This window comes from Streptomyces sp. NBC_01352 (assembly GCF_036237295.1).
Classification (GTDB): Bacteria; Actinomycetota; Actinomycetes; order Streptomycetales; family Streptomycetaceae; genus Streptomyces; species Streptomyces plumbiresistens.
Genome location: NZ_CP108354.1, coordinates 5,988,634 through 6,102,757, shown reverse-complemented (window position 1 = coordinate 6,102,757; position 114,124 = coordinate 5,988,634). Strand labels below are relative to the sequence as shown.

The 114,124-nt window shown below is 70.9% G+C and carries 106 protein-coding genes, 2 pseudogenes and 1 riboswitch (2 of these 109 running past the window's edge); of the genes and pseudogenes, 48 read left to right on the top strand and 60 right to left on the bottom strand.

Features of this window, described 5'->3' with window-relative positions:
• On the top strand, positions 1-530 hold the 3' end of the coding sequence (locus OG252_RS28495; RefSeq protein ID WP_329339664.1) for a transporter. 1,069 nt of this gene lie to the left of the window's left edge; only the last 530 of its 1,599 coding nucleotides appear in the window; its start codon lies off the left edge, out of view; its stop codon occupies positions 528-530.
• Between the two features lie 145 nt (positions 531-675).
• Here the strand turns inward: OG252_RS28495 and OG252_RS28490 are convergent, their stop codons facing one another.
• Together OG252_RS28490 and OG252_RS28485 are read right to left on the bottom strand one after the other, a co-directional pair.
• Entirely contained in the window at positions 676-1,638 is a 963-nt protein-coding gene (locus OG252_RS28490; RefSeq protein ID WP_266437801.1) for an alpha/beta fold hydrolase, read from the bottom strand.
• A gap of 637 nt (positions 1,639-2,275) precedes the next feature.
• On the bottom strand, positions 2,276-2,968 hold the full coding sequence (locus OG252_RS28485) for a metal-dependent transcriptional regulator (RefSeq protein WP_266437798.1): 693 nt from the start codon (positions 2,966-2,968) through the stop codon (positions 2,276-2,278).
• A gap of 239 nt (positions 2,969-3,207) precedes the next feature.
• Here OG252_RS28485 and OG252_RS28480 point away from each other — a divergent pair, with 239 nt between their 5' ends.
• Entirely contained in the window at positions 3,208-3,963 is a 756-nt protein-coding gene (locus OG252_RS28480; RefSeq protein WP_329339661.1) for an SIS domain-containing protein, read from the top strand.
• A gap of 70 nt (positions 3,964-4,033) precedes the next feature.
• Here OG252_RS28480 and OG252_RS28475 read toward each other — a convergent pair whose 3' ends face one another.
• From OG252_RS28475 to OG252_RS28465, 3 genes are all read right to left on the bottom strand, one after another.
• Positions 4,034-5,452: a PAS domain-containing protein gene (locus OG252_RS28475; RefSeq protein ID WP_329339659.1), complete on the bottom strand. Its 1,419-nt coding sequence runs from the start codon at positions 5,450-5,452 to the stop codon at positions 4,034-4,036.
• A gap of 151 nt (positions 5,453-5,603) precedes the next feature.
• Entirely contained in the window at positions 5,604-6,059 is a 456-nt protein-coding gene (locus tag OG252_RS28470; RefSeq protein ID WP_329339657.1) for a GNAT family N-acetyltransferase, read from the bottom strand.
• A gap of 318 nt (positions 6,060-6,377) precedes the next feature.
• Positions 6,378-7,478 carry a citrate synthase 2 gene (locus tag OG252_RS28465; protein WP_266437786.1) on the bottom strand — a complete coding sequence of 367 codons (1,101 nt, stop codon included), beginning with the start codon at positions 7,476-7,478 and terminating at the stop codon, positions 6,378-6,380.
• Between the two features lie 284 nt (positions 7,479-7,762).
• On the opposite strand from OG252_RS28465, the gene pdxH reads away from it, so the two are divergent.
• On the top strand, positions 7,763-8,446 hold the full coding sequence (gene pdxH, locus OG252_RS28460; RefSeq protein ID WP_329339655.1) for a pyridoxamine 5'-phosphate oxidase: 684 nt from the start codon (positions 7,763-7,765) through the stop codon (positions 8,444-8,446).
• Between the two features lie 55 nt (positions 8,447-8,501).
• Here pdxH and OG252_RS28455 read toward each other — a convergent pair whose 3' ends face one another.
• The 16 genes from OG252_RS28455 to OG252_RS28380 form a co-directional block, all read right to left on the bottom strand.
• Positions 8,502-9,137 carry a TetR/AcrR family transcriptional regulator gene (locus OG252_RS28455; RefSeq protein ID WP_266437780.1) on the bottom strand — a complete coding sequence of 212 codons (636 nt, stop codon included), beginning with the start codon at positions 9,135-9,137 and terminating at the stop codon, positions 8,502-8,504.
• Complete coding sequence (locus OG252_RS28450) at positions 9,125-9,868, bottom strand: enoyl-CoA hydratase family protein (RefSeq protein WP_329339653.1); 744 nt, start codon at positions 9,866-9,868, stop codon at positions 9,125-9,127. The genes OG252_RS28455 and OG252_RS28450 overlap by 13 nt, the downstream gene beginning before the upstream one ends.
• Entirely contained in the window at positions 9,865-11,442 is a 1,578-nt protein-coding gene (locus OG252_RS28445) for a 4-coumarate--CoA ligase family protein (protein WP_329339651.1), read from the bottom strand. The genes OG252_RS28450 and OG252_RS28445 overlap by 4 nt, the downstream gene beginning before the upstream one ends.
• Positions 11,443-11,479: 37 nt before the next feature.
• Entirely contained in the window at positions 11,480-12,646 is a 1,167-nt protein-coding gene (locus tag OG252_RS28440) for an acyl-CoA dehydrogenase family protein (protein WP_329339649.1), read from the bottom strand.
• Positions 12,647-12,701: 55 nt separating this feature from the next.
• On the bottom strand, positions 12,702-14,543 hold the full coding sequence (locus OG252_RS28435) for an acetyl/propionyl/methylcrotonyl-CoA carboxylase subunit alpha (RefSeq protein WP_329339647.1): 1,842 nt from the start codon (positions 14,541-14,543) through the stop codon (positions 12,702-12,704).
• Positions 14,544-14,554: 11 nt separating this feature from the next.
• The gene (locus OG252_RS28430) at positions 14,555-16,153 is read right to left on the bottom strand and encodes an acyl-CoA carboxylase subunit beta (protein WP_266437765.1); all 1,599 of its coding nucleotides are present in this window, start codon (positions 16,151-16,153) and stop codon (positions 14,555-14,557) included.
• Positions 16,150-17,820, bottom strand: a complete 1,671-nt coding sequence (locus OG252_RS28425; RefSeq protein ID WP_329339646.1) for an acyclic terpene utilization AtuA family protein — start codon at positions 17,818-17,820, stop codon at positions 16,150-16,152. Before OG252_RS28425 ends, OG252_RS28430 begins: the two co-directional genes overlap by 4 nt.
• Positions 17,817-18,611, bottom strand: a complete 795-nt coding sequence (locus tag OG252_RS28420) for a TIGR03084 family metal-binding protein (protein WP_329339644.1) — start codon at positions 18,609-18,611, stop codon at positions 17,817-17,819. Before OG252_RS28420 ends, OG252_RS28425 begins: the two co-directional genes overlap by 4 nt.
• Positions 18,612-18,692: 81 nt before the next feature.
• Entirely contained in the window at positions 18,693-19,223 is a 531-nt protein-coding gene (locus OG252_RS28415) for a hypothetical protein (RefSeq protein ID WP_266437757.1), read from the bottom strand.
• Between the two features lie 134 nt (positions 19,224-19,357).
• A complete protein-coding gene (locus OG252_RS28410) occupies positions 19,358-19,819 on the bottom strand; it encodes a transposase (protein ID WP_329339642.1) in 462 nt (153 codons plus the stop codon).
• Positions 19,820-19,968: 149 nt separating this feature from the next.
• A complete protein-coding gene (locus OG252_RS28405; RefSeq protein WP_329339640.1) occupies positions 19,969-20,910 on the bottom strand; it encodes an EamA family transporter in 942 nt (313 codons plus the stop codon).
• Positions 20,911-21,031: 121 nt separating this feature from the next.
• Entirely contained in the window at positions 21,032-22,153 is a 1,122-nt protein-coding gene (locus OG252_RS28400; RefSeq protein ID WP_266437752.1) for a lipid II:glycine glycyltransferase FemX, read from the bottom strand.
• 41 nt (positions 22,154-22,194) lie between these two features.
• Positions 22,195-23,001: a metallophosphoesterase family protein gene (locus OG252_RS28395; RefSeq protein WP_329339637.1), complete on the bottom strand. Its 807-nt coding sequence runs from the start codon at positions 22,999-23,001 to the stop codon at positions 22,195-22,197.
• A gap of 113 nt (positions 23,002-23,114) precedes the next feature.
• A complete protein-coding gene (locus OG252_RS28390; RefSeq protein ID WP_266437747.1) occupies positions 23,115-23,789 on the bottom strand; it encodes an HAD-IA family hydrolase in 675 nt (224 codons plus the stop codon).
• Between the two features lie 30 nt (positions 23,790-23,819).
• A complete protein-coding gene (locus OG252_RS28385) occupies positions 23,820-26,705 on the bottom strand; it encodes an FAD-binding and (Fe-S)-binding domain-containing protein (protein ID WP_329339634.1) in 2,886 nt (961 codons plus the stop codon).
• A gap of 168 nt (positions 26,706-26,873) precedes the next feature.
• On the bottom strand, positions 26,874-28,511 hold the full coding sequence (locus OG252_RS28380; RefSeq protein ID WP_329339632.1) for a serine/threonine-protein kinase: 1,638 nt from the start codon (positions 28,509-28,511) through the stop codon (positions 26,874-26,876).
• A gap of 211 nt (positions 28,512-28,722) precedes the next feature.
• Between OG252_RS28380 and serC the strand changes: the two genes are divergently transcribed.
• On the top strand, positions 28,723-29,841 hold the full coding sequence (gene serC / locus OG252_RS28375) for a phosphoserine transaminase (protein WP_329339630.1): 1,119 nt from the start codon (positions 28,723-28,725) through the stop codon (positions 29,839-29,841).
• A gap of 83 nt (positions 29,842-29,924) precedes the next feature.
• Here serC and OG252_RS28370 read toward each other — a convergent pair whose 3' ends face one another.
• The 3 genes from OG252_RS28370 to OG252_RS28360 form a co-directional block, all read right to left on the bottom strand.
• Positions 29,925-31,436, bottom strand: a complete 1,512-nt coding sequence (locus tag OG252_RS28370; RefSeq protein WP_329339628.1) for a cellulase family glycosylhydrolase — start codon at positions 31,434-31,436, stop codon at positions 29,925-29,927.
• 442 nt (positions 31,437-31,878) lie between these two features.
• Complete coding sequence (locus tag OG252_RS28365; RefSeq protein ID WP_266437731.1) at positions 31,879-32,700, bottom strand: ABC transporter permease; 822 nt, start codon at positions 32,698-32,700, stop codon at positions 31,879-31,881.
• Complete coding sequence (locus OG252_RS28360; protein WP_329339625.1) at positions 32,697-33,671, bottom strand: ATP-binding cassette domain-containing protein; 975 nt, start codon at positions 33,669-33,671, stop codon at positions 32,697-32,699. The genes OG252_RS28365 and OG252_RS28360 overlap by 4 nt, the downstream gene beginning before the upstream one ends.
• Before the next feature lie 88 nt (positions 33,672-33,759).
• Between OG252_RS28360 and OG252_RS28355 the strand changes: the two genes are divergently transcribed.
• On the top strand, positions 33,760-34,620 hold the full coding sequence (locus OG252_RS28355) for a TetR/AcrR family transcriptional regulator (protein ID WP_266437725.1): 861 nt from the start codon (positions 33,760-33,762) through the stop codon (positions 34,618-34,620).
• Here OG252_RS28355 and OG252_RS28350 read toward each other — a convergent pair.
• Complete coding sequence (locus tag OG252_RS28350; protein WP_266437723.1) at positions 34,600-35,580, bottom strand: WD40 repeat domain-containing protein; 981 nt, start codon at positions 35,578-35,580, stop codon at positions 34,600-34,602. The genes OG252_RS28355 and OG252_RS28350 overlap by 21 nt on opposite strands.
• Before the next feature lie 89 nt (positions 35,581-35,669).
• Between OG252_RS28350 and OG252_RS28345 the strand changes: the two genes are divergently transcribed.
• A complete protein-coding gene (locus OG252_RS28345) occupies positions 35,670-36,344 on the top strand; it encodes an SGNH/GDSL hydrolase family protein (protein ID WP_329339621.1) in 675 nt (224 codons plus the stop codon).
• A gap of 47 nt (positions 36,345-36,391) precedes the next feature.
• Here the strand turns inward: OG252_RS28345 and OG252_RS28340 are convergent, their stop codons facing one another.
• The gene (locus tag OG252_RS28340; protein WP_266437717.1) at positions 36,392-37,315 is read right to left on the bottom strand and encodes a nuclear transport factor 2 family protein; all 924 of its coding nucleotides are present in this window, start codon (positions 37,313-37,315) and stop codon (positions 36,392-36,394) included.
• A 114-nt stretch (positions 37,316-37,429) separates the two neighbouring features.
• On the opposite strand from OG252_RS28340, the gene OG252_RS28335 reads away from it, so the two are divergent.
• Positions 37,430-38,425, top strand: coding sequence for an aldo/keto reductase (locus OG252_RS28335; RefSeq protein WP_329339619.1), 996 nt, complete (start codon positions 37,430-37,432; stop codon positions 38,423-38,425).
• Between the two features lie 160 nt (positions 38,426-38,585).
• On the opposite strand, the gene thpR is transcribed toward OG252_RS28335, so the two are convergent.
• Positions 38,586-39,158 (bottom strand): RNA 2',3'-cyclic phosphodiesterase, encoded by a 573-nt coding sequence (gene thpR, locus OG252_RS28330; RefSeq protein ID WP_266437712.1) that lies wholly within the window; start codon positions 39,156-39,158, stop codon positions 38,586-38,588.
• A 23-nt stretch (positions 39,159-39,181) separates the two neighbouring features.
• On the opposite strand from thpR, the gene OG252_RS28325 reads away from it, so the two are divergent.
• On the top strand, positions 39,182-39,706 hold the full coding sequence (locus tag OG252_RS28325) for a GNAT family N-acetyltransferase (RefSeq protein WP_266437709.1): 525 nt from the start codon (positions 39,182-39,184) through the stop codon (positions 39,704-39,706).
• Positions 39,707-39,765: 59 nt separating this feature from the next.
• On the opposite strand, the gene OG252_RS28320 is transcribed toward OG252_RS28325, so the two are convergent.
• Both OG252_RS28320 and OG252_RS28315 read right to left on the bottom strand, forming a co-directional pair.
• Positions 39,766-41,115: an MFS transporter gene (locus OG252_RS28320; protein WP_266437707.1), complete on the bottom strand. Its 1,350-nt coding sequence runs from the start codon at positions 41,113-41,115 to the stop codon at positions 39,766-39,768.
• A 25-nt stretch (positions 41,116-41,140) separates the two neighbouring features.
• The gene (locus OG252_RS28315; protein ID WP_266437704.1) at positions 41,141-41,578 is read right to left on the bottom strand and encodes a MarR family winged helix-turn-helix transcriptional regulator; all 438 of its coding nucleotides are present in this window, start codon (positions 41,576-41,578) and stop codon (positions 41,141-41,143) included.
• Positions 41,579-41,724: 146 nt separating this feature from the next.
• Here OG252_RS28315 and OG252_RS28310 point away from each other — a divergent pair, with 146 nt between their 5' ends.
• Positions 41,725-41,913, top strand: a complete 189-nt coding sequence (locus OG252_RS28310; RefSeq protein WP_266448357.1) for a ribbon-helix-helix protein, CopG family — start codon at positions 41,725-41,727, stop codon at positions 41,911-41,913.
• Positions 41,914-41,941: 28 nt separating this feature from the next.
• Here OG252_RS28310 and OG252_RS28305 read toward each other — a convergent pair whose 3' ends face one another.
• Positions 41,942-43,393: an NCS2 family permease gene (locus tag OG252_RS28305; RefSeq protein ID WP_329339613.1), complete on the bottom strand. Its 1,452-nt coding sequence runs from the start codon at positions 43,391-43,393 to the stop codon at positions 41,942-41,944.
• 132 nt (positions 43,394-43,525) lie between these two features.
• On the opposite strand from OG252_RS28305, the gene OG252_RS28300 reads away from it, so the two are divergent.
• Together OG252_RS28300 and OG252_RS28295 are read left to right on the top strand one after the other, a co-directional pair.
• Positions 43,526-43,792, top strand: a complete 267-nt coding sequence (locus tag OG252_RS28300) for a DUF2530 domain-containing protein (RefSeq protein WP_266437699.1) — start codon at positions 43,526-43,528, stop codon at positions 43,790-43,792.
• 780 nt (positions 43,793-44,572) lie between these two features.
• The gene (locus OG252_RS28295; RefSeq protein ID WP_329339610.1) at positions 44,573-46,972 is read left to right on the top strand and encodes an HAD-IC family P-type ATPase; all 2,400 of its coding nucleotides are present in this window, start codon (positions 44,573-44,575) and stop codon (positions 46,970-46,972) included.
• Positions 46,973-46,979: 7 nt separating this feature from the next.
• Here the strand turns inward: OG252_RS28295 and OG252_RS28290 are convergent, their stop codons facing one another.
• From OG252_RS28290 to OG252_RS28275, 4 genes are all read right to left on the bottom strand, one after another.
• Positions 46,980-47,852 (bottom strand): calcium-binding protein, encoded by an 873-nt coding sequence (locus OG252_RS28290; protein WP_329339608.1) that lies wholly within the window; start codon positions 47,850-47,852, stop codon positions 46,980-46,982.
• A gap of 266 nt (positions 47,853-48,118) precedes the next feature.
• Positions 48,119-49,000, bottom strand: a complete 882-nt coding sequence (locus OG252_RS28285) for a hypothetical protein (protein ID WP_329339606.1) — start codon at positions 48,998-49,000, stop codon at positions 48,119-48,121.
• Positions 49,001-49,221: 221 nt separating this feature from the next.
• Positions 49,222-50,145: a hypothetical protein gene (locus OG252_RS28280; RefSeq protein WP_266437688.1), complete on the bottom strand. Its 924-nt coding sequence runs from the start codon at positions 50,143-50,145 to the stop codon at positions 49,222-49,224.
• 264 nt (positions 50,146-50,409) lie between these two features.
• Positions 50,410-53,550 carry a sacsin N-terminal ATP-binding-like domain-containing protein gene (locus tag OG252_RS28275; protein WP_329339604.1) on the bottom strand — a complete coding sequence of 1,047 codons (3,141 nt, stop codon included), beginning with the start codon at positions 53,548-53,550 and terminating at the stop codon, positions 50,410-50,412.
• Positions 53,551-53,907: 357 nt separating this feature from the next.
• On the opposite strand from OG252_RS28275, the gene OG252_RS28270 reads away from it, so the two are divergent.
• Both OG252_RS28270 and OG252_RS28265 read left to right on the top strand, forming a co-directional pair.
• The gene (locus tag OG252_RS28270) at positions 53,908-56,577 is read left to right on the top strand and encodes a YwqJ-related putative deaminase (RefSeq protein WP_329345210.1); all 2,670 of its coding nucleotides are present in this window, start codon (positions 53,908-53,910) and stop codon (positions 56,575-56,577) included.
• Entirely contained in the window at positions 56,577-56,948 is a 372-nt protein-coding gene (locus tag OG252_RS28265) for a toxin-antitoxin system YwqK family antitoxin (RefSeq protein WP_329339600.1), read from the top strand. The genes OG252_RS28270 and OG252_RS28265 overlap by 1 nt, the downstream gene beginning before the upstream one ends.
• Before the next feature lie 70 nt (positions 56,949-57,018).
• Here OG252_RS28265 and OG252_RS28260 read toward each other — a convergent pair whose 3' ends face one another.
• Both OG252_RS28260 and OG252_RS28255 read right to left on the bottom strand, forming a co-directional pair.
• The gene (locus OG252_RS28260; RefSeq protein ID WP_329339598.1) at positions 57,019-57,228 is read right to left on the bottom strand and encodes a DUF397 domain-containing protein; all 210 of its coding nucleotides are present in this window, start codon (positions 57,226-57,228) and stop codon (positions 57,019-57,021) included.
• Positions 57,225-58,100, bottom strand: a complete 876-nt coding sequence (locus OG252_RS28255; RefSeq protein WP_329339596.1) for a helix-turn-helix domain-containing protein — start codon at positions 58,098-58,100, stop codon at positions 57,225-57,227. The genes OG252_RS28260 and OG252_RS28255 overlap by 4 nt, the downstream gene beginning before the upstream one ends.
• Before the next feature lie 155 nt (positions 58,101-58,255).
• Between OG252_RS28255 and OG252_RS28250 the strand changes: the two genes are divergently transcribed.
• The 3 genes and pseudogenes from OG252_RS28250 (at position 58,256) to OG252_RS28240 (ending at position 60,738) form a co-directional block, all read left to right on the top strand.
• Positions 58,256-58,786, top strand: a complete 531-nt coding sequence (locus tag OG252_RS28250; protein ID WP_329339594.1) for an ATP-binding protein — start codon at positions 58,256-58,258, stop codon at positions 58,784-58,786.
• Between the two features lie 140 nt (positions 58,787-58,926).
• Positions 58,927-59,814, top strand: coding sequence for a helix-turn-helix domain-containing protein (locus OG252_RS28245; protein WP_329339592.1), 888 nt, complete (start codon positions 58,927-58,929; stop codon positions 59,812-59,814).
• Positions 59,815-59,848: 34 nt separating this feature from the next.
• Positions 59,849-60,738, top strand: a pseudogene (locus OG252_RS28240) (hypothetical protein).
• Between the two features lie 93 nt (positions 60,739-60,831).
• Here the strand turns inward: OG252_RS28240 and OG252_RS28235 are convergent.
• A complete protein-coding gene (locus tag OG252_RS28235; RefSeq protein WP_266437685.1) occupies positions 60,832-61,758 on the bottom strand; it encodes a DUF3027 domain-containing protein in 927 nt (308 codons plus the stop codon).
• Between the two features lie 280 nt (positions 61,759-62,038).
• Here OG252_RS28235 and OG252_RS28230 point away from each other — a divergent pair, with 280 nt between their 5' ends.
• The 4 genes from OG252_RS28230 to OG252_RS28215 all read left to right on the top strand — a co-directional run bounded on the left by OG252_RS28230 (position 62,039) and on the right by OG252_RS28215 (position 65,675).
• Positions 62,039-63,505: an MFS transporter gene (locus OG252_RS28230; RefSeq protein ID WP_266437682.1), complete on the top strand. Its 1,467-nt coding sequence runs from the start codon at positions 62,039-62,041 to the stop codon at positions 63,503-63,505.
• Between the two features lie 104 nt (positions 63,506-63,609).
• On the top strand, positions 63,610-64,110 hold the full coding sequence (locus OG252_RS28225) for a hypothetical protein (RefSeq protein WP_266437680.1): 501 nt from the start codon (positions 63,610-63,612) through the stop codon (positions 64,108-64,110).
• 13 nt (positions 64,111-64,123) lie between these two features.
• Entirely contained in the window at positions 64,124-64,831 is a 708-nt protein-coding gene (locus OG252_RS28220) for a futalosine hydrolase (RefSeq protein WP_329339588.1), read from the top strand.
• Entirely contained in the window at positions 64,821-65,675 is an 855-nt protein-coding gene (locus tag OG252_RS28215; protein ID WP_329339586.1) for a 1,4-dihydroxy-6-naphthoate synthase, read from the top strand. The genes OG252_RS28220 and OG252_RS28215 overlap by 11 nt, the downstream gene beginning before the upstream one ends.
• Positions 65,676-65,691: 16 nt before the next feature.
• Here the strand turns inward: OG252_RS28215 and OG252_RS28210 are convergent, their stop codons facing one another.
• The gene (locus OG252_RS28210) at positions 65,692-66,075 is read right to left on the bottom strand and encodes a cold-shock protein (RefSeq protein WP_307675669.1); all 384 of its coding nucleotides are present in this window, start codon (positions 66,073-66,075) and stop codon (positions 65,692-65,694) included.
• Positions 66,076-66,238: 163 nt separating this feature from the next.
• On the opposite strand from OG252_RS28210, the gene OG252_RS28205 reads away from it, so the two are divergent.
• Positions 66,239-66,487, top strand: a complete 249-nt coding sequence (locus OG252_RS28205; protein ID WP_307675670.1) for a hypothetical protein — start codon at positions 66,239-66,241, stop codon at positions 66,485-66,487.
• Here OG252_RS28205 and OG252_RS28200 read toward each other — a convergent pair.
• Complete coding sequence (locus OG252_RS28200) at positions 66,466-67,098, bottom strand: HAD family hydrolase (protein WP_266437671.1); 633 nt, start codon at positions 67,096-67,098, stop codon at positions 66,466-66,468. The two genes, OG252_RS28205 and OG252_RS28200, sit on opposite strands and share 22 nt — an antisense overlap.
• Before the next feature lie 77 nt (positions 67,099-67,175).
• Positions 67,176-68,276: a hypothetical protein gene (locus tag OG252_RS28195; RefSeq protein WP_329339583.1), complete on the bottom strand. Its 1,101-nt coding sequence runs from the start codon at positions 68,274-68,276 to the stop codon at positions 67,176-67,178.
• A gap of 385 nt (positions 68,277-68,661) precedes the next feature.
• On the opposite strand from OG252_RS28195, the gene OG252_RS28190 reads away from it, so the two are divergent.
• The 3 genes from OG252_RS28190 (at position 68,662) to OG252_RS28180 (ending at position 71,873) form a co-directional block, all read left to right on the top strand.
• The gene (locus OG252_RS28190) at positions 68,662-71,190 is read left to right on the top strand and encodes a helicase C-terminal domain-containing protein (RefSeq protein WP_266437667.1); all 2,529 of its coding nucleotides are present in this window, start codon (positions 68,662-68,664) and stop codon (positions 71,188-71,190) included.
• Between the two features lie 191 nt (positions 71,191-71,381).
• The gene (locus OG252_RS28185; RefSeq protein WP_266437664.1) at positions 71,382-71,510 is read left to right on the top strand and encodes a hypothetical protein; all 129 of its coding nucleotides are present in this window, start codon (positions 71,382-71,384) and stop codon (positions 71,508-71,510) included.
• 138 nt (positions 71,511-71,648) lie between these two features.
• Positions 71,649-71,873: a hypothetical protein gene (locus tag OG252_RS28180; RefSeq protein ID WP_266437661.1), complete on the top strand. Its 225-nt coding sequence runs from the start codon at positions 71,649-71,651 to the stop codon at positions 71,871-71,873.
• Here the strand turns inward: OG252_RS28180 and istB are convergent.
• A complete protein-coding gene (gene istB / locus OG252_RS28175; protein ID WP_443068505.1) occupies positions 71,851-73,143 on the bottom strand; it encodes an IS21-like element helper ATPase IstB in 1,293 nt (430 codons plus the stop codon). The two genes, OG252_RS28180 and istB, sit on opposite strands and share 23 nt — an antisense overlap.
• A 168-nt stretch (positions 73,144-73,311) precedes the next feature.
• Between istB and OG252_RS28170 the strand changes: the two genes are divergently transcribed.
• Positions 73,312-74,955: a DNA repair helicase XPB gene (locus OG252_RS28170; protein WP_266437656.1), complete on the top strand. Its 1,644-nt coding sequence runs from the start codon at positions 73,312-73,314 to the stop codon at positions 74,953-74,955.
• Between the two features lie 19 nt (positions 74,956-74,974).
• On the opposite strand, the gene OG252_RS28165 is transcribed toward OG252_RS28170, so the two are convergent.
• Complete coding sequence (locus OG252_RS28165; RefSeq protein WP_266437654.1) at positions 74,975-75,160, bottom strand: hypothetical protein; 186 nt, start codon at positions 75,158-75,160, stop codon at positions 74,975-74,977.
• Between the two features lie 800 nt (positions 75,161-75,960).
• Here OG252_RS28165 and OG252_RS28160 point away from each other — a divergent pair.
• Positions 75,961-78,048, top strand: coding sequence for a HelD family protein (locus OG252_RS28160; RefSeq protein WP_329339575.1), 2,088 nt, complete (start codon positions 75,961-75,963; stop codon positions 78,046-78,048).
• Between the two features lie 100 nt (positions 78,049-78,148).
• Here OG252_RS28160 and OG252_RS28155 read toward each other — a convergent pair whose 3' ends face one another.
• Together OG252_RS28155 and OG252_RS28150 are read right to left on the bottom strand one after the other, a co-directional pair.
• Positions 78,149-78,856 carry a copper homeostasis protein CutC gene (locus OG252_RS28155; RefSeq protein WP_329339573.1) on the bottom strand — a complete coding sequence of 236 codons (708 nt, stop codon included), beginning with the start codon at positions 78,854-78,856 and terminating at the stop codon, positions 78,149-78,151.
• Between the two features lie 119 nt (positions 78,857-78,975).
• On the bottom strand, positions 78,976-79,641 hold the full coding sequence (locus tag OG252_RS28150; RefSeq protein WP_329339571.1) for a maleylpyruvate isomerase family mycothiol-dependent enzyme: 666 nt from the start codon (positions 79,639-79,641) through the stop codon (positions 78,976-78,978).
• Between the two features lie 47 nt (positions 79,642-79,688).
• Here OG252_RS28150 and OG252_RS28145 point away from each other — a divergent pair, with 47 nt between their 5' ends.
• Both OG252_RS28145 and OG252_RS28140 read left to right on the top strand, forming a co-directional pair.
• Positions 79,689-80,336: an HD domain-containing protein gene (locus tag OG252_RS28145; RefSeq protein WP_329339569.1), complete on the top strand. Its 648-nt coding sequence runs from the start codon at positions 79,689-79,691 to the stop codon at positions 80,334-80,336.
• Positions 80,337-80,426: 90 nt separating this feature from the next.
• Positions 80,427-80,915: pseudogene (locus OG252_RS28140) on the top strand (GNAT family N-acetyltransferase); the annotation flags it as partial.
• Between the two features lie 24 nt (positions 80,916-80,939).
• Here OG252_RS28140 and OG252_RS28135 read toward each other — a convergent pair.
• Together OG252_RS28135 and OG252_RS28130 are read right to left on the bottom strand one after the other, a co-directional pair.
• Positions 80,940-81,218, bottom strand: a complete 279-nt coding sequence (locus OG252_RS28135; RefSeq protein ID WP_266437635.1) for a DUF4031 domain-containing protein — start codon at positions 81,216-81,218, stop codon at positions 80,940-80,942.
• Between the two features lie 7 nt (positions 81,219-81,225).
• Complete coding sequence (locus OG252_RS28130; RefSeq protein WP_329339568.1) at positions 81,226-81,609, bottom strand: hypothetical protein; 384 nt, start codon at positions 81,607-81,609, stop codon at positions 81,226-81,228.
• A gap of 55 nt (positions 81,610-81,664) precedes the next feature.
• Here OG252_RS28130 and OG252_RS28125 point away from each other — a divergent pair, with 55 nt between their 5' ends.
• The 3 genes from OG252_RS28125 to OG252_RS28115 are packed head-to-tail and all read left to right on the top strand — an operon-like array spanning position 81,665 to position 84,426.
• Positions 81,665-82,558 (top strand): MurR/RpiR family transcriptional regulator, encoded by an 894-nt coding sequence (locus OG252_RS28125; protein ID WP_329339566.1) that lies wholly within the window; start codon positions 81,665-81,667, stop codon positions 82,556-82,558.
• Positions 82,559-82,598: 40 nt separating this feature from the next.
• Complete coding sequence (gene murQ / locus OG252_RS28120; RefSeq protein ID WP_329339564.1) at positions 82,599-83,531, top strand: N-acetylmuramic acid 6-phosphate etherase; 933 nt, start codon at positions 82,599-82,601, stop codon at positions 83,529-83,531.
• 52 nt (positions 83,532-83,583) lie between these two features.
• The gene (locus OG252_RS28115; protein WP_266437626.1) at positions 83,584-84,426 is read left to right on the top strand and encodes an aldo/keto reductase; all 843 of its coding nucleotides are present in this window, start codon (positions 83,584-83,586) and stop codon (positions 84,424-84,426) included.
• Here the strand turns inward: OG252_RS28115 and OG252_RS28110 are convergent.
• Complete coding sequence (locus OG252_RS28110; RefSeq protein WP_329345209.1) at positions 84,398-84,790, bottom strand: hypothetical protein; 393 nt, start codon at positions 84,788-84,790, stop codon at positions 84,398-84,400. The genes OG252_RS28115 and OG252_RS28110 overlap by 29 nt on opposite strands.
• 121 nt (positions 84,791-84,911) lie before the next feature.
• Here OG252_RS28110 and OG252_RS28105 point away from each other — a divergent pair, with 121 nt between their 5' ends.
• The 8 genes from OG252_RS28105 to OG252_RS28070 all read left to right on the top strand — a co-directional run bounded on the left by OG252_RS28105 (position 84,912) and on the right by OG252_RS28070 (position 90,558).
• On the top strand, positions 84,912-85,751 hold the full coding sequence (locus OG252_RS28105; RefSeq protein ID WP_329339560.1) for a helix-turn-helix domain-containing protein: 840 nt from the start codon (positions 84,912-84,914) through the stop codon (positions 85,749-85,751).
• The gene (locus tag OG252_RS28100) at positions 85,735-85,929 is read left to right on the top strand and encodes a DUF397 domain-containing protein (protein WP_329339558.1); all 195 of its coding nucleotides are present in this window, start codon (positions 85,735-85,737) and stop codon (positions 85,927-85,929) included. The genes OG252_RS28105 and OG252_RS28100 overlap by 17 nt, the downstream gene beginning before the upstream one ends.
• A 25-nt stretch (positions 85,930-85,954) precedes the next feature.
• Positions 85,955-86,488: a DinB family protein gene (locus OG252_RS28095; RefSeq protein WP_329339556.1), complete on the top strand. Its 534-nt coding sequence runs from the start codon at positions 85,955-85,957 to the stop codon at positions 86,486-86,488.
• Between the two features lie 158 nt (positions 86,489-86,646).
• A complete protein-coding gene (locus OG252_RS28090) occupies positions 86,647-87,222 on the top strand; it encodes an IS607 family transposase (RefSeq protein ID WP_266437612.1) in 576 nt (191 codons plus the stop codon).
• Positions 87,219-88,673 (top strand): IS607 family element RNA-guided endonuclease TnpB, encoded by a 1,455-nt coding sequence (gene tnpB / locus OG252_RS28085; protein WP_329339554.1) that lies wholly within the window; start codon positions 87,219-87,221, stop codon positions 88,671-88,673. Before OG252_RS28090 ends, tnpB begins: the two co-directional genes overlap by 4 nt.
• Positions 88,674-88,772: 99 nt before the next feature.
• Positions 88,773-89,258, top strand: a complete 486-nt coding sequence (locus tag OG252_RS28080) for a hypothetical protein (protein ID WP_323186026.1) — start codon at positions 88,773-88,775, stop codon at positions 89,256-89,258.
• Positions 89,259-89,317: 59 nt separating this feature from the next.
• On the top strand, positions 89,318-89,989 hold the full coding sequence (locus tag OG252_RS28075) for a Uma2 family endonuclease (protein WP_329339551.1): 672 nt from the start codon (positions 89,318-89,320) through the stop codon (positions 89,987-89,989).
• A complete protein-coding gene (locus OG252_RS28070) occupies positions 89,989-90,558 on the top strand; it encodes a hypothetical protein (protein ID WP_266437606.1) in 570 nt (189 codons plus the stop codon). Before OG252_RS28075 ends, OG252_RS28070 begins: the two co-directional genes overlap by 1 nt.
• A gap of 7 nt (positions 90,559-90,565) precedes the next feature.
• On the opposite strand, the gene OG252_RS28065 is transcribed toward OG252_RS28070, so the two are convergent.
• From OG252_RS28065 to thrC, 7 genes are all read right to left on the bottom strand, one after another.
• Positions 90,566-92,128: a carboxylesterase/lipase family protein gene (locus tag OG252_RS28065; protein ID WP_329339549.1), complete on the bottom strand. Its 1,563-nt coding sequence runs from the start codon at positions 92,126-92,128 to the stop codon at positions 90,566-90,568.
• Between the two features lie 46 nt (positions 92,129-92,174).
• Positions 92,175-93,050: a metallophosphoesterase family protein gene (locus OG252_RS28060; protein ID WP_329339547.1), complete on the bottom strand. Its 876-nt coding sequence runs from the start codon at positions 93,048-93,050 to the stop codon at positions 92,175-92,177.
• A gap of 27 nt (positions 93,051-93,077) precedes the next feature.
• A complete protein-coding gene (locus tag OG252_RS28055) occupies positions 93,078-94,208 on the bottom strand; it encodes an NADH:flavin oxidoreductase (protein WP_266437599.1) in 1,131 nt (376 codons plus the stop codon).
• 206 nt (positions 94,209-94,414) lie between these two features.
• Complete coding sequence (groL, locus tag OG252_RS28050) at positions 94,415-96,040, bottom strand: chaperonin GroEL (protein WP_266437596.1); 1,626 nt, start codon at positions 96,038-96,040, stop codon at positions 94,415-94,417.
• Between the two features lie 320 nt (positions 96,041-96,360).
• Positions 96,361-96,567: a cold-shock protein gene (locus OG252_RS28045; RefSeq protein ID WP_007493268.1), complete on the bottom strand. Its 207-nt coding sequence runs from the start codon at positions 96,565-96,567 to the stop codon at positions 96,361-96,363.
• Between the two features lie 431 nt (positions 96,568-96,998).
• Complete coding sequence (locus OG252_RS28040; protein WP_266437594.1) at positions 96,999-97,274, bottom strand: MoaD/ThiS family protein; 276 nt, start codon at positions 97,272-97,274, stop codon at positions 96,999-97,001.
• 84 nt (positions 97,275-97,358) lie between these two features.
• Complete coding sequence (thrC, locus tag OG252_RS28035) at positions 97,359-98,669, bottom strand: threonine synthase (RefSeq protein ID WP_329339543.1); 1,311 nt, start codon at positions 98,667-98,669, stop codon at positions 97,359-97,361.
• Positions 98,670-98,687: 18 nt separating this feature from the next.
• Positions 98,688-98,846: riboswitch (SAM riboswitch) on the bottom strand.
• 187 nt (positions 98,847-99,033) lie between these two features.
• On the opposite strand from thrC, the gene OG252_RS28030 reads away from it, so the two are divergent.
• Both OG252_RS28030 and OG252_RS28025 read left to right on the top strand, forming a co-directional pair.
• Positions 99,034-99,978, top strand: a complete 945-nt coding sequence (locus OG252_RS28030; RefSeq protein WP_266437589.1) for a glucosyl-3-phosphoglycerate synthase — start codon at positions 99,034-99,036, stop codon at positions 99,976-99,978.
• A gap of 112 nt (positions 99,979-100,090) precedes the next feature.
• Positions 100,091-101,578, top strand: a complete 1,488-nt coding sequence (locus OG252_RS28025) for an alpha,alpha-trehalose-phosphate synthase (UDP-forming) (protein WP_329339541.1) — start codon at positions 100,091-100,093, stop codon at positions 101,576-101,578.
• Here OG252_RS28025 and otsB read toward each other — a convergent pair.
• The 3 genes from otsB to OG252_RS28010 form a co-directional block, all read right to left on the bottom strand.
• Complete coding sequence (gene otsB, locus OG252_RS28020; protein ID WP_329339540.1) at positions 101,566-102,408, bottom strand: trehalose-phosphatase; 843 nt, start codon at positions 102,406-102,408, stop codon at positions 101,566-101,568. The genes OG252_RS28025 and otsB overlap by 13 nt on opposite strands.
• A 194-nt stretch (positions 102,409-102,602) precedes the next feature.
• Positions 102,603-102,839 carry a DUF3263 domain-containing protein gene (locus OG252_RS28015; protein ID WP_266437581.1) on the bottom strand — a complete coding sequence of 79 codons (237 nt, stop codon included), beginning with the start codon at positions 102,837-102,839 and terminating at the stop codon, positions 102,603-102,605.
• A gap of 47 nt (positions 102,840-102,886) precedes the next feature.
• The gene (locus OG252_RS28010; protein ID WP_329339537.1) at positions 102,887-104,158 is read right to left on the bottom strand and encodes an extracellular solute-binding protein; all 1,272 of its coding nucleotides are present in this window, start codon (positions 104,156-104,158) and stop codon (positions 102,887-102,889) included.
• Positions 104,159-104,274: 116 nt separating this feature from the next.
• Between OG252_RS28010 and OG252_RS28005 the strand changes: the two genes are divergently transcribed.
• The 3 genes from OG252_RS28005 (at position 104,275) to OG252_RS27995 (ending at position 107,521) form a co-directional block, all read left to right on the top strand.
• Complete coding sequence (locus OG252_RS28005) at positions 104,275-105,219, top strand: ROK family protein (protein WP_329339535.1); 945 nt, start codon at positions 104,275-104,277, stop codon at positions 105,217-105,219.
• Positions 105,219-106,436 (top strand): N-acetylglucosamine-6-phosphate deacetylase, encoded by a 1,218-nt coding sequence (gene nagA, locus OG252_RS28000; RefSeq protein ID WP_329339533.1) that lies wholly within the window; start codon positions 105,219-105,221, stop codon positions 106,434-106,436. Before OG252_RS28005 ends, nagA begins: the two co-directional genes overlap by 1 nt.
• Before the next feature lie 155 nt (positions 106,437-106,591).
• The gene (locus OG252_RS27995; RefSeq protein ID WP_329339531.1) at positions 106,592-107,521 is read left to right on the top strand and encodes a 1-phosphofructokinase family hexose kinase; all 930 of its coding nucleotides are present in this window, start codon (positions 106,592-106,594) and stop codon (positions 107,519-107,521) included.
• A gap of 3 nt (positions 107,522-107,524) precedes the next feature.
• Here the strand turns inward: OG252_RS27995 and OG252_RS27990 are convergent, their stop codons facing one another.
• A complete protein-coding gene (locus tag OG252_RS27990) occupies positions 107,525-108,460 on the bottom strand; it encodes a carbohydrate-binding protein (protein ID WP_329339529.1) in 936 nt (311 codons plus the stop codon).
• A 115-nt stretch (positions 108,461-108,575) separates the two neighbouring features.
• Positions 108,576-110,234, bottom strand: coding sequence for a diguanylate cyclase CdgB (gene cdgB / locus OG252_RS27985; protein WP_266437567.1), 1,659 nt, complete (start codon positions 110,232-110,234; stop codon positions 108,576-108,578).
• Positions 110,235-110,570: 336 nt separating this feature from the next.
• Between cdgB and OG252_RS27980 the strand changes: the two genes are divergently transcribed.
• The gene (locus OG252_RS27980) at positions 110,571-111,155 is read left to right on the top strand and encodes a flavin reductase family protein (RefSeq protein ID WP_266437564.1); all 585 of its coding nucleotides are present in this window, start codon (positions 110,571-110,573) and stop codon (positions 111,153-111,155) included.
• Positions 111,156-111,204: 49 nt separating this feature from the next.
• Positions 111,205-111,678, top strand: a complete 474-nt coding sequence (locus tag OG252_RS27975) for a GNAT family N-acetyltransferase (protein WP_266437561.1) — start codon at positions 111,205-111,207, stop codon at positions 111,676-111,678.
• Between the two features lie 41 nt (positions 111,679-111,719).
• On the opposite strand, the gene arfB is transcribed toward OG252_RS27975, so the two are convergent.
• Entirely contained in the window at positions 111,720-112,190 is a 471-nt protein-coding gene (gene arfB, locus OG252_RS27970; protein WP_406493751.1) for an alternative ribosome rescue aminoacyl-tRNA hydrolase ArfB, read from the bottom strand.
• 148 nt (positions 112,191-112,338) lie between these two features.
• Between arfB and OG252_RS27965 the strand changes: the two genes are divergently transcribed.
• Both OG252_RS27965 and OG252_RS27960 read left to right on the top strand, forming a co-directional pair.
• Positions 112,339-112,914 carry a TerD family protein gene (locus tag OG252_RS27965; protein ID WP_266437555.1) on the top strand — a complete coding sequence of 192 codons (576 nt, stop codon included), beginning with the start codon at positions 112,339-112,341 and terminating at the stop codon, positions 112,912-112,914.
• A gap of 602 nt (positions 112,915-113,516) precedes the next feature.
• A protein-coding gene (locus OG252_RS27960; protein ID WP_329339524.1) for a bifunctional GNAT family N-acetyltransferase/NUDIX hydrolase crosses the window boundary here: on the top strand, positions 113,517-114,124 show its 5' portion. The gene runs 364 nt beyond the window's last position; the window shows 608 of its 972 coding nt (coding positions 1-608); its start codon is at positions 113,517-113,519; its stop codon lies off the right edge, out of view.

Sequence of the window (114,124 nt, the reverse complement as noted above, 5' to 3'; positions counted from 1 at the left end):
GGCAGGACACCTCCGCGTTCTGGATGGTCGCGATGACGATCTCCTCGACCCGGGACGCCTACGTCGAGCTGCGCGCCCGCGCGCTGGCCCTGCTGGTGATCACCCTGCCGTACGCCACCCTCGTGACCGTCCTGACGACGGCCCTGCTCGGCGACTGGCCGAAGCTGGCCGAGGTGCTCGGGCTGTCCTTCGCGCTGCTCGGGGCGATGCTGGCGACCGGGGCGTGGACGTCCGCGCGCTTCCCGTACTCCATCCCGCAGGAGGGCTACAAGAACGTGGCCCCCGGGCAGTCCGGGCTCGCCTTCATGGCCATCCTCGGCGGCATGGTCTCGTCGGCCCTGCTGTGCGCCCCGGTCATCGCCGGCACGATCTGGCTGAACGTCAGCGAGGGCGGCGACGAGTGGAGCTGGCTGCTGCTGCCGGTGGGGGCGGTCTACGGGACGGCGATCACGGTGGCGGGGCTGCGGCTGGCCGCCCCGCGCACGGCTCGGCAGCTGCCCGAGATCCTCACGGCGGTCAGCAAGGGGTGAGCTTGGCGTGGCCCGAGAGGCCGGCGTCGGCCGCACCCCCAGGGGCGCGGGGAACTGCGCGACCAGCCCCCGAGCACCCGCACTCGGCACACCGCACAAACCCCCACGCCCGTAGCCGCCGGCCCGCCGGTCCTTGGGGCCGGTTTCAGCCGGTGACGTCCGCGAGGACCGTGTCCAGGAACGGCTCCACCGCCCCCCGCCAGGCGTCCGGCTGGTCGTAGTGCACGAGGTGGCCGGCGTCGGCCACCTCCGCGTACTGGCCGCGGGGCAGCACGCGGACCATCTCCTGAGCCTCGGCGCGGCCCAGCTCCCCGTCGAGACCGCGGACGACCAGGGCGGGACACTGCACCTGCGCGAGCTCCTCCCAGTGGGCGTCGTACACCCAGGTCTCGCGGGACTCGAGCATCTGCTCCGGCTCGAAGACGGGGCGCCAGCCGTCGGGGGACTCCTGCATGACCTCGGCGTAGAACTCGCCGCGGGCCGGGTTCGGGCGCTCCACCCAGGGATCGTCCTCGCCGAACCACTTACGGACGTCGGCGAGCGTGGCGAAGGGCATGGGCCAGGCCTTGAACCAGTCCTCCCATTCGCGCTGCGAGGCGGCGCCGAGCGCGGAGGCCCGCATGTCGCAGATGATCACTCCGCGGACCAGGTCGGGGCGCTTGGCGGCGAGCTGCCAGGCGGTCAGGGCTCCCATCGCGTGGCCGATCAGGACGGCCGGCCCGAGCCCGAGCTGTTCCAGAGCCGCCTCGGCGTCCTCGACGTACGCCTCACGCGTGTAGGACGCCCGTGGGGGCTTGTCGCTCTGGCCGTGACCGCGCTGGTCGAGGGCGACGGCTCGGTGCCGCTCGGAGAGCCAGCGGGCGGTGGACGCCCAGTGCGAGGCACGGCCCATCAGGCCGTGCAATAACAGCACGCCGGGAGCCCGCTCGGCCTCCCCGGGCCCGGACTGCGGGGGCACGGCCTGCTCCGCGGCCCGTCCCTCCACGCCCTGCTTCGGTACGGCCTGCTTCTGTACGTCTTGCGCCGGGTCGGTCTTGGGAGGATCGCCGAACTCCCAGGCGGCGAGCCGTACGCCGCCCGCCCCGGTCACGTCGATGCGTCGCGCCATTTGGTCCTGGCACCCCCCTAGCTCCGCTCGGACCGCTCGCTCCCGCTCTAGGCGGCGGGTCCTGTGAACCGCGTCCTGCCTGACGTGTATTTCGTACCTGCCCCACACCCCTGAAGCGCAGGTTCCACGTGATGCGTCACCGCAGACTATCGAATACCTATTCGAAAATGCCGCACTCGCCGACAACACCCCTCGTTCGAGTGACCACACTCAAGGAATGATCGGCGCCGCCGAGGGGAGATCTTCAGCGGGAGGCGGACCGCTCGGGGAAAACGGTCCGAAGGGGATGACCCTGAGAGCTCGGGGCTCCGGGTCAGCACAGGGGAGGACAGGCCCCGGCGCCGCAAGGCGCCGGGGCCATCCACACGACTGCGGCACATCTTCCCGCCCCCTCCCCGGCCGGACACGGCATCGCTGCCGGACCGCGACCAAGAACCCTCAGGTCATATGCCTCACGCGACAGCCTCGCACGGGAAGCGTCCGAGCGCTGCGATTCGGCACAGTGAATCTTGGATTCGACGAGATCGCCGAGAGGCCTGCGCCAGACCCACGGAGGACCACAACTGCCCCACCGGTCTCGGCAGTTGAGACGGTGGCCGCCGGAGTCGGTCGTACCGCCGAACCGCCCATCAGCTACTCAGCGCTTGGCGACGAACACGTGCGACGCCACGTCCGCCTCCAGCTCCGCCGCCTCGCCGCCACTGCCCACGAGCACGCCGCCCGCCGACTCCGTCACGCTCACCACCGAGCCGGGCTGCACGCCCGCCCGGCGCAGCGTGTACATCAACTGCGCGTCCGTCTGGATCGGCTCGCCGATCCGGCGCACCACGACCGTCTTGCCCTCGATGCCCGGGTCGAGATCAGCGAGCGACACCATGCCCTCGTCCAGGAACGGGTCCGCGCCGTCCTTCTCGCCCAGCTCCTCCAGGCCCGGGATCGGGTTGCCGTACGGCGACTCGGTGGGGTGGCGCAGCAGCTCGAGCACCCGCCGCTCGACGGCCTCGCTCATCACGTGCTCCCAGCGACACGCCTCCGCGTGCACCTGCTCCCACTCCAGACCGATCACGTCGACGAGCAGGCACTCCGCGAGCCGGTGCTTGCGCATCACGCGCGTGGCGAGTCGGCGACCCTCGTCCGTGAACTCCAGGTGGCGGTCGCTGGCGACGGACACGAGGCCGTCGCGCTCCATCCGCGCCACCGTCTGGCTGACCGTCGGCCCGCTCTGGTCGAGCCGCTCGGCGATCCGGGCGCGCATGGGGACCACACCTTCCTCCTCCAGCTCGAGGATGGTGCGGAGATACATCTCCGTGGTGTCGATCAGTCCGGACATACGTGCCCCTTGATGAGATCTGCCGGAAGCACGACAGCTTCCCGGCTTGTGCGCTGGCCCTGGCATCAATTCTGCCGGATACCACTGACAAGCGTGCCGCGCCGTTGAAACCAAGCGGTTACAGGGCGGTTCGCACGGTTCGCAACGGCCGTATTGACATCCCACTGGTCCAGACCGCACCGTGATCCGCGGCACAGACGCCGACGCTACACAGACTCCGACGCTCCGAAGGGGCCCGCATGAGCGACAGCAAGCCGGCCGGTCAGTTCTTCGACGCCGCGATCGGCCTGCTCCGGCGGGTCCAGGACGAGGAGGCCGGCACCATCGAGGCGGCCGGCCTGCTCCTCGCCGACACCGTCGCCTCCGGCGGCCGGCTCTTCGCCTTCGGCGCCGGTCACTCCTCCCTCGCCGCGCAGGACGTCGTCTACCGCGCCGGCGGCCTCGCCCTGATGAACCTGCTGGCCGTCCCCGGTGCCGTCGGCGTCGACGTCATGCCCGCCACGCTCGGCTCCGCCCTGGAGCGCGTCGACGGCCTCGCGAGCGCCGTCCTCGACTGCTCCCCGGCCCGCGCCGGCGACACCCTCGTGATCATCTCCCTCTCCGGCCGCAACGCCCTCCCCGTGGAAATGGCCCTGCACGCCCGCGACCTGGGCCTGAAGGTCATCGGCGTGACATCGGTGGCCTACGCCACCGAGACCACGTCCCGGCACCACTCCGGCACCTACCTCAAGGACCACTGCGACATCGTCCTCGACTCGAAGATCGCCACCGGCGACGCGGAACTCACCCTCGACACCATCCCCGCCCCCTTCGCCCCGGCCTCCACGGTCGTCACGTCGGCCATCCTCCAGGCCGTCATGGCCACCGCGGCTGCAAGCCTGGCCGACCGGGGCATCGAACCGCCGCTCCTGCGCTCTGGGAACGTGGACGGGGGCCATGAATGGAACGGGCAGGTGTTCGAGAAGTACGGGGAGCGGATCTTCTACCGGCACTAGAACCGACAGTGCCTTGAAGATCTGGGGGACCCACGGGCGGCAAGGGGAACCACGGGCGGACGCGGCGGCGCTACTCCCGCCCCAGCACCTCCGCCAAATCCAGCGCGGACCCGATCCGAACCGCCACATCCTCCGCGTACCCCGCGTCCTGCCGCTCGAACTGACTCCGCCCGGCCCCCCGCAAAAACGTCACGACCCCGAACGTCCGCCCACGGCTCCGCAGCACCGCACACAGCGCGTGCACCGCGTCCGAGGGCCACTGCCGAGTCTCAGCCCACTCCTGGGCCTCCTCCGCCCGCACGGCGGCCCCCACACTCGCCCGCACCGACCCGATCCGCTCCACGCACTGCAACGCCGGATGCCCCTCCGCGTACCGCACCGGCAGCCCCGCCCGCCCGGTCAGCAGACTCGGCCCCGGCGCCCCGGAGGGCGTCGCCGCGACCCGCACCAGCCGTACGGAGTCCGTCACCGCCCCGTCCGCCACCGCACCACCCGCGACCCGGTCGATCAGCGCATGGTCCGCGAACCCGGCGAGCGCGAAGTCCAGGTGGACGGCGGCCGCCTCCCGCGGATCCTCACACTCCGCGGCGGCCCGGGCCGCCCGGTGCAACTGGTTCGTACGGAACCGCAGCAGCGACGCCTCCTGCTCACCCTGCTTGGCCTCCGTCACGTCCTGGAACAGCCAGCCCACACCCAACGGCACAGGCTCCTCCGCGAGCGGCGACGCCAGCCGCACGAACCCACAGCGCCAGCAGCGCCGCTGCTCACCGTCCGGCGTACGCACGCTCACCCAGATCTCGGCGGGCGCCGGCGGCGCCCCCTCCGCCAGCACATGCGTGAGCGCGCTCTCCAGCTCCTCGACACCCTGGGCGAGCAGATCCCCGAGCGGCCGCCCCAGTACCGACGTACGCCCGACACCCAGCGCCCGCGCCGCATGCGCGTTGACGACCGCCGGCCGCAGATCCGCGTCGACGAGCACGACACCCCAGCTCGCGTCCTCGAACAACGCCTCGCTCAGCGCGATGGACCGCTCCAGATCGATCTGCGCGTGCACCTCACTGAAGGCGCAGTACAACCCCGCGGGCTTCCCGTCCGGCCCCCGCACGGCCGCCGACTGCGTCCGCACGAGCACCCGCCCGCCGTCCTTCGTCAGCAACGCGAACTCGTGCACCTGCCGCCCGGGAGCGTGCATCGCGGACAGCAGCCGCCCCTCCACGTCCTCGGCGTCGGCAGTACGCACCGCCCACCCCGCGAACCCGTGCCGCCCCACCGCCTCGGCCGCGGTCCACCCCAGGATCCGCTCGGCCTCGCGATTCCAGTGGGTCACCACACCATCCGCGTCGAACGCGCACAACGCCGCGTCCATCCCGTCGAGCAGCGCGGCCAGCAGATCCGAGCCGTCCGAGCCGTCCGAACCCTCCGGACCGTCCCGCTCGGGCTCGTCCGGCCCGATCTCGTCGGTGGTCCCACTACGCCGGGAAGCACTCACCTGGACCCCCTGCAGGCTGCCGCGTCCGCACGTACGGCACGTCGGTTCGCTCACTAGCAATCATCTAACTGGAACGTGACGCAGCACACACCGAGTTCCCACAAGATTGAAGGAATCGTTGTGCGCCGGAAATCCGAGGAGCACGCCGGTCCTACACCTCAGCCGGCGCAAGCCTCAGATCCACCCACACCTCAGTCTCCCCCTCCAGCACATACCGCTCCACCTCGACAAACCCACGCGCCACGGCAAACCGCAGCCCTTCCTCATTGACGGCCAGCACACACGTCTCGATCACCCGAGCCCCCAGCCCACGAGCACACTCGAGCCCCTTCTCATACAGCGCGCGGCCAAACCCCCGCCCCCGAAACTCGGGCAGCACGCGCGCGATGACGGTCGCCACACCCTCCTCGCCCTCGGGCGGCCGCACGGTCGAGCACCCGACGAGAACGTCCCCGAGGTACGCGTTCTCCAGCCGATAGCGCCCGCTCCGTTCCCGCACCTCATCGAGCCCCATGGCGGCGGGCGGCACGATCACGTTGTGCACATGCCGCCACTGCTCGAGCATGACGTCTCCGTCGACCGGCTGTATTCGCAGGTCAGTCACCATTACCGCTCCCCTCGCGCGCAGCGACCCGATTCTTTCCGAAAAAACTGGTTGATCGCGCGTCGAGCGGTTCTTAGTGTGTGGGCTACACGAGAAGGGAGGTGGTTCGGCAGATGTATGAGAACCGGACGCGTGAGGTGGCTGCGGGCTAGCGGCCCGTCACCACACCGAGTGCGGTGCCGGACCAGCGCGTGAGAGACGCGTGCAGCCGGCCCAATCCCAGCAGTCACCCGACCCGCGAGCTCGCCGGTACGTCCGGCCGGCTTCTCCGCTCAGGCGGAGAGACCCGAGCTCGCGGGTCGTCTGCGTTCTCGGAGGTGCTCAGCGCACGATGTCGCCGTAGCCCTCGATCTCGCGCGGGTCGCGGGTGCCGGGGCCGATGTAGCGGGCGGAGGGGCGGACCAGGCGGCCGGTGCGCTTCTGTTCCAGGATGTGGGCCGACCAACCCGCGGTGCGGGCGCAGGTGAACATCGAGGTGAACATGTGGGCGGGGACCTCGGCGAAGTCGAGGACGATGGCGGCCCAGAACTCGACGTTCGTGGCGAGGACCCGGTCGGGGCGGCGGGCGTGGAGTTCTGCCAGGGCCGCCTTTTCCAGGGCTTCGGCGATCTCGAAGCGGGGGGCGCCGAGTTCGCGGGCGGTGCGGCGCAGGACGCGGGCGCGAGGGTCTTCGGCGCGGTAGACCCGGTGGCCGAAGCCCATCAGGCGTTCGCCCTTGTCGAGGGCCCGCTTGACGTAGGCCTCGGCGTCGCCGGTGCGTTCGATCTCCTCGATCATGCCGAGGACGCGGGAGGGGGCGCCGCCGTGCAGCGGGCCGGACATGGCTCCTACGGCGCCGGACAACGCGGCCGCGACGTCGGCGCCTGTCGAGGCGATGACGCGGGCCGTGAAGGTGGAGGCGTTCATGCCGTGCTCGGCCGCCGACGTCCAGTACGCGTCGACCGCGGCCACGTGCTTGGGGTCGGGCTCGCCGCGCCAGCGGATCATGAAGCGTTCGACGACGGACTGCGCCTTGTCGATCTCCCGTTGCGGGACCATGGCCCGGCCCTGGCCGCGCGCGGACTGGGCGACGTAGGAGAGGGCCATGACGGCGGCTCGGGCGAGGTCCTCGCGGGCGCGTTCCTCGTCGATGTCGAGGAGGGGTTTGAGGCCCCAGACGGGCGCGAGCATGGCGAGTGCGGACTGGACGTCGACGCGGATGTCGCCGGAGTGCACGGGGATCGGGAACGGCTCGGCGGGCGGCAGGCCGGGGTTGAAGGCGCCGTCGACGAGCAGTCCCCAGACGTTGCCGAACGAGACGTGTCCGACGAGGTCCTCGATGTCGACGCCCCGGTATCGGAGTGCGCCGCCCTCCTTGTCGGGTTCGGCGATCTCCGTCTCGAACGCGACGACTCCTTCGAGTCCGGGTACGAAGTCGGACATCAGGCGGCTCCTCGTGATGTGTGCGACGGATGAGTTGTACTGCGGCTGGTGTGGGGTGCGGCTACCACGTGTGCGGCGGTGGGTGTGCGTCCGTCCCACGGCTCCGCGGTTCGTCTCCGAGAACTCGCGGTCCTGGGCGGTATCTCTGTGATGCCCCGTGCGGTCGGCGGTCATCCAACCGGAACGGCATCAGCACGATATCCCCGAGTGCCACCCTTGGGGAGGGCTTGCGGCACTCAGTGCCACGCAGTGATGAAGACCACCGTGCCGAACGTGGCCCGCTCATGCGGCAGGATGACGGCGTGACCGACCGAGACGCCGCCCTCGATCCCGCCTCGATGCGTAAGCAGTACCGCGCCGAGGGGCTCGCCGAGGCCGACCTGGCCGCGACGCCCGTCGAGCAGTTCGCGCGGTGGTTCAAGGAGGCCGCGATCGAGGGGCATCTTTTCGAGCCGAACGCCATGATCGTTTCCACGGCGGACGCCGAGGGCCGGCCCAGTTCCCGCACGGTGCTGCTGAAGCACTTCGACGAGCAGGGCTTCGTCTTCTACACGAACTACGACTCCCGCAAGGCCGGTGAGCTGGCGGAGAACCCGTACGTCTCGCTGCTGTTCCCGTGGCATGCGATGGCCCGCCAGGTCATCGTCACGGGGGTGGCGCGGCGTACCGGGCGGGACGAGACCGCCGCGTACTTCCGCAGCCGCCCGCACGGCTCCCAGCTCGGTGCGTGGGCGAGCGCGCAGTCCTCGGTGATCGCGGACCGCACGGACCTGGACGCGACGTACGCGGAGCTGGCCGCGCGGTATCCGGAGGGCGAGCAGGTGCCGGTGCCGCCGAACTGGGGCGGTTTCCGGGTGGCTCCGGGGGCGGTGGAGTTCTGGCAGGGCCGCGAGAACCGGTTGCACGACCGGTTGCGGTACGTGGCGGAGGCGGACGGGAGCTGGCGGGTGGAGCGGCTCAGTCCGTGAGGGCGAGGGGCCGGGAGCCGACAGATCCAAACTAACCGGCACCACTGACAACGCCTCAGTCCAGCGCCGCGTCCAGCAGGCCCGCCCACTGCGTCACGACCCGCTCCCGGCGCCCGGTGTCGTCGGTCAGCAGGTTCGCCAGTCCCAGTCCCCGGGCCATGTCGAGCAGGCCCTGGACCGTCTCGCGTACGCCCGGCCGGGATTCGTCGGCGCCCAGCAGGTCCACCGCGATGCGGTGGGTCTCGCGGCCGACGCGGGCTTCCAGTTCCGTCACCCGTGGCCGTAGTTGGTCCTCGTTCGAGGCGGCGACCCACAGGTGGAGTGCGGCGCGGAACAGGGGGCCGGTGTAGAGGTCGACGAGGGCTGTTACGACGGCCCGGCGGTCGTCCGCGGCCGTGCCCTCGGGGAACAGTGCGCGCAGGGCCGTGGAGCGTTCCTCGGCGACGTACTCGACGGCGGCGGTGAAGAGGTCCTCGCGGGTCGGGAAGTGGTGTTGGGCGGCGCCGCGGGAGACGCCGGCGCGTTCGGCGACGACGGCGACCGTGGAGCCTGCCCAGCCGTGTTCGGCGAGGCAGGCCACGGCGGCTGCCAGGAGGCGCTGTCGGGTGGCCCGGCTGCGGTCCTGCTTGGGGACACGGTCACCGGGGGCACGGTCGCCGGGGGCTCGGCCGACCGTGTTCACAGCACCCATGTGGGATCCCGTCGTTCGAGGAAGGCTGTCATGCCCTCGCGGGCGTCGGCGGCGGCGAACAGACGGGCGGAGAGCCTGGCGAGTTCGCCCGCGTCCAGGTCGAAGGCCTCCAGCACCTTAGCCGTGAGCAGCCGTTTCGTCTCGGCGAGGGCGCGTGGGGCAGCTCTGCGCAGTCCGTCGAGGACGGGGGCGAGGACCTCGTCGACGTCGGTGTGGTCGCCGGCGGCCGAGAGGAGGCCGATGCGGGCGGCCTCGGCCGCGTCGAAGGTCTCGCCGGTGAGGTAGTAGCGGGCGAGGGCGCGGGGGTCGACGCGCTGCAGGAGGGGGAGGGAGATCAGTGCCGGGGCGACTCCGATGCGGACTTCGGTGAAGGCGAAGGTGGCGGTGTCGGAGGCGGCGGCGATGTCGCAGGCGCCGAGCAGGCCGAGGCCGCCGGCCCGTACGTGGCCGGTGACGCGGGCCACGACGGGTTTGCGGAGTTTGACGATCTGCTTCAGCAGGGCGACGAGGGCTTTGGGCTGCGGTGGTTCGCGCAGGTCGGCGCCCGCGCTGAAGGTGGTGCCGGTGTGGGTGAGGACGACGGCGCGTACGTCGTCGTCCTTGCCGGTTCGCTTCAGGGCGTCCGCGAGTTCGTGCACGAGAGAGGCGGACAGGGCGTTGCGGTTGTGCGGCGAGTCGAGGGTGAGGGTGGTGATGCCGCGTTCGTGCGTGGGGTGGACCAGGGCGGTCACGTCCGCTCCCTGACTTGTCGGAGTTGTCGGCGCAGGATCTTGCCGGAGGCGGCGCGCGGGACGCCGTCGATGAAGGTGACGTGGCGGACGCGCTTGTAGGGGGCGACGTGCTCGGCGACGTACATCATGACCTCTCCTTCGGAGAGGTCGGTCGCGGTCGGCTGGCGGACCACGTAGGCGTGCGGGACCTCGTTGCCGTCGTCGTTGTAGACGCCGATGACGGCGGCGTCGGCGATGCCGGGGTGGGTGAGGAGGAGGGCTTCGAGTTCGGCGGGGGCGACCTGGAAGCCCTTGTACTTGATGAGTTCCTTGACACGGTCGACGACGAACAGCCAGCCGCCGGCGTCGACGTGGCCGACGTCCCCGGTGTGCAGCCAGCCGTCGGGGTCGATCATCTGGGCGGTGGCGTCGGGGCGGCCGAGGTAGCCCTTCATGACCTGGGGGCCGCGGATGAGGATCTCGCCGGACTCGTCGATGCCGAGGTCCTTGTCGGGGTCGTCGAGTGAGACGATCCGCATCCGGGTGCCGGCTATGAGCTTGCCGACGGTCCCTGGGGGCGCCTCGTTCATGGCGTCGAGGGGGACGACGTGGGTGCCCGGGGAGAGTTCGGTCATGCCGTAGGCCTGGCCGACGGGCGGCAGGCCGAGCCGTTGCGAGCAGGCGGCGGCGAGCTTGGCGTCCAGGGGGGCGGCGGCGCTGATGATGTACCGCAGGGACGACAGGTCGTACTGGGCGACCGCGGGGTGCTTGGCGAGGGCGAGGACGATCGGCGGGGCGACGTACAGGCCGGTGATGCGGTGGTTCTGGATGGCCGCGAGGAAGGTTTCGAGGTCGAAGCGGGGCAGGACGACGACGGTGGCGCCGGTGCGCAGGGGGCCGTTCATGAGGGCGGTGAGGCCGTATATGTGGAAGAAGGGCAGGACTGCGAGGATGCGGTCGCCGGGGCCGGCCGACATGGCGGGTTCGAGCTGGGCGAGGTTGGTGGCGATCTGGCGGTGGGTGAGCATCACGCCCTTGGGCATGCCGGTCGTGCCCGACGAGTACGGGAGGGCCGCCACGTCCTCGGCGGGGTCGATGTCGAGCTGCGGTTCGGGGGCCGTCGAGGCCAGCATGTCGAGGAGCGAGCGGTGTCCGGGGGCGCTGTCGCAGACGAAGATCTCGCGGACGCCGCCGGCGAGTTCGGCGGCCCTGCGGGCGGTCTCCAGGAGGGGGGACACGGTGACGATCCAGCGGGCCGCGGAGTCGGTGAGCTGCTTGCCGAACTCCTCCGGTGTGGCGAGCGGGTGCACGGTCGTGACGGACGCCCCCGCGCGCGTGGCGGCGTAGAACGCGGTCGGGAAGGCGATCGTGTTGGGGCTGTGCAGGGCGAGGACGTCGCCCTTGCGGACGCCCGTCTCGGCGAGGGCGGCGGCGATCCGCCGGTGGAAGTGGTCGAGCTGGCTGTAGGTGAGTGTGGTGCCGTCGGTGCCGTCGATCAGGGCGGGCGTGTCACCGAACTCGGCGGCCCGGCCGAGCACCGCTTCGTGGATGGGGAGTTCTACGGGCGGGACGTCTGCGTACTCGCTGCGGAACATGGTTCCTCCTCGCGCGACACGTGCCGGTCGCTGCCGGTCAGTACGACTTGGGCAGGCCCAGGGTCTGGTGGGAGACGTAGTTGAGAATCATCTCCCGGCTCACCGGAGCAATACGAGCCACGCGGGCGGCCGTTATCAACGAACCGAGCCCGAATTCGCGGGTGAGGCCGTTTCCGCCGAGCGTGTGGACCGCCTGGTCGACGGCCCTCACACAGGCCTCTCCTGCCGCGTACTTGGCCATGTTGGCGGCCTCGCCCGCGCCCGCGTCGTCTCCGGCGTCGTAGAGGTGGGCCGCCTTCTGCATCATCAGGCGGGCCAGTTCGAGGTCGATGTGGGCCTGGGCGAGGGGGTGGGCGACGGCCTGGTGGGCGCCGATGGGGGTGTTCCAGACGGTGCGGTCGCGGGCGTACGTGATCGCCTGCGCGAGCGCGTAGCGGCCCATGCCGATCGCGAAGGCGGCCGTCATGATGCGTTCGGGGTTGAGGCCGGCGAAGAGTTGCAGGAGGCCGGCGTCCTCGTCGCCCACGAGGGCGTCCGCGGGTAGGCGTACGTCGTCGAGAGTGAGCTCGAACTGCTTCTCCGCGGCGGTGAGTTCCATGTCGATGCGGTGGCGGGTGAAGCCGGGTGTGTCGCGGGGGACGATGAAGAGGCAGGGCTTCAGGCGGCCGGTGTGCGAGTCTTCCGTGCGGCCGACTATGAGGGTGGCGTCGGCGATGTCGACGCCTGAGATGAAGACCTTGCGGCCGGTGAGGAGCCAGTCTCCGGTGTCCGGGTCGCGGCGGGCGGTGGTGGTGATGCGGTGGCTGTTGGAGCCGGCGTCGGGTTCTGTGATGCCGAAGGCCATGGTGCGGGTGCCGTCGGCGAGGGCGGGGAGCCAGTGGAGTTTCTGGGCGTCCGTTCCGAAGCGGGCGATCACTGTGCCGCAGATCGCCGGGGAGACGACCATCATGAGGAGGGGGCAGCCGGCTGCGCCGAGTTCTTCGAGGACGATGGAGAGTTCGGCGATGCCGCCGCCTCCACCTCCGTATGCCTCCGGCAGGTTGACGCCGAGGTAGCCCAGCTTGGCTGCCTCCAGCCAGAGTTCCTGGGGGTGGCGGTTCTCGGCGATGACGGTGGTGATGTAGTCGCGGCCGTAGCGTTTGCCGAGGGCGGCCACTGCTTCTCGTAGGGCCTTGTGCTCTTCGGATTCCGTGGTGGGTGGCATGGGACTCCTTCCGGGTGCGGGTCGTCCGTGGCTGGTCGCGCAGTTCCCCGCGCCCCTAGGTATCCCGGACTACCGCCAGCAATAGGCCCACCGTTACCTGCTGACCGGGAACGGCCTGCAAAGCCGCCAGCGTTCCTGTCCGTGGTGCCACGACCTTGTGTTCCATCTTCATCGCCTCCAGCCACAGCAGCGGCTCTCCGGCCTGCACGGTCGCTCCTACGACCGCGCCCTCGGCGACCCTGACGACCGTGCCCGGCATGGGGGCCAGGAGGGAGCCCGGCGCGTGCTGGGTCGTCGGGTCGGGGAAGCGGGGCAGGGCGGTGAGTCGGGTGGCGTTGACGTGCAGCTCGTCGCCGTACCGCGCGACCTCGAACCTGCGCTGTACGCCGTCCACTTCGAGTACGACGAGACGGGCGTCGGCGTGGACGACCCGTAGCCCGTCCGCCTCCAGGCCCGCCCGGGTGTGCCGGTAACGGACCTCGTGCTCCTCTCCCGCCATCGCGTAGCGCTTGGTCTGGGGCTGGGAGGGGACGTTGCGCCAGGCTCCGAAGCGGGAGCGGCCGTGGGCGTCGGCGAGGGCGGCGGCCAGGGGGGCGTGGGGGTCGGGGGTGGGTTTCGTGAGGTCGGCGAGGTGGCGGTCGTAGAAGCCGGTGTCCATGCGGGCGGTGGTGAACTCCGGGTGCCGTAGCGACCGTACGAGGAGGTCCCGGTTGGTGGGCGGGCCGTGGAGCGTCGCTCGTTCCAGGGCGGAGGCCAGCTTGCGCAGGGTCTCCGGGCGCGTGGGGGCGTGGGCGACGATCTTGGCGAGCATGGGGTCGTAGTGGACGCCGATGGGGTCGCCGTCCTCGTAGCCGGTGTCCAGGCGGACGCCTTCCGGGACGGTGAGGCGGTGCAGGGTGCCGGTCTGGGGGGTCCAGTCGGTGGCCGGGTCCTCGGCGTAGAGGCGGGCCTCCACGGCGTGGCCACGCGCGCGTGGCGGGTCGCTTTCGAGCGGCTCGCCCTCTGCGACGCGGATCTGCTGGGCGACCAGGTCGATGCCGAAGACGGCTTCGGTGACGGGGTGTTCGACCTGGAGGCGGGTGTTCATCTCCAGGAAGTGGGCCTTGCCGTCGGCGACCAGGAACTCGACGGTGCCGGCGCCCACGTAGTCGACGGCGCGGGCGGCGCGTACAGCGAGCGTGTGCAGTTCCCGGGTGAGCTCCTCGGAGAGTCCCGGGGCGGGGGCTTCCTCGATCACCTTCTGGTGGCGGCGCTGCAGGGAGCAGTCGCGGGTGCCCAGGGGCCACACCGTGCCGTGGGTGTCGGCGAGGATCTGTACCTCGACGTGCCGGCCGCCCTCCAGGTACGGCTCGACGAACACCTCGCCGTCACCGAAGGCGCTCGCGGCCTCGGCGCGCGCGCTCCGCAGTGCGGAGTCCAGGTCCTCCAGGCGGCGCACGATCCGCATCCCGCGTCCTCCGCCGCCCGCCGCCGCCTTCACCAGCACGGGCAGGTCGGCGTCGGTGACCTCGTGCAGGGGCGCGAGGCCCATCAGTTCCTTGGCGCGCGTCTTGGACGCCATGGCCTCGATCGCCTCCGGCGGCGGGCCGATCCAGACCAGGCCCGCGTCGAGGACGGCACGGGCGAAGTCGGCGTTCTCGGAGAGGAAGCCGTAGCCGGGGTGCACGGCGTCGGCGCCGGCGGCGACGGCGGCCTTCACGACGAGGTCGCCGCGCAGATACGTGTCGGCGGGCGCGGCGCCCGGCAGTCGTACCGTCGCGTCGGCCACGCGCGCGTGGAGCGCGTTCCGGTCGGCGTCCGAGTGCACGGCGACCGTGCGGATGCCCAGCTCGCGGCAGGTGCGGAAGACGCGGCAGGCGATCTCGCCACGGTTGGCGACCAGCAGAGAAGCGATCACGGGGAGGTCCTTCACATCCGGAAGACGCCGAAGCCGCCCCGCGCGCCCTGGTAGGGGGCCGTGTGGAGGGCGGACAGGCACAGGCCGAGGACGGTGCGGGTGTCGCGCGGGTCGATGACGCCGTCGTCGTACAGCCGCCCGGACAGGAACATCGGGAGCGACTCGGACTCGATCTGCTGCTCCACCATGGCGCGCAGGGCGGCGTCCGCGTCCTCGTCGTACGGCTGTCCCTTCGCCGCCGCCGACTGCCGGGCGACGATGGAGAGGACGCCCGCGAGCTGCTGGGGGCCCATGACGGCGGACTTGGCGCTGGGCCAGGCGAAGAGGAAGCGGGGGTCGTAGGCGCGGCCGCACATGCCGTAGTGGCCGGCGCCGTAGGACGCGCCCATGAGGACGGACAGGTGGGGGACCTTCGAGTTGCTGACCGCGTTGATCATCATCGCGCCGTGCTTGATGATGCCGCCCTGCTCGTACTCCTTGCCGACCATGTAGCCGGTGGTGTTGTGCAGGAAGAGCAGCGGGATGTCGCGCTGGTTGGCGAGCTGGATGAACTGGGCGGCCTTCTGGGACTCCTCGCTGAAGAGCACCCCTTGGGCGTTGGCCAGCACCCCTATGGGATAGCCGTGCAGGGTCGCCCAGCCGGTCGTCAGGCTCGTCCCGTACAGCGGCTTGAACTCGTCGAAGTCGGAGGCGTCGACGATGCGGGCGACGACCTCGCGGGGGTCGAAGGGCGTCTTCAGGTCGCCGGGGACGATCCCCAGGAGCTCGTCCTCGTCATACTTGGGAGGTAGGGCCGGGCCCGGATCGCCGTACGCCTTGCGGTGGTTGAGGCGGGCCACCACGCGCCGCGCCTGCCGGAGCGCGTCCCGCTCGTCGACGGCGAAGTGGTCGGCGAGGCCCGACACGCGCGCGTGCATCTCCGCGCCGCCCAGGGACTCGTCGTCGCTCTCCTCGCCGGTGGCCATCTTCACGAGCGGCGGCCCGCCGAGGAACACCTTCGCGCGTTCCTTGACCATGATCACGTGGTCGGACATGCCGGGGATGTACGCGCCTCCGGCCGTGGAGTTGCCGAAGACGACGGCGATGGTCGGGATGCCCGCCGCCGACAGCCTCGTCAGATCCCGGAAGATCGCGCCCCCGGGGATGAAGATCTCCTTCTGGGACGGCAGGTCGGCGCCGCCGGACTCGACCAGGCTGATGCAGGGCAGCCGGTTGGCGAGGGCGATGTCGTTCGCGCGCAGCGCCTTCTTCAGGCTCCACGGGTTGCTGGCGCCGCCGCGCACGGTCGGGTCGTTGGCGGTGATCAGGCACTCCACGCCCTCGACGACACCGATACCGGTGACGAGCGAGGCGCCGACCGCGTAGTCGCTGCCCCAGGCGGCCAGCGGGGACAGCTCCAGGAAGGGCGTGTCGGGGTCGAGGAGCAGCTCGATGCGCTCGCGGGCGAGGAGCTTGCCGCGCTTTCGATGCCGTTCCACGTACTTCGGGCCGCCGCCCTCGATGGCCTTCGCATGCTCGGCGTCCAGGTCGGCGAGCTTGGCGAGCATGGCCTCGCGGTGGGCCCGGTAGTCGGGGCCGTTGGTGTCCAACGTCGACGAAAGGACGGTCACAGCAGGGCCTCCGGGATGTCCAGGTGGCGGGAGCGCAGCCATTCGCCGAGGGCCTTGGCCTGCGGGTCGAATCGGTGCTGGGCGGCGACGCCCTCGCCGAGGATGCCCTCGACGACGAAGTTGAGGGCGCGCAGGTCGGGGAGGGTGTGGCGGGTGACGGTCAGCTCACGGCTTTCCGGGATCAGCTGCTGGAATCTGCCGGTCGTCAGCTCGTGGGCCAGCCACCGCCAGGCCTCCTCCGTCCGCGCCCACACTCCGACGTTGGCGTTCCCGCCCTTGTCGCCGCTGCGGGCGCCGGCGACCAGGCCGAGAGGGGCGCGGCGGGTCGGTCCGGGAGGCAGGGGCTCGGGCGGGACCGGCTCCGGCACGTCGTCGAGTACGGCGGTCTCGTGGGCCGGCGCCACAGGGACCCGGCGCCCGTCGTGGAGGACGGCCACATGGTCCACGGCGCCATGGGGGACGTACACACCCTCGAAGACCCCATAGGGCGAAGCCTTTCCAGGTGGGGCCAGCACATGGAAGCCGGGGTAGCTCGCGAGCGCCAGCTCGACGGCCGCCCCGCTGAGGGCCCGTCCGACGGCCTCCTGGTCCGGGTCCCGGACGACGAGCCGCAGCAGGGCGCTCGCGGTCTCTTCGGTGGGGGCGTCGGGGCGGTCGGTGCGGACCAGGTCCCAGCGCACCTCGGCGACCTTGCCGAGGGCCGCCGCCATCTGCTCCCGCACCAGCGCGGCCTTGGCGTCGATGTCGAGGCCGGTCAGCACGAAGGTGACCTCGTTGCGGAAGCCGCCGAGGCGGTTGAGGCCGACCTTGAGGGTGGGGGGCGGGGGTTCGCCGCGTACTCCGTCGACGCGGACGCGGTCGGGGCCGTCCTGGGTGAGCCTGATCGTGTCGAGGCGGGCGGTGACGTCGGGGCCGGCGTACCGGGCGCCGGACGTCTCGTAGAGGAGCTGGGCGGTGACCGTGCCGATGTCGACGAGGCCGCCGGTGCCGGGGTGCTTGGTGATGACGGCCGTGCCGTCCTCGTGGAGCTCGGCGAGCGGGAAGCCGGGGTGGCGGACGTCGCCGTCCTGGAAGTAGGCGTAGTTGCCGCCGGTCGCCTGTGTGCCGCACTCCAGGACGTGCCCGGCGACGACGGCCCCCGCGAGCCGGTCGTACTGGTCCGGCCGCCAGCCGAAGTGGGCGGCGGCGGGGCCGGTGACGAGGGCCGCGTCGGTGACGCGGCCGGTGATCACGACATCGGCGCCCTCCCTGAGACAGGCCGCGATGCCGAAGCCGCCGAGGTAGGCGTGGGCGGCGAGGCTGCCGGGATGCCGGGCGGTCAGGTCGTCGCCCTCGACGTGGGCGACGCGCACGGGGATGGTGAGACGTTCCGCCAACTCCCGTACGGCGACGGCGAGTCCGGCCGGATTGAGCCCGCCGGCGTTGGCCACGATCCGCACACCCCGTTCATGCGCGAGCCCGAGGCACTCCTCCAACTGCCGCAGGAAGGTGCGGGCGTACCCGGCGCCGGGGTCCTTGAGCCGGTCGCGGCCCAGGATGAGCATGGTCAGCTCGGCGAGGTAGTCGCCGGTGAGGACGTCGAGTTCGCCGCCGGTGAGCATCTCGCGCATGGCGTCGAAGCGGTCGCCGTAGAAGCCGGAGGCGTTGCCGATCCGCAGAGCCCTCACCCGGCGTCCCCCTTCGGTGGGCGCCCTGTCCCCGGGGGCCCCGCGAAGGCCTGGGCGATGTCGAGCCAGCGGTCGGCGTCGGGGCCGTCGGCCCGCACCGCGAGGTCGGTGCGGTGGGCGCGCTGGGTGACCAGGAGGCAGAAGTCGAGCGCGGGGCCGGTGACGCGTTGGGGGGCGTCTTCGGGGCCGTACGTCCACAAGTCGCCGGAGGGTGCGGCGAGTTCGATGCGGAAGTCCTCGGCGGGCGGGGTCAGTCCCCGTACCCCGAAGGCGAAGTCACGGGCGCGCACACCGATGCGTGCCACATGCTTCAGCCGGTCGGTGGGTGGGCGCACCACACCGAGCGTGTCCGCCACGTCCTGGCCGTGGGCCCAGGTCTCCATGAGCCTGCCGGTGGCCATGGACGCGGCCGACATGGGCGGGCCGTACCAGGGGAAGCGGGCGCCGGGCGGGGATGCGCGCAAGGCCGTGTCGAGAGCGGTACGTCCTTCCCGCCACCGCGCCAGCAGCTCGTCGGGCGGGAGCGTGGCCCCCTCCTCGGCGCCCTGGTCGACGAACGAGTCGGGGGCGGCGAGCGCCTTCTCCACCAGGGCGCGGAAGCCGTCCTCGTCCGTGACGGCGAGCAGCGCCGAGCGGTCGGTCCAGGCGAGGTGCGCGATCTGGTGGGCGACGGTCCAGCGGGGGGCGGGGGTGGCGAGGGCCCATTGCTCCGGGCTCAACTCGGCGACGAGCCGGTCGAGTTCCTCGCTCTCCGCACGCAGGTCTTCGAACACGGGCGTCGGGTCGGCCATGGGGGGAGCATGGCAGCGGGCCGAGAAACAATCAAGCGTGCTTGCATTTGTTTTTCACGCCGTGGGCTTCGAAGCGCGCGCTCAAGACGTGCGCTCCGTGAGCCAGCGGCGGGCGCCGACCTCGCTCGGGTACTCGCGGACGGTGAACGCGGCGGCGGCCCAGCCCACCCCCCACGCGGCGAACGCCGGCATCACGGGGGCCGCGATCACGAAGAGGAGCCGGCCGGCGAGGACGAGCCCCACGGAGCGGCGGGTCTCGTCGCGCTTGTTCCGGCGGGCCCGGTCAGGGGTCGGCGGGTCCTGGAGCTTCTCGCGGTGGTCCCGGCGCTGCACCCGCCACCCCCACACCGACGCCCCGCAGGAGGCGGCCACCTGCGCCCCGTCCCACACGGTGCGCACGGTCGGCGACAGGCCCGCGCGGAAGCTGCCGTAGAGGCGGAGCGAGATGTAGACGACGAAGGCCAGGACGGCGAACCAGACGAGGGCACCGAGGGCGCGGCGCAGCCAGTAGCGCGCGCCGCGCTCGTACCAGGTCGTGCCGAGGCCCGGCAGGGCGGGGATCGGCGGCCTGACAGCGGGGGCGGGGACTTCAGAAGATGCTTTTGATGCCATTCCACACGTCGTCTTTCAGTCTCACGAAGTCGTCCCCGGTCTCCGACAGGACGTGGCCGGTGCCGTGCAGCACGCCGCCCACCACCCCGCGGTCGCGCGGTCCTCACTCCAGTGTTCTTGACATCCTCCTCCTCTCAAAAGAGGGGGATTCCAACCCAGGGGGGTTGAGGTTCACGGACACTCGACCGCTGTTGGGGCGGTGTTGTCCCTTCGGCACCGGCTGAGCGCCGGGGGCGGGGAATCCCGCCCTGTCCTGCCGCGACGTTGGTTGCAGCGTTGGTGTCCGCGTTACAGATGAAGCCGCAGGATGAGCAACAGAACTCGGCTTGGCTCTTGCGCGAGTTCTTGTCGATCCATCCGCAGGCGCTGCATCGCAGGCTGGTGTAGGGGGCCGGAACGTCTTCGACCCGGCCCGGGGCCTTGTGCTCGGTACGCTGCCGGAGCAGGCCCCACCCCTGGGCAAGGATCGCCCGGTTCAGTCCGGCCTTCTGCCGCACGTTCTTGCCGGGCTGTTCAATGGTGCCCTTCACCGAGCGGGTCATGTTCTTGATGTTGAGCTTCTCGAACCGCAACAGGTCGTAGGTGCGGGCGAGCATCGTGCTGGTCTTCTCGCACACCCCCGGCCTGAAAGCCGGAGCACCCTGCGAAGAAACAAAGGCGAAGAGGGTAGGGCATGCGGAACCCATACGACCGTTTGGCCACGGGCTGATGCGCGCTTGACCGCCCGATGACCGGGCCGCCGCTCTCAGGCCTGCGGCAGCCTCGCCTTGCCCCGCCGCCCCACCTGCGTCCGCACCGCCCCCATGCTCGCCACGATGACCAGGGCGATCGCTGCGGACTCGATGGTGGTCAGGGTCTGGTCGAGGATGAGGAAGCCGGCCGTGGCGGCGAGGGCCGGTTCCAGGCTCATCATGATGGCGAAGGTGGAGGCGGGGAGCCGGCGCAGGGCGAGGAGTTCGAGGGTGTAGGGCAGGACGGAGGACAGGACGGCCACCGCCGAGCCGAGGGCGATCGTCGTCGGGTCGAGGAGCTTCGTGCCCGATTCGGCGATGCCGAGGGGGAGGAACGCCACGGCCGCCACGGCCATGGCCAACGCGAGCCCGTCCGCCTGCGGGAAGCGGCGGCCCGTACGCGCGCTGAAGACGATGTACGACGCCCACATGGCGCCCGCCCCCAGGGCGAAGGCGACGCCTATGGGGTCGAGGTCGCTGAAGCCTCCGCCACCGAGGAGGAAGACGCCGGCGAGGGCCAGGCCCGCCCAGACGAGGTTGAGCGCGCGGCGGGAGGCGAGGACCGAGAGGGCGAGGGGGCCGAGGACCTCGAGGGTGACCGCCGGGCCCAGGGGGATGCGGTCGACGGCCTGGTAGAAGAGGCCGTTCATCGCGGCCATGGTGAGGCCGAAGACGACGACCGTGCCCCAGTCCGCGCGCGAGTGACCGCGCAGCCGGGGCCGGCAGATCAGCAGCAGCACGACTGCCGCCGCCAGCAGACGCAGCGTGACCACGCCGAGCGCGCCGGCCCTCGGCATCAGCGTCACGGCGAGGGCACCGCCGAACTGCACCGAGACACCCCCGGCGAGCACCAGCCCCACCGGCCCGAGCGAACCCCAGCGGCCGGGAGCACCGGCCGGCTCGGGTGCGTGACCGACGGAGGAGGAGGTGGACGTGGTTGCGCTGCGGGTGCTCACTGGGCCTTCCGGGGCGGTTCGAGGGTTCGTACATCTCACTGTACGACGCAGTCCAGAGTAATGGACTAAGTCAGGTGTGTGAACCCTTTATACGACTGTCCCGGGTGCCCGCCCGCCGGGCCTAGCGGCGGGCCATGTACAGATCCAGCGCCTTGTGCAGCAGCCGGTTGAGCGGGAAGTCCCACTCCCCCAGGTACTCGACGGCCTCACCGCCCGCGCCGGCCTTGAAGCGCAGGAGCCCCAGGAGGTGGTTGGACTCCTCCAGCGTGTCCGTGATGCCCCGGAAGTCGTAGACGGCGGCGCCGAGTTCGTGGGCGTCGGTCATCATGCGCCACTGCATGGCGTTGTTGGGCTGGACCTCGCGCTTGCGGCTGGTGGAGGCGCCGTAGGAGTACCAGACGTGCTCGCCGACGGTGAGCATGGTGGCCGCGGCGAGGACGTCGCCGTCGTGGTGGGCGAGATAGAGCCGCATGCGGTCGGGGTGCTCGGTGGTGAGCGCGGTCCACATGCGCTGGAAGTAGGACAGGGGGCGCGGGAGGAAGCGGTCGCGCTCGGCGGTCTCGGCGTACAGCTCGTAGAAGGCGGGCAGGTCGTCGTAGCCGCCGCGTTCGATCTTCACGCCGGCCTTCTCGGCCTTCTTGATGTTGCGCCGCCACTGCTGGTTGAGGCCGCGCTGGATGTCCTCCAGCGACCGTCCGGCGAACGGCACCTGGCAGACGTACCGGGGCTGTCCGGCCGCGAAGCCGTCCTCGCCGCCGGGTTCGGTCTGCCGCCAGCCCGCGCGGCGCAGCCGGTCGGCCACCTCGGCGGCGCCCGGTTCGTGCGAGGTCGCCTCGGCGTCCCGCAGACGCCGGGCGGCCGGATCGGCGATCGCCGCCTTCACCGCGTCGGCGCTCCACCGGCGGACGACGACGGGCGGGCCCATCTTCACCGAGAAGGCGCCCTGTCGCTTGAGGTGGGCGAGCATCGGGTCCAGCCACCGGTCGAGGTCGTCCGCGTACCAGTCGATCAGCGGCCCCTCGGGCAGATAGGCGAGGTACCGCTTCAGTTTCGGCAACGCCCGGAACAGCACGAGCCCCGCCCCGACCAGCCGCCCCTCCTCGTCGAACCACCCCAGGCTCTCCGCCCGCCAGTCCGGCTTCACGTCGCCCCAGGAGGGGACCTGCATGTGGCTGGCGGAGGGGCGGGCCGCGACGAACGCGAGATGTTCGTCGCGGGAGAGGGTCTGGATGCGGAGGGTCATGCGGCGCTCCTTGACGGTGGCTGAGCGTGACAGCCTATGAGTCAGCCGCGGCCGTCCCGGGGACCGAACAGCCTCAGTGCCTCCGTGTCCGTGGCGCGGGCGTTGAGGAAGTAGTCGGCCCACTCGGCGATGTCCGGGTAGGCGCAGTCCGCCACGAGGCGGCTGACCGCCGCGGGGATGTCGTACGGCGTGACCCGCAGGTCGGCTCCCGGCCCGAGCAGGCACCAGTGGGCGCCCGTGCGGCCGTACGGCATGCCGACGCTGCCGGGGTTCACCACCAGGCGCCCCTGGGCGAGGCGGACGTACGGCATGTGGGTGTGGCCGCAGACCACCGTGCGGATGTCCTCGTCGAGGTCCGCGAAGACCTCCGTCCAGCGCTCGGGGCGGGAGTCGACGAGGACGACCTCTTCGTCGTCGCGCGGTGTGGCGTGGCAGAACAGGACCTTGCCGAGACCGTCGACCGGGAGGGTGAGCGTGGCGGGCAGCCCGGCCAGGAACTCGACCTGCTCGTCGGTGAGCTGTTCCGCCGCGAAGGGGGCGATCGGGTCGGGGACCGTGTCCCGCTCGCCCCGGCGGTACTCGACCAGTTCCCGGTCCGCGTTGCCCGAGACCCACAGCACCCGGTCGCCCTGTGCGCGCAACAGCTCGACGACCTCGCCCGGCTGCGGGCCCGCCGTGATGTCCCCGGTGAGCACGATGCGCTCGGCGTCCGCCACGTCGGGCTCGGCGAGCACGGCTTCCAGGGCGGGGAGCACCCCGTGGATGTCGGAGAGGACAGCGACGCGGCTCAGGGCGTTTCCGGGGCTTCCGGAGCTTCCAGGGCTTCCGGGAGCGGAGGGGATCGACATGCGCCCGACTCTGACCGTCGCCGGATCCGCACGCGCCCCCTTTCGCCAGGCGCGTAGCCGCGCTGTCGCACGCCCCCGGTCACCCCGTCGCATCCGTCACCCCGTCGCATCCGTCACCCCACCGCGGCCGCCCCCTCCGCACCGGCGAACGCGAGGATGTCGGGGACCGCTTCGCGCAGGCTCCCGAAGTGGCGGTGCACGCCGGTCACGGCGGCCGGGGCGTTGACGCCCCACACCGTCATGCCGGCCCGCAGACCCGCCTGGACTCCGGACGGGGCGTCCTCGACGACCAGGCAGTCCTCGGGGCGGGCACCGAGCAGCTCGGCGGCCAGCAGGTAGGGCACGGGTGACGGTTTGCCCTCCGTCACCGCGGCGGCGTCCACCACGACGGGCGGCACCGGCAGACCCGTCCGGGTGAACCGCCCGCGCACCCGGTGCTCGTAGTTCGAGGTCACCAGCGCCCAGGCACCCGGCGGCAGGGCGCCCAGCAGCCGCGCCGCGCCGTCGAAGGCCGCATAGACGCCGGACCGGACGTCCTCGTCCTCCAGCTCGTGCAGCGCGCTCAGGCACTCCCCCGGATCCCGGTCCGGGACCACCGCCGCGAAGGTCTCCATCGGCCGCGTCCGCAGGGCCACCCGGTAGACCTCGTCAGGGTCCAGGGCGTACCGCGCCGCCCAGGTTCCCCACACCCGGCGCTGGTTGGCCACGGCGTCGATCAACGTGCCGTCGACATCGAAGAGGACGTACTTCCTGGGGCCGGGCCGCACAGACTCAGACTCACTGGTCACGGCGTGATCATGCCAGGAAGCCGGGGAGGACTACTCACCCCGCTTCCCTTCCGCCTGCTCCAGCCCCTCCGCCAACACCTCCGCCACATGCCGCCCCCGCACCCCCGCCGCCTGCTCCAGCTGCGTCCGGCACGAGAACCCGTCGGCCAGGACCACCGTGCCGTCCGCGGCCTCGCGCACCGCCGGCAGCAGCTGCTCCTCCGCGCACGCGGCCGACACCTCGTAGTGGCCCTTCTCGAAGCCGAAGTTGCCCGCGAGGCCGCAGCAACCGCCCGCGAGCTCACCGGTCAGGCCCGCCGCCAGGCGCAGGCGGCGGTCGGCGGCGTCGCCCAGGACCGCGTGCTGGTGGCAGTGGGTCTGGCCGACCGCGGGACGGTCCAGGCGGGGTGGGGTCCAGTCGGGGGCGAGGCGTTCCAGGGCTTCCGCGAAGGTCAGGATCCGGGAGGCCAGGCGGGCGGCGCGGGGGTCGTCGTGCAGGAGTTCCGGCAGGTCGGTGCGGAGGGCCGCCGCGCAACTGGGTTCCAGGACGACGACCGGGGCGCCCGACTCCAGCACCGGCGCCATCAGGTCCAGCGTGCGGCGCATGACCGTACGGGCTCGGTCGAGCTGGCCCGTCGAGACGTAGGTCAGGCCGCAGCAGACGCGGCTCCGCCGCATGCTCAGCAGGGAGACCGCGGCCTTCGACGTGCCGTCCCCCACGGGTCGCACGCGCATCCGCAGCGTCGGTGGCTGGGCAACCCGCAGGCCCGCCGCCTCCAGCACGCGCACGGCCGCGCGCCCCACGGACGGCGAGAGATGCTCGGTGAAGGTGTCCGGCCAGAGGATCACCAGAGCCCCGGAGCCGCCCACCGGCTCTCGCCTCCCCCACCACCGGCTGAACGGCTCCGTGGCCACCCGCGGAATCGCCCGCTCCGCCGCGATCCCGCCCACCCGTTTCGCCGCCCACGCGAACGGCCGTACGGCGGCGAACGCGTTGACCACCGCCCCCGCCCGCAGCCGGGACACCCAGCGCAGCCACACCGGCAGCCACCCCATGCTGTAGTGGGCGGCGGGGCGTCGCCGCCCCTCGTAGTGGTGGTGGAGGAACTCCGCCTTGTACGTGGCCATGTCGACCCCGACCGGGCAGTCGGAGCGGCAGCCCTTGCAGGACAGGCACAGGTCGAGGGCGTCATGGACCTCCTCGGACCGCCAGCCGTCCGTCACCAGCTCGCCCGCGAGCATCTCGTGGAGCAGCCGGGCACGCCCGCGCGTCGAGTGCTCCTCCTCGCCTGTCGCCCGGAAGGACGGGCACATGACGGACGCCCCGGACACGGCGGTCGTACGGCATTTCGCGACCCCGACACACCTGCGCACCGCCGCGGAGAAGTCGCCGCCGTCCGTCGGATAGCCGAAGGCCACGTCCACCGGCTTCCGCGGGAGCACCGAGAAGCGGAGGTTCGTGTCGAGGGGCGCCGGGCGTACCAGCATCCCCGGGTTGAGCAGGTCGTCCGGGTCCCAGACCGCCTTCGCCCGCTCGAACAGCCCCACCAGCTCCGCGCCGTACATACGCGGCAGCAGCTCCGCCCTCGCCTGTCCGTCCCCGTGCTCCCCGGACAGCGAACCGCCGTGGGACACGACCAGTTCGGCCAGTTCCTCCGAGAAGCTCCGGAAGCGGGCGACACCCGCCTGCGTCAGCAGGTCGAAGTCGATGCGGACGTGGATGCAGCCGTCCCCGAAGTGGCCGTACGGCGTGCCGCGCAGCCCGTGCGCTCCCAGCAGCCCCCGGAAGTCCCGCAGGTACGCGCCCAGCCGGGCCGGTGGCACCGCGCAGTCCTCCCAGCCGGGCCAGGCCTCGGAGCCGTCCGGCATCCGGGTCGCGGTACCGCTCGCGTCCTCCCGGATGCGCCACAACGCCCGCTGTCCGGCCGGGTCCGTCACCACGAGCGCGTCGACGACGTCAGCCGCCCGCACGATCGCGTCCGCACGCGCGCGTGCCTCGGCCTCCGTCCCGCCGCCGGTCTCCACGAACAGCCAGGCAGCGCCCCGGGGGAGTTCGGCAGCGGAGGCGACGAGGTCCACGGCCATGCCCTCGACCGTCAGGGGCCCGTACGGGAGCAGGCCCGCCGCCGCCTCCGCCGCCGCGCTCTCGTCGGCGTACGCCAGAACGGCCAGCGCACGCGCGCGTGGCGCCCGGACCAGCCCCACGACCGCCTCCGTCAGCACGCCGAGCGTGCCCTCCGAACCGCAGAGGGAACGGGCGACGTCGGTGCCGTGCTCGGGCAGCAGGGCGTCCAGGGCGTAGCCGGAGATACGGCGGGGCAGTTCGGGGAAGCCGGTGCGCAGACGCGACAGTTCGCTCTCCACCAGCTCGCGCAGGCCCTCGGGCGCGCCCGCCCAGCCCTGCCCGGCCCGCAGCCGCTCCCCGCGCGCGGTGACCACCGACAGCTCCCGCACGCTGTCCGCGGTCGTCCCCCACGCCACCGAGTGCGAGCCGCACGAGTTGTTGCCGATCATGCCGCCGAGCGTGCAGCGGCTGTGGGTGGAGGGGTCCGGGCCGAAGCGCAGGCCGTGCGGGGCGGCGGCGTCCTGGAGGCGGTCGAGGACCAGCCCCGGCTGGACGACGGCCGTCCCCGCCTCCGGGTCCAGCGACACCAACCGGTTCATGTGCCGGGTGAAGTCCAGTACGACGCCCGTGCCCGTCGCCTGCCCGGCGATCGACGTCCCTCCGCCCCGCGCCACCACCGGCACGCCGTGCTCCCGGCACACCCCGAGCACCGCCGCCACGTCGTCGGCGTCCCGAGGAGCCACGACACCCAACGGGACCCGCCGGTAGTTGGACGCGTCCATGGTGGTCAGCGCCCGGGAGGTGACGTCGAAACCGACCTCGCCCCGGACGGCCTTGCGCAGGTGCGACTCGAGAGCATCCAGATCCGTCATGTGTTCCAGGATGCAGCCGACCACCGACAGTGACCGGCACGGCGCTCTCCGGGCTCCGGTGCAGGACGACCGCGAGACCCGGCCCGGGCCGGCCGCGGACGGGGTCCGGCCCGAGCCGACCCGAGCCGGCCGCTACGGAACCCTCAGGAGCAACCGACAGCTCGTCGATCAGTCGTTGGCCGCCCTGCACAGCAGCGCGGTCAGGAGCAGCCCTCCCGCACCCGCGCCGAACCCGCTCAACAGGGCCGTCCACCAAGCGAACTGGAGGTGCACCGCGAAGACGACGCAGCCGAGCCCGGCGAGCAGCAGGGTGCTCAGCACGGCCTGGGGACCGAGGCCCTTGCTGGCACTTTCGGTTTCGCCCACCCCACCGGCGAACACCCCCAGGACGAACACGGCCATGCTGATCCCGAAGCCGATGGCGATGTCGTAGTACCAGCGGAAGTCGGCCCTGGCTTCCAGGAGCCAGATGCCCCCGATCAGGGCGGGCAGCCACAACAGCGCCACCACACCGCCCCCCACCTCATCCGGGTCCACCACTTCGTACTGCACGGCCACCCCGATGACGAGGACCACGACCGAGACCAACAGGCCCCAGACGGCCGAGGCGCCGGCGCCGATCCCGCCGGCCCCGAGCAGCAGCCCGAAGGTGCCGAGCCCGGCGACCAGGGCACCGCCCGTGATCTCGTACCGCACCGCGAGCCGGGCGCGCACCTCCGCCAACGAAGCGGGTGGTTCCGCGGCGGCCGGGGGCGTCTTTGAGCGCGGCGCCCGGACGGGCGACGGAGGTGCCTCGGCATCGGCCTCCGGATCCGCCAACCAGTCGGGCAGGTCGGCCCGGAACACGTGTTCCGCCCAGGACGGCGTCCCGGTCCCGGCCTCCCGGACGACCGGCACCACCTGCACGGGCGGCGTCTCCGGATCCGCCGCACGGGACTGTTCGCGCTTCCGCTCCCGCCGGGCGGCCACGTCCTCGAGCCGCTGGTACACCTCCGCCGCCGAGGCCGGGCGGGACCCGGGGTCCTTCTTCAGCAGATCCATGACCAGGTCGTCCAGCTCCCATGGAGCCTCGAGATCGTCGCGCCGCACCCCGGGTCTCATCGGCACCGTGTTCTGGTGCTGCCACAGCACGTCCCCGTCCGTGAACGGTGGCCCGCCGGTCAACATCGCGTACAGCAGACAGCCCAGCGAGTAAAGGTCCGAGGCGGTGCCCACGCGGTCGCCCCGGCTCTGCTCGGGAGACATGTACCCCCGGGTCCCGACGACCCAGCCGACCGGCGTGATCTGCGTACGTCCCTCACCGTCCTCCTGGAAGCAGGCGATGCCGAAGTCGAGGAGCACCGCCTTGCCGGCGTCGGTGATCTGGACGTTGGCGGGCTTGAGATCGCGGTGCACCAGCCCGCGCGCGTGGGCCGCCTCCAGCGCCCTGCAGACGTGCCGACCCCAACGGATCACGTCCGCCACGGGCAGCGCCCTGTCGCCCCCGGCGCCTTCCCCAGCCATGCGCTCCCGCAGCGACACGCCGCTGAGCCGTTCCATCACGAGGTACATGACACGCTGGCCGTCCGGCTCGTCCCAGCCGGAGTCATAGACCCGCACCACGTTCTCGTGCTCCAGGCGAGCGGTGATCTTCACCTCGCGCAGAAACCTGCTCAGCATGTCCTGGCTGGCCATGTGCCGGGACTGCAGGAGCTTGATCGCCACGGGCCGCTCCAACTGCCGGTCCTCTGCGCCCCAGACGTCGCCCATCCCACCGCCGCCGAGCCGCTCGGTCAACGCGTACCGCCCGCCACCCAGTTCGACCACGGCTCCCCCTCTGTCCCGCTATCGCAGAGTGTCGCCCGGAGGCCGGGATTCCACGAGAGGGCCAGGACCCGCAGCCCGCAGCCCCATGTCCGGCCCCGAGCCCAAACCCAAGCCCAAGCACTCGCCTCGACCGTCTTGCGCCCCCGCCCCGCCCATCTCATCGAACGGACACGTTTCCGTCCGGTTTCACCGAAGAGATACGCTCCGGATCGTGGCTGAGATCCAGATTCCCGCTGACATCAAGCCCGCCGACGGTCGATTCGGCGCGGGCCCCTCCAAGGTGCGGACGGAGGCGCTGGACGCACTCGCCTCCACCGGTACGTCCCTCATGGGCACCTCTCACCGTCAGGCCCCGGTCAAGAACCTGGTCGGCAAGGTCCGCGAGGGCATCTCCGAGCTGTTCCGGCTCCCCGAGGGCTACGAGGTGGTCCTCGGCAACGGCGGCTCCACCGCCTTCTGGGACGTCGCGACCCACGGCCTGATCGACACCAAGTCGCAGCACCTCAGCTTCGGCGAGTTCTCCTCCAAGTTCGCCAAGGCGTCCAAGCTCGCCCCGTGGCTCGCCGAGCCGACCGTCATCTCCTCCGACCCGGGCACCCACCCGGAGCCGCAGGCCGAGGCGGGCGTCGACGTGTACGCCTTCACCCACAACGAGACCTCCACCGGTGTCGCCGCGCCGATCAAGCGCGTGGCCGGTGCCGACGAGGGCGCGCTGGTCCTCGTGGACGCGACGAGCGGCGCCGGCGGCCTCCCGGTCGACATCGCCGAGACCGACGTCTACTACTTCGCCCCGCAGAAGTCCTTCGCCTCCGACGGCGGCCTGTGGATCGGCGTCTTCTCCCCGGCCGCGATCGAGCGCGCCGAGCGGATCCACGCCTCCGGCCGCCACGTCCCGGAGTTCTTCTCGCTCCCGACGGCGATCGACAACTCCCGCAAGAACCAGACGTACAACACCCCGGCGCTGGCGACCCTCTTCCTCCTCAACGACCAGCTTGAGTGGATCAACGGCCAGGGCGGCCTCGCCTGGTCCACGGGCCGTACGAAGGACTCCTCGACCCGCCTCTACGGCTGGGCGGACGAGTCCAAGTACGCGACCCCGTTCGTCGCCGACCCGGCCAAGCGCTCCCAGGTCATCGGCACCATCGACTTCGCCGACGAGATCGACGCCGCCGCCGTCGCCAAGGCGCTGCGCGCCAACGGCATCGTCGACACCGAGCCCTACCGCAAGCTCGGCCGCAACCAGCTCCGCGTCGCCATGTTCCCGGCGATCGCCCCGGCGGACGTCGAGGCGCTCACCAGGTGCGTCGACTACGTGATCGAGAAGCTCTGACCTTCTCTGTCCTTCTCCGACCTTCTGTCGTACGACGATGAGGGCGCCCGGCGAACACCGGGCGCCCTTCTTCGTGTAGAGGCTCAGGTCGCCGTACAGCTCACGCTCGGCACACCCCCGCCCCCGGGCGCACCCCCGAACCCGAAGCTCGCCGAACCGCCCGCCGTGACCGCCCCGTTGTGAGCGGCGTTCACGGCGGTCACGGTCGCCCCGCTCTGGGTGTGCGAGGCGTTCCACATGCTGGTGACCTGCTGCGCGCCGGGCCAGGTCCAGGTCACCTTCCAGGACTTGAGGGCGGTCGTACCCGAGTTGGTCACCTTGACCTCGGCGTTGAAGCCGCCGCCCCAGTCGCTGCTGACGGTGTAGGCGGCGGTGCAGGCGGCCGTGCCTCCGCCGGGATCACCGGGGCCAGTGGGGTCGCCCGCCGGGAACCCCGGCGCCTTGATGCTCGCCAGGTACCCGTCCTTCACCGTGTCCACGGTCGACCAGTCGTCCTTGAGGATGCCGCCCGTGTCACCGGAGTTGGGGTTCCAGGACCAGAAGGTCCAGTGGAAGCTGTCGGCGCCGTGGGCCGACGTCGAGCGCAGATACGTCACCAGCGCGGCCAGCCACTTCTGGTCCACCGTCGACTGCAACGTCGTACCGAACTCGCCGAGCCACACCGGCGCGATGTTCTGCTTGAAGATGTAGCCCCAGTACTTGTCCCAGATGCCCGGCATGTTGTCGGGGAAGGACGGATCGCTGAACCACGGCTGCTGGGCCACGCTGGTCGCGTAGTCGTGGGCCGAGTACACGAGCCGGTTCGGTACGTCGAGCTGGACCGGGTACTGCGCGACTCCCATCAGGTTGCCTCCCCACCAGCCGTTGACACCGTCGTACGACTGGACGCCCTCGACCATGATCAGCAGATCGGGGTTGACGGACAGGACGGCGTTCCCGGCACGCTGGGCTGCCAGGCGCCAGTCCCTCGTCGTGTCGCCGCAGCCCCAGCAGGCGGGGTCGTGCGGCTCGTTGTGCAGGTCGATGCCCACCACCGTGGGATTGCCGAGATAACGGGTCGCCAGCGCCCGCAGGTTGCCGATCCACGTCGACTCCGGGACCGCCGCCGTGTACCAGAGTGCGGACTGGCCGGCCGCGTCCGGGCGGTGCCGGTCGAGGACGATCTTCAGGCCGGTCTCACCGGCGTACGCCACGATCCGGTCCAGGACCTGCACCGAGGTGAGCCCTTGCAGATCCGCGTTCTTGCCGTCGGCGTAGTTGACGCTGTCGGGCATGGTGCCGGGCTTGAGGATGTCGTCGCTGAACGGGATGCGCAGGGTGTTGTAGCCCAGCGACCTCATCTGGTCGATCATGCTCTTGTAGTCGCGGGCCCAGAGGCCGTGGGGGACGTGGTTGGCGGTCTCGAAGCCGAACCAGTTGATCCCGGCGATACGGACCGGCTGCCCGGCGGCGTCCAGGATCTGGCGGCCACTGGTGTGCCAGTAGCCCGCCCCCGGTTGGGCCGCCTCGGCCGCCTCGGCGGTCTGGGCGCCGGCCAGGGGTAACAGGAGCGCCGCGGCAACAGCGCACAGCGCTCTTCGCAAGCTGCGGAACATGTCGCAACTTCCTCTCGGGAGGCGCGGGCCCGGAACCAGTGGGAGCGCTCCCACGTCCCCGCACCTCCCATGGAAGACAGGTCACACCGACACGTCAAGGCATCCGACGTCACCGGCTCAGCTCCTGGAACCTCCGTACCGCGAGCGGCAGGCTGCATCCTCTGGGGGAACAACCCCCAGACCCCCGGCCGACTCAACGGCTGAGCCTCTTGAACCGACGCACCGCCAGCGGCAGGCTGCATCCTCTGAGGGACAACCCCCAGACCCCCGGCCGACTCAACGGCTGAGCCTCTTGAACCGACGCACCGCCAGCGGCAGGCTGCATCCTCTGAGGGACAACCCCCAGACCCCCGGCCGACTCAACGGCTGAGCCTCTTGAACCGACGCACCGCCAGCGGCAGGCTGCATCCTCTGAGGGACAACCCCCAGACCCCCGGCCGACTCAGCGGCTGAGCCTCTTGAACCGACGCACCGCCAGCGGCAGAAACGTGGCCGTGAGCACCACGGGCCACACCCCGGCCATCAGCAGCGCGTGCTGCTCGACCCAGGAGTCCCCGGCCCCGACCGGCGTTCCGAACAGCTCGCGGGTGGCCGCGGCCGTGGAGGAGATCGGGTTCCAGGCGGCCACATGGCCCAGCCAGTCGGGCATCAGCTGGGGGGCGACGAAGATGCTGGAGATCATCGTGAGCGGGAAGGCGACCGCGAACAGCCCGCCCGCCGCCTCCGGGTTGGGGACCAGGAGACCCAGCCACACCCCGATCCAGATCAGCGCGAACCTCAGCCACAGCAGCAGCCCGAACGCGGCGAGGAAGCCCCAGCCGCCGTCCGGCCGCCAGCCCATGGCGAACGCGGTGAGCATCATGATCCCCAACTCCGCGCAGGCGACGAGGAGATCGGTGACGCCACGCCCGGCCACCACCGCCGACGAGGCCATCGGCATGGAGCGGAAGCGGTCGATGACGCCCTTGGTGGAGTCGTAGACGACGACGGTGGCGGTGTTGATGAAGCCGAACGCCATCGTCATCACGAACATCCCGGGCATCAGGAAGTCCTTGTAGTCCCCGCCGCCGGGCACCTGCATGGCGCTGCCGAAGACATAGCCGTAGAGGAGGACGGAGAGGATGGGGAAGCCCAGCTGCCAGGCGATGTTGACGGGTTGGCGCTGGTAGTGGGTCAGGCCGCGGCGGACGATGTTCCAGCAGTCGGCGAGGGCCCAGTACACACGGCCGCGAGTGTCCTGGCCGGTCAGGTCGACGGCGCTCATGCGGCGGCCTCCTTCGCTTCCGATACGTCCGTACGGTGTCCGGTCAGGCGCAGGAACACGTCGTCGAGGCTCGGCCTGCGCAGCCCGATGTCCTCGACCCGCACACCCTCGTCCTGGAGCGTCCGCGCGACCTCCGTCAGTGCGGACACCCGGTCGGTCACGGGGGCGTGCACCCGCAACCCGTCCTCGTCCGCCTCGGGTTCGCCGTCGCAGACCCGCGCGACGACCTTGACCACCCTCGGGATCTCGGACCGCTCGGCGACCACGACCTCGACACGGTCGCCGCCGATCCGGTTCTTCAGCCCGTCCGGCGTGTCGTCGGCGATGGCCCGCCCGTGGTCGATGACGGTGACGCGGGAGGCCAGCTTGTCGGCCTCCTCCAGGTACTGCGTGGTCAGCAGCACGGTGGTACCGCTCGCCACCAACGCCCGCACGGAGTCCCAGACTTCGCCGCGGCTACGGGGGTCCAGTCCCGTCGTCGGCTCGTCGAGGAACAGGACGGCCGGGGCGAGGATCATCGAGGCGGCGAGGTCGAGGCGGCGCCGCATGCCGCCGCTGTAGGCGCCGACGCCCTTGTCGCCGGCGTCGGTGAGGTCGAACTGCTCCAGCAGCTCCACGGCCCGCGCCTTGGCCCGCCTGCCGCCGAGGTGGAACAGGCGGCCGAACATCTCCAGGTTCTGGCGTCCGGTGAGCACCTCGTCCACGGCCGCGTACTGCCCGGTGAGGCCGATGCGGGCGCGCACCTCGCGCGGCTGCCGGACCACGTCGAGGCCGGCCACCGTCGCGTGTCCGCCGTCCAGCCGGACGAGCGTGGACAGGATGCGTACGGCCGTGGTCTTGCCGGCGCCGTTCGGTCCGAGCAGGCCGTGCACGGTGCCCTCGCGGACGGCCAGATCGAAGCCGTCGAGGGCGCGCTTCTCGCCGTAGCGCTTCTCCAGGGCCTCGGCCCGCACCGCGTATGTGTCGCTCATGGGTCCCCCTTCTCGGCAACTGAGTACACCGTACCCGATTACGAGTACACCGTACCCAGTTTTTTTCCGAGGACTTAAGCTGAGCTCCATGACGAGCGGCAAGGGCGGTACGGAGACCAGCGGCAGCGGCGACATCGTCCGCACCATGGAACTGCTGTGGGACACCGGCCGGCGCCCCAGTCGGGGCCCCAAACCGGCCCTGACCCTGGACCGGATCGTGGAAGCCGCCGTCCAGGTCGCGGACGCCGACGGCCTGGACGCGGTGTCCATGCGCCGGATCGCCACCGAGCTCGGCACCGGCGCCATGTCCCTGTACCGGTACGTCCCCGGCAAGGGCGAACTGCTCGACCTGATGCTGGACCGCGTCCAGCGCCCCTCCGAGAACCCCGCCGACCTCGGCGACGGCAGCTGGCGCTCCGCCCTGGAGGCGATGGGCCGCGCCACCCTCGCCCTCTACCGCCGCCACCCCTGGCTGCTCCAGGTCAACCAGTCACGCCCGATCCTCGGCCCGAGCGCCCTGGACGGCATGGAGAAGATCCTGGCCCGGATCAAGCCGATGGGGCTGACCGACCCCGAGCTGGTCTCGGCGGTCATCATGATCGACGGGTATGTCGTCGGCGCCGCGCGCACCCAGCTCTACCAGCGGGAGGCGGAACGCCGGACGGGCCTGACGGACACGGAGTTCTGGCAGGCCCAGGCGCCGACGCTGGAGAAGATCATGACGTCCGGCCGCTATCCCCTGCTCGCCACCCTCGACGAGGACACCTGGGGTCCCGACTTCGACCACTTCGAGTTCGGGCTGCAGCGGATCCTGGACGGGCTGGAGGTGTTCGTCAACGAGCGGCGAGCGAACGAACAGGAAGGGAACGGGCCGGAAGGGAACGAGCAGACAGGGAACGGGCAGGCCGCGAACCGGCGGGCAGCGGAATCACGACCGGCGCCGGAATAGCCGCCGGAAGCCGATCACGGCCGCGAAGGCGACGGCCACGGCGATCGCGCCGACCTTCACATTGCTGCTGCCCACATCGCTTCCGCTGTCGTCGCCGGCCGCGGAACCTCCCCCGGCGGAGGGCGACTTGGACCCGGTGCTCCCGGGTGCGTCCTCCGGCTCCACGGGACTGTCGGTCCCCTCGGCGCCGAACATGAGCGTCTTTCCGTCGTCGGTGTAGGTGACGGACTCGCCCTGCCCCAGGAACGGGACGCCGACCCGCTCCAGCCGCTTGATCTTCCCGCCGTTCCAGTCGTAGGCGATCGCCCCGAAGTAGCTGCGTACGACGAGCTGTTCACCGTCGGGCGACAGGGCGGCGTCCGTGGCCTCCAGGTCGGCGACGGGGGCGACGGGCTTGAAGACGTTGGTCCCGGAGGCGGAGAGCTCGGCCGGGCCCTCGTACAGGTGCCCGCCCTTCTCGTTCTTGTCGACGATGTAGGCCCGCCCGGTCTTCGGGTGCACGACCAGGGACTCGGCGTCCCGCGCACCGTCCGAGTACTTCACGACGTACTGCGTGGCCCGGATCGTCCGGTCCCGCAACTCCTTGGGCTCGGGCAGCCGGTAGATCCACACATAGGGCCAGGTGCCGCCGAGGTTGTCGCCGATGTCGCCGACGTAGATCTCGTTGCCGGGGCCGATGGAGATGGCCTCGACGTCACGCGGGGTGCCCACACCGGTCAGGGTGAGGGTCGCGACGGTCTTCCCCGTCGCGCTGTCGACGGCGTAGAGGTAGGCCCCGTCGTCGCTGTCGTTGTGCGTCCAGTAGATGCCGGGGTGTTGGCGGGAGGCCGCGAGTCCGCTGGACTCGGTGATACGGGGGTCCGTGATGGTGAACCCCTTGTCGCCGTCGGCGGCGGAGGCGGGCACGGCAAAGGCACCCACGAGGAGGACCCCGGCGAGGAGGGCGAACGGTCGGCGCATGCCCCAAGCCTGCCATCCCGCGCCGCGGTCCACGGGCGGGTGGCGGTCCTCACACTCCGGCCGGCCCGTTGATCGTTCATCATGAGCGGATGCTCAGGTTCATGCCCGTCGGCGATTCCCAGACCATCGGCAGTGCCGGCGAACACACCTGGCGCTACCGGCTGTGGCAGCATCTGCGCGCGACGTACGGCGGCCCGTTCGCCCTCGTCGGCCCGCGCGAGACGCTGTACGACAAGGCGACCGACGCCCCGACGTCCCACGCGTACGCCGACCCCGACTTCCCGCGCGCGCACCTCGCGGGCTGGGGCGAGGGCTGGCTGCACATGGCCCCGCTGATCGGCGGGGCGGTACGGGAACACCGGGCGGACGTCCTCCTGGTCGCGCTCGGCCTGATCGACCTGGGCTTCTACACCGACCCGGCACAGACGGCCGAGAACGCCCGCCGCTTCGTCATCGAGGCCCGCACGGCCAACCCGCGCGTCCGCATGGTCGTCCTCCCGGTCGTGCCGAACGCGCTCGCCGAGTCGGACCCCGGCTTCGCCGAGCGGGTCGCCCTCTTCAACGACCTGCTGGCGAAGACGGTGGCCGACCTGGACGAGCCCCGCTCGCCCCTGTTGCTGGCGTCGCCGCCCAGGTCGTACGACATCCACACGGACACCTACGACGGCACGCATCCCAACGCGAGCGGCGAGCACAGGATCGCGGCGGCCTTCGCGGACGCGATGCACCAGGCGTGGGGCATCGCGGAGCCGTACGACGGCTGAAGCACGGCAAAGGGGCGGCAGAGGGGGCAGCAGAGGGGCGGCCCGCTCTAGAACATCGTGTTGTCGTTCGCCGACGTGGCCGGCACGTCCTGGAGTACGTCCCAGTGCTCGACGATCTTCCCGTTCCGCACCCGGAAGAGGTCCACGACCGCCTGGCCGCGTTCGCCCGGCGCGTTCACGTAGTGGCTGTGGACCGCGACCAGGTCGCCCTCGGCGATGATCCGCTTCGGCGAGACGGACAGCTGCGGGAACGCCTCGAAGTACCCGCCGAGCCCGGCCTTCGCGCCCGCCACGCCGTCCGCGATGTTCGGGTTGTGCTGGTGGTACTCGGGGCCCCAGTACGTGTCGAGCGCCGACACGTCCTTCTGCACGATGAGCTGGTCGAAGGCCTTGGTCACCAGCTTCTTGTTGTACGCGGTCAGCCACCGCGGCCCCGGCGCCGCCGTCTGCGGCCGACTCACCGTCGAGAACATGTCGTTGCCGTTGGCCGTGGTCTCCGGCACGTTCTGCGCGGTGTCCCAGTGCTCGGCGATCTTCCCGTCCTGGAAGCGGAAGATGTCGAAGACGGCCGAGCCCCGACTCCCCGGCGTCAGCACGACGTTGGAGTGCACGAGGACGAGGTCGCCCTCGGAGATGACCCGCTTGACGTCGTACGCGGCGTCCGGGAACTGCTGGTGCAGCCCCACTCCCAGGTTCTTCAACGTCTCGGCGCCGTCGGGCGCGAGCGGGTTGTGCTGGATGTAGTCCGGCCGTACGAACCGGTCGACGACCCCGGTGTCGCCCTGCTCGAACACGCCCTTGAGGACACGTACGGCAACGGCCTTCTGGTAGTCGAGCCGTGCCCCCTCGCCGTAGCGCACCGAGTGGTGGGCGGACGGGGCGGCGACGGCGGGTACGACGGCGGTTCCCAGCAGGGCACCGGCGGCGAGTGCGGCGACGAGGATGCGGCGCGCGGGCGTGGTGGGGGTCACGATGCTCCAGACCTTGAAAGTTCAAGTTGATACTTCCCGAAGGAAAGCACTAACTTCCAGTTAGCGTCAAGGCTGCTTGCATAGAGCGCACTCCAGGCCGTTGGCTTGGCAGTCATGAAGTACACGCAGCTCGGACGCACGGGACTCAAGGTCAGCCGACTGGTGCTCGGCACCATGAACTTCGGTCCGCAGACCGATGAGGCGGACAGTCACGCGATCATGGACGCGGCACTGGACGCGGGCATCAACTTCTTCGACACGGCGAACGTGTACGGCTGGGGTGACAACAAGGGCCGTACCGAGGAGATCATCGGGAACTGGTTCGCCAAGGGCGACGGCCGGCGCGAGAAGGTCGTCCTGGCCACCAAGATGTACGGGAACATGGCGGGCGACGGCGTCGCCGCCTGGCCCAACCACGACAAGCTCTCCGCCCTCAACATCCGGCGGTCGGTGGACGCCAGCCTCAAGCGGCTGCAGACCGACTACATCGACGTCTACCAGTTCCACCACATCGACCGCGCCACTCCCTTCGAGGAGATCTGGCAGGCCATCGACGTGCTCGTGCAGCAGGGGAAGATCCTTTACGTCGGCTCCTCCAACTTCCCCGGATACAAGATCGCCCAGGCCAACGAGATCGCCGCCCGGCGCTCCGGCACCATCGGCCTCGTCAGCGAGCAGTGCCTGTACAACCTCGCCGAACGCCGCGCGGAGATGGAGGTCATCCCGGCCGCGCAGGACTACGGCGTCGGCGTCATCCCCTGGTCGCCGCTCCAGGGCGGCCTGCTCGGCGGCGTGATCAAGAAGGAGGTCAAGGGCGGCCGGCGTGCCTCCGGGCGGGCCGCGGACACGCTCGCGAACCCGGCCGCACGCGCGCAGATCCAGTCGTACGAGGATCTGCTCGACAAGCACGGGATCGAGCCCGGCGAGGCCGCACTGGCCTGGCTGCTCACCCGGCCCGGCGTGACCGGCCCGATCGTCGGCCCGCGCACCGCGGAGCAGCTCGAGTCCGCCCTGCGCGCGGTCGAGCTGGAACTCGGCGAGGACCTGCTGACCGGGCTGGACGAGATCTTCCCGGGATCGGGTCCGTCGCCGGAGGCCTTCGCCTGGTAGGTCGCCGAAGGCTTCGCCCGGTAGGGGGCAGCGGAGCCCGGCAAGGGGCGGCGGTCGGTTCTACCTTCCGACCGCCGCCGCCACCGCCACGACGAAGAACATCAGCACGAGCGCACCGGCCATGATCCGGTTCCGGGTTTTCGGGTCCACGCCTTCGAGCCTAACCGGCCGCGCCGAGCGGCCAGCGGGCGACCGTCTCGTAACGCGGCTGCTCGCCCGGCACTCCCGACTTCGGCAGGTTGCTGCGGACCAGCGTCAGCTCGTCCACCGTCCAGGTGCGGCCGGCGAAGGACTTCAGGGCCTCCAGGCAGGGCCGTACGTCGATGTCGTCCCGGCTGCGGGCCACCGTCAGGTGGGCCTTGTACCGGCGGTGCTCCCCCATCGCCACACCCGCCTTGCGCGCCGCCGCCTCGGCCCGGTCGGCCAGCAGCCGCAGCGCGGGCAGGTCGCCCTCCGCGCCCGCCCACAGCGCACGCCCCTTGCCGAACTGGCCCCCGCCGCGCAGAGCCAGCGGGAAGGGGGCGGTGCGGTGGGCGGCCCGCTCCAGCCTCGCCGACAGGTCGGGGATCACGTCCTCCTCCACCTCGCCGTAGAAGGCGAGCGTGAAGTGCCAGCCGGGACGGCCGGTCCAGCGCAGGGCGTCCGCACCGGGCAGGGCTCGCAACTCGGCGATCCGGGCGGCGAGTTCGGCGACCGCGTCCTCGGGCGGCAGCACGGCGGCGAAGAGTCTCATGGACGTCAGACTAGGGTGCCTCCATGGAGATCATCAGGATCAGGGAGGGCGGGCCCGAGGACATCCCCGCGATACTCCACATGCTCGACAGCAGTGTGGAGTGGCTGGTCTCGCAGGGGCGCACCGGACAGTGGGGGACGAAGCCGCTGTCGGAGAGCCCGAAGACCGTGGAGTCGGTTGCCCGGTACATGGACGAGGGTGACGTGTTCATCGCCGAGGTCGGTGGCGTGCCGGCCGCCACGCTCACCCTCACCGACTCGGCCGGCGCCTATCTGTCCCACCTCCCACAGCCCGGCGAGCCCGAGCGGTACATCCACTGGCTCGCCTCCGACCGCCGCTTCAAGGGGCACGGCGTGGGCAGCGCGCTCCTCGCGCACGCCGTCGAGGAGACCCGGCGGGCGGGCGTCTCACTGCTGCGGGTGGACTGCTACGCCGGAGACGACGGCAAGCTCGTGCGCTATTACGAGAGCAACGGCTTCACCCGTACCGAGGCCTTCACGGTCGGGGAGAACAACTGGCCGGGACAGCTGCTGGTCCGGAGGGTGTAGCCCCTCCGGACCGGACGAACGGTGGCTGTGGAGTAGTGGCTGTGGAGCGGTGGCTCCCTTCACGCCGCCGCGGCCAGCTGCTCCCGCTCGCGCGGGACGAACCGGACGTGCGGATGGCCGCGGTTCCAGCCGATCGACAGGCGCAGATTGCCGACGCGGGCCAGGACCAGGCCGATCGTCAGGGCCGCGGCGGCCGAGACCACGCCGCCCGCGGCGAGGCCCGCCCGGACGCCGTACGCGTCGGTGATCCAGCCGGCGATCGGCGCGCCGATCGGGGCGCCGCCCATGAACACCATCATGTAGAGGGCCATCACCCGGCCCCGCATGGCCGGATCGGTGCTCATCTGGACGCTGCTGTTGGCGGTGACGTTGACCGTCATGCCGCACATGCCGATCGGAGCCATGAGCAGGGCGAACAGCCACAGGGAGGGCGCTATCGAGGCCACGATCTCCATCACGCCGAAGGCCACCGCTCCCGCGACCAGCACGCGCATCCGGGCCGTGCCGCGCCGGGCGGCGAGCAGGGCGCCCGCGAGGGAGCCGACCGCCATCAGTATGTTGAAGAGGCTGTAGGAACCCGCGCCCGCGTGGAAGACGTCGTCGGCGAAGGCCGAGAGGTAGACGGGGAAGTTGAAGCCGAAGGTGCTGACGAACCCGACCAGGACGATGGTCCAGATCAGGTCCGGGCGCCCGGCGACGTACTGCAGGCCCTCCCGCAACTGGCCCTTGGCGCGCGGGGCGCGTTCGACGACGTGCAGCTCACGTCCCCGCATCAGCAGCAGGCCCGCGAGGGGCGCGATGAAGGACAGGCCGTTGGCGAGGAACGCCCAGCCGGTGCCGACGCCGGTGATCATCAGGCCGGCGACGGCGGGCCCGACGAGGCGGGCCGACTGGAAGTTCGCGGAGTTGAGGCTGACCGCGTTCTGCAGCTGGTCCGGGCCGACCATCTCGGAGACGAAGGACTGGCGGGCCGGGTTGTCGACGACGGTCGCGAGACCGACGGCGAAGGCGGCGAGGTAGACGTGCCAGACCTGGACATGGCCGGAGAGGGTGAGGACGGCGAGCGCGATGCCGGTGAGGGCCATCGAGGACTGCGTGAAGAGCAGCGTGGGCCGCCTGGGCAGGCGGTCGACGAGGACGCCGCCGTAGAGGCCGAAGAGCAGCATCGGCAGGAACTGCAGGGCCGTCGTGACACCGACGGCGGTCGCGGAGCCGGTGAGGCTGAGGACCAGCCAGTCCTGGGCGATGCGCTGCGTCCAGGTGCCGATGTTGGACACGACCTGGCCGGCGAAGAACAGGCGGTAGTTCCTGACCTTCAGCGAGCTGAACATGGACGAGCGCTTGGGGGTGGGCGGGGAGTCGTGGGTGGTCGGTGCGGGGGCGGAGTCTGCTCCGGGTCCCGAACTCAAAAGGTCGCCTCCTTGTGAACGCTGCTTACAGGTGTGCCAGCTTCTCCAGTACGGGGGCGGCGGCGCGGATCTTCGCCCACTCGTCCTCGCTCAGGCCGTCGACCAGGGTGGCCAGGAAGGCGTTGCGCTTGCGGCGGCTCTCCTCGAGCATCGCCTCGGCCTGCTCGGTCTTCGTGACGACCTTCTGGCGCCGGTCCTCGGGGTGCGGCTCCAGACGGACCAGGCCCTTGGCCTCCAGCAGCGCCACGATGCGGGTCATCGACGGCGGCTGGACGTGCTCCTTGCGGGCGAGTTCGCCCGGGGTGGCCTTGCCGCACAGGGACAGAGTGCCGAGCACCGACATCTCGGTCGGGCTCAGCGACTCGTCGACCCGTTGGTGCTTGAGCCGACGGGACAGCCGCATGACGGCGGAGCGCAGGGAGTTCACGGCGGCAGCGTCGTCGCCATGGGTAAGGTCCGGCATGTCTTTAGGGTAACTCATTACTCTCGCTAAACAAGCTGGCGCGCGCACAGATTCCCGTGAGACCCACCACTGAAACCCGATCCCCACCCGTACGAGTGAACCGGCAGCGGAAAGTGAACTCCGCGCCGTCCGGCCCGGCGACCCTCGTGTTCATGGGGACCAGCGTGCTCAGCCTGCGGATAGACGGGGAGCTGCTCGAGCGGCTCCGGGACCATGCGGCCAAGAGGGGAATGAGCGTCCAGGACTATGTGGTCAGGACGCTCGTTCGCGACGACTTCGACGAGCGGTTCCAGTCCGCCGTCGAGGAGACGGAAAAGTTCTACGGGGTGCCGTGAACCGGATGGGTCACACGGCCCCCGGTGATCACGTCAGACCCAGCGCCGGCATCAGGTAGTAGAAGCTGAACACCGCCGCCACGACGTACATCGCGGCCGGGATCTCCTTGGCGCGGCCCGCTGCCAGACGCAGCACCACGAAGGTGATGAAGCCCATGCCGATGCCGTTGGTGATCGAGTAGGTGAACGGCATCATCACCATGGTGATGAAGGCCGGGATGGCGATGGTGTGGTCGGCCCAGTCGATCTCCTTGACCGAGCCGGCCAGGATCAGGAATCCGACCGCGAGCAGGGCCGGGGTGGCCGCCTGGGAGGGCACCATCGTGGCGATGGGCGTGAGGAAGAGCGCCACGGTGAAGAGACCGCCGGTGACGACGTTCGCGAAGCCGGTCCGTGCCCCCTCGCCGACGCCGGCCGTGGATTCCACGAAGGCGGTGGTGGCGGAGGAGGAACTGGCGCCGCCGGCGGCGACGGCGAGACCGTCGACGAACAGGACCTTGTTGATGCCGGGCATCTGACCCTGGGCGTCGGTCAGCTTGGCCTCGTCGCTGACGCCCATGATCGTGCCCATCGCGTCGAAGAAGCACGACAGCAGCACGGTGAAGACGAAGAGGACGCCGGTCAGTACGCCGACCTTCGCGAAGCCGCCGAAGAGGCTGACCTCGCCGATCAGGCCGAAGTCGGGGGTGGCGACGGGGTTGCCGGGCCACGTGGGTGTGGTCAGACCCCAGGAGGGAACGTCCGCGACCGCGTTGATGATCACCGCGAGGACGGTCATCGTGACGATCGAGATGAGGATCGCGCCGGAGACCTTGCGGACGATGAGGGCCAGGGTCAGCAGCGTGCCGAGGACGAAGACGAGTACCGGCCAGCCGTTGAGGTGACCGTCGCCGCCGAGCTGGAGGGGGACGGTGGTCTGGGCGACGTCCGGGATGCGGGAGACGAAGCCGGAGTCGACGAGGCCGATCAGCATGATGAACAGGCCGATGCCGATGGAGATGGCCTTGCGGAGGCCGTAGGGCACGGCGTTCATCACGCGCTCGCGCAGGCCGGTGGCCACGAGGAGCATCACGATGAAGCCGGCGAGGACGACCATGCCCATCGCGTCCGGCCAGGACATCCGGGGTGCGAGCTGGAGGGCGACGACCGAGTTCACGCCGAGGCCGGCGGCGAGGGCGATCGGGACGTTGCCGATGACGCCCATGAGGAGGGTGGTGAACGCGGCCGTCAGCGCCGTCGCCGTGACCAGCTGTCCGTTGTCGAGCTGGTGCCCGTACATGTCCTTCGCGCTGCCGAGGATGATCGGGTTCAGCACGATGATGTAGGCCATCGCGAAGAAGGTGGCGAAACCGCCCCGGATCTCCCGGGACAGCGTGCTGCCCCGCTCGGAGATCCGGAAGTGGCGGTCGAGGGCGCCGTGGGCGGGCGTACCGCCCGGTGGCTGGGGCGCGGGGGCCTTGGCGGGGGCCGAGGTGGGCATGCGTGAACCTTGGTGTTTCGTACGAAGAGAAGTGGCCGAAACTGGCCGGAAAAAATCAGTTTCAGTATGAACATATGACCCGATCGACGCCATCTCCGCGCGTAGACCTGATCGCCTCGTAAGCTGTCCCCCATGGAGAAGTGGACCCCGAAGCACGAGGCGCCGGAGCCCCTGGAGGGCCCCATCGTCCCCACCATCATCGGCGGCACGATCCTCTGGTTCGCCCTCTTCCTGGTACAGCTCCCCTTCTACGGCTGGTTCGACGACCACGGCCACACCTGGTGGGTCTGGACATGCCTGGCCGGGGCGGGCCTGGGCCTGATCGGCATCTGGTACGTCCGCAAGCGGGACGCGGCGATCAAGAGGGCGACGGGGATCGAGGCACCGCCCGCAGAGTAAAAACCCGGCGAGGCCGCGACCCCCTACTGGGGGCTCCACCCCCAGACCCCCGGCCCATGCCCACCCACCACCCGACTCGGTTGGCCGAGAGGCGAAGGTCGAGGGCTACTTCACGCCAGCCGAGACGGCAGGTCGAGGGCCACTTCTCGTCCGACTGAGACGGCAGGCAGAGGCCCCCCGCCGCCAGACCGAGACGGGTGGTCGAGGATCGCTTCCCGCCAACCGAGCCAGGTCGTCAAAGACCACCTCCCACCCAACCGAGCCAGACGGTCAAGGACCACCACCCGCCCCACCGAGTCGGGTGGTCGAGGATCGCTTCCCGCCAACCGAGCCAGATCGTCAAAGACCACCTCCCACCCAACCGAGCCAGACGGTCAAGGACCACCACCCGCCCCACCGAGCCAGGTCGTCAAGGACCCCCACCCGCCCAACCGAGCCAGGCGGTCGAGGATCGCTTCCCGCCCCACCGAGTCGGGTGATCAAGGGCCACTTCTCGTCCGACCGAGTCGGGTGGTGGGTGGGCAAAGGGTCCGGGGGGCCAGGGGGCGGAGCCCCCTGGGGCGGGGGTGAAGGGGCGGCGCCCCTGGGGGATGGGACGGGTAGGGGCGGCGGGGGCGGGACACATCTGGCAGCAGCCGGCGAGGGCGTCCCGCGCCGTGCGTTGAGGGGCCGGCACCCCTAGTACCACGGCATCACTCAACCCCGTCCCCCTCCTCCCCAGGTCGGATCTTTCACTCACTCCGCGGGTGAAGCCGTAAATCCGCACGTACCGTCGAATGCATGACGCACATCGACGCGGGCGCCGCCGAACTCGATCCTGCGCGGGCGACGACGGTCCCGGACATCGCGGTGACCGGTCTCACCGCCGCCGAAGTCGCGGAGCGGGTCGCGCGGGGCCAGGTCAACGACGTGCCGGTGCGCAGCAGCCGGTCCACCGTCGAGATCGTCCGTGCGAACGTCTTCACCCGGTTCAACGCGATCATCGGCGTGCTCTGGGTGATCATGCTGTTCGTCGCGCCGATCCAGGACAGCCTGTTCGGGTTCGTGATCCTCGCCAACACGGGCATCGGCATCATCCAGGAGTGGCGGGCGAAGAAGACCCTGGACTCGCTGGCCGTGATCGGGGAGGCCCGGCCGACCGTACGCCGGGACGGGACCGCCTCCGAGGTGGCCACCAGCGACATCGTGCTGGACGACCTGATAGAGATCGGCCCCGGCGACAAGGCCGTGGTCGACGGGGTGTGCGTCGAGGCCGACGGGCTGGAGATCGACGAGTCGCTGCTCACGGGGGAAGCCGACCCGGTCGTGAAACGGCCGGGGGACCAGGTCATGTCCGGGAGCTTCGTGGTGGCCGGCGGCGGCGCCTTCAAGGCGACCAAGGTCGGCCGCGAGGCCTACGCCGTCCAGCTCGCCGAGGAGGCCTCCCGGTTCACCCTCGTCCACTCCGAGCTGCGTTCCGGCATCTCCACGATCCTCAAGTACGTGACGTGGATGATGGTCCCGACCGCGATCGGCCTGATCATCAGCCAGTTGGTCGTCAAGGACAACGACCTCAAGGACTCCATCGCGCGGACCGTCGGCGGCATCGTCCCGATGGTCCCGGAGGGCCTCGTCCTGCTCACCTCCGTCGCCTTCGCCATCGGCGTCATCCGGCTCGGCCGGAAACAGTGCCTGGTGCAGGAACTCCCCGCCATCGAGGGCCTCGCCCGCGTCGACACGGTCTGCCTCGACAAGACGGGCACCCTCACCGAGGGCGGCATGGACGTCACCGAGGTGCGCGCACTCAACGGCAGCGACGCGTCGTACGTGGAGAAGGTCCTCGGCGCCCTCGGCGAGTCCGACCCGCGCCCCAACGCCTCCCTCCAGGCGATCATCGACGCCTACCCGGACGGCGAGGACTGGCGCTGCACCGAGTCCCTGCCGTTCTCCTCCGCCCGCAAGTACAGCGGCGCCTCCTTCAGCGAGGGGAACGGGGAGTCCAGTACATGGCTGCTCGGCGCCCCGGACGTGCTCCTCGCCGACGACGACCCCGCCCTCGCCGAGACCGAGCGGCTCAACGAGCAGGGGCTGCGGGTGCTGCTCCTGGCCCGGGCAGCCCGTGACCTGGACGATCCCGAACCCGCGCGAGGAGCCAAGCCCGCCGCCCTCGTCGTACTGGAGCAGCGGCTGCGGCCCGACGCGGCCGACACCCTGCGCTACTTCGCCGAACAGGACGTCCGCGCCAAGGTCATCTCCGGGGACAACGCGGTGTCGGTGGGCGCGGTGGCGAGCAAGCTCGGGCTGACCGGAACCACGATCGACGCCCGTCGGCTCCCCACCGACCGGGACGGGATGGCCACGGCCCTCGACGACGGCACGGTGTTCGGGCGGGTCACCCCGCAGCAGAAGCGGGACATGGTGGGCGCCCTGCAGTCGCACGGGCACACGGTCGCGATGACCGGCGACGGCGTGAACGACGTCCTGGCCCTGAAGGACGCCGACATCGGTGTGGCGATGGGCTCGGGGTCGGAGGCCACCCGGGCGGTCGCGCAGATCGTGCTGCTCAACAACAGCTTCGCGACGCTGCCCTCGGTGGTCGCGGAGGGCCGGCGGGTCATCGGCAACATCACAAGGGTCGCGACGCTCTTCCTCGTGAAGACGGTCTACTCCGTCCTGCTGGCGATCATGGTGGTGTGCTGGCAGGTCGAGTACCCCTTCCTGCCCCGCCACCTGACCCTGCTGTCCACCCTCACCATCGGCGTGCCGGCCTTCTTCCTCGCCCTCGCGCCCAACAAGGAACGGGCGAGGCCGAACTTCGTACGGCGGGTGATGCGGTACTCGATCCCGGGCGGGGTGGTGGCCGCGACGTCGACCTTCGCGACGTATCTGATCGCCCGGCACCACTACACGGGCAGTGGCGCGCTGGACGCGGAGACCAGTGCCGCGACGCTGACGCTGTTCCTGGTCGCGATGTGGGTGCTGGCGATCATCGCCCGCCCCTACACCTGGTGGCGCCTCGCGCTGGTGGCGACGATGGGTGCCGGGTTCGTACTGGTGCTGGTGGTGCCGTGGCTGCAGGAGTTCTTCGCGCTGAAGCTGGTCGGGATGACGATGCCGTGGATCGCGGTCGGCATCGCGGCGGTGGCGGCGGTCGCCCTCGAGCTCACGTGGAGATGGGTCGACCGCCGCTTTCCCGCGTAGCGGCTATCTAGCGGACGTCGACGTAGTCACCCGTGGCGCTGACCGCGGCGGTGCTGGAGATGCCCGCGTAGCTGAAGCGGTGGTAGCCGTCGGTGGACGCCGTGACCGTGGTCTTCAGGGCGCCGCCCGTGGTGGACTTGATGCCCTTCACGCTCGTGTAGGTGGTGGTGCCCGCCTTGCGGAACTGCAGCCCCACCGACTGGCCGCTGAGGCCGACGTACTTGCCGGTCTGCCAGTCGGCGCGGCTCAGGTTGCCGGTGACCGTGATGGCCTTGCCCTTGACGACCGGCTCCGGCGCGGCGTTGACCGTCAGCTTCGACTGCCGCTGGACCTTGTGGGCCTTGTAGAAGTCGTTCTCGTAGACCTCGCCATCGTTGGACCAGACGTACGCGGAGACGTGCCAGGTGCCGGCCAGCGCGTTCGCGTACAGGTCCCCGACCGCGTCGCCGTTCAGACCGGGTGCGGCCGTGATGGTGAGCTTGCAGTTCGACGTCGTGGCGCTGGTCGCCGTGCAGTCGGCGACTTCCTCGTTCGGCGGGAGGTAGCCGTCGACGTCGCTCTCGGCGTTCGTGCCGTGCCAGAGGTCGATGTAGGCGTCCTGGATGCCACTGGGGTGGCTGGCGGTCAGGGACACGGTGAAGGTGCGGACGGTCGTGGTGCCGAAGACCAGTGCCTTGCCGGAGTTGACCGTCACGTTGGACACGACGGGCAGGGCCTGGGCGTTGAACCCGGACTTGGCCGAGGAGATACCGAAGCGCTCGGCGGCGCTCGGCCGGTCGAGGTTCACGGTGCCCTGAGCATCGGCCTGAGCGGCCGGAACGGCGAGGGCGGAGAGGGCCAGGGCGCCGGAAACGGCGGCCACGGTGGCTCGTATGCGCATGCATTCCCCACATGGAGTGAGGATCCCGGCGCCGGTCGTTCCGCACGGCTCGTCATCGGCTCGGGATCCAAAGTGATGGTGGAGTCTGTTGACTCATGTGAGGAGATCCACGACCGATGTGAAGGGTTGTACGTACGAGGCGGATTTTTTGGCCCAACTCACCGCAAATGAACGGGAGTTGACGAGCGGCCAACCGAGAGGTGACCGGCCCCGGGCGGACCCGGGACCGGCGGTGATCACTGCTCGATCACTGCTTTGCTGTCCAGTTACCTCACGTCGACGTAGTCACCGGTGGCGCTGACCGCCGGAGTCGTCGTGGTGCCCGCGAAGCTGAAGCGCCAGTAGCCGTCGTAGGCGGCGGTGGCGGTGGCCTTCAGGTTGCCGTACGAGTCCGAGTACACCGTCTTGACCGTGGTGTACGTGCTCGTGCCCGCCTTGCGGAACTGGAGCTTGACGGGCTGGTTGGTGTAGCCGTGGTAGTGGCCGTCCTCCCAGTTGGCGCGGGACAGCTTGCCCGTGGAGGTGATGGTCTTCCCCTTGTAGACGGGCTCGGGACCGGCGTTCACCGTCAGCTTGGAGTAGCGCTGGACCTTGGTGGTGCCGAGGCCGCCCTGGTCGGCGTAGCCCGAGTTGCTGTAGGTGAGGGCCAGCGCGCCGGCCGACCAGGTGCCGGCGTCGGTGTTCACCAGGTCGCCGTCGGCCGGGTAGATGTCGATGTCGCCCTTGCAGCTGGCGGTGGTCGACGAGGTCGCGGTGCAGGTCGCCGGTTCGTCGCCGAACAGGATGTTGCTCGGGTTGTCGTACGAACCCTTGTAGATGTACGGGCCGGTGGCGAAGTCGTCGGAGGTGATGTCGACGTCCGCGCCGTGGGTCATCGTGTAGGTGACCGTGGTGGCGACCTTGTTGGTCGTCCCGACCTTGACCGCGGCCGCGATCTTGAGATTCGAGAAGGTGGCGTCCAGCGGCGTCGGGTCGGCGGTGGTGCTGAACGCGGTGTTGCCGGAGCCGGCGGCGTGCGCCGCGGTGAAGGCCTTCGTGGCGTCCGTACGGTAGGACGACGAGGCGTCGGCGGCCTGCGCGGCCGGCACGACGAGAGCGGAGAGAGCCAGGGCGCCGGTGACGGCGGCCACGGTGGCACGAATGCGCATGTGCGTTCCCCAGGGGGAGAAGTGATCTAGGAGTCTGTTGACTCACGTGATCAGATTCGCGACCGGTGGGGTGGGTTGTACGGACGGATCCCGATTTTGTGTACGGGATACCAACTCCTTGCGAAGTGCGGAGAAACGGAGCGAGGGCCGGCTCCGGGTGGCTCCCGGACCGGCCCTCGCTCGCGTGGCGCGCTTACTTCACGTCGACTACTTCACGTCGACTACTTCACGTCGACGAAGTCACCCGCGGCGCTGACCGCCGGGGTGGAGGCAGTACCCGCGAAGCTGTAACGGAAGTAGCCGTCGGAGGCCGCCTTGACCGTCGTGCTCAGGTTGCCCGTGGAGTTCGTCTTGATGGTCTTCACCGTGGTGTAGGTCGTGGTGCCCTTCTTGCGGAACTGCAGCTTCACGTACTGGGACGCGTAACCCGCGTACTTGTGGGTCTCCCAGTTGGCGCGGGACAGCTTGCCCGTGACCGTGATGGTCTTGCCCTTCACGACCGGCTCCGGCGAGGCGTTGACCGTCAGCTTGGACAGGCGCTGGAGCCTGGTGGTGCCCAGCCCGTCCTGCTCGACGTAACCGACCTTGCTCCAGTCGACGTCGTCGGAGTTCAGATCCTGGTCGTTGACGTCGATGGCGTAGCCGCCGACCTTCCAGCTGGTGGCGTCCGAGTTGATCAGCTCGAACTCCGGGTAGATGTCGATGGTGCCCTTGCAGTTGGACGTGGTCGCCGAGGTCAGCGTGCAGGTCGGCCACTCGTCCCCGTAGAGCAGGACGTCCGGGGTCGCGTAGGAGGCGCCGCGGTAGATCTCCACGTCCAGCAGGAAGTCGGCGGCGTTGAGGTCGATGTCCGCCGCGTGCGTGACCTTGTACGTCACCGGCACGGTCACCTGGGCAGCGGTGCCGACGACGATCGGCTTGCCGTTGTTGACCTTCACGCCGGAGAAGGACAGGTCGAGCGCGTACGGCGTGCCCGTGTCGGCGGCGGCGAAGGCGCTCCTGCCGGCGGCCGACTGCGCGGCCTGGACGGACTTGCGGACCTCGTCCTTGCTGGGCGACGAGCTGTCGGCCTGCGCGGCCGGTACTACGAGGGCGGACAGGGCCAGGGCGCCGGTGACGGCGGCCACGGTGGCACGAATGCGCATGTGTTCCCCACGTGGAGAAAGGGGCCCCGGCAGTGGTCGTTCCCTACGGCTCGTCGTCGCACGGGGCCCAAGTGATGATGGAGCCTGTTGGCTCATGCGATGAGATCCACGACGGGTGTGAATGGTTGTACGAGTTAATGGAGATTTCCTGACGAGTTAAGGAGCAGGGGCCGTCCGGCAGAACGACCCCTGCTGTCATGTCACTTCCGTCATGTCACTTCCGTCATGTCACTTCCGTCATGTCACCGCTGTCATGTCACCGCATCAGTCGAACCAGCGGTCCCGCGCCAACTCCCCCGTCCGCGACGGATCCTCCATCAACGCCGCCACCTCGAACCGCCGGGGCCACTGCCCCGCCGCCCAGGCGAGGCCCGCGGCGACGCCCTCCAGGGTCGCGGCGTGCAGGGTGCCGTCGTTCGTCAGCCGCCAGTCGATCTCCACGCCGTCGACGAAGAGTTCCTCGTGCTCGACGTACGTCGAAGGGGTCCGCGCCCCCAGCAGCAGCCGCACCGACTCTGGTACGTCGTGTTCGGTGCCCTCGGAGTCGACTCCTCCGGTGACGGACTCGCTCAGCCGCCGCACCTGGAACAGCTCGGCCAGCTCGGCGGCCCGGGCGGGCCGTACGGGCAGCAGCGGGACGCCCTCGGTGAAGGGCAGCAGGTCGGGTGAGTCGACGACCACGGCCTCGGCCGCGTCCACCACCTCGACCCGCCCGTCGACGACGGCCCGCAGCTCGTCCGGCAGGGTCACCTGCTCGGGGTCCAGATCGGCCAACGCGCTGTACAGGGCGTGCAGTTGGGCGCCGGTGACGTCCCGGTCCGGGTCGGCGAGCCGGTCCAGCAGCTCCGCGGCGCCGCCCGGCTCGTCGAGCAGCGCGGCCACGGACGTCCGTACGCCCAGCGCCCGCAGCACCTGCTCGTCGTCGAACCCGGTCGCGTCGGCCTCGTCGTACAGCCCCCGCAGGAGCGGGTCACCGCCGGCGGCCAGCAGGCCGGCGGGGCGGCGGCCGTCGAGCACCGGGTGCCCGCGCAGCCACCACGCGGTGTAAGGCCGTACGGCCTCGTGCGTGCCGTCGGGCAGCAGCATGCGCACCTGCTGGGTGATCGCGTCACGCAGCGGTGGTTTCGCCAACAGGGCGAGAGCCTGGGGCCACTTGTCGTCGTCCACCAGGTCCAGGTCGCGGACGGCGACCAGCTCGGTGGCGACGGGCGGTACGGGGGTGTCCGGGAAGCGGTCGAGGATGTCCTCGCACCACACGTCGACGGCGTCGAGCAGGCCGACGTCGTCCGGCTCGGCGAAGTCGCTGTCGCGGGGCTCCAGTTCGTCCGGGTCGAGGACGACATCGGTGGCACGGACCAGCGCGAAGTTGGCGAGGACGCCACACGCGGCCAGCGGCTGCTCGCCCCACCTGTCGGCCAGTTCGGGGTCGACGCAGGCCAGCTCGTCCTCGCGCATGACCTGGTGGAAGGGACTGCCGGGCAGGACGAGTTCGCCCGCCGGGGTCAGTTCCCCGTCCTCGTCGGGCAGCGCGAGGGCGCCGAGCCAGGGTTCGTCGCCGGGTTCCAGGCCCGCGTCCCGGACCAGCGCGAGAACGGTGTCGGCCAGCTCCTCGGCGTCGGGCGCGTCCTGCTCCCAGTCCAGCGCGCCCTCGTCGTCGAGGGAGGCGGCCACGGCGGCCCTGACCTGCGGGGTCGTGAGGACGGCCCGGGCGGTGGCCGGGAGGGCGCCAAGCTTCTCCAGCAGGGGGTGCGCGGCGTCCGGGTGGGCGACCTTGAGGCCGAGCCGGGCGAGGACCTCGGGGTCGATCCGGGTGGCGTCGGCAGTGGGCAGCAGCACCTGCCGGGGCCCGATGGTGGTCCGCCCGTCGGCGAGCGGCACGGGCAGCCCGGACAGCCGGTCCGGATCGACCCCGGCGAGGCTGTCGTACAGCCGCCGCCACCACTCCGGCTCCTTCTCCAGCCCCGCCAGCCGGTCCACGGCGTCGGTCAGCGGGACCCGGGCGACCCCCAACGTCCGCAGCTCCACGCGCCGTTCAAGGCCGGCGGGAAGGAGCGTGGGCAGCACCTCGGCGAGCACCTGGACGGTCTCCGAACCGGCGCCTTCGACGATCTCGGCGTCGCGGGGACGGAGGGACTCGGGCAGGTCTTCGTCCTCTGGGGACTCTGCCGAGGACTCCGCTGAGGGCTCTGCCGCCGGCGGCAGGAAGGAGGTCCGCGGCAGCCGCTCCAGGATCGCCTGCCGCAGCGCCCCGTCCAGCTCGCCCTTGCCCAGCGGGCCGGGCACGAGGTCGATGATGCCGGCGGTCACCGGGCGCCAGTCGGCGAGGAGTCCGGCGTACGCGTCGGCCGCGCGCTGCACGAGGAAGTCGGTCAGCGGGCCGGGGGCCGCGTGCCGGCGGGTGGTGTCCAGCGGGAGGGACGCGATGAGCAGGGCGGGGACGCCGAGGGGCTCGTCGCTGGGGGTGGGTGCGTGCACGAAGGGGGTGGTGCGGGGCCGGGCAGGCGTGCCGTCCTCGTCGACCGGCACGGCCCAGGTGACCGACCAGTGCGGCCGCAGCCGTTCCTCGACGGGCCGGTCGGCGAGCAGGTCGGGCGTGAGCGCCCCGTGCGCGACGGCCGTACGCCACCGGGTCGTACCGTCCCGCGAGTCCTCTACGACGGTGAAGTCGCCGTCCGTCCGGCGCCGCAGCGTCCGCGGGTCGTCCTCGTCGACCTCGATGACGACCTCCTCCAGCCCCGGGAGGGCGAGGAGCAGGGCGTCGTCCACGGCGGCCAGCAGCCGTCCGGCGAGGTCGGCGGCGGCCGGGTCGCGCAGGGGCAGGATGACGGCGGTGTCGTACGGGTCGGGCGCGGTGCCCTCGGCGGCGAACGGGAGCCGCAACAGCGGCACATGCCCGTCACGCCGACGGATCTCGTCCCCCAGCCCCGGGCTGTGCCGGGCGATGTCAGCGGCCAGCTCCCGGGCCTCGACGAGGGACCACCGGACACCGCCGTGCCGCCCGACGACCGCGGGCTCGTCGGTGACGGACAGAACGGCGGCGAACCCGACACCGAAACGGCCGATGGAGGGCGTGTCGCGCTTGGCGGAGGCTCGGAGCGTGGAGAGCGATTCGACGCCGGCGGCGTCCAGCGGGGCGCCGGTGTTGGCGGCGACGAGGACCCCACCACGAAGGGTGAGCCGCAACCGCCCGGGCACTCCCGCCCGCGCCGCCGCATCAGCGGCATTCTGAGCGAGCTCCACGACGAGCCGGTCCCGATACCCGCCGAGAACCAGATCTTCCTCGGCGTTTGCGTCCTCGCGGAAGCGAGCGGGACTGGTGGCCCAGGCGTCGAGCACGCCTCGCCTGAGACGGGCGGTCCCGAAGGGGTCAGCGCCCTCGGCCGCGGGCCGCACGAACTTACTCACGTTGACTCTCCTCATCGGCGTGACGATGAAGGTACCGCTCGCAGGACGGTGCCGCGCATCCTGCCCGGCCGCACCAGCGCCGCCGACGGACCGGGCAGGTCCAAGGGCCCCGGGCCACACCCGGCGACGGGCGGTTCCGTCCCGCTCCACCCATCACCGACCTGCGCGTTCACATCCTGCCGCAGAGAAGCGACGGTCCGTCATCAACGCGGCCCGGCAATGGGAGGGTGCCAGAAGCGAGCGGCCCCCGATCAGCACCCCGACCTTTGGCCAGAACCGCATTGCGGATGCAACGCGCCGATTGATACAGATGATCGGGCCGGTGACGTGTGGGAGCAGTGGGGGGCGTGGGGCGGCGTGCTCAAGCCGGGGGAGATACCGCAGTACACGGGCAACCTGGACCAGCTGGAGATCGACCACGCGGACCTGAGGAAGGACGCGGGGCATGTCCGTAAGACCGGCGGGGACGTCCACTCCCGGTTCCAGGGCCTGTCGGCGTACTACACGGCCCCCGAGGCGGAGCAGCTCTTCGCGACGACGAAGCCGGTCCAGGACCGCGCGGACACCTTCGCCGACGACCTCGAAACCGTGTCGTCCGCCCTGTCCTCGTACGCCACCGAGATCCGCCCCCTCGTCGACAAGCTGAAGCAGCTGAAGACGGACGCGACGACGTTCGTCTCGTCCGTCAAGGACGACGACGAGTGGGAGTACGACGAGAACAAGATCGAGGAGCACAACCAGCTCCGCGACGAGATCACCGCGACGGTGGCGGCGTTCTGGGCAGCCGAGCGAACCGCACACAACAAGATCACCGCGTTGTGGGGCGGCACGCAGATGGTCGCCGGGGACGGCTCGGACCGCAAGGACCAGTACGGCTTCGCGGCCGACGACATGAAGAACGCCAAGGTGCCCTGGGGCGACCCGGTCGAGGAGAAGCACCACTGGTACGAGGTAGGCCACTGGGTGAAGTCGTTCGTCTGGGACGGCCTGATCATCGACGGCGTCTGGGGCACCCTCAAGGGCCTCGGCACCCTGGTCGGCTTCGGCGGCTGGGACGCGATGGGCCAGGCATGGAAGGGCCTCGCGCAGCTCGCCACCGGCCTGACCATCAGCATGATGCCGGGCGCGCAGGTGCTGTTCTGGGGGCTGCCAGACGACAAACTCCCCGCCTGGCTGCGTGATTCACGCACCGCGATGAAGGAGACCGGCAAGGCCCTGCTGGCGTGGGACGAGTGGGGCAAGAACCCCGCCCGCGCGGCCGGAGCGGTCACCTTCAACGTCCTGACCACCGTCTTCACCGGTGGCGCCGGCGCAGGCGTATCGGGCGCCGGCAAGGCGGGCGCGGCCGCCAAGGTCCTGTCGGCAGCCGGGAAGACGGCCCGGGTCATCGACCCGATGACCTACATCGCCAAGGGCGCCGGCGCAGGCCTGTCGAAGATCGGCGACATCAGCGCGGCGCTCAAGGGCGTCGGCAACATCGACATCCCCACCCTCCCGGACAACGCCATCACCCTCCCCGAGGGCGCGGTCAAGCTCCCCGACGGCACGGTGAACCTCCCCGAGGGCGCCACGATCCCGGACGGCGCGACCCGGCTCCCCGACGGCAACATCAAACTCCCGCACGACACCCTGGCCCTCCCCCCGGGCACGACAAAGCTCCCCAGCGTGGACGGCTCCCCCGCCCACTACATGGACGGCGACGGCAACCTCCTCGACCAGCACGGCAACGTGATCGACAACGTCGACAACGCGCCGACCGACGTCGTCGACAAGCCCGCCTCCGGCACCCCGGCTGAAGACGCGGACGTGCCCCGCGTGGACTCCCCGCCCAAGGAACCGGCGCTGGTGGGCGCAGGCGCTCACACCGCTGAACAGGCAGGCCAGCACATCCGCCTGGGCAATAGCGCGGGCAACAACCTCGGCGACGTCGGCCGCGTAGGCGACAACGCTGCGGTTCACGCAGGTGGAGACAGCGTCCCGACAGTGCACGCCGGAGGCGACGGAGTGCCCGGCGGATACGTGGGCGACCTGCCGGGCGGAAGCGCAGTCGGCCACGTCCCCGGCGGCACGGCGGACCATCTCCCGGGCGGCCGAGCAGACGACCTCGGTACCGGGCCGACCGCCAGCCACGAGACCCCGAACGGCCAGGCGGGCAGTCATGGCGACGGAACCGGCAGCGAGCAGCACGGTCATACGGCCAGCAACCACGGCGGATCCGACATGGGCGGCCATGGCGATGGTCGCAATGGCCCTGGAGACCACGCTCGCAGTGACCACACAAGTGGCCATCCTGGAGAGGGAGGCTCGCTGCACGGCCACGAGCCCCATGTCGAGCCGCACATTGAACGGGATGTGCGTGATCCCAGGGGCTCGGTGGCGGACGATACCGCTCGACGGGACGCAGAACCCATTCAGCTCGGGGACGAGCCACTACCAGCCCCCAGCCAAGGCGAAAATGTTCTGGGACAGATACCTGAGAGTCGAGTGCAGCGAAATACAGACGGTCTGATCACTCATGTGGACGGTCGTAACTTTGAGCACTTCCTCAAGGACCTTTCCTTCCAGCGCGGCGCCGCGTTCAGGGAAGCCAAGGAACTTGGCACGTTGTCGAGGAGGAAGGTGGGTCCCTGTGCTGGTCAGGTCATGGACCTACGGACGGGGAAGATAGTCGAGGCAATCAACGGGAGGCCTGAGGACCTGATTGAAAATGTCCACCCGACGATTGCCGACAGGTACGAGAACCTTCCTGACCCCACGCCTGCCCCCGACGAGCCGCTCAGGCATGCCGAGGTCAAAGCTGTTAACAGCCTGCTCTGGGAGCGGGCGAAACTAGGGCTTCCAGACGGTGCGGAGGCGCTGGCCGAACTCCGTGCCGCAATGGAATTTCCCTATTTTGACCACATGAGGACCGAGTTGCCGGGGCGCCCGGCAGCCTTCTGCGCCAACTGCGACCTTATGCTGGATGGGGTGGACAGCCTTCACGGCAGGTTCACCGGTACGCCGACTGATGAAAACTGGATTCCCTAATGGCCGAGACAGAGCGCATCAATATCGACGACCCTGAGGTCGACATGGACCTGGAACAGCGGTTGCTGTATCGAGGTCAGCCGTTCACGGGCGAAGTCGAGGAATATCTGGGCAGTGCACGCGTCAGCCTGGAATCCTACGTCGATGGACTGCCAGATGGCCCGAGTTGGGAATGGTACAAAGACGGAACGCTCGAGTCCGAAGTGACGGTGCGTAAGGGACGAGCCGTCGGGGTCGCGAAAAGGTGGCATCAGAACGGCGTGCTCGCCTCCGAGCGGACATTTTCCGAGGACAACGGGGCGCTGCTCTCCATCCGGGAATGGGACGAGAACGGCCAGCCGACGAAGAGCTGGCGCAAGGGGGAAAACTGACCTCCGGCTTTTCCGAACTGCGCACCGCTGCCAAATGATCCGCCTCCTGCTGAAGCAGCAGGCACCGAAGTCAGCTCTCGGACGCGTACGTCACGAAGTCGGCCCACGCGGACGGAGTGACGGTAAGCCGAGGGCCTTCGACGTTCTTGGAGTCGCGGACGTGAATCGTGTCGGGGGTGGGGGCGATCTCGACGCAGGAGTCGCCCTCGTTGCCGTCGCTGTAGCTGCTCTTGAACCACGCCAGGTCAGAGGCGTCGCCGGCGGGGGCCTTGCGGTTCATGTGTCTCCCAGCAGTTGCTCGATGAAGGCCAGCGACTCCCGTGGCGGGAGAGCCTGCGCCCGGATGGTGCCATACCGCAACTCAAGGATGCGGAGCTGCCTCGGGTCGGAGCTCGGCCGACCGTTGAATGCGCCTTCGGCGCGCCCCACCGCCGTGCCGTCCTCGAATTTCAGCAACTCGATCTTGCCGTCCAGTCCGGGGTGGACTTCGCAGTGCGTCGGCATCACCTGAAGCGTGACGTTGCGCAACCGGCCCACCTCCAACAGGCGTTCGAGCTGCTGTCGCCACACCATTGTGCCTCCGAGGGGCCGCCGTAGCGGGGCCTCCTCCAATACGAAACTGAGCGAGGGCGCAGGTCGCCTCTCGAAGATGGACTGCCGGGCCACCCGAGCGGCCACCATCCGCTCCACCTCGTCCTCCGAGTACGGAGGCTGCCGCGACTCGAACGCAACCCTCGCATGTGCCGCCGTCTGCAACAGCCCGCTGATGCTGTGGCACACATACACGCCGAGCTCGACTGCCCTGGCCTCCATCTGTGCCAGGTCCCGTACCTTCTTCGGGTACCGGACCCTCTTCACGTCCTCCTTCATCGCGGCGAGTAGCCCACCCGCCCCCAGCACTTCGTCGGCCCTGTCCAGATATTCGGGTTGGGGAATCCGCTTACCGCTCTCGATCTTGTAGATCATGTCCTCGCCGTATCCGACGGCCTCCCCGAAATGCGCGGCCCGCATCCCCACCGCCTCGCGTCGCAGCTTCAGCTGTCGGCCGACAGTCGCGACGACTGCCACGCCCCAGTCGTCGTCCGGGTCCACCTCCCACCCCGGCTCGTCCGCCTCGCTCTTGAGCCGCCGCACTTCGCCATCCACGGACATTCCGCACCTCTCCGTCGTACCGCCACACCTCAACGCCCCCTACCCGTACGACCGTTCCGGACAGCCCGGACACCACCGGACAACGCCCGGACAGTCACCGTACGCAACGGAGTCGTCACTGTTCACGGTAGGCGCGGACGGCCACTCTGAGTGACGTGATCCAAGAAACCGCCACCCCCGTCCGCAACTTCAGCGTGCAGCTGTCCCCCACGCCCCGCGGAGCCCGACTCGCCCGCCTGCTCGCCACCGAGCAACTCCGCGCCTGGGAAATCCCCTTGGACCCGGCACGGCACCTCGTTGCCGAACTCGCCGCCAACGCCGCCACCCACAGCCGCGTCCCCGGCCGGGACTTCCGGCTCACCCTCTACGTCGTCGCCGACACCCTGCGCATCGAGGTCACCGACACCTGCGGCGATCGACTCCCGCAGCCCCAAGTCCCGACCCCGGACGCTGAATCCGGCCGGGGTCTCCTCCTCGTCGAGGCGCTCGCCGACCGCTGGGGCACCGCCCAGGGCCCACACCCGCGCAAGACGGTCTGGGCGGAGCTGTGCCTGCCACCGGAGCACAGAAACGCGTGCTCCGGTGGCAGGGGCGCCTTCCCCAAAGAACCACGACGGCGAAAGGACCCCACCAAGCCCCACCCCACCCTCCCGCCGCGCCGCACGCCGCCTCACCCGGGCGAGTGAACATCACCAACTCGGCTGGATTTCCGGCCGGTTGCCAGCCTTACGCTCAGCGCAACACAACCGCAGACATGCGACGGCCCCCGCCGGGACTGCAATCCCAATGCGAGGGCCTGACCACCAAGGAAGGCTCCAACTTCCCGATGGATACGCACGACATTAGCGTGCCCCCGCACGCCCAGTCCCGGCCTGCCGCCAACAAACACCCGAACCGGCGGCACTCCCACTCCGGCCAGTCCGGCGGCGGCCTCGATCACGACCACACCCGCCACACCACCCGCTTCACGGTGATCGGCAACCACCTCGTCCAGCACCCCGAGTTGTCGCTTCTCGCGATCGGGCTGGCCTGCTACATCCAGTCGCTGCCCAAGGGCGCCCGCGTCGACATCAAGACCCTCGCCGCCCGCTTCCCCGAGGGCGCGACCCGTATCGCCGCGGCCCTCCGCGAACTGGAAGCCCACGGCTACCTCCGCCGCACCCGCGAACGCGTCCCCGGCGGTCGCATCATCACCCGCACGATCTCCTGCAACCAGCCCGGACGCCACCGCGAGGCCGCCGAGCACGAGCCCGTCGTACGCCCCTCACACCCAACCCCGAAGAAACGGGCCCCCCGCAAGCCCCTCCCCGCCGTCCCGCACCCGGCGTACCCCGCCCCCGCCCTCCTCCAGACCGCCACCGACCTCCTCGCCGACCTCCGCCTCCACGACCCCCGCCTCCTCCTCTCCGCCTGCGACACCGCCCACCTCGCCCCCGGCGTCGCCGCCTGGCTGGAGCGCGACGTCAGCCCCACCGCCGTACGCCACGCCCTGACCGCCGACCTCCCACCCGAGGGCCCACGACGCCCCGCAGCCCTCCTCGCCCACCGCCTCACCGCCCAGCTGCCACCCCCGCCCCCGTTCCGCGCACCCACCCCATCGCCGGGGGGCGTCCGGCACCCCCTCCAGAACTGCGACGGCTGCGACCACGCTTTCCGCGCCCCCGAACCCGGCCGCTGCCGCGCCTGCCGGGCCCTGTCACCCGCGCCCGTCTGAGGACCAACGAACCCGCCCAAGCACAAGGAACCACGTGGTCAACTCGTCCCACGAGGCGATGCACCGCATCTTCCAGGACTACCCCGGACTGTTCACCGGCGTCTCCAAGGCCCTCGGGCTCCCGCTCATCCAGCCGACGTCCGTCACGGTCCTGCCGACCGATCTCACCGAGATCCAGCCCGTCGAGCGCCGCGTCGACACACTCCTGCGCTTCGACGGCGACGAGCCGATCCTCCTGGCCGTCGAGGCACAGAGCGCGAAGGACCCGAACAAGCCCGCCAGCTGGGCCTATTACTTGTCCTTCCTCTACACGAAGTACAAGACCCGCCCCTACTGCTGGTCGTCTGCCAGGACCGGGCCACAGCCGAATGGGCCGCACAGCCCGTACCCATCGGGCCCCGATGGTGGGTATCCCTCACCCTGCGCCCGCTCGTGGCCGGTCCGCACAACATGCCCGTGATCAACGATCCGGAAGAGGCCCGGGCCGACCTGGCGCTGGCCACGCTGTCCGCCATCACACACGCGAAGGAAGCGGCCGTCGATGGGATACTGAAGGCCCTGTCCACCGCTCTGCAGGACGTGCCCGAAGCCGTCGCCGGCCCCATCATCGAATTCACCGCACGAGGCCTCGGCGTCAATCGCCGGGCCGGAGAACTCTGGAGGAACCTGGTGGCCGTGGACCTCTCCTTCTACAAGTCGTACCTCTCCGAGGAAATCCGTGACGAAGGCCGCGCCCAGGCGAGGGTCGAAGACATCCTGCATCTGCTGGATCGCCGTGGCGTCGAGGTGTCGGACACGGACCGTGAGCGCGTCACGTCGTGCGACGACCTCGATGTCCTCGACCTCTGGTTCGACCGCGCCATCACCGCCACTTCGGCGGAACAGGTCCTGGCAGAGGCCGAGGACCGACCCACGAGTGAGTAGCGAGCTGGAACACGAGGAAACGTCGGAAACGGCAGCAGGGGGCGCAGGAGGCAGGAGGGCGGGGAAACATCCCCCACCCCCGCACCCGGCGACCTACGAGTGCCCCAACTCCGCCGCATCCTCGTCGGAGACATCCGGCACCGACCCCGAATCCCGCGCCGGCCGCAGCGGGAACGGATCGACCGTCGTCTCGTCGATCACCGGTGGGGCCGGCCGTGGCGGAGCGGGCATGACCGCTGCCTCGGAGTGGCCTCCGCAGCCGTAGGACAGGGAGACGAGGCGTCCGTCGGCCGGGGCGAACTCGTTGGCGCAGATGCCGAAGGCCTGGCCCAGGGAGCCGCCGATCGGTACCAGGAAGCCGCAGCTGACGCAGGACGCGGGTGCGGCCTGGGCCATCGGGGTCTTGGCGCCGTACGACTCCTCCCAGCGGTCGGCGGCGATGTGCAGCCCGTAGCGGGACAGGACGCGGGCCCGGCGCATGCCGAGTTCCTCGGCGACGGCGGCGATGGAACCGCGGGCGGGGACGACGGGGAGGGTCGCGGGGCCGCCCGAGGTGACCTCCGCGTCCTCGGCCTCGACCAGCTCGGCCATCTCCTCGGAGACGGGCGAGCTCGGCAGCGGCTCGTCCTCGCCGGTGTAGCCGGGCTCCAGGCGGAGGTCCTCGGCGTCGGTGGGGAGGAGATCACCCGGGCCCATGTCGCCGGGGCGCAGCCGCTCGCTCCAGGGCACCCACTCGGGGGCGAGGAGGGCGTCCGGGCCCGGCAGGAGGACCACCTCGTCCAGGGTGACGAACTTGGCGCGGGAGGCGCGGGCGACCGTGACGGCCCAGCGCCAGCCCCGGTAGCCGAGTTCCTTGCACTCGAAGAAGTGGGTGACGACTCGGTCGCCCTCGGACACCAGCCCCGAGTGCTCGCCGACCACGCCGGGCGCGGCGGCCTCCTCGGCGGCGGTGCGGGCGAGGTCGACGGCCTCGGCGCACAGGCGGTCGGGGGTGCGGCTTCGCGTGGTCGCTGCGCTCACAGGTATCGCTTCTCTCCTACGCCGTCTCTCTGGTGCGTCTGCCTGTCGGTGGCGGGGCGGACGGAGCGGACCCGGGGACCGCGTCGACGTCCGCGCCCACTCACACTCGGGCGCACCTGTACCACCCATTCTGCGGGATGGCTGAGATATGCACGCTACCTGTTCGCGTGCGCCTGGCCTACACCGACGGGTCTGTTCCCCAGCAGATCCGCCGCAGAAGTGCACGGCCATACGCGCGGTAACCGCACTACACACAGCTTTCTCGGGGCACTATGACGGGGTGGCAGCCGCGAAGACTCCCGAAGGTGCCACCGGGATCGGTGGGTCCGAAGAGATGTCCAAAGGGATCAACAAAGGCTTCAAGGGGAGCAAGGAGAGCGGGCGAAACAGCGGGTCGGGCCGGGTGGGCGGGCCTCTCCGCGCGATCGGCCGTGCCCTGCATCTGCCGGTGACGGGTCCCGCACGCGGCATCCGCAAGGCGACCCACGCGCACGGGGCCGGCGAGTCCGGGCTCGGCAAGCTGATCGAGCTCCACGGTGTGAACGGCGCCGGGGATGTGATGATCACGGTCGCGCTGGCCTCGACCGTGTTCTTCTCCGTCCCCACGGACGAGGCCCGAGGACGCGTCGCCCTCTATCTCGCGATCACCATGGCGCCCTTCACCGTCCTCGCCCCGGTGATCGGCCCGCTCCTGGACCGCCTCCCGCACGGCCGCCGCGCGGCGATGGCGGGCGCGATGCTGGCCCGGGCGCTGCTCGCGCTGATCCTGTCCGGGGCGGTCGCCAGCGGCAGCCTGGAGCTGTATCCGGCGGCGCTGGGCGTCCTGGTCGCGTCGAAGGCGTACGGGGTCGTCAGAAGCGCCGTGGTGCCCCGGCTGCTGCCACCCCGCTTCTCCCTGGTGAAGGCCAACTCGCGGGTCACTCTCGGCGGGCTGCTCGCGACGGGTGTGGCCGCGCCGATCGCGGCGGGGCTGCAGTCGATCGGGTCGAGCTGGCCGCTCTACGGCGCCTTCGTGATCTTCATGGCGGGTACGTTCCTGTCCTTCACCCTGCCGCCGAAGGTCGACTCCGCCAAGGGCGAGGACATCGCGCTGCTGGCCGCGGACGAGGAGCATCTGCACGGGCCGCACCTCAAGCCGGTCAAGCGGCCCGGGCTGCGCACGGTCGGCATCGCCGTCACGCACGCCCTGGGCGCCAACGCCGCCCTGCGCTGTCTGTCCGGCTTCCTGATCTTCTTCCTCGCCTTCCTGCTGCGGGAGCATCCGCTGACCGGGGAGAGCGCGGCCGTGTCGCTGGGCATAGTGATCGCCGCGGCGGGCACGGGCAACGCGCTCGGTACGGCGGTCGGGGCGTGGCTGCGGTCGAAGGCGCCGGAGCTCATCATCGTGACGGTGGTGGCGTGCGTGGTCGCCGCGGCGATCACGGCCGCGATCTTCTTCGGCGCGTTCCTGGTGGCGTGTCTGGCGGCGGTCGCCGGGTTCTCGCAGGCCCTCGCCAAGCTGTCCCTGGACGCGCTGATCCAGCGGGACGTGCCCGAGCAGGTGCGGACGTCGGCCTTCGCGCGCTCCGAGACGATCCTTCAGGTGTCCTGGGTGTTCGGCGGCGCGGTCGGCATCGTGATGCCCCTCAACGGCACGCTGGGCCTGTTCGTGGGCGCCTCCATCGTGGCCGTCGGCTGGCTGACCACCGTCAAGGGCCTGCTGAGCTCGGCCCGGCACGGACGCCCCGCGCGGTCGCGGGTGACCTAGCGGGACCTGGCGGGGACGCGGCGGGTGTCCAGGACGCCGCCCGGCCCACGGCTCGCCGCACCCCGCGTAGGGAGACCGGAGGACGTGCCCGATAGCCTTCGGCCATGACCATGCTGCAATCCGTAGTGCGACGCCGCCGCGCCGTCGCCGCCGCCGGTGCCGTTTCCGCCGGACTGCTCGTCCTGTCGGCCTGCGACAAGCCGACGCCGCGCGCCACCGTGACGGTCGGCCAGAGCTCGGTGAGCACCGAGGCCGAGTGCTACGACGACGGCAAGGACCTCGGCCGCGAAGAGGCCGCCAAGTGCGCCCGGGAGAAGGCCTCGGAAACCATCGACGTGCCGCAGAGCGAGACGCTGCGCATCGGTGTCGACCCCGAGGTCGCCGAGACGGGCTGGGCCCTGTGGATCAACGGCGAGCAGGTCACCAACGTCTACAAGAAGACGTACTACTCCTTCCAGGGCGTCGATCTCTTCGCCGACCAGCAGGGTCAGGCCGCGCCGAAGGAGCTGAACATCAGCATCGTCGAGCAGGACAAGACCGACACGACGGCCAGCAAGGTGTACAAGGGCGTCTGGAACTTCAAGCTGAAGAACGCGGACGACTGATCCGCCCGAGCCCATGCGCATCCTCGTAGCCACCGCGGTCCCGGTCGAACGGGACGCGGTGGCGCGCGCGTTCACGGGCCCGGTGCGAGAGATCCCGCTTCCGGGCGTGGCACTGAACCGGACCCCCGGCGGGTACGACCTCCTCGCCACCGGCGTCGGCCCCGCCCTCGCCGCCGCCTCCACCTCCGCCGCCCTCACCGCGGCCGCGCTCGAAGGCGCCCCCTACGACCTCGTCGTCTCCGCCGGGATCGCCGGCGGTTTCCAGCCGGAGGCGCCCCTCGGTTCGCTCGTCGTCGCCGACGAGATCACCGCGGCCGACCTGGGCGCCGAGACGGCCGACGGCTTCCTGCCGGTGACCGAGCTGGGCTTCGGGACCGTCACCCACCGTCCGCCACAATCACTCGTACGAGCTGCCGTGTCGGCGACCGGAGCGCGCCCCGGCACGGTCCTCACCGTGTCCACGGTGACCGGAACGGCCGCCCGGGCCGCCGCGCTCCTGGAACGCCACCCCGCCGCCCTCGCCGAGGCCATGGAGGGCTTCGGCGTCGCCGAGGCGGCCGCCGCGCACGGCGTGCCGGTGCTCGAACTGCGGGCCGTCTCCAACCCGGTCGGCCCGCGCGACCGCGCCGCCTGGCGCATCGGCGACGCGCTGAGCGCCCTGACGACGGCCTTCGGGAAGCTCACACCCGCCCTGGAGAGTTGGACCCCACATGACCAGTGAGCAAGCGAAGCCTCTGCAGATCGCCTACTCCCCCTGCCCCAACGACACCTTCACCTTCGACGCCCTCGCCCACGGCCGCGTCCCCGGCGCGCCCGCGCTCGACGTGACGTTCGCGGACATCGACATCACCAACGGCATGGCCGAGCGCGGCGAGTTCGACGTGCTGAAGGTGTCGTACGCCGTGCTGCCGTACGTCCTCGACGAGTACGCGCTGCTGCCCTGCGGCGGCGCGCTGGGCCGGGGATGCGGGCCGCTCGTCCTCACCCGGGGGCCGGGAGACCTCACCGGCCGTACGGTCGCCGTACCCAGCGAGAGGTCGACGGCGTATCTGCTCTTCCGCCTGTGGGCCGCGGACACGCTGCCCGGCGGGGTCGGCGAGATCGTGGTCATGCCGTTCCACGAGATCATGCCCGCCGTGCGGGACGGGAAGGTCGACGCCGGACTCGTCATCCACGAGGCGCGTTTCACGTACCAGAACTACGGGCTGCACAAGCTCGCGGACATGGGCGAGCACTGGGAGAACACGACCGGGCTGCCGATCCCGCTGGGCGCGATCATCGCCAAGCGGTCGCTGGGCGCACCGACGTTGACGCGGCTCGCCGACTCGATCCGTACGTCCGTCCGCGCGGCCTGGGACGATCCCGAGGCGTCCCGCCCGTACGTCATGGAGCACGCCCAGGAAATGGATCCGGCCGTCGCCGACCAGCACATCGGGCTGTATGTCAACGAATTCACCGCCGACCTCGGCGAGGACGGCCATGCCGCGATCCGTGGGCTGCTCACGCGTGCGGCGGCCGAGGGGCTGGTACCGCCCCTCGGCCCGAACGCACTGGATTTTCCGTAAAGCGCGGTTCTCGCGGTTATACGTCGAGCTGGTCGGCGACCGCGCGGAGCAGGCCGGCGATCTTCTTGCCGGCGGCCTTGTCGGGGTAACGGCCCCTTTCGAGCATCGGCGTGATGTTTTCCAGGAGGGTCGTCAGATCCTGGACGATGGAGGCCAGTTCGTCCGGCTTCTTGCGGGTCGCGGCCGCCACCGAGGGGGTCGGGTCGAGGATGATGACCGAAAGTGCCTGGTCGCCGCGCTGGCCGGCGACGACACCGAACTCAACTCGCTGCCCCGGCTTGAGCGTCTCGACTCCGGCGGGGAGGACCGAGGAATGGACGAAGACGTCACCGCCGTCGTCGCGGGAGAGAAAGCCGAAGCCCTTCTCGCTGTTGAACCACTTGACCTTGCCGGTAGGCACGTCTGTCCTCGTCCTCGTACTCGTCGGAAAACTGCTTCTGAAACGGCTCTTGATAGCACTGGGGCGGGTCGTCGGGACCCGCCGGTACCAAGGCTAATGGTCTTCACGCCGGTGACAAGACGTCGCCCGGTTGTTCCTCGCCGCAGGGAACTACCCTGGTCCGGTGCGTGACAAAACCCAAACGAATTCCCGCGAGCCCGGTGACCGACTGATCCGCGCCGGTGCGCTCGTCTTCTTCATCGGTGCCGTGGCCACTTTGGTCACGGTGGCCCCGATGCTGCTCGGTACGACGCCCTTTCCGACGTACATGTTCGGATTGAGCATGCTCATGGGCGTCGGCTTCCTGCTGGCCGGTGCGGGGGTGTTCCAGTCGATCGCGGCGGGGCGCCGTCAGGCGCGGGCCGGGCGGTAGGCCGAGAGCCACTCCGGGAACTCGGTGAGGTCGCCCAGGACCACGTCCGCGCCGGCCGCGCTCAGCTCGTCCGCGTCGCACGGGCCGGTGGCCACCGCGACCGAGAGCGCGCCGGCCTTCCGCGCGCCGCGGACGTCCCCGACGTGGTCGCCGACGTAGACGCCCGCGCCGTGCTCGCGCAGCGCGTCCGCCTTCTGCTCCGCCCACAGGTCGCCGATGACCGCGTCCGGTTCGATGCCCAGGTGCTCCAGGTGCAGCTTGGCGTTGGGCTCGTGCTTGGCGGTGACGACGATCGCCCGTCCGCCGGCCGCCCGCACCGCCGCGATCGCCTCCCGGGCGCCGGGCATCGCGGGCGTCGGCACGATGGCGATGGCCGGGTACATCGAGCGGTAGAGGTCGGCCATGGGCTCGATCCGCTCCGCCGGGAACCAGTGGATCAGCTCCTGCGCGAGCGGCGGCCCGAGCCGCGTGACCGCCAGATCGGCGTCGATGTACGTGCCCGTCTGCTCCGACAGCGCCAGGTAGCAGGCGCGGATGCCGGGCCGGGAGTCGATGAGGGTCATGTCGAGGTCGAAGCCGACGGTCGGGGCGGGGAAGCGTGTAGAGGCCATATGGGCCATTGTGCCCAGGCCGTGTGGCGGGCAGGCGTGCAGGCGTGCAGGCGTGCAGGCGTGCAGGCACCTGTGAGCTACCTCCGCCGCTGCGACCGCCACACCAGGAACAGTGCCGACGCCACGGCCGCGCCCCGCACCACCCACGGCCAGGTCTGGCCGATCGCGTCGCTCATGTGGCCCTCGGCGACGGGGTCGCCCCAGCGGCCCTCCGTACGGCCCCACAGCCACACGGCACCGGCCGTGAGCGACAGGCCGGGCAGGATCACGACCGCCCACTTCGTCTCGGCGTCGCTCAGGCGCCGGGAGGCGTAGGCGATGGCCCAGCCCAGCACGAGGGCGATCCAGTTGCCGAGGACGGCACCGGCGACGAGGAGGCCGGCGGCGAGGAGGAGGAAGGGGTTGGTCCAGCCGCCCATGGCACCCGTGCCGCCGGTGCCACCGGCGCCGCCTTTGCCGAGGAGCCGGAAGCGGCGGCGGGGGGCGGGGGCCTCGGCCACGGCCTCCGGGGCCGGTGCGGGCGCGGGCTTGGTGAGCCGGACCAGCTTGCCGAGCGTCCCCGTCTTCCCGGCCGTGGGCGCGGGGGGTTGTCCGGCCGTTTCCTTCTCCACCGCCGGATCCGGCTTCGGCGGCGGAGGCTTGAGCAGTTCCGGGATCTCCACGCCGCCGACGAAGCCGGGAACGCTGTCGCCCACGCCGAACGCGCTGCTGTCCACCCGCCACCAGTCCGGCTGCGCCGCGCTGTCCCCGAGCTCGTGCGTGCTCGCGAGATGCGGCGGGGAGGGCACGTCGGACGGGCCGGGGTCGGGGGACGCCTGGGCCGGGCGCGGACGCGGACGCGGTACGACCCGCCGCAGCCCCTTGGGCCGCCCTGCGCCGTTCTCCTCCGGTTCCCGGTCCCGCTGTACGGGCACGGAGGCGGGCGGCGCCTGCGGGGTGCCGGCGCGTCCGGTGCCGCCCGCGGCCCGGACGACCTCGTCGGGACTGCCCAGGCGCTCGATGATGCGGCGGACGGCGGCGGGACTGTCGACGGTGACCTTGGCCCGGAGCCGGTCGATCTCGTTCCGCAACTCCGACACCAGGCGCATACGGTCGCCCGACGGCAGCTGCCGCTGCTGCGCCACGTCGCCGACGCGGCTCAGATACTCGTAGACGACCTGGTCGCTCTCGATACCCACGAAGTCCCCTCCGGGGTTGGCGCGTTGGATACCTCGTCGGACGACGGTATCGCGGGTGAGCACATCTGCCGTAGCCACGGGGGACGTGCCGCCGGGGCGGATCGCGCGGGTTGGCGCTGCGGAGTGCCGCCGGGACCGGTCGCAAAGAGGGACGCTGCGCGATGCTGCCGGGACCTGCCGGTCGGGTCGGCGCTGCGGGAGCCGCCAGGGCGGGTTGCCCGGGGTGCTCGCGGCTGGGACGGGTGCGGTGGGCCGGAGGTGGGGGGAGGGAGACGTGGTGGGGGTCCGCGAGCGTGAGCGGGGGGCGCCTCGCCCGGCCCGTGCCGGGTATGGCAGGGGACCACGCCCACCCCCGTCGTCGTGCCCACCCGCTAACGTGGGTCGGATGAGCCACCAGGCCACACCGCCGCGCTCCCTCGCCGAGGCGCTCCGGGTCAGGGACGACGCCTCCCTGGCCGCACTCCTGCGTGCCCGCCCCGACCTCATCACGCCCGTCCCGACGGACCTCACGCAGCTCGCGACGCGTGCCGGCACCCGTGCCTCCGTCGTCCGCGCCCTGGAGCGGCTCGACCGGTTCGCGTTGCAGACGGCGGAGGCGCTGGCGGTGGCGGCGGATCCGGCGTCGTACAAGGAGTTGCTGGGGTTGATGGCGGGCGACGAGGCCGACCCGGTGGTCACGGCCGCGTTGCCGCGGGCACTCGGCACGCTGCGCACGCAGGCCCTGGTGTGGGGCGGCGACGACCGGCTGCGGCTCGTGCGTACGGCCCGGGAGCTGCTGGCGCCCTCGCCGCAGCATCCGTCGCCGACCGGGCTGGGCCCGACCGTGCAGGAGGCGACGGCGGGCATGTCGCCGGGCCGTATCCAGGAGATCGTGACGGCGGCGGGGCTCACCTCGACCCATGACGCGGTGTCGGCGGTGACCGCGCTCACCAAGCTCTTCACGAACCGGAAGCGGATGGGGGCGCTGCTCGCCGGTGCGCCGGCGGAGGCGCGGGAGGTGCTGGCCCGGCTGGTGTGGGGGCCGCCGTTCGGCCAGGTCACCGCCGATCCCGCGGCCCATCTGCGCTGGCTCCTCGACCGGGGGCTGCTGCTGCCGACCGCGCCGGGGACGGTCGTACTGCCCCGGGAGGTGGCCCTGCATCTGCGCGGCGGCCGGGCGCACCGGGCCACCGAGCCGCTGCCGCCCGCGGTGGAGGCCGCCGCCACGCACCGTCCACAGGTTGTGGACGGAACGGCGGCCGGGCAGGCGTACACCGCCCTGGCGACCGTCGAGGAGCTGCTGAAGGACTGGCACGAGGGCGGGCCCGCGGTGCTGCGGGCGGGCGGGCTCAGTGTCCGTGATCTGAAGCGGACCGCCGTCGCCCTCGACGTCTCCGAGCCGATCGCCGCCTTCTGGGTCGAACTCGCCTACGCGGCGGGCCTGTTGGCCCCCGACGGCGAGGCCGACGAGCGGTACGCGGCCACCCCGGCCCACGACGAGTGGCTGGAGCAGCCCGCGGCCCAGCGGTGGGCACGGCTCGCGGAGGCGTGGCTGACGGCGACGCGGACGTCCGGGCTGGTGGGCGGGCGGGACATGAAGGAACGTACGTTGTCGGCGCTGGGCCCGGGGCTGGACCGCTCGGCCGCGCCCGAGGTACGGCACCGGGTGCTGACCCTGCTGGCCGGGCTCCCGGAGGGCGCCTCGCCGTCCGCCGAGTCGGTGCTGGCCCGGCTGAGCTGGGAGCGCCCGCTGCGGGGTGCGCAGCGCGACGACGACCTACGGGCCCGGCTCGCGCGCTGGACGCTGTCGGAGGCGGAGCTGCTGGGGGTGACGGGCCGGGGCGCGCTGTCGGCACAGGGCCGGGCGCTGCTGGGCGCGCCCGCACCGAGGCCGGCGCCGGAGGAACCCGTGGGCCCGGGCGACAAGCTGCCCGTCCACCACCACCCCGCCCCGGCCGTCGAACCCCTCTCCCCCACCGAGCAGGCCACCGCCTCCGCCGCGGCCGCCCGCATCCTCGCGCCGCTCCTCCCCGAGCCCCTGGACCACGTCCTGCTCCAGGCCGACCTGACGGCGGTGGCACCGGGGCCGTTGCAGCGGCCGCTGGCGGAGACGCTGGGCGTGCTCGCGGACGTGGAGTCGAAGGGCGGGGCCACGGTCTACCGCTTCACGCCGGGCTCGGTGCGCCGCGCCCTGGACTCCGGCCGGTCCGCCTCCGACCTGCACGCGTTCCTGGCCGAGCACTCCCGTACGCCGGTTCCGCAGCCGCTCACCTACCTGATCGACGACGTGGCGCGCAGGCACGGCCATCTGCGGGTCGGTGCGGCCTCGGCCTACGTCCGCTGCGACGACGACGCGATGCTCAACGAGATCATGGCCGACAAGCGGGCGGCGGGCCTGCGCCTGCGCCGCCTGGCCCCCACGGTGTTGGCCAGTCAGGCCGACCCGGCCGCGCTGCTCGAGGGCCTGCGCGCGATGGGCTTCGCCCCGGCCGCCGAGTCCGCCGAGGGCGACGTCCTGATCGCCCGCGCCCACGCCCACCGCACCCCGCCGCGCACCCCTCCCCAACCGGTCCCGGACGGCCCCCCGGTCCCGGACACGACGCTTCTGTCGGCCGCGATCCGCGCCATCCGCGCCGGCGACCTGGCGTCCACGACCCCCCGCAAGCCGACGACCGCCACCCCCGCCACCGGCGGCGACCTCCCCCGCACCAACCCCGCCGAGACCCTCGCCACCATGCAGGCCGCCGTCCTCACCGGCGAGACCCTGTGGATCGGCTACGTCAACGCCGAGGGCGCCGCGACCCAGCGCGTCATCGCCCCGATCCGCGTCGAGGGCGGCTTCGTGACGGCGTACGACCACACGGCGGACGAGGTACGGACGTATCCGCTGCACCGGGTGACGGGGGTTGCGGAGCTGGCGGAGGACCAGCTCTGAGGGCGGCTCACTCCTGCGGGTGTACGCCCGTGATCATGCACGCCACGCCGGACACTTCCCACCCATGAGGGAGCTTCCGCGGCCTCCCGCATTCCGGTGCGAGCCGCCGGGCAGCCACCGGATGTCCTGATCAGAGCCCGGGCCGCCCCGAAGGCAGCCCGGGCGAGTGCAACAGAAAAGGGAGTCCCCCCATGCGTGCTGCCCGTCGTGTCGCCGCCGTGCTGACCGCCACCGCCCTGATGATCGGCGCCTTCGCCACTCAGGCCGCCGCCATCGGCATCGATGTCGCCGGACTGGTCATCGAGACCCCGCAGATCTGACGCGCCTCCGCTCGCCCACCGGGCCGGCCCGGCCCGCGTTCCCCGGGCCGGCCCGCCCGTCCCTGTCCCCGCCCATCCCCATCCCCGTCCCTGTCCCGATCCCATCCCCGTCCGTATGTGAAAGGCCGGCCAGTCCCCATGCGTTCCAAGCTCCCTGTCCCCACCCGCGCCACCGCCGTCGCCGTCTCCGTCACCGCGGTGTTCTCCGCCGCCGCGCTGCTCGGCGCACTCGCTCCCGAGGCCACGGCCGCGTCCGCGCTGCCACTGCCGCTCCCGGTCGCGGCCCCGGAGTCGCTGATCGGCGAGGGACTGACCGTCGAGGGACCGCTGATCCAGAACGTCAGTCTGCCCACGCTGAAGTAGCCCGCCGCATCCGGTAGCTGTCCCCTTCGATCCGCACTACGTCGGCGTGGTGGGCCAGGCGGTCCACCATCGCCGGCGCGGACGGGCCGAAGATCTCGTCCCAGCGGCCGAGCGGGCGGTCACCGGTCACGATCAGCGAGGCCCGCTCGTAGCGGTGCGCGACCAGCCGGAAGAAGAGGGCGGAGGTCTCCGCGTCGAAGGGGGTGTAGCCGACCTCGTCGACGACCAGCACCGGGTAGGCGTCGAGCTCGGCGAGTTCCCCGGCGAGCCGGCCGGCGGCCTGTGCGTCGGCCAGCCGGGCCGCCCACTCGACCGCGGTCGCGAACAGGACCCGGTGGCCGGCCTGGCAGGCCCGCACGCCGAGGCCGATGGCCAGATGCGTCTTGCCGGTGCCGGGCGGGCCGACGAACACGACGTTCCGCCGGGCGGCGACGAAGTCCAGCTTGCCGAGCCGGGCCACGCTGTCCCGGTCGAAGGTCCGGGGGTGTTCCTCGTCGTAGTCCTCCAGCAGCTTCCTGGCCGGGAACCCGGCGGCCCGGATGCGCTCCTCGGCACCGGGACCGGCACCGGCACCGACACCGGCCTCTGCGGCGCGGGGGCCCACCGCCTGGGCGGGGATCAGGGGTTGGCCCGGAGGGTGATGCGGTGCGGTCGCCGTCGGGGGTTCGGATTCCGTTCCTCCGTGGCTTCCCCTGTGAGCCTGTGCCTGCGCGTGGGCGGCATCGGCCCGGACCAGCATCGGCCCCGACATGTACGCGAGGATCGCCGCCGACAGGATGAAGGCCATGTGGATCGTCGTGCCCCACAGCAGCGAGTGCTGTGCGGTGTGCTGGACGTCCACGAACATCTGGAGCAGGTGGACGGACGAGATGCCCACGATGGCGGTGGCCAGCTTCACCTTCAGCACGTTGGGATTGACGTGCGAGAACCACTCCGGCTGGTCGCGGTGGCCCTGGAGGTCGATCCGCGAGACGAAGGTCTCGTAGCCGCCGACGATCACCATGATCAGCAGGTTGGCGATCATGACGACGTCGACCAGCTTGAGCACCGAGAGCATCACGTAGGTCTCGGTGGCCCGCCCGGTCACGCACCGGAGAATTAAGGTCCACAGCTCGTTGAAGAACTTGTAGACGTACACGCCCTGGACGACGACGAGACCGAAGTAGAGCGGAGCCTGCAGCCAGCGGGTCGCGAACAGGACGTATCCGAGCGTGGCCGTGGGCGGGGACGGGGACGGGGACGGGGACGGGTTGGGGGGTGAGGGCCGCATGGTCAGCCATTCTTCGGAGGCCACGACCGTCCGGCTCAATCCGTGCACTCGCCGGAGTGAATAGACATCCTGTAGGACAGGAACGCGACAGGAACGCGGCAGGTCACGACGATCAGGCACACTGGATGTTTGGCCGTGACCTCTGGCCTTACGGAAAGGGTGCCGCGCGTGAATGGTCCACTCATCGTCCAGTCGGACAAGACTCTGCTGCTCGAAGTCGACCACGAGCGGGCGGACGAGTGCCGTCGGGTCATCGCGCCGTTCGCGGAGCTGGAGCGGGCGCCGGAGCACATCCACACCTACCGGGTGACACCGCTCGGGCTGTGGAACGCGCGGGCCGCCGGGCACGACGCCGAGCAGGTCGTGGACGCGCTGGTCGAGTTCAGCAGATACCCGGTGCCGCACGCGCTGCTCGTGGACATCGCGGAGACGATGGACCGGTACGGCCGCCTGACCCTGTCCAAGCACCCGGCGCACGGACTGGTCCTCACCTCCACCGACCGGCCGGTGCTCGAGGAGGTCCTGCGCTCGAAGCGGGTCGCCCCGCTGGTCGGCAACCGCATCGACCCCGACACCGTCGCCGTGCACCCCTCCGAACGCGGGCAGATCAAGCAGACGCTGCTGAAGCTGGGCTGGCCGGCCGAGGACCTCGCCGGGTACGTCGACGGCGAGGCGCATCCGATCGAGCTGCACGAGGACGGGTGGGCGCTGCGCCCGTACCAGAAGCAGGCTGTGGAGAACTTCTGGCACGGCGGGTCCGGGGTCGTCGTACTCCCCTGTGGTGCCGGAAAGACGCTGGTCGGGGCCGGGTCCATGGCCCAGGCGAAGTCGACCACGCTGATCCTCGTCACGAACACCGTCTCCGCCCGGCAGTGGAAGCACGAGCTGGTGAAGCGGACCTCGCTGACCGAGGAGGAGATCGGCGAGTACAGCGGGACGAAGAAGGAGATCCGGCCCGTCACCATCGCCACGTACCAGGTGCTGACGACCAAGCGGAAGGGTGTCTACCAGCACCTGGAGCTGTTCGACTCCCGGGACTGGGGGCTGATCCTCTACGACGAGGTCCATCTGCTGCCGGCGCCGGTCTTCAAGTTCACGGCGGATCTGCAGGCCCGGCGGCGGCTGGGGCTGACGGCGACGCTCGTGCGGGAGGACGGGCGGGAGTCCGACGTCTTCTCGCTCATCGGGCCGAAGCGGTTCGACGCGCCGTGGAAGGAGATCGAGGCGCAGGGGTACATCGCGCCCGCGGACTGTGTGGAGGTGCGGGTGAACCTCACCGACGCGGAGCGGCTCGCGTACGCCACCGCCGAGACCGAGGAGAAGTACCGCTTCTGCGCGACGACCGCGACGAAGCGGAAGGTGACGGAGGCGATCGTGCGGCGGTTCGCCGGGCAGCAGATCCTCGTCATCGGGCAGTACATCGACCAGCTCGACGAGCTGGGAGAACACCTCGACGCGCCCGTGATCAAGGGCGAGACCTCCAACGCGCAGCGCGAGAAGCTCTTCGAGGCCTTCCGGCAGGGCGAGATCAGTGTGCTCGTGGTGTCGAAGGTGGCGAACTTCTCCATCGACCTGCCCGAGGCGACGGTCGCCATCCAGGTGTCGGGGACCTTCGGGTCACGGCAGGAGGAGGCACAGCGGCTGGGACGGGTGCTGCGGCCGAAGGCGGACGGTCACCAGGCCCACTTCTACTCCGTGGTCGCCCGGGACACCATCGACCAGGACTTCGCCGCGCACCGGCAGCGGTTCCTGGCGGAACAGGGCTACGCCTACCGGATCGTGGACGCGGACGAGCTGCTCGCGGACAGCTGAACGCCCAGGAGGCGGGCCGTTACCTGCGGCGGACGCCCGCCTCCTCGGCGTACTCCCCGAGGATGACGACGTCCAGGGCGGCGCCCGCGAACACCCGCACGGCACGCAGGGCGTCGCCGAGGACGTGACGGTGGCTGCCGAGAACGGAGGTGGCGCCGGCCGGGCGGGGCGGGCGCGGGACTGGGGTGATGGTTGCTGCGCTCATGTCTCCATGGTGGCTTTCCGGGCATAAGGACGGCATCGGTCTGCGGGGCGAACCTGGATGGTCGCCGCGTAGTACTTCGGGCCGAGCAGCCACCCTCAGGGGGGAGGGGGCGTCCCCTAGGGGTCGGGGAGACACACGCTCAGGGGGCGACCAAAGCCACTCGCTCGGGGCGACTAAAGGCATCCGCTCAGGGGCGACCAAGACCATCTGCTCAAGACCACTCGCTCGGGGCGACCAAGACCATCCGCTCAGACGGCGAACAAGACCACTCGCTCGGGGCGACCAAAGCCATCCGCTCAGACGGCGAACAAGACCACTCGCTCGGGGCGACCAAAGCCATCCGCTCAGACGGCGAACAAGACCACTCGCTCGGGGCGACCAAAGCCATCCGCTCAGACGGCGAACAAGACCACTCGCTCGGGGCGACCAAAGCCATCCGCTCAGACGGCGAACAAGACCACTCGCTCGGGGCGACCAAGACCATCCGCTCAGACGGCGAACAAGACCACTCGCTCGGGGCGACCAAAGCCATCCGCTCAGACGGCGAACAAGACCACTCGCTCGGGGCGACCAAAGCCATCCGCTCAGGGGCAGCCAAGACCATCCACTCAGACGGCGACCCCAGCCATCCGCTCAGGGGTGCGGAAAACCATTCGCTCCCGGACGCACCGCTCACCTACAATCTCCGCTCTTGCCCGCCTCCCCACGGAGTGCCGCCGGCCGGACGGAAACCGGTCGGCATCCCGAAGCTGCGAAGCGATTCAGCCACCTCTCCAGCAGGTCCTTCCGGAGGCACCGCCTTGTCCAGCCCGTCCACGACCCCGTCCACGACCCCGTCCACGACCCCGTCCACGCGCGTCGACGACCCCCTCGCCCGCGAACGCTCCCACCTCGCCGAGTCCCGCGCCGCCCTGCGCGCGATGCGCGAGGACGCCGAGTCCCTCGACATCAGCGACGTCACCGCGAACTGGGTCAACGCCCAGATCCTGGAGCGCCAGATCGGCGAGCGCATCAAGGCACTCGCCGACCTCAGCCACACCCCGCTGTTCTTCGGCCGGCTCGACTACCTGCACGCTCCCGGCGCCGAGACGGCCGAAGGGGCGGAGGGCGAGCGCTTCTACATCGGGCGCCGGCACGTGCACGACCACGACGGCGACCCGATGGTCATCGACTGGCGCGCACCGGTGTCCCAGCCCTTCTACCGGGCGTCCAAGAAGAACCCGATGGACATCGCGCTGCGCCGCCGCTTCGGCTACACCGGCGGCGACCTCACGGCGTACGAGGACGAGCACCTGTCCGACCCGGCGGAGGCGGCGGCCACCAGCAAGCTGCTCCAGCAGGAGATCGAGCGCCCGCGTGTGGGCCCGATGCGCGACATCGTGGCGACCATCCAGCCCGAGCAGGACGAGATCGTGCGCGCCGGGCTGGGCGGGACGGTGTGTGTGCAGGGAGGGCCGGGGACCGGAAAGACGGCCGTCGGTCTGCACCGGGTCGCGTACCTCCTCTACGCCCACCGGGACCGGCTCGCCCGCACCGGCACCCTCGTCATCGGGCCGAACAGGTCCTTCCTGCACTACATCGAGCAAGTACTCCCGGCCCTCGGCGAGTTGGCGGTCCAGCAGGCCACCGTCGACGACCTGGTCTCCGGGAACGCGGAGGTGCGGGGTACGGACGACGCGGCGGCCGCGGTCATCAAGGGCGACGCGAGGATGGCGGAGGTACTGCGCAGGGCCGTCTACTCGCACGTGACCATGCCGACCGAGCCGGTCGTCGTCGTGCGCGGCTCACGCCGCTGGCGGGTTCCGGCGTACGAACTCGAGGTCATCGTCCGTGAGTTGCTCGACCGGAACATCCGCTACGGCGCCGCCCGCGAGGCCCTCCCGCAGCGCATCGCACACGCGGTGCTGGTCCAGATGGAACGCTCCGGCGAGGCCCCGGACGACAGGGTGCAGGACGCGGTGGCCCGCAACGCGGCCGTGAAGGCGGCCGTCAAGCAGGTCTGGCCGCCCGTCGACCCGGCGAAACTCGTCCTGCGGCTGCTCACGGACGCGGACTTCCTCGCCGTACACGCGGACGGAATCCTCACCGAGGACGAGCAGAAGAAGATCCTGTGGCCGAAGCCGGTCCGGTCGGTGAAGTCGGCCAAGTGGGCTCCGGCGGACGCGGTGTTGATCGACGAGGCGAACGACCTGGTCCAGCGCACGCACTCGCTCGGCCATGTCGTCCTGGACGAGGCGCAGGACCTGTCCCCCATGCAGTACCGGGCCGTCGGCCGCCGCTGCACCACCGGCTCGGCCACCGTCCTCGGCGACCTCGCGCAGGGCACCACGCCCTGGGCGACCCGGAGTTGGGACGAGGCCCTCGCGCACCTCGGCAAGCCGGACGGCGTGATCGAGGAGCTGACGGCCGGTTTCCGCGTACCGACCGACGTCATCACCTACGCCTCCCGCCTCCTCCCGCACATCGCCCCGGGCCTGACCCCGGTCGCGTCGGTCCGCGAGAACCCGGGCTTCTTCGACGTCCGCCCTGTCTCCGACACCACCCAGGTGGTCGCGGCCTGCGAGGAGTTGCTGCGCAACGAGGGCTCCACCGGCCTGATCGCCGCCGACGCCCGCGTCCCCGCGCTGGCGGAGGCACTCACGGCGGCCGGCATCGGTTACCTGGCCCCCGGCGAGGAGACGACACGGGAGACCCGCCTCACCCTCGTCCCCGCCTCCCTCGCCAAGGGCCTGGAGTACGACTACGTCGTCCTCGACGAACCCCAGGCCGTGGTCGACGGCGAACCCGACGAACGCACGGGCCTGCGGCGCCTGTACGTGGCCCTGACCCGAGCGGTGTCGGGCCTGATCGTGACGCACGCGGCAGCACTGCCGCGCGAACTGGGCTGAGAGGGGTTGGGGGAGGGTTCTCGCCCCCGCCACCCCTACCCGTCCCATCCTTCTGGGGCTCCGCCCCAGACCCCGCTCCTCAAACGCCGGAGGGCTGATTTCAGCCCGCGTCCAGCGCTCCCCGCCACTCCGCAACCGCCGCCACCGACACCGGCCGCTCCCAGCCCTCCGGCCGGGCGGCCCCGCCGATGTGGAAGGCGTCGATGCCGGCGGCACGGAGCGTGGGGACGTGGTCCAGGCGCAGGCCGCCGCCGACCAGGATGCGCTGCTCGTAGCCGGGCTCCCCGCTTCGCCTGCGCCCGGCCTCGGCGAGCAGTGTGGGGAGTCCGTCGTCCACGCCCGTCGGGGAGCCGGCGGTGAGGATGGTGTCGAGGCCGGGCAGACCGTCCAGCTGCTTGCGCAGGGCGTCCCGGTCGGCGCAGTGGTCGATGGCGCGGTGGAAGGTCCACCGGCAGCCGTCCAGCTCGCCGGCCAGGCGCTCCACGGCGGCGAGGTCCACTCCGCCGTCCGCGTCGAGGAACCCGAGCACGAACTCCTCGGCGCCCGCGGCCCGCAGCTCCCCGGCGACCCGCACCAGCCGGTCGACGTCCTCGGCGGCTCCCGCCGCGAACCCGTCCGCGGGGCGCAGCATCACGCGCAGCGAGATGTCGACGGCGGCCCGGATCCCGGCGACCGTGCCGGCCGACGGGGTCAGCCCGTCGGCCGCGATGTCGGTGACCAGCTCAAGCCGGTCCGCGCCTCCGGCCTGGGCGGCGACCGCGTCCTCGACGCCGAGGGCGATCACCTCCAGGACTGCACGCTTGCTCATGGGACCCCATTCGTCGGCGGCTACAGGTCTAGTCCAAGGTCTAGTCCAATCCAGCCTACGCCTGTACGGGGCACCTTTCACCCGCGCCTGTGCACCGGACCCCGTTCACCGCACCCCGTTCATCCGTAGATGTTCAGCTCCTCCTCCTTCGCCCCCGCCAGCTCGTACGACACCCCCGCCGCCGACCGCCCCGCATACAGCCGTACGAGGGTGGCGGCGTCGCCGATGTACCGCGCCGGGGGCCGCTCCCCCGGGACCCCGCCCAGCCGCAGCGGCTCGTCGAGGTCGTCGAGGTCGGCCTGGAGCGGCACGTGGTCGCGCTCCCGGGTGATCCGGACGAGCAGCGCCAGCGCGTCCGGCAGCCCCGGTCCCGCGTACGCCCCCGGCTCGCCGAGCGCCTCGCGCACGTCACCCGCGTGCACCCACTCGCCCAGCGCGATCCCGTCCAGCACCCCGCCCGCCCCGGCGATCACGGGTCCCGCCTCCGTCATCCCCCGCTCCAGCTCGTCCACGACCTGCTGGTTCTGCCATTCGGCCCGCTCGGCGATGTCCCGGTCGTTCGACGCGGGCGAGAAGACGTCCTTCTCGTACCTGCTCTCCACCACCCGCATCAGCACGGCCGAACAGTGCGCGAGCACGTCCCGCACGGTCCAGCCCGGACACGCGGCGGCCGGCCGGGCGAAGTCCTCGTCGGGCCTGGCCCGCAGCAGCGGGACGAGGGCGTCCCGTTCGGTGCGCAGCAGCCGGCCGGGCAGTTCAGGGTCACGTTCCTCGGCAGAAGTCATGGGTCCCACGCTAGGGGCCGAGTACCGGTCGAGGGGAGAATGGGCACATGGCCGATCCCGACGCCCTGCGCACCCGTTTCGTCCGTGCCCTGGAAGGAGCCCGGGGCCACGACACCACCGGCCCCGACCCGGCCCCGTACGCGGACAACCTGCTGGCCCGCTGGCAGGAGCCGCAGCGCCGCTACCACACGCTGACCCACCTCACCGCGGTCCTCGACCACGTCGACGTCCTGGAGAAGTACGCCGCCGACCCGGACGTCGTACGCCTCGCCGCCTGGTTCCACGACGCGGTCTACCTGCCAGACCGCTCCGAGAACGAGGAACGCTCGGCCCGCCTCGCCGAACGCGCCCTCCCCGAGGCGGGTCTCCCGGCGGAGAAGACCGCCGAGGTGGCCCGTCTGGTCCGCCTCACCACCACCCACGACCCGGCCGACGACGACCCCGACGGCCAGGTCCTCTGCGACGCGGACCTGGCGATCCTCGCCGCGCCGCCATCGGCGTACGCCGCGTACACGGCCGCGGTCCGGGAGGAGTACGGCTTCGTACCGCCGGACGCCTTCCGCGAGGGCCGCGCCGCCATCCTGCGCCAACTCCTCGCCCTGCCCCGGCTGTTCAGGACGCCGTACGGGGAGGCGGAGTGGGAGGCGACGGCCCGCTACAACCTCGCCGCCGAGCTGGAGCTGCTCACGTCCTGAGCCGGGCTGCAGTAGCGTCATAGGCCTGAACCTCTGCCGGAAGGATCACACTCCGTGGGCGACGCCCCCATAAGCATCCCCTCCATACGCATCCCCTCCGAGCGCCTCACCCTGCACGGCGTCCCGCCCGCGGCCGCCGCCGACCTGTGCGCGGGCGGCGACGGAGGCTTCGACTGGCTGGAGGGCGGGCCCTTCGAGGGCACGCTGGAAGCCGCCGGGATGCTGCTGAAGGCCTACGAAGCGGGCGTGTACCGCCCGGAGTTCGGCCTCTTCGTGCTCATACGCCGGGAGGACGGCCGCGCGATCGGCGGCATGGGCTTCCACGGCGCGCCCGACGAGGAGGGCACGGCGGAGGTCGGCTACGACCTGGTGGCGGGCGCCCGCGGCAACGGCTACGCCACCGAGGCGCTGCGCACGCTGTGCGCGTGGGCGCTGGCCCGGGACGAGGTACGGGCCCTGTTCGCGACCATCGAGCCGAACAACGCCCCGTCCCAGGCGGTGATCGCCCGCGCCGGCTTCGCACAGGTGAACGACGACCTCGACGAAGAAGGGCTGCACGCCTACGAACTGCGCGGCTGACCCCGCCTTGGCCGTCGCTCCGGGCTACGAACTGCGCGGCTGCTCCCGCCCCTTCGGCCTCCGCAACCCCGCCCCGTGCAGCAGCCGCACCACCTCACGGCTGCTGACCTCCACCGCTCCCGCGGCCACCACGTCCGCGTACCGGTGCGAGGGAATGTCGTAGTGGTCGCGCTCGAAGGCCCGCCGGGGCACGCCCAACTCATCTGCGAACGCGTGCAGTTCGGCGAACGAGACATCACTGACGAGGTGGGACCACATGCGCCCGTGGCCCGGCCAGGTGGGCGGGTCGATGTACACCGTCACGAGAGCCTCACGAGGACGACGCCCCGCCGGTCGCCGACCCGAGCGCCCCCACCGCGGCCACCTTCACGCCCGCCTTGTGGCAGACCCAGTGCGGGTCGGGCCCGAGCTCCGGCTCGACCTCCAGCGCGTGCGGGTCGCCGGTGCCGCACACCGGGCACAGCGGCCAGCGGCCGTACCGCTCGAGCAGCGAGTCCTGGACGTCCTGGGCGACCAGCCCGGCCACGAACGGCACGCCGTCCGGCCACTGCTCGACCCACCAGCGCCGCTGCACGACGGAGTCCTCGACCATCGACACCACGTCCGCGGCGGCCACCTCGCCCGCGGCGAGGTCGGCGAGCACGAGGGCGCGTGCCGCGTGCAACGCCTGCTCCAGGGGGCTGATGGGGTCCATGCACCCATTGTGCGCACTCTTGACCACAACACCGAGCCGAAAATATCTTTCATATGTGACCCAGAACGTGAAGGAAATTTTCGGCAACAGCCTCGCCGCCAAAGTGCGCACCCTCGCCCCCTCGATGACCCGTTCCATGCAGCGCGTCGCCGAGGCCGTCGCGAAGGACCCCGCCGGCTGCGCCGCCCTCACGGTCACCGGACTCGCCGAACTCACCGGCACCAGCGAGGCGACCGTCGTACGCACCGCCCGCATCCTGGGCTACCCCGGCTACCGCGACCTGCGCCTCGCCCTCGCCGGCCTCGCCGCCCAGCAGGCCTCCGGCCGGGCCCCCGCGATCACTACGGACATCGCGGTGGACGACCCGATCGCCGACGTCGTGACGAAACTCGCGTACGACGAGCAGCAGACCCTCGCCGACACGGCGGCCGGCCTCGACACCGTGCAGCTCGCGGCGGCGGTGTCCGCGCTGTCCGGGGCGCGGCGGACGGACGTGTACGGCGTCGGGGCGAGCGGGCTGGTCGCCCAGGACCTCACCCAGAAGCTGCTGCGCATAGGGCTGATGGCCCACGCCCACAGCGATCCGCACCTCGCCGTCACGAACGCGGTGCAGCTGCGGGCGGGGGACGTGGCGATAGCGATCACCCACTCGGGCTCGACCGGCGACGTCATCGAGCCGCTGCGGGTCGCCTTCGAGCACGGGGCGACGACGGTGGCGATCACCGGCCGGCCCGACGGGCCCGTCACGCAGTACGCCGACCATGTGCTGACGACGTCCACCGCGCGGGAGAGTGAGCTGCGGCCGGCGGCCATGTCCTCCCGTACCAGCCAACTGCTGGTGGTGGACTGTCTGTTCGTCGGCGTCGCGCAGCAGACGTACGACACGGCGGGCCCGGCGCTCTCGGCCTCCTACGAGGCACTGGCGCACCGGCACCGGCACCATCGATAGACCCGATCACACCGCACATCGGAAAGAGCCGACTCTCACCATGACCTCGACCTCCAAACCCGGTGATCTCCAGGCCCAGTTGGAATCCCTCACCACCGAGGCCTTCCGACCCGAACTCGCCGACATCGACCGGCTGCCCACCCTCGACATCGCCCGCCTCATGAACGTCGAGGACGCCTCCGTGCCGGACGCGGTCACCCGGCGGCTTCCTCAGATCGCCGCCGCGATCGACGCCGTCGCCGAGCGGATGAGCCGCGGCGGCAGGCTGATCTACGCCGGCGCCGGGACCGCCGGACGGCTCGGCGTGCTGGACGCGTCCGAGTGTCCGCCGACCTTCAACACCGACCCGTCCCAGGTCGTGGGCCTCATCGCGGGCGGCCGGGAAGCCATGGTCACCTCGGTCGAGGGGGCCGAGGACTCGGCGGAACTGGCCCGCGCCGACCTCGACGCCCTCGCGCTGACCCCGGCCGACACGGTGGTCGGCGTCTCCGCCTCCGGCCGTACCCCGTACGCGATCGGCGCGGTCGAACACGCCCGTGCGCAGGGCGCGTTGACCATCGGCCTGGCCTGCAACGCGGACAGCGCACTCGCGGCGGCCGCCGAGCACGGCATCGAGATCGTCGTCGGCCCCGAGCTCCTCACCGGCTCCACCCGCCTCAAGGCGGGCACGGCCCAGAAGCTCGTCCTCAACATGCTGTCGACGATCACGATGATCCGCCTCGGCAAGACCTACGGAAACCTCATGGTCGACGTACGCGCCTCGAACGAGAAGCTGCGCGCCCGCTCCCGCCGCATCGTCGCGATCGCCACCGGCGCGGCGGACGAGGAGATCGAGCGGGCCCTGGCCGCCACCGACGGCGAGGTGAAGCACGCCATCCTGACGATCCTGGCCGACGTCGACGGCCCGACGGCTGCCCGCCTCCTGGAGGAGTCGGACGGGCATCTGCGGGCGGCGTTGGCGGCGTCCGGCTGATACACCAACTGGTCTTGTTAGCGTGGGCGTTCGACCAGGGGGAGGAACCGAAATGCAGCCCACGACCACGTTCCGTATCGGCGGAGACCTGGAGGTACGGCGGCTCGGATTCGGCGCGATGCGGCTGCCGACCGAACCGGCGGACGACCGCGCCGCGTCCGTCGCCCTGCTCCGGCGGGCGGTCGAACTGGGCGTCACCCTCATCGACACGGCACACCTGTACGGCTGGGGAGCCAACGAGGAGCTCGTCGCCGAGGCCCTGCACCCCTACCCCGCCGACCTCCTCGTCACCACCAAGGTCGGCGTCGTACGAACCGAGTCGGGCGACTGGTCCTACGACGCCCGCCCGGCCTCCCTCCGCACCCAGGTGGACGAAGCCCTGCGCCGCCGGCGCACCGACCGCATCGAACTCCTCCAACTCCACCGCATCGACCCGGACACCCCGCTCGCCGACCAGCTGGGCGCGCTGGGCGACCTCCGCTCTGAAGGCAAGATCGGCCGGATCGGCCTGTCCGAGGTGACGGTCGCGCAGCTGGCCGAGGCCCGCACGATCGTCGACATCGCGAGCGTCCAGAACCGCTACAACGTGCTCGACCGCGAGTACGAGCCGGTACTCAGGGCGTGCGAGGCGGCGGACATCGCCTTCCTGCCGTGGCGGCCCGTGGCGCCGGGCGCGGCGGAAAAGGACCCCGAGATCACGGCGGTCGCATCGGAGCTGGAGGCGACCCCGACCCAGGTCGCCCTGGCCTGGCTGCTCGCCCACTCGCCGGTGACGGTGCCGATTCCGGGGACGGCGAGCATCGGTCACCTGGAGGAGAACGTGGCGGCGGCGGACATCCGGCTGACCCGGGACCAGTACGACCGCCTCAACAGGGCAGCCTCCCCTCCGCGTTGACCCTGCGCACCCGCGCCCGCAGCACCTCCTCCTGCGGCGCGGGTCCCGTCGACTCCGGCGGACAGTCCCACTCGCGCCCTCCGGCGACGGGCCGGAGCTGCACTCTGCCACCCACGTGCCCCATGACCTCCCCGAGCCGCCCGTCCCGCACGTCCACGACATGCGTGCCGATCGCTGGCCGCTCCCCACGCAGGACGGAGGCCAGGCGCTCGGCGGTACGGACGTTGCAGCGCCCTAGCTCGACGAGGGCGAACGGCTCGTCGCTGGCGCCGGTCACCGGGTCGACGCGTAGGGACGGCAGGATGATGCCGACGCCGGCGAGGGCCTCCCGCACCAACTCCACGACTTCTTCGGTCGACCGCACGGCCATCTCGCTACCTCCACGCTGAGTTTCCGGTTCGCAACACAGCGTGGCCGCCACCCTTCTAACCTGGCCATACCGGATGCTCCAACAACCTCTGCTGTGGGACAGGGAGTCGCCAGACATGCCAGGACCGAAGGACCTCGACCCCTCCTCCTCACCTCGCGCCCTGCTCGGCGCCGAACTCCGCCATGCAAGAGAGAAGGCCGGCCTGAGCCAGGAGGAGGTGGGCCAACGGCTGTTCGTGAGCGGTTCGTTCGTCGGCCAGTTGGAAGCGGGAACGCGGCGCATGCAGCCGGAGTACGCGCGGCTGCTGGACGAGGTGCTGGGGACGGAGGACTTCTTCCTACGGAACTGCGGCGCGTCGGCCAAGTCGAAGTACCGGGAGCACTTCGCGGATGCGGCGGAGGCGGAGACACGCGCTACGGCGATCAGGGAGTACGCCTCGATGCTGATCCCGGGCCTGCTCCAGACGCCGGCCTACGCCGAAGCCGTCAGCCATGCCTACCAGCCGACGGCGACGCAGGAAGCGATCGATGCGCTGGTAACAGGCCGGATGGAGCGGACCCGTCTTCTCGACGATCCAACAAAGCCCATGTTGTGGGCGGTGATTGACGAAGCGGCGTTGCGTAGGGTGACGGGCGGGCCTGAAGTGATGGCGGAGGCCTTACATCACATCCTCGCCCTCGCCCGCCGGAACCGCGCCATCGTGCAGGTGCTGACGTTCGACGCAGGAGCCCACCCGGGGATGCAGGGCTGCGTCAAGCTGATGGACTTCGACGACGCGCCACCGCTGGTCTACCTCGAAGGAGTCGACACCGGGCGCCTGGAGGACGACCCCGCTACCGTCGCGCGCTACAGGCTCTACTACGAATTCCTCGCGGCCTCGGCTCTCTCGCCCGGGAAGTCTCTGGCTCTGATCGAGTCGATGGCGCAGGATTACGCCCATGAGGAACACCCCTAAGACCTGGCGCAAGTCGACGTACAGCGGCGGGACCGGCGACAACTGCCTCGAAGTAGCCGACGGCCACCCCGCCCTCGTCCCCGTCCGTGACTCCAAGCACCCCCACGGCCCGAAGCTCGTGTTCCGGGCGCAGACCTGGTCGGCATTCGTCGAGGCGGTCGTAGAGGTCAGGATCTGACCTCTATCGCTCCTAGCGTGCCCCCATGACCGACACCACACACGCCATCACCACCGACGAGCGCACCGACCTGCTGGAAGCGCTGGCCCACGGCCGGCACTTCCTGCGCTTCACGACCCGCGACCTCACCGACGAGCAGGCCGGGCGGCGGACCACCGCCAGCGCGCTGTGCCTGGGCGGCCTGATCAAACACGTCACGTCGGTGGAGCGGCACTGGGCGGAGTTCATCCTCAACGGACCGTCGGCCATGCCCGACTTCACCGCCATGACCGAGGCCGACTTCGCCCGGCGGGCCGACGAGTTCCGGATGTTGCCCGGCGAGACGCTGGCCGGCGTGCTGGCCGAGTACGAGGAGACGGCCCGCCGGACCGACGAGATCGTCACGACCCTGCCCGACCTGAACGCCACGCACCCGCTGCCCGAGGCGCCGTGGAACAAGCCCGGCGCGCGTTGGTCGGCCCGCAGGGTGCTGCTGCACATCGCCGCCGAGACCGCCCAGCACGCGGGCCACGCCGACATCATCCGCGAGTCCCTGGACGGCGCGAAGAGCATGGGCTGACGAGTCCCGAAGCTCAAGCCTCCAGCTCCGAGCCCTCTTTCTGAGGAATGGGTGGAGGGCCCCAACCCGCCCTCCCACCCCGCGTGTGTGAAAGCTGCTACAGATTTTCTAGTCATTCATAGTCATCCCTAGTCGTGTGTCTCACGTAACTTGCTCTCGTGAAGCTTTCGGAGTGGGCCCGTCAGCAGGGCGTGAGCTACCAGACCGCCTGGCGGTGGGTGAAGGACGGGAAGATGCCCGTCCCCGTTCACCAGGCGCCGTCCGGGACGTGGTTGGTCGACGAGGTCGCCGTCCAGCCGTCCGGGCGTGTGGTGGCGTACTGCCGCGTGTCGTCCGTTGAGCAGAAAGCCGATCTTGAGCGGCAGGCCGCCCGGGTCGTGTCCGGCGCGAACGGCCTGGGCCTGGCCGTCGCTGAGGTGGTCACCGAGGTGGGATCCGGGTTGAACGGGCGGCGCCGCAAGCTGCACCGGCTGCTGTCCGACCCGCAGACGGCGGTGATCGTGGTCGAGCACCGCGACCGGCTGGCCCGGTTCGGCGTCGAGCACCTGGAGGCCGCGCTGTCGGCGTCCGGGCGGCGCCTGATCGTCCTCGACCCCACCGAGACCGCCGATGACCTGGTAGGCGACATCACCGAGGTGCTCACCTCCATGTGCGCCCGCCTGTACGGGCGGCGGGCAGCGAAGAACCGGGCCGCCCGCGCGGTGGCCGTAGCGACCGGCGAGGCCGCCGAGTGAAGAAGTTCCGGCCGCAGTCCGGGTTCGTGGTGCAGGCGTACCGCTTCGCAGTGGACCCGAACGCCACCCAGGAGCATGCCCTGCGCTCGCACTGCGGCGCGGCGCGTGCCGCCTACAACTGGGCCGTCGGCTGGGTGACCGCCTCCTGGTGGCAGCGCCGCGCGGAGGAGTCCTACGGCATCGGCGAGGCCGGGCTGACCAAGTGGCGGCCGTGGTCGCTGCCCGCGCTGCGGAAGGCGTTCAACGAGGCCAAGCACACCGATCCGAGGTTCGCCGCCTGGTGGCAGGAGAACTCCAAGGAGGCGTACTCCACCGGCCTGGCGAACGCGTCGGCCGCGTTCGACAACTACGCGAAGTCCAAGAACGGCAAGCGGCGCGGCAAGCGGATGGGTGCGCCGCGGTTCAAGTCGAAGCGCAAGGCGCGCCTTGCCTGCCGGTTCACCACCGGCGTGATCCGCGTGGACGCTGACGGCCGTCACGTCACCCTGCCCCGGCTGGGCACGATCCGCACCCACGAGCCCACGGCGAAGCTCCTCGCCCGTGTCCAGGCCGGGACGGCCCGGATCCTGTCCGCGACCGTGCGGCACGAGCGCGGACGCTGGTTCGTCTCGTTCCAGGCCGAGATCAAGCGGGACCTCGAACGCGTGGCGCGGCCGGACGTGGCGGTCGGGATCGACCTGGGGGTGAAGACCCTCGCGGTCATGGCCGACAGCACCGGCGAGATCCGCACCATCGCGAATCCCGGGCACTACAACCGGGCACGCAAGCAGCTGCGCCGCGCCTCCCGCGTCGTCTCCCGACGACGCGGCCCCGACCGGCGGACCGGGCAGAAGCCGTCGAAGCGGTGGGAGAAGGCCAACGCCGCCCGCAACAAGGTGCATCACCGGGTGGCCAACCTCCGCGCGGACGCCCTGCACAAGCTCACCACCGCCGTGGCGGCCGAGTACGGCACGGTCGTGGTCGAAGACCTCAACGTCGCCGGGATGCTCCGCAACGGGCGTCTCGCGCGAAGGATCGCCGACGCCGGCTTCGGGGAGATCCGCCGCCAGCTCACCTACAAGACCCGCCAGCGCCACGCCACCCGCACCATCGCGGCGGACCGCTGGTACCCCTCCTCGAAGACCTGTTCCGGGTGCGGCGCGGTGAAAGCCAAACTGCCGCTGCATGTGAGGACCTACCAGTGCGACGCCTGCGGTCTGGTCATCGACCGGGACGACAACGCCGCACTCAACCTCGCCGCGCTCGCGGCAGCCGCAACAACTGGTACCGGAGTGGCCGGAGACCAGGACGCCCAAGCGGTGTCGAAGCCTCGTGGAGCCGACCAGAAGACCCGCACCACCCGCCCCCGCCGCAAGGCGGAGGCGGGGCGGGCAGGTGGCGCAACCCTGCCGCACCAGCGGCAGACGGAAGCGAGAGACCGTACTCAAGCCGAAGCCCTCACGCTCTGGTGACGAGACGGACCTTCCGAGCGGAAACGTCCGGAATGCTGAGACCTGACTACGGTCTCGGCAACGGCTTGACCTACGAGATCGAAGGAACAGTTCGATCCCATGGCTGACGCCCAGCGCACGCTCTCCCAGCCCGCGCACGCTCTCTCCCACCCGATGGCCAGTCCGGGTTACGGAAAACGCTACGCCCCCGACCAACGCCCCCGCACCGCGACCGACTTCGCCCGCCTCGCGCCTCTCGTCACCGACTGGTACGCCCGAGGCGCCACTGACGCGGACGTAACCCGAGCCCTGACCAACGGCCTGCCCACCCCGGTCCATCACCCGGCTGACCTGATCCACAACCGTCTCACCACCAAGCTCCCGCCGGAGAGGCCCACCCCACGCCCCCTCCGCGTCCTGGAGTGCGCCAAGTGCGGAGTACCGGGCCGCCCGGAGGCCCTGCCCGGCGGCATCTGCGGCGCGTGCCGGGGCGAACGCGCTCCTGCTCAACCCAGTACGCCCCTGCCGGCACCCGCGATCCACGCCCGCGCGGCCGAGATCCGCACCGCGATGTCCCAACGACGCCGAGAGAAGGCACCCACATGACGGCTCCTACGGTCCGCCGACACCACGCCCGGGCAGGATGGAGGGGAGGAGGCAACACCATGACCCCTGGTACCGCTGAACGCCCGCAGATGCCCATCGAGGACTTCGAGGAACTGGCCAGTGTGGCCCCGGAGCACGTGCGGCTGGAGTTCGTCGACGGGCGGGTCCGCACGAAGGACCCCCTCAGTGTCGAGGACTTCGAGGAACTGGAGCGCCGGGCGCCGGAGACCGTCCGGCTTGAGTACGTCAACGGAAAACTAGAGGTCAAGGCGATGCCGGACGGCAACCACCGCTCGATCCATGTCTGGCTGGTGCGCCAGTTCCTGCTCCAGCGGCCCGATCTGGACCTCGTACCGGAATCCGGCGTCAAGGCTGAGGCCTACCGCAAAGGACGCGCCCGCACGGACGCCGCTCTCGCACCGGTGGACCACTTCCGAGGCCACGGCGAGTGGTCCGAGACCGATGGCATTCTCCTGGCTCTTGAAATCACCTCCCACGACCGCGACACCAACAAGCGCGACCGCATCGACAAGCCCATCGGCTACGCGGAAGCCGACATCCCCGTCTACCTCCTCGTCGACCGCGACAACAACACCCTCACGGTCTTCAGCGAGCCGAAGGACGGTCGCTACCACCAGTCCGTCTCCTACCCTTGGGGAGACACGGTCCAGCTGCCCTCCCCCGTCGACATCACCCTCGACACCGAAAAACTCAAGGACTACGCGGACTGATGAACCACGCCCAGCTCACCGCCCTGGGCCGCGCCCTCCGTCTCCTCGGGGAGCACGGCGAGGCCCTCACCGGGGACACCCCGGACACCCGGCTCCATGAGGTCAAGGCCGATCTCAAGCGGGCCCTGGATCTGCTGCAGGACAGCGTCACCGGGGCCGCGCCCTCCACACGATGCCCCGAGCACCCCAACGGGCCCGTCGACGAGAACGCCCACGATCTCTGCCTGCTCTGCGAGACCCGGCGCCGCGCGGCCCGCCGCTCGGAGTACAACGGGCCCTCCGCGCAACCGCACCCCACCGATCCCACGCCCTCGCGGTACGGCGTACGCGAGGACCGGCCGCAGCCCCAGCAGCGGTGGCTGCCGGAGCTGTGGAACGGACAGGCGTGGCAGTTGTGCGGGACCCCGCGCCGGGACCGGCACGAGGCCGAGCTCTATCTCGCCGCCCAGCGGCGCGGGCCGAGGGCCGCCATGGCCTACCGGCTCGTGCACGAGTTCACGGACTACGAGGTGCTGCGGGTGTGGGGCACCCCGGTCCACGTCGATATCGAGCCGCTCGGGAACCTGTAAGGCACGCTTACGTCAACAGTGGCATCGGCGCGAACTCGTACCCCTCCCACAGCCGCCTCGACGCCTCCTCCGGATACGCCCTGACCTGCGGCTCGGCGTCCATGACCTGCACCAGCCGCCGCTGCGTGTCGTACGCCGGCCAGCCCGGGTCGCCCGTCCTCGCGAACGCCGTCCAGGACTCCCGGAAGCGGGACGACAGCGCCCGCCCCTCCGGCGGGACCTCTCCGCCGGGGAACAGCATGATGCCGAGGTCGGCGGCGAACGTACCGAAGAGCAGCGGGATGTCCAGCGCGTGGCAGGCACCCAGCGCGCCTCCGCCGCCCGGCGCCGTCCAGGTCAGTTCGTAGACGTGGGCGCGGCCGCCGCCCGCGAGCTGGGCCTCGGCCAGGTGGTGGCTGGGCATGCCGAAGAGCCAGTCGGTCTGGACGCGTTCGAACAGTTCACCCGGCGAGGCGTCCGGGAAGGCCGCACGGTAACCGTCCTCACCGACCTCCCCCGTCTCCCCCGGCGCGAACAGCCGCAGTGCCCACCGCGCCTGCTCCTCCGTGATGTTCCCCAGCTGCCCGCCCATCGCCAGGAACAGCCGGAACTCGTCCCGGTTGTGGCCGACGACCAGCTCCACGTCCCGGCCCGCCCCGGCCGCCAGCGCCTGCCAGGGCGTGACCGGCAGGACCTCGCCGTCGACCACGGGAGAGAAGGGGGTGAGCGTCGGGGCGGCCCGGCCCCACCTGTCCAGGTACTGCATCATTTTCCCGCCCAGCGCCTCGCCCGCGGCGGGGAGTGTGCGCGGGTCCACGCTCGACAGGTCCGCGACCGTCGGCCGCAGCCCCGCCTCCCCCGCGATCGCCGTCGCGATGTCACGGGCCAGGGCGTCGGAGAAGTACGTGCCGGGCACGCTCTGGGCGATGGCCCGCCGGAACAGGCCGGTCGCGCTCGGCATGGCCAGCAGGGCTGCCACCGATCCGGCGCCGGCCGACTCGCCGAAGACGGTCACCTGGCCGGGGTCGCCGCCGAACGCCGTGATGTTGTCCCGTACCCACTGGAGCGCGGCGACCTGGTCGAGCAGGCCGCGGTTGGCGGGGGCACCCTCGATGCGGGCAAAGCCCTCGATGCCGACGCGGTAGTTCAGGGAGACGACCACCACGTCACCGTCGTGCGCGATGTGCCGGGCGTCGTAGCCGGGGCTGCCGGCGTGGCCGAGCTTGTAGGCGCCGCCGTACAGCCACACCATGACCGGGCGGTGGGCGGCCGGGTCCGGGTCGGGCGTCCAGACGTTGACCGTCAGCCAGTCGTCGCCCAGGGGGACGTCCAGGCCCTCGGCGCCGCGGCCCAGGAAGGCCGCCTCCTGCGGGGGCGGCGGGCCGAAGGCGTACGCGTCGCGTATGCCTTCCCACGCCGGGGCCGGGCGGGGCGCCTGGAAGCGTGCCTCCCCGACCGGCGGCGCGGCGAACGGGATACCGCGGAAGACGGTCAGCCCGTCCTCCCGCCTCCCGCGCACCACCCCGCCTTCGGTACGGACCACAGGCGGGGCGGAGTCGGTCGTGGGGTCTCGGGGCTCGGTCGTCGTCATCGTCGGCGCGCTCCTCGCTGATCGTTGCCTGCGAGAATGATTGCCCTTAACCATGATCCCGAACAAGCGATCGCACGCGCTCCTCCCCCAGCTCGTACACCGTCTCGTGCGCCTGCGGGTCGCGTGCGTGGAAGGTGTGGAACAGCGGGCCGGTCGCTCCGCCCAGCTCCACGAGGGAGGCCGAGGCACCGCGTACGGCCCGTTCCGTCCCGGGCGCGGTCGTGAGGTCGATGCGGTTGACGACTCCCGGGGTGACCCAGACCGGCACGGACGCCAGGAAGCCGAAGAGCTGGAGGTGGAAGTGGCCGGTGAGGACGACCCGGACGTCGGTGCCCTGGATGACCGCGGCCAGCTCTTCCGGGTTGCGCAGGCCGAAGACGCGCTGCGTCTCGACGTCCAGCGTGATCGGCGGATGGTGGAAGGCGAGGATCGTGCCCTGAGGCGCGGGCCTCCTCAACAACGCCCGCAGCCAGTTCAGTTGGGCGCGGCTCAGATGGCCGTGCACCTTCCCCGGCACCAGCGAGTCCAGCGTGATGAAACGCCACCCGCCGACCGTGCTCATGGCCGCCCGCTCCGACACCTCGGGCTCCGGGACCGAGTCGGACTCCAGGACGGACTCGGGCTCCGGGTGCCCGCTGCCCAGCACCGTGCCGAAGGCCACCCGCTCGTCATGGTTGCCGGTCGTGTAGAACACCGGCGCGCCGAGACCTCGGGCGAACTCCCCCACCAGTTCCTTCAGGGCCGTATACGCCTCCACCGCCCCGTCGTTGGCGAGGTCTCCGGTGACGACGACCGCGTCCACGCCCCGTTGGTGCCGGAGTTCGGCGAGCATCAGGCGCAGGGACTCGGTGGCGTTGACGCCGTGCTTGTTGGGGGCGTCGGTGCGTTCCAGATGGGTGTCCGAGAGATGCAGTATCCGCATCTCTCGAACACTAGAGGGACTCGGAGATCAGCTCAGGGTCTTCAGCGCCGCCGCGTCGTACGGCTTCAGCTCGTCGAAGCGGTCGGCGAGGACCTTCGCCGCCCACTCCGGGTCCTGGAGCAGCGCGCGGCCCACGGCGATCAGGTCGAACTCCTCGGCCTCCAGGCGGTCGAGCAGGTCGTCGATGCCCTTGACCGGGGCGCCCTCGCCCTGGAAGCCCTTGAGGAAGTCGCCGTCGAGGCCGACCGAGCCGACGGTGATGACGGGCTTGCCGGTGAGCTTCTTGGTCCAGCCGGCCAGGTTGAGGTCCGAGCCGTCGAACTCGGGGAGCCAGTAGCGGCGGGTGGAGGCGTGGAAGGCGTCGACGCCGGCCGCGGCGAGCGGGGCGAGGATCGACTCCAGCTCCTCGGGGGTCTCGGCGAGGCGGGCGCGGTAGGCCTCCTGCTTCCACTGGGAGTAGCGGAAGATGACCGGGAAGTCGGCCGAGACGGTCTCGCGGACCGCCGCCACGAGCTCCTCGGCGAACCTGGCGCGGGCCACCGGGTCGCCGCCGTAGGCGTCGGTACGGCGGTTGGTGCCGGACCACAGGAACTGGTCGACGAGGTAGCCGTGGGCGCCGTGGATCTCCACGCCGTCGAAGCCGATGCGCTCGGCGGCCGCGGCGGCCTCGGCGAACGCGCCGATGACGTCGTCCAGGTCCCGCTGGGTCATCGCCTTGCCGGTGGGCTCGTCGGCGCCGAGGCGCAGGCCGGAGGGGCCGACGGCGGGGGCGTCGGCGTAGGGCGGCTGGCCCTGCTCGCGCACCATGCCGATGTGCCACAGCTGCGGCACGATGGTGCCGCCCGCCGCGTGCACCTCGGTCGCGACCTTCGCCCAGCCCGCGAGCTGCTCCTCGCCGTGGAAGCGCGGGATGCTGTCGCTCTGGCCCGCCGACTCGTGTCCGACGTAGGTGCCCTCGGTGACGATCAGGCCGACGCCCGCGGCGGCGCGGCGCGCGTAGTACGACGCCACGTCCGCGCCCGGGATGCCGCCCGGGGAGAAGGCGCGGGTCATGGGCGCCATCGCGATGCGGTTCGGGACGGTGAGGCCGTTGATCGCGGTCGGCCGGGAGAGGATGCGGGCCGCGCGGGAGGTGGACTCGGCGGTGGGGGCAGTCACGTGGGGAGCTCCAATTGACCAGGCGGTATGTGCATACGCATGTACGGTACTCAGGTCCCAACCGACCCACCGCCCCACGGCATTCCACCTGTGCTGTGATCCCGGACACGCCCGAGGGCGGTACCTCCTGTCTCCAGGGGGTACCGCCCTCGGCGTCGTACAGCGTGAACTGTCGTACTGCGATGAACTCGCGATCCTCGGAAGGATCAGAAGTCCATGTCACCGCCCGGCATGCCGCCGCCGGCCGGGGCAGCGCCCGCCTTCTCCGGCTTGTCGGCGATGACGGCCTCGGTGGTGAGGAACAGCGCGGCGATGGAGGCGGCGTTCTGCAGGGCAGAGCGCGTCACCTTCGCCGGGTCGATGATGCCTTCGGCGATCATGTCGACGTACTCACCGGTCGCGGCGTTCAGGCCGTGACCGACGGGCAGGTTGCGCACCTTCTCGACGATGACGCCACCCTCGAGACCACCGTTGACGGCGATCTGCTTGAGCGGGGCCTCCAGGGCGAGCTTCACGGCGTTGGCGCCGGTCGCCTCGTCACCTTCGAGGTCCAGCTTCTCGAAGACCGAGGAGGCCTGGAGCAGGGCCACGCCACCACCGGCGACGATGCCCTCCTCGACGGCCGCCTTCGCGTTGCGAACGGCGTCCTCGATGCGGTGCTTGCGCTCCTTGAGCTCGACCTCGGTCGCGGCACCGGCCTTGATGACGGCCACGCCGCCCGCGAGCTTCGCCAGGCGCTCCTGGAGCTTCTCGCGGTCGTAGTCGGAGTCGCTGTTCTCGATCTCGGCGCGGATCTGGTTGACCCGGCCCTGAACCTGCTCGGAGGAGCCGGCACCGTCGACGATGGTGGTCTCGTCCTTGGTGATGACGACCTTGCGGGCACGGCCCAGAAGGTCGATCGAGGTGTTCTCCAGCTTGAGGCCGACCTCCTCGGAGATGACCTCGCCGCCGGTGAGGATGGCGATGTCGTTCAGCATCGCCTTGCGGCGGTCACCGAAGCCCGGAGCCTTGACGGCGACGGACTTGAAGGTGCCACGGATCTTGTTGACGACCAGGGTCGACAGGGCCTCGCCCTCGACGTCCTCGGCGATGATCAGCAGCGGCTTGCCCGACTGCATGACCTTCTCGAGGAGCGGGAGCAGGTCCTTGACGGAACCGATCTTGGAGTTGGCGATCAGGATGTACGGGTCGTCGAGCGACGCCTCCATACGCTCCATGTCGGTCGCGAAGTACGCCGAGATGTAGCCCTTGTCGAAGCGCATACCCTCGGTGAGCTCAAGCTCGAGACCGAAGGTCTGGGACTCCTCGACGGTGATGACGCCTTCCTTGCCGACCTTGTCCATCGCCTCGGCGATGAGCTCGCCGATCTGGGTGTCGGCGGCGGAGATGGAGGCCGTGGAGGCGATCTGCTCCTTGGTCTCGACGTCCTTGGCCTGCTCGAGCAGGGCACCGGAGACGGCCTCGACGGCCTTCTCGATACCGCGCTTGAGGGCCATGGGGTTGGCGCCGGCGGCTACGTTGCGCAGACCCTCGCGCACGAGCGCCTGGGCGAGCACGGTCGCCGTGGTCGTTCCGTCGCCGGCGACGTCGTCCGTCTTCTTGGCGACTTCCTTGACCAGCTCGGCGCCGATCTTCTCGTACGGGTCCTCGAGCTCGATCTCCTTGGCGATGGAAACACCATCGTTGGTGATCGTGGGCGCGCCCCACTTCTTCTCGAGGACGACGTTGCGGCCCTTGGGGCCAAGGGTGACCTTGACGGCGTCGGCGAGCTGGTTCATCCCGCGCTCGAGACCGCGCCGTGCCTCCTCGTCGAACGCGATGATCTTGGCCATGTGAAGTGGTCCTCCCGGACAGGGGGTGGATTTCTCCGGACCGCGCTGGCGCCCGCGACGGACGGCCTGCCTGCCTCGTGGTTCCTTGCCCCACATGGCCTGCGGGCCTCACCGACCCGGTCCTCGTTGTCACTCTCACCTTCAGAGTGCTAACGCCAATGATTAGCACTCGCCCCTGTCGAGTGCAAGCGCCTCTCGGAGGTCGGCACCGCGGCGCGGACCCGGCGCCGGACATGCCGAAGGGCTCGTAACCCATGACTCCCCATGGGATACGAGCCCTCCGAAGAACAGAAGAACGTCGCTGTCAGTCGGCGCGTGCTTCAGCCGGTCGCCAGTCGGACCATGTCCGCCTGCGGCCCTTTCTGGCCCTGCGAGATCTCGAAATCAACCCGCTGGCCTTCCTCCAGGGTGCGGTAGCCGTCCATCTGAATCGCGCTGTAGTGGACGAAAACATCCGCACCACCGTCGACCGCGATGAAGCCGTACCCCTTCTCCGCGTTGAACCACTTGACGGTGCCCTGAGCCATGCCTAACTCCCCTATTACTGGCCCTTGCACAGATCCACACTTCGCGGATCCGGGTCAGACCTCACCCCCCACATGGTTGGGGGCGTGCGCCGGAACGCGTCGACCGCGGCCGAATGTATCTGTCCAACTGCCGTCTGCAACAGGTCAATCGGACGAGAATTCTGGACGCGCACGGTCCGGAATGTGGTGAGAATTCACCCGAATTCAGGGCAAGTCGGGCCCCACAAAAAGCACAAAAGCCGCGAAAGAAGCACACACTTTGGCTACTTCTTGTCGGGTGCAAGGTTGAATTCAAGGGCTTACGACCCGCAGGTCGGCATCGCGTTCCCCAACTGTACCGCGCTCAACCACATTGAATTGCCCCCTCCGCTTCTCTCACGGAGGGGGCAATTCGTTGAACTCTCAGTTACCGACGTTACCGACGGTAATGATCAGCCTCCGGCGACGGCCGGAATGATGGACACGCCGGCACCGTCCGGGGTCGCGGTCTCCAGTCCCTGCTCGAAGCGGACGTCGTCGTCGTTCACGTACACGTTGACGAACCGACGCAGCTTGCCCTGGTCGTCGAGCACACGGGCGGCGATACCGGTGTGGTTCTTCTCCAGGTCACTGATGACCTCGGCGAGGGTGCCCCCCTCGGCGGCGACCTCGGCCTTGCCGCCGGTGTAGGTGCGCAGGATGGTGGGGATGCGGACGGTAACGCTCACGATGTGACCTCCGGTCAGGTAAGCGCCCTGAAGGGGCGCGGGGAACTGCGCGACCAGCCCCCACTGGCCCGCAGACGAACGCAACTACGCGAGACCAGCCTCACGGAACGACTCCAGGTTCGGGCGAATCGTCGCAGTAAGCCCCGTACCCGCCACCGCATCCAACGTCTTCAGCCCGTCGCCGGTGTTCAGCACGACCGTGGTCAACGTCGGGTCCAGCAGCCCGTTCTCGATCAGCTTCTTCGCGACGCCGACCGTCACACCACCGGCGGTCTCCGCGAAGATGCCCTCGGTCCGCGCGAGGAGCTTGATCGCGTCGACGACCTGCTCGTCGTTGACGTCCTCCACCGCACCGCCCGTACGCCGCGCGATGTCGAGGACGTACGGCCCGTCTGCCGGGTTGCCGATGGCCAGCGACTTGGCGATGGTGTTCGGCTTCTGCGGCCGCACGACGTCGTGCCCGGCCTTGTAGGCGACGGACACCGGCGAGCAGCCCTCGGCCTGCGCACCGAAGATCTTGTACGGCTTGTCCTCGACGAGTCCGAGCTCGATCAGCTCCTTCAGACCCTTGTCGATCTTCGTGAGCTGCGAGCCGGAGGCGATCGGCACGACCAGCTGGTCCGGCAGCTGCCAGCCGAGCTGCTCGCAGATCTCGTACGCCAGGGTCTTGGAGCCCTCGGCGTAGTACGGCCGCAGGTTGACGTTGACGAAGCCCCAGCCCTCGCCGGCCGGGTCGCCGATCAGCTCGGAGCAGAAGCGGTTCACGTCGTCGTAGTTGCCCTCGATGCCGACGAGCTCGCCGCCGTAGATCGCGGCCATGACGACCTTGCCCTGCTCCAGGTCGTGCGGGATGAACACGCAGGAGCGGAAGCCGGCGCGGGCCGCCGCGGCGCCCACCGCACCGGCCAGGTTGCCCGTGGAGGAGCAGGAGAGGGTGGTGAAGCCGAAGGCGCGGGCGGCCTCGATGGCCTGGGCGACGACGCGGTCCTTGAAGGAGTGCGTCGGGTTGCCGGAGTCGTCCTTGACGAAGAGCTTGCCGGCGTCGACACCCAGCTCGCGGGCGAGGTTGTCGGCCTTGACTAGCTTGGTCCAGCCGGGGTTGATGTTGGGCTTGTCCGCCACGTCGGCCGGGACGGGCAGCAGCGGCGCGTAGCGCCAGATGTTCGCGGGTCCCGCCTCGATCTGCTTGCGGAGCTCCTCCGTGTCGTATGCGGAGAAGTCGTACGCGATCTCGAGCGGGCCGAAACACTCCTCGCACGCGAAGACCGGGCCGAGGGGCACGCGGTGGCCGCATTCGCGGCAGCTGAGCGCTGCGGCGGGGCCGAGGTCGACGGGGGAGTCCGCGGGGACGTTCGCGGTGGTGTCCGTGGTGCTTGCAACAGTCTGCGCAGCCATGTGAGGCGAGGCCCTTTCTCCTCATCTTCCTCACGACGCATCTCGCCGTGAGACGGATTTGGCACCTTCCCTAGCCGGGGAGCCTCGCAAAAACGATCGTCACTGATCGCCACGAGACCGGCTGGAGGGTTGCCGGGGCTTCATCGGGCCGTATCCCTCTGCCCCTCTGGATGAGCGGTATGTAGTTGTTGATCGTTGAAACGGAACGCCGACCCCGACATGCGATGGTCATCAGCGTTGTTCAAGACTGTAACCGAAGGCCAGGACAGTTGAGATAGCCGTCCGAACCGCGAGATGGATCACATGTTCCACCAAGAGGCATGGATCACACGCTCGCCGAGAGAACGCAGAGGAGCCGCGCACCGTGCTGAATGAGGTCGAGCGTTGGCTGAGCACTCGCTCCTGGTCTAAGACCGATCGCCCGCTCCACAAGATCCTGGCAGCGAAACGCGCCACGCGACAGTCGGTCAGTGTCGTGCTGCCCGCGCTCAACGAGGAGGAGACGGTCGGTGACATCGTCGCCGTGATCCGTCACGACCTCATGCAACAGGTCCCGCTCGTCGACGAGATCGTCGTCGTCGACTCGGGATCGACCGACCGCACCTCCGAGGTGGCAGCCGCCGCGGGGGCCCGGGTCGTCCACCGCGACGACATACTCCCCCGCATACCGATCGCCCCCGGCAAGGGCGAGGTGCTCTGGCGCTCGCTCCTGGCCACCAACGGCGACATCATCTGCTTCATCGACGCCGACCTGAAGGAGTTCTCCTCCGACTTCGTCTCCGGGATCGTGGGGCCGCTGCTCACCGAACCCGGGGTCCAGCTGGTCAAGGGGATGTACGACCGTCCCCTCGGCGGCGCTGCCGGTCAGGGCGGCCGGGTCACCGAACTGATGGCCCGCCCGCTGCTGAACATGCACTGGCCGCAGCTGGCCGGTTTCGTACAGCCGCTCGGCGGTGAGTACGCGGCCCGCCGCTCGCTCCTGGAACAGCTCCCCTTCCCGGTGGGCTACGGCGTGGAGCTGGGCATGCTGGTCGACGCCCTGCACCTGGTGGGCCTCGACGCGCTCGCCCAGGTCGACGTCGGGGTGCGCAAGCACCGCCACCAGGACGGCCAGGCACTGGGCCGCATGTCCGCCGCGATCTACCGCACGGCCCAGCTCCGGCTGGCCCGCGGGCACCTGATCCGTCCCTCCCTCACCCAGTTCGAACGGGGCGAGGACGGCTTCGAGCCGCGCACCTACTCCGTGGACACGGAGGAGCGGCCGCCGATGGTGGAGATCGCGGAGTACGCGCATCGAAAGGTCGCCTGACCGGGTGTGTTCCGGCGTCCGAGGGCCGTACGAAGGCCGTACAGGGGCCGTATACGGCCCTCGGAGCCGCCCGAACGTTTGATTGTTTCCGGGCCGGGCTAGGTTGTGGCGTATGGCTTCAACGCAGGCTGCTCGGAGTGCTGAGGTACTCGTCGCGTCCAACCGCGGCCCGGTTTCGTACGAGGTGCGCCCAGACAGCACGGGCGGCACGCTCCACGCCAAACGGGGTGGCGGCGGGCTGGTCTCGGGACTGTCCGCCATCGGGTCCGACGCGGGCACGCTGTGGGTGTGCTCGGCGCTCGGCGACGGCGACCGCGAGGCGGTACGGCGCGGCGTCGGCGAGCCGGGCGTCCGCATGCTCGACATCCCTGCCGACGTGCACGCCGACGCGTACAACGGCATCGCCAACTCCGTGCTGTGGTTCGTCCACCACATGCTGTACCAGACCCCGCTGGAGCCGGTCTTCGACGCGGAGTTCCGGCGGCAGTGGGCGTCGTACGAGACGTACAACCGCGCGTTCGCCGAGGCGCTGGCGGAGGAGGCGGCCGAGGGCGCGGCGGTGATGGTGCAGGACTACCACCTGTGCCTGGTGCCGGGCATGCTCCGCGAGCTGCGGCCGGACCTGCGGATCAGCCATTTCTCGCACACACCGTGGGCGCCGGCGGACTACTTCCAGCTGCTGCCGGACGACATCCGCTCGCGGCTGGTGTGGGGGATGCTCGGGGCGGACCGGCTGGGGTTCCTGACCTCGCGGTGGGCGCGGGCGTTCATGGACTGCGCGAACGGGATCGACCCCGAGCGGGTCACCGCGTACACCCCGATCCCGAGCAAACCCCAGTACATCGAGCACACCCTCACGCGCCTCTCGCCGCTGCGCAGGACCTTGATCGGCGTGCACGGCCTCGGTGCCGACGCGGATTTCCTGCGCGCCCGCTCGCACGAGCCGGACGTCGAGGAGCGCATGGCGGCCCTCCGCGAGGAGATCGGCGAAGGCCGCAGGACGATCGTCCGGGTCGACCGGACCGAGCTGTCGAAGAACATCGTGCGGGGACTGTTGGCGTACCGGCAGCTGCTCGACGATCACCCCGAGTGGCGCGAGCGGGTGGTGCACGTGGCGTTCGCGTACCCGTCCCGCCAGGATCTCGCCGTGTACCGGGAGTACATGGCGGAGGTGCGGCGGCTGGCGGACGAGATCAACGCGGCGTACGGCACGCCGGGCTGGACCCCGGTCCTGCTCCACCTGAAGGACGACTTCGCCCGCTCCCTGGCCGCGTACCGCCTCGCCGACGTGGCTCTCGTCAACCCCATCCGGGACGGCATGAACCTCGTCGCGAAGGAGGTGCCGGTGGTCTCCGACGAGGGGTGCGCGCTGGTGCTGTCGCGGGAGGCGGGAGCGTACTGGGAGCTGGGCGAGGACGCGATCGTGGTCAACCCGTACGACGTCCTGCAGACCGCCCGCGCCCTGCACGAAGGTCTGTCCATGGGGCCGGCGGAGCGGGCGGAGCGCGCCAAGAGGCTGGTGGCGGCCGCCACCGCGCTGCCGCCGGCCCAGTGGTTCCTGGAGCAGCTGCGGGCGCTGCGGGACGTTCAGCCGAGCTGATCCGCGAGCCTCCGCAGCAGGCGTACGACGCCCTCCGGACCGTCCACCACCAGGTCCGCCCGCTCCCGCAGCTCGGTGACCTCGTCGCTGCCGCTGCAGACCAGCAGGCCCGGGGTGCCCTCGGTGCGGAGTTTCTCGACGGCGGCGAAGGCGGGGAGATCGCCGAGGTCGTCGCCGGCGTAGAGGACCGACGTGGCGTCGATCTCACGCACGTACTCCAGGAGGGCGACGCCCTTGTCCATCCCCGGCGGACGGAGTTCGAGGACGAGCCGGCCGGGCTCGACGATCAGGCCGTGGCGGGTGGCCAGCTCGGTGAGGGGGTCGCGCAGGACCTCGAACGCGGCCTGCGGATCGGCGGCCCGCCGGGTGTGCACGGCGACCGCGCGCCCCTTCTCCTCGACCCACGCCCCCTGCCCGACACCGGCCCCGTCGAGCACGCCCGGCAGCTCGGCGAGGGCGGCGGCGACACCGGGGTGGGGGGCTGGGGCGCTGACGGTTCCCGTACGGGCGTCCCAGCGCTCGGCGCCGTAATGCCCGAGGACGACGAGGTGCTCCAGCCCCGGAACCCCGGCGAAGCCCCCGTTCCGAACGGCCACCGCGGCCGGGCGGCCGGTGACCACGGCGACGGCGGCGACCTTCGGAGCGAGTGCGGCCAGCGCGGGTACGGCGGCCGGGTGGGCCTGGGCCTGGTCTGGATCCGCCACGATCGGGGCGAGGGTGCCGTCGAAGTCGACGGCGACGACCGCGCGCCCGGGTCGAGCGAGGAGGGTGTCGAGCCCGTCCCGCCCTGCGGGCGTCGCAGGTGTCGGCAGAGGGTCAGTGACGTCCATGAGTTCGACCTTACCGGCGCTTCCCCACCCCCTGGGGGCTCCGCCCCCAGACCCCCGGCCTTCGCCCACCCACCACCCGACTCGGTCGGATGAGAGGTCAACCTTTCAAGAAACCGAGACGGGCGGTGGGTGGGCATAGGCCGGGGGTCCAGGGGGCGGAGCCCCCTGGTACGGGGCCGACAGGGGCGGCGCCCCTACCGCTCCGCCCGCCGTGCGTCCCGTACCCGCCGCAACCTGTTCACCGTCACCGGGTCGAACGCCAACGCCCGCGCATCGTCCAGCAACGCGTTCAGCAGCTGGTAGTAGCGCACCGGCGCCAGCCCCAGCTCCTCCCGTATCGCCCGCTCCTTCAGCCCGGGCCCGCTGAACCCACGCCGCTCCAGCGCGAGAATCTCCCGCTCCCTGCGATCAAGGTCCCGCTCCTCGTCCATACCCGCACGCTAGCCGCCGCCACTGACACCGGCAGGCACCGGCACCGTCACTCCGCGGTCTGCGCCGCCGCAGCCGTCGCCTGAAGCCGGCTCAGCACGGTCGCCGGACTGCCCCCGGACGCCACGGCCTGCCCGATGCCCTTCTTCACGGCCGCGCTGACCTGCGCCCAGGACGTCTCCCCCACCGGATACGTCTCGGACAGCGGCAGCTCGTCGAGGAACGGCTTGAGGTCGGCGTCCTGCTTCGCCGCGCTCATGACCGCGGAGGCGGAGTTGGTGACCGGGAGCAGGTCGTACTCCCGGGAGAAGGCGAGGACGTTCTTCTCGCTGTAGACGAAGTCGAGGAAGTCGCCGATCTGCTCGGCGTGCCCGTTCTCCTTGAAGGCGGTCATCCAGTCGGCGACCCCCATGGAGAGCTTGCTCTCGCCGTTCTTGCCGGGCATCGGCACCATGCCGAACTTCACGCCCTTCTTGGCGGCCATCTTCATCAGCGAGGGGTGCCCGTTGAGCATGCCGACGTCCCCGTTCGCGAACGCGGCGAACGCGTCGGCCCGGTCGAGCTTCCCGGGCGCGACCGGCCCGGTCAGTCCCTTGGCGACGAGGTCGTTCTTCAGCCAGGTGAAGGTGCCGGTGTTCTCCGAGGAGTCGATGCTGTACGTGCCGAGCGTGTCGGTGTAACCGCCCCCGCCGCTGAGCAGCCACTGCATGGTCTCGGCCTGCGCCTCCTCCGGCCCGAGCGGCAGCGCGTACGGGTACTTCACGCCCTGGGCCTTCAGCGCCCCGGCGTCCGTGGCGAGCTCCTCCCAGGTGGTCGGCGGGGTGATGCCGGCCTCGGTGAAGAGGGTCTTGTTGTAGAAGAGCAGCCGGGTGGAGGCGGCGAACGGCATGCCGTACTGGACCCCGTCGACCTCGCCCGCGTCGGAGAGCTGGTGGATCCAGTCGGCCTGGACGGGTATGGAGACCAGGTCGTCGGCCTTGTAGAGCCGGCCCGCGTCCGCGTAGTCGGCGTACGCGCCGATCTGGGCCAGGTCGGGCGCCTTGCCGGCGTCGACCAGTTCCTTGACCTTGCGGTCGACATCGCTCCAGGAGTAGACGCTCACGTCGACCTGCACCCCGTCGTGCTCCGACTCGTACTCCTTGACCAGCGCGTCCCAGTACTTCTTGGAGCTGTTGGCCGTGCTGTCGCCGTAGTCGGCGGCGACCAGCTTCAACGTCACCTCGCCCGAGTCCCCGGTGAGGCCGCAGCCCCCGAGGACCGCCGTCAGGCCCAGTGCGGACACCGCCGCGATCGTTCCCGCCCTACCCCGCTGCACTGCCATCGCTCCAACATCGTCGATCATCGAAACTCTCGAAAGGTCATACATATTGCTCCCACAAGGTCTACACCACGTGAGTGGACTAGACCTCTTGAGGGTTCACGGGCCAGACTGTCCCCGTGAAACACGTCATCGCCCTCGATGTGGGCGGCACCGGGATGAAGGCCGCCCTCGTAGGGGCGAGGGGCGAGCTGCTGCACCAGGCCCGCCGCGCCACCGGGCGCGAGCGCGGGCCGGAGGCGGTCGTCGAGGGCATCCTCGGCTTCGCCGCCGAGCTGCGCGCGTACGGCGTCGAGCACCTCGGCGAGCCCGCGGCCGCCGCCGGCGTCGCCGTCCCCGGCATCGTCGACGAGGACCGTGGTATCGCCGCCTACTCGGCCAACCTGGGCTGGCGTGACGTACCCCTGCGCGAGCTGCTCGGGGAGCGACTCGGCGGTGTCCCGGTCGCCCTCGGCCACGACGTGCGCACCGGCGGCCTCGCCGAGGGCCGGATCGGCGCGGGCAAGGGCGCCGACCGTTTCCTGTTCGTGCCGCTGGGCACCGGCATCGCGGGCGCCATCGGTATCGGCGGCCGGGTGGAGGCGGGCGCCCACGGCTTCGCGGGCGAGATCGGTCACATCGTCGTACGGCCCAGAGGGACCGCCTGTCCGTGCGGGCAGCGCGGCTGTCTGGAGCGGTACGCGTCCGCGGCGGCGGTGAGCGAGGCGTGGGCGGCGGCCTGCCAGGACCCCGGAGCGGACGCGGCCGACTGCGCGAAGGCCGTCGCGTCCGGCGACCCGGACGCCGTACGGGTGTGGCAGGACGCCGTCGACGCCCTCGCCGACGGCCTGGTCACCGCCCTCACCCTGCTGGACCCGCGCACGCTCATCATCGGTGGCGGCCTCGCCGAGTCGGGGGAAACCTTGTTCACACCGCTACGGGACGCCGTACAACGCCGGATCACCTTCCAGAAACCGCCGGAAATCGTCCCCGCTGCTCTGGGCGACACGGCGGGATGCCTCGGTGCCGGCCTCCTGGCCTGGGATCTCCTCGACTCGACTGACCGCACGGAGGTAACAACCTGATGGCAACCCCCTCAGGGGCGCGGGGCAGCGCCTATAAGCGGCTCCGCCGCGGGGCGCGACCAGCCACAACGCACCCGCGGGTACTCACCGGCGCCCGCGTGGTACTACCCACCGGCACGGTGCCGGACGGCAGCGTCACCATCGACGGCACCCGCATCGCCGCCGCCGGCACCCCGCAGGCAACCGCCCAGGTGATCGACGTACGCGACCACTGGCTGATCCCCGGCTTCATCGACATCCACAACCACGGCGGCGGCGGAGCCTCCTTCACCTCCGGAACGGTCGACGAGGTCCTCAAGGGCATCCACACCCACCGTCTGCACGGCACCACGACCCTCGTCGCCTCCACGGTCACCGGCGACATGGACTTCCTGGCCCAGCGGGCCGGACTGCTGTCCGAGCTGGCCGAGCAGGGCGAGATCGCCGGGATCCACTTCGAGGGGCCGTTCATCTCGCCGTGCCGCAAGGGCGCGCACTCCGAGGAGCTGCTGCGCGACCCGGACCCGGCGGAGGTCCGCAAGCTGATCGACGCGGCGCGGGGGAAGGCGAAGATGGTCACCCTCGCCACCGAGCTGCCCGGCGGCATCGACTCCGTACGGCTGCTGGCCGAACACGGCGTGATCGCGGCGATCGGGCACACGGACGCGACGTACGAGCAGACGGTGGAGGCCATCGAGGCCGGTGCCACGGTCGCCACGCACCTCTTCAACGCGATGCCGACGCTCGGCCACCGCGCCCCCGGCCCGATCGCCGCCCTCCTGGAGGACGAGCGGGTCACCGTCGAGCTCATCAACGACGGTACGCATCTCCACCCGGCCTCCCTCCAGTTGGCCTTCCATCACGCGGGCGCGGACCGGGTGGCGTTCATCACGGACGCGATGGACGCGGCCGGCTTCGGCGACGGGCGGTACATGCTCGGCCCGCTGGAGGTGGAGGTGGCCGACGGAGTGGCCCGCCTGGTGGAGGGCGGCTCGATCGCGGGCTCCACCCTCACCCTGGACCGCGCGTTCAAGCGGGCGGTGACGCTCGACGGGCTGTCGGTCGAGGACGCGGTCGCCGCGCTCTCGGCCACCCCGGCCCGCCTGCTCGGCATGGACGACACCGTCGGCTCCCTGGAGCCCGGCAAGGACGCCGACCTCGTCCTCCTGGACGCCGACTTCGACCTCAAGGGCGTGATGCGCCGGGGTGAATGGGTGGTCGATCCCCAACTGGGGTGATCTGTCCGTCTGTTGAGGACGGCGGTTGTCCTGTCAAACTGGGAGGACCGTCGTCCGTTTGGCATGATCGTCCTCCGGACAGTCAGATCGCCCTCCGGACAGTCAGCCGGACGGCAAGCGCGTTCTGCGTTTCTCCTCGGGGGAGGTCGAACCAGGTGATCCTCACGGTCACGCTGAACACCGCTCTCGACATCACCTATCGCGTACGGTCCCTGCGCCCGCACACCTCCCACCGCGTCACGGACGTGACCGAACGCCCGGGCGGCAAGGGCGTGAACGTGGCCCGGGTTCTCGCCGCCCTCGGTCACGAGGCGACGGTCACGGGCTTCGCGGGCGGCGCGACGGGACGGGCCGTACAGGACCGGCTCACCACGGCGGAGGGCGTGCTGGACGCGCTGGTCCCGGTCACCGGCGCCACCCGCCGCACGATCGCCGTCGTGGACGAACACACCGGCGACACGACCCAGCTCAACGAGCCCGGCCCGACGGTCACCCCGGCCGAGTGGTCCGCCTTCCAGGAGGCGTACGAGGCCCTCGTCCCGTCGGCGTCCGCGGTGGCCCTGTGCGGCAGCCTGCCGCCGGGGGTGCCGGTGGGGGCCTACGCGGGACTCGTGCGGACCGCGAAGGCGGCCGGCGTCCCCGTCCTCCTCGACACCAGCGGGGAGGCACTGCGGCGCGGGGTGGCCGCCCGCCCCGACATCGTGAAACCGAACGCCGACGAACTGGCCGAACTGACGGGCTCCCACGATCCGTTGCGCGCCACCCAGGACGCCCGCCGCCGCGGCGCCCGCTCCGTCATCGCCTCCCTGGGCCCCGAGGGCCTGCTCGCCCTCACCCCGGAGGGCCGCTGGCGAGCCACCCCACCCACCCGGGTCCACGGCAACCCCACGGGCGCCGGCGACTCAGCGGTCGCGGGCCTGCTCTCCGGCCTGGTGGAAGACCTCCCGTGGCCGTCCCGCCTGGCCCGCGCGGTCGCCCTGGCGGCGGCGACGGTGGTGGCGCCGGTGGCGGGGGAGTTCGACCGGGGGGCGTACGAGGAGCTGGTGGGGCGGGTGACGGTGACGGGGGACGCGACGGCGGCGTGAACCCTACTGGTCGCGGTTCTCCGTCAGGGAGAACTGGTCGAGCAGGGCGTTGCACTGGTTGCCCTGCTGGCACGAGAGCTCGATCGTGTTGGTGCCCTTGGTCAGGGAGACGAGCCCCCAGGTGGTCTGCCAGCCCTTCTCCCAGTCACCCTCGGGCGAGCCGGCGAAGTTCTTCATGCTCAGCGGCTGCGTGTTGGCCTTGCCGTTGACCGTCAGCGTCCCGTTGGCATCCACCCCGGGGATGCCGAAACGGACGTAGAGCCGGTAGTCGCCGGCCTTCTCGATGCCGTTGACGGTCCAGGTGACCTTGGCGCCGACCTGGTTGAAGCCCTGCACATAGACGCCGCCCTCGGCATCGGCGCCCTTCACGTCGGACGCGATGGCGGTGCCGCCGTCCAGGCGCAGTGCCTTCGCGTCGATCTTCGGGAGCTCACCGGCGGCCGCCGACTGCGAGGACGAAGGGCTCGGCTCGCTGCTCTGCGAAGTCGTCGGCGAGGTCGACGCCCCGGCCCCGCCCGCATTGTCCTTGTCGCCGTCGCCGCCCATCATCGCCACGCCGATGCCGATGACGACCGCCGCGACGACCGCGATCGCGCCGATCAGCAGGCCCTTGGTGTTGGGGCCGCGGCGGCCGCCGCCGTCGTTGTAGGACGGCTGCGGCTGCTGGGTGGTGGGGGCGCTGCCCGGGAAGGTCTCGGGGGCCGCGTAGTGCGCGTTCGACTGCTGCGGGACCTGGCCGTAGGGCGCGGTCGCGGCGGCCGGGGCCTGCTGGCCGTACTGGCGCTGACCGACCGCTCGCACCCGGTTGACGGAGCCCGGATAGCCGTAGCCGCCGGCACCGGAGGGCGGCTGGGCGCCGTTGGCCTGGCCGTCGGCGTAGAGATAGCCGAACGGGTCGTCGTCCTCGGGCGTGCTCGCGCCGTTGTTGCCGGCCGTCATCCCTTGGTCTCCTCAGCAGGTGCGGGTGCGATGGGTGTGGTGAGAAGGGCGAGCCTACCCGCTCCTGATGCCCCAAACGGGTGACTCGGATCGCATCAGCTCACTGACCTGGGACTCAGCCCGCGCGTCTGTGTTGTTTGGGACGCGATCGTTTCTCTACGTACATCCGCTCGTCAGCCGACTTCAACACCTCGTCCGCGGTCATCCCGCAGGACGCCCAGCCGATGCCGAAACTGGCGCCGACCCGCATGGCCCGCCCGTCGACCCGGATGGGCTGGATGATCTCGTTGCGCAGGCGTACGGCGAGGTCCTGGGCGTCGGCCCGGCCGAGCCCGTCGGCCAGCACCACGAACTCGTCGCCGCCGAGCCGGGCCACCGTGTCGCCGTCGCGGACGCCCCCGGACAGCCGTCGGGCGACCTCGATGAGAACCGCGTCACCCGCGTTGTGCCCGAACCGGTCGTTGATCGACTTGAAGCCGTCGAGGTCGCAGAAGAGGACCGCGAGCCCCTTGGCGCCGTCGTCACGTTCACCCTCAGGGGCGACGGTGTGCACGTGGTGGTCGTAGCCGTCGTACACCTCGACACCCGTCGACGGGAAGTCGAAGCCGTGGCCGTTGGCGTCGAAGGCGGGGTGGCCGTAGGCCGAGTCCACCGGCTCCAGGGCGCCCGCGTGCCCGGCGCGCTGGCACAGGCGGGAGGCGAGCCGGGAGCGCAGCTCGGCGGAGTTCGGCAGGCCGGTCAGCGCGTCGTGCGAGGCGCGGTGGGCGAGCTGCAGCTCGCGGCGCTTGCGGTCCTCGATGTCCTCGACGTGCGTGAGCAGAAACCGGGGGCCGTCGGCGGCGTCGGCGACGACGGAGTTGCGCAGGTGGACCCAGACGTACGTGCCGTCGCGGCGCCCGAGCCTCAGTTCCGCGCGGCCGCCCTCGGCGGAGGTGCGGAGCAGGGTGCCTATGTCCTCGGGGTGGACGAGGTCGGAGAAGGAGTAGCGGCGCATCGCGGAGGCGGGGCGGCCCAGCAGGCGGCACAAGGCGTCGTTGGTCCGCAGGATCCGGCCGTGCTGGTCGCCGCCCATCTCGGCGATGGCCATGCCGGAGGGGGCGTACTCGAAGGCCTGCCGGAAGCTTTCCTCGCTGGCCCGCAGGGCCTGCTGCTCCCTTTCGAGCCTGACCAGGGCGCGCTGCATATTGGCACGTAGACGCGCGTTGCTGATCGCGATGGCGGCCTGGAAGGCGTACATCTGGAGCGCTTCGCGGCCCCAGGCGCCCGGTCGGCGGCCGTTGCGCGGCCGGTCCACGGAGAGCACGCCGATCAGTTCGCCGCACGAGCCCCCGCCCGAGGGGGCGGGGGTGTACATGGGGGCGAAGAGCCGGTCGGAGGGGTGCCACTCGTCCTCGAAGCGGGGCGCGGGTCCGTCGGTGTACCACTGCGGTACGTCGTCGTCGTCGAGGACCCAGCCCTCGGTGTGCGGGATGAAGACCAGGTCGCCCCAGTTCTCGCCCATGCTCAGCCGGCGCTCCCAGGACTCGCGGGAACCGACGCGGCCGGTGATCAGCGCCTCGGCGGCCGCGTTGCCGGAGAAGGCGGCGACGACGAGGTCGCCGTCGGGCCGTACGAGGTTCACGCACGCCAGCTCGTAACCGAGGGCCTGGACCACGCCGTCGGAGACGGTCTGCAGGGTGTCCGCGAGGCTGCGGGCCGTGTTCATGTCGGCCATGACCTGATGCAGCTGACGCAGGGACGCAAGGCGGACGTAGGGCTCCGACTCGGTCTCCATGCTCGCCCTCCCCCCGAGACCTCGCAGCGAATCAAGGGTTCTCATCGGCGTATCGTCCTGGCAGCTTCCCCCGCCACTGAATCACAGCGCGCTGCTCACTCGGTACACAGGGTCAACAATTAGTCCTTCTTGTGACTCAAGTCACAGCGAAAGATGAACAATTGAGTGGAGTTTCTGCGTTTTCTCCGTGCGTTTACTGAACGCAAACTTTGTACCCATGTGGAGCCGGCCACTGGAGCCAGACCCTACACAGGGAAACTCGTCCCCAGGTCCTAGGACCGTTCTCGGCCCGAGGCCCGATGCGGCGCGTACGAACATGAGATTAGCGTTTCCGGCGTGCCGAACACTCTCCCCGCCCCGCCCGCCACCCTCGCCGCTCCCGCCTCCGGGCATGCTGTGGGGGTGAGCAACGACGAGTTCCGCGCCGCCATGTCCCGGCTGGCCGCCGGCGTGGTCCTGGTGACCGCGCAGGAGGCGTCACTCGACCCCGACGATCCGCAGGCGCCGGGGGGCGAGGACGTCGGCATGACGGCGACCGCGTTCATGTCGGTCTCCCTCGACCCGCCCCTGGTGCTGGTCAGCCTGCGCGAGGGCTCCCGCATGGACGACCTGCTCGACGAGCAGCCCCTGTGGGCGGTGTCGGTCCTCTCCGAGAGCCAGCGGCACATCGCCGGCCGCTTCGCCATGAAGGGCCGCATCAGCGACCGCCTCCTCTTCGAGGACATCCCGTACGTCCGCGGCGAGGTGTCCGGCGCTCCCCTGGTGGGCGGCGCCCTGGCCACCCTGGAGTGCCGCACGGAACAGCGCGTACCGGCCGGCGACCACGTCCTGGTGATCGGCCGCGTCCTGACGGCGACGCTGCCGAGCGCGGACGGCGGCCCGCTGACGTATTTCCGGGGGCGGTACCGGCAGTTGGGGTGAGCGGGGAATTCGATCGCGTCCCCCTGGCCCGCCTGCCTAGTGTGCGCGCATGACGACGACTCCCGCACCGCGCCTCGTGGAGATCACACCCCACAACTTCGAGGCCGCCACCGGCATAAAGGTCCGCCCGGAACAGGAATTCGCGGTCTCCCCGGTGATGCAGTCACTCGCCGAGGCGTACGTCCATCCCGCCGGAGTCGCCTGGCCCCGCCTGATCGTCGACGGCGACCGTCCCGTCGGCTTCCTCATGGCCTTCTTCGACATCGACTGGAAGGACGACGGCACCCTCTTCCGCTCCGGCCTGTGGCGGCTGAACATCGCGGCGGAGGAACAGGGCAAGGGCTACGGCCGGTTCGCCGTCCAGTCCGTGGCGGCCGAGATCCGCCGCCGCGGCGGCAAGGAGCTGTACGTCACCTGGCACGCCGGGCCGAACGGCCCCGAGAACTTCTATCTGGGGCTCGGTTTCCGGCCGAACGGGGAGACGAGCGAGGGGGAGATCGTCGGGGTGCTGGAGCTGTCGTAACGACGCCGCCGGAGATCATGGCCGGGGGTCACGGCCGGGATTCATCCCCAGTCGCGGCCGGTTCTCCCGCGCTTGGTGTCCGAGCGCTGCTTCTTCTCCCGCAGGCGGCGTTCGTTGATGCCCCGGGGGATCCGGGTGGGGCGGCGCGGCTTGGGCGGCGGGGCCGTCGCCTCGGCGAGGAGAGAGGCCAGACGTACGGCGGCGGTCTCGCGATTGCGCCACTGGGAGCGGTGCTCGGAGGAACGTACGGTGACGACGCCGTCGACGAGCCGCCCGGCCAGCCTGTCCAGCGCCCGCTGCTTCCACACCTCGGGCAGCGCCTCGGTACGGGCGAGGTCGAAGCGGAGCTCCACCTGCGAGTCGCTGGTGTTGACGTGCTGTCCGCCGGGCCCGGAGGACCGCGAGAAACGCCACATGAGCTCGGCCTCGGGAAGGGAGACGGAGCCGCGGATACTGAGATTTCTGGGGGACAGACCCCCAGACCCCCGATGAGGACCGGACATGGCGTACATGTTCCCCCGTCTGTCCGGTCCACGTCACCCGAATAACTCGGGTAAAGAAAGTAAAGAGAGCAGGAACCTCGCGTACCCCTCTCCGCGTTGGTACGGGTAGCTGTAGCTTCATGCTGCCGTACGTCTAACGAGGGAAGGACTCCCAACAATGGCTGTAAGCCTGTCCAAGGGTGGCAACGTCTCGCTCACCAAGGAGGCTCCGGGCCTGACGGCCGTCACCGTGGGCCTCGGCTGGGACGTCCGCACCACCACCGGCACGGACTTCGACCTCGACGCCTCCGCCATCGCGGTCAACCCCGAGGGCAAGGTCTACTCCGACGCCCACTTCGTCTTCTTCAACAACAAGCAGACGCCGGACAGCACGATCGTCCACACCGGCGACAACCGCACGGGCGAGGGCGCGGGCGACGACGAGGCGATCAAGGTCAACCTCGCGGGCCTCCCGGCCGACATCGACAAGATCGTCTTCCCGGTCTCGATCTACGACGCCGAGAACCGCTCGCAGAACTTCGGCCAGGTCCGCAACGCCTACATCCGCATCCTGAACGAGGCCGGCGGCGCCGAGATCGCCCGCTACGACCTGTCGGAGGACGCGGCCACGGAGACGGCCATGGTCTTCGGCGAGCTGTACCGCAACGGCGCCGAGTGGAAGTTCCGCGCCGTCGGCCAGGGCTACGCCTCGGGCCTGGTGGGCATCGCCCAGGACTTCGGCGTGAACGTCTGATCCGACGTCCCACCGCAGTCACACCGGAGCCCCCGACCGTTTGACGGCCGGGGGCTCCGGCGTGTGGGCGGGGGCTCCGGCGTGTGGCCGGGGGCTCCGGCGTGTGGCCGGGGGTTCCGGCGTACGGCCGGGGGTTCCGGCGTGTGGCCGGGGGTTCCGGCGTACGGCCGCGGGCTCCGGCGTGTGGCCGGGGGCTCCGGCGTACGGCCGCGGGCTCCGGCGCACGGCCGCGGGCTCCGGCGCACGGCCGCGGGCTCCGGCGCACGGCCGCGGGCTCCGGCGTGTGGCCGGGGGTTCCGGCGCACGGCCGGGGGCTCCGGCGTACGGCCGGGGGTTCCGGCGTACGGCCGCGGGTTCCGGCGCACGGCCGCGGGCTCCGGCGTACGGCCGCGGGCTCCGGCGTACGGCCGCGGGGTCGGCGTGTGGCCGGGGGGCGGGTATCCGCCGCGGATGTCGGCGTACGGCCATTGGGTCGGGCGTAAGGCCGGGGCTCCCGGTGTGCGACCAGGGGGTCCGGCGTACCACCGGGGCTCCCGCATGAGAACCCAACGCCTCCGGCGTTCCCGCCACCCCGCCCCCCGGTCGGCCGATAGGTTGCCCGCGTGATTCTCACGCCCCTTCCCCTCGGCCCCGACCACGACCTCCCGGGCCCGCTGCTCACCGAACTCACCGCGCTCTACGCCGCCAACCGTGCCTTCCACGCCCTCAGCGGCGACTTCCCGGACCCGGACGACATCCGTCCGGAGCAGGTGGCGGCCGCGCTGGCCGAGGAGGCGGCGAATCCGGGGACCGAGGTGCTGCTGGCCCACAGCGAGGGGCGGCTGGTCGGGATCGCGATCACCCTCGACCGGCACCCCGACCCGGCCGACCCGGACCCGTGGATCGGCCTGCTGATGGTGGCGGCGGACGTCCAACGCCGGGGACACGGGCGCCGGTTGGCCGCACTCATCGAGGACCGGTTCCGATCCGCGGGCCGCACCGCCGTACGCCTGGCCGTCCTCGACACCAACCCCCAGGGCCTCGCCTTCTGGACGGCCCTCGGCTACGAGGTGATCGACCACCGCGCGGACCGCGAACGCGGCCGCCCGTGCGCGGTCCTGCGCAAGCCGCTGCGCGTCCAGCGCCCCGCGGCCCGGATCGCCGTACTGGACCCCGACGGCTCGGTCTTCCTCTTCCGCTACGACAGCGACGAGTTCGGCTTCCACTGGGC

Coding starts and splice junctions, on each gene's coding strand:
- OG252_RS28490 (WP_266437801.1), bottom strand. CDS start 1,638: ATGGCGCGACGCATCGACGTGACCGGGGCGGGCGGCGTACGGCTCGCC.
- OG252_RS28485 (WP_266437798.1), bottom strand. CDS start 2,968: ATGTCCGGACTGATCGACACCACGGAGATGTATCTCCGCACCATCCTC.
- OG252_RS28480 (WP_329339661.1), top strand. CDS start 3,208: ATGAGCGACAGCAAGCCGGCCGGTCAGTTCTTCGACGCCGCGATCGGC.
- OG252_RS28470 (WP_329339657.1), bottom strand. CDS start 6,059: ATGGTGACTGACCTGCGAATACAGCCGGTCGACGGAGACGTCATGCTC.
- OG252_RS28465 (WP_266437786.1), bottom strand. CDS start 7,478: ATGTCCGACTTCGTACCCGGACTCGAAGGAGTCGTCGCGTTCGAGACG.
- pdxH (WP_329339655.1), top strand. CDS start 7,763: ATGCGGCAGGATGACGGCGTGACCGACCGAGACGCCGCCCTCGATCCC.
- OG252_RS28455 (WP_266437780.1), bottom strand. CDS start 9,137: ATGGGTGCTGTGAACACGGTCGGCCGAGCCCCCGGCGACCGTGCCCCC.
- OG252_RS28445 (WP_329339651.1), bottom strand. CDS start 11,442: ATGTTCCGCAGCGAGTACGCAGACGTCCCGCCCGTAGAACTCCCCATC.
- OG252_RS28440 (WP_329339649.1), bottom strand. CDS start 12,646: ATGCCACCCACCACGGAATCCGAAGAGCACAAGGCCCTACGAGAAGCA.
- OG252_RS28420 (WP_329339644.1), bottom strand. CDS start 18,611: ATGGCCGACCCGACGCCCGTGTTCGAAGACCTGCGTGCGGAGAGCGAG.
- OG252_RS28415 (WP_266437757.1), bottom strand. CDS start 19,223: ATGGCATCAAAAGCATCTTCTGAAGTCCCCGCCCCCGCTGTCAGGCCG.
- OG252_RS28410 (WP_329339642.1), bottom strand. CDS start 19,819: ATGCTCGCCCGCACCTACGACCTGTTGCGGTTCGAGAAGCTCAACATC.
- OG252_RS28400 (WP_266437752.1), bottom strand. CDS start 22,153: ATGACCCTCCGCATCCAGACCCTCTCCCGCGACGAACATCTCGCGTTC.
- OG252_RS28395 (WP_329339637.1), bottom strand. CDS start 23,001: ATGTCGATCCCCTCCGCTCCCGGAAGCCCTGGAAGCTCCGGAAGCCCC.
- OG252_RS28385 (WP_329339634.1), bottom strand. CDS start 26,705: ATGACGGATCTGGATGCTCTCGAGTCGCACCTGCGCAAGGCCGTCCGG.
- OG252_RS28370 (WP_329339628.1), bottom strand. CDS start 31,436: ATGTTCCGCAGCTTGCGAAGAGCGCTGTGCGCTGTTGCCGCGGCGCTC.
- OG252_RS28365 (WP_266437731.1), bottom strand. CDS start 32,700: ATGAGCGCCGTCGACCTGACCGGCCAGGACACTCGCGGCCGTGTGTAC.
- OG252_RS28360 (WP_329339625.1), bottom strand. CDS start 33,671: ATGAGCGACACATACGCGGTGCGGGCCGAGGCCCTGGAGAAGCGCTAC.
- OG252_RS28355 (WP_266437725.1), top strand. CDS start 33,760: ATGACGAGCGGCAAGGGCGGTACGGAGACCAGCGGCAGCGGCGACATC.
- OG252_RS28350 (WP_266437723.1), bottom strand. CDS start 35,580: ATGCGCCGACCGTTCGCCCTCCTCGCCGGGGTCCTCCTCGTGGGTGCC.
- OG252_RS28345 (WP_329339621.1), top strand. CDS start 35,670: ATGCTCAGGTTCATGCCCGTCGGCGATTCCCAGACCATCGGCAGTGCC.
- OG252_RS28335 (WP_329339619.1), top strand. CDS start 37,430: ATGAAGTACACGCAGCTCGGACGCACGGGACTCAAGGTCAGCCGACTG.
- thpR (WP_266437712.1), bottom strand. CDS start 39,158: ATGAGACTCTTCGCCGCCGTGCTGCCGCCCGAGGACGCGGTCGCCGAA.
- OG252_RS28325 (WP_266437709.1), top strand. CDS start 39,182: ATGGAGATCATCAGGATCAGGGAGGGCGGGCCCGAGGACATCCCCGCG.
- OG252_RS28315 (WP_266437704.1), bottom strand. CDS start 41,578: ATGCCGGACCTTACCCATGGCGACGACGCTGCCGCCGTGAACTCCCTG.
- OG252_RS28305 (WP_329339613.1), bottom strand. CDS start 43,393: ATGCCCACCTCGGCCCCCGCCAAGGCCCCCGCGCCCCAGCCACCGGGC.
- OG252_RS28300 (WP_266437699.1), top strand. CDS start 43,526: ATGGAGAAGTGGACCCCGAAGCACGAGGCGCCGGAGCCCCTGGAGGGC.
- OG252_RS28295 (WP_329339610.1), top strand. CDS start 44,573: ATGACGCACATCGACGCGGGCGCCGCCGAACTCGATCCTGCGCGGGCG.
- OG252_RS28290 (WP_329339608.1), bottom strand. CDS start 47,852: ATGCGCATACGAGCCACCGTGGCCGCCGTTTCCGGCGCCCTGGCCCTC.
- OG252_RS28285 (WP_329339606.1), bottom strand. CDS start 49,000: ATGCGCATTCGTGCCACCGTGGCCGCCGTCACCGGCGCCCTGGCTCTC.
- OG252_RS28280 (WP_266437688.1), bottom strand. CDS start 50,145: ATGCGCATTCGTGCCACCGTGGCCGCCGTCACCGGCGCCCTGGCCCTG.
- OG252_RS28265 (WP_329339600.1), top strand. CDS start 56,577: ATGGCCGAGACAGAGCGCATCAATATCGACGACCCTGAGGTCGACATG.
- OG252_RS28260 (WP_329339598.1), bottom strand. CDS start 57,228: ATGAACCGCAAGGCCCCCGCCGGCGACGCCTCTGACCTGGCGTGGTTC.
- OG252_RS28255 (WP_329339596.1), bottom strand. CDS start 58,100: ATGTCCGTGGATGGCGAAGTGCGGCGGCTCAAGAGCGAGGCGGACGAG.
- OG252_RS28245 (WP_329339592.1), top strand. CDS start 58,927: ATGGATACGCACGACATTAGCGTGCCCCCGCACGCCCAGTCCCGGCCT.
- OG252_RS28225 (WP_266437680.1), top strand. CDS start 63,610: ATGACCATGCTGCAATCCGTAGTGCGACGCCGCCGCGCCGTCGCCGCC.
- OG252_RS28220 (WP_329339588.1), top strand. CDS start 64,124: ATGCGCATCCTCGTAGCCACCGCGGTCCCGGTCGAACGGGACGCGGTG.
- OG252_RS28215 (WP_329339586.1), top strand. CDS start 64,821: ATGACCAGTGAGCAAGCGAAGCCTCTGCAGATCGCCTACTCCCCCTGC.
- OG252_RS28200 (WP_266437671.1), bottom strand. CDS start 67,098: ATGGCCTCTACACGCTTCCCCGCCCCGACCGTCGGCTTCGACCTCGAC.
- OG252_RS28190 (WP_266437667.1), top strand. CDS start 68,662: ATGAGCCACCAGGCCACACCGCCGCGCTCCCTCGCCGAGGCGCTCCGG.
- OG252_RS28185 (WP_266437664.1), top strand. CDS start 71,382: ATGCGTGCTGCCCGTCGTGTCGCCGCCGTGCTGACCGCCACCGCCCTG.
- OG252_RS28180 (WP_266437661.1), top strand. CDS start 71,649: ATGCGTTCCAAGCTCCCTGTCCCCACCCGCGCCACCGCCGTCGCCGTC.
- istB (WP_443068505.1), bottom strand. CDS start 73,143: ATGCGGCCCTCACCCCCCAACCCGTCCCCGTCCCCGTCCCCGTCCCCG.
- OG252_RS28165 (WP_266437654.1), bottom strand. CDS start 75,160: ATGAGCGCAGCAACCATCACCCCAGTCCCGCGCCCGCCCCGCCCGGCC.
- OG252_RS28155 (WP_329339573.1), bottom strand. CDS start 78,856: ATGAGCAAGCGTGCAGTCCTGGAGGTGATCGCCCTCGGCGTCGAGGAC.
- OG252_RS28150 (WP_329339571.1), bottom strand. CDS start 79,641: ATGACTTCTGCCGAGGAACGTGACCCTGAACTGCCCGGCCGGCTGCTG.
- OG252_RS28145 (WP_329339569.1), top strand. CDS start 79,689: ATGGCCGATCCCGACGCCCTGCGCACCCGTTTCGTCCGTGCCCTGGAA.
- OG252_RS28130 (WP_329339568.1), bottom strand. CDS start 81,609: ATGGACCCCATCAGCCCCCTGGAGCAGGCGTTGCACGCGGCACGCGCC.
- murQ (WP_329339564.1), top strand. CDS start 82,599: ATGACCTCGACCTCCAAACCCGGTGATCTCCAGGCCCAGTTGGAATCC.
- OG252_RS28115 (WP_266437626.1), top strand. CDS start 83,584: ATGCAGCCCACGACCACGTTCCGTATCGGCGGAGACCTGGAGGTACGG.
- OG252_RS28105 (WP_329339560.1), top strand. CDS start 84,912: ATGCCAGGACCGAAGGACCTCGACCCCTCCTCCTCACCTCGCGCCCTG.
- OG252_RS28100 (WP_329339558.1), top strand. CDS start 85,735: ATGAGGAACACCCCTAAGACCTGGCGCAAGTCGACGTACAGCGGCGGG.
- OG252_RS28095 (WP_329339556.1), top strand. CDS start 85,955: ATGACCGACACCACACACGCCATCACCACCGACGAGCGCACCGACCTG.
- OG252_RS28080 (WP_323186026.1), top strand. CDS start 88,773: ATGGCTGACGCCCAGCGCACGCTCTCCCAGCCCGCGCACGCTCTCTCC.
- OG252_RS28075 (WP_329339551.1), top strand. CDS start 89,318: ATGACCCCTGGTACCGCTGAACGCCCGCAGATGCCCATCGAGGACTTC.
- OG252_RS28070 (WP_266437606.1), top strand. CDS start 89,989: ATGAACCACGCCCAGCTCACCGCCCTGGGCCGCGCCCTCCGTCTCCTC.
- OG252_RS28065 (WP_329339549.1), bottom strand. CDS start 92,128: ATGACGACGACCGAGCCCCGAGACCCCACGACCGACTCCGCCCCGCCT.
- OG252_RS28060 (WP_329339547.1), bottom strand. CDS start 93,050: ATGCGGATACTGCATCTCTCGGACACCCATCTGGAACGCACCGACGCC.
- groL (WP_266437596.1), bottom strand. CDS start 96,040: ATGGCCAAGATCATCGCGTTCGACGAGGAGGCACGGCGCGGTCTCGAG.
- OG252_RS28045 (WP_007493268.1), bottom strand. CDS start 96,567: ATGGCTCAGGGCACCGTCAAGTGGTTCAACGCGGAGAAGGGGTACGGC.
- thrC (WP_329339543.1), bottom strand. CDS start 98,669: ATGGCTGCGCAGACTGTTGCAAGCACCACGGACACCACCGCGAACGTC.
- OG252_RS28025 (WP_329339541.1), top strand. CDS start 100,091: ATGGCTTCAACGCAGGCTGCTCGGAGTGCTGAGGTACTCGTCGCGTCC.
- otsB (WP_329339540.1), bottom strand. CDS start 102,408: ATGGACGTCACTGACCCTCTGCCGACACCTGCGACGCCCGCAGGGCGG.
- OG252_RS28015 (WP_266437581.1), bottom strand. CDS start 102,839: ATGGACGAGGAGCGGGACCTTGATCGCAGGGAGCGGGAGATTCTCGCG.
- OG252_RS28010 (WP_329339537.1), bottom strand. CDS start 104,158: ATGGCAGTGCAGCGGGGTAGGGCGGGAACGATCGCGGCGGTGTCCGCA.
- nagA (WP_329339533.1), top strand. CDS start 105,219: ATGGCAACCCCCTCAGGGGCGCGGGGCAGCGCCTATAAGCGGCTCCGC.
- OG252_RS27990 (WP_329339529.1), bottom strand. CDS start 108,460: ATGACGGCCGGCAACAACGGCGCGAGCACGCCCGAGGACGACGACCCG.
- cdgB (WP_266437567.1), bottom strand. CDS start 110,234: ATGGAGACCGAGTCGGAGCCCTACGTCCGCCTTGCGTCCCTGCGTCAG.
- OG252_RS27975 (WP_266437561.1), top strand. CDS start 111,205: ATGACGACGACTCCCGCACCGCGCCTCGTGGAGATCACACCCCACAAC.
- arfB (WP_406493751.1), bottom strand. CDS start 112,190: ATGTACGCCATGTCCGGTCCTCATCGGGGGTCTGGGGGTCTGTCCCCC.
- OG252_RS27965 (WP_266437555.1), top strand. CDS start 112,339: ATGGCTGTAAGCCTGTCCAAGGGTGGCAACGTCTCGCTCACCAAGGAG.